Raw genomic sequence first — 115,343 nt, 5'->3', positions numbered from 1 at the left:
CCGTGATGACCCAGTCCGCGTCGCGGATTTTCTCCCGCAGCCCGACATAAGCTTCAAGCACTTCCGCGCCGGGCATAAGCTTCGCCCCGAGCGTTAGGAACGCGAAGCCAAGGCCGCCCGCCGCTCCTGCGCCGGGCTCGTTCCGCATCGGAGCGCGCCCCTCCTCGACCTTGTCCGCGTAAGCCGCCATCGCTTCGTCAAGCCGGCGGCATAATTCCGGCGAAGCCCCTTTCTGCGGGCCATAGACGAACGTAGCCCCGGCTTCGCCGAGCAGCGGATTGCTCACATCGCACGCAACCGTGATGCGTGCGGCGGCGAGCCGCGGGTCAAGTCCGGTGAAATCGACGGACGCAATCTCGGCCAAGTCCGCGCCATAGCCGCGCAGCGGATTGCCCGAGCGATCGAGGAAGATCACGCCAAGCGCCCTAAGCATCCCAATTCCGCCGTCGTTGGTTGAGCTCCCGCCTAATCCGATGATGAACTCCGCGAAATCGGCATCCAGAGCCGCCCGGATCGCATCCCCCAGGCCGGCCGAAGTTGTGCACAGCGGATCGCGATCCGCCTCCGGCACCATCGGCAGGCCAAACAGGTTCGCCGCTTCCAGCACGGCGGCTCTTCCGATCGTTCCGTAGTACGATCGCACGGGCAAGCCGAGCGGCCCCGTCACTTCCACGAACCGCTTCTCCCCGCCACCCGCCGTGACGAGCGCGTCCACCGTACCCTCTCCCCCGTCCGCGAGCGGCAAACCAATCGCTTCCGCGCCTGGTAGTTCGTCTCGCACGGCTTGGACCATCACCTCTGCCACCTGCACGGCGCTGAGGCTTCCTTTATAAGAATCGGGCGCCATCAACCATTTCATATTCGAGAATCCCCCTTTCAACTTTGAACAAAAAAGGCCGCCCGGCCGATTCAGGCCGGGCGGCCTTGCTTCCGTTTACTTCGAGTAACGAACCGAAACTTCGGGCACGCCGAGAATGCCGGAAGGAATCAAACCATACGCTTCGGAATACGACTCCCCTTGCGTTAGAAAATGGAATGGCCTGTATTCAGGAATTCGCGTTGGCACGAGATGCAGCGGACCAAACGTATTCCTCCGCGTCAGCACGACTTCCACGCCAATCGGTTCGCCCTTACGAAGCTCCTCCGTAATATCTGCTTCATACGGCTGCCAAGCGATCATCTTCGTCTCGCCCCCGAATGCGGCACCCACTTTCACGCACGCGGCATCGAACGCCGGCAATGTCAGCGTCGCTCCCTCACCATCTTCCGGCAACGGGCCGAAAGCGGCGGAGGCGATGAGATAGCGAATTTTGCCCCCATAGAACGGGAAGCCTTGTTCGGTCAAATCGCCAAACGAGACGGTTTCGGGCAAGGCGACGAGCGTTCTACGCACGCCGTCCAACCGAACGCCGAAATCACCGAGCAAATAGACGGCCTCCAAGTTGGTTTCGTTCCGGAAATCAGTCCGCAGCTCCAATACGTTCTCACCCGTCCGCAGCAAAGCACGCGGAAGCTTGATCTTCTTGAAGCAAGGATCGACCCACCAACCGTCCATGTCCGAACGATCTAAGGAAATGCCGTTAACGGCGATCTCGAACAAGTCTGGACTCTCGATCGCGATCTGCAAATCACTGTCCGGCAAGACAGCCACCGAAAACGCAAATCGCAAAACAAGCGGCGTTGCCAGGGCATTAAGCTCTTGATGATAGAGCGCCGCATACCAAGGTTGAATCATTCGTCCGCCTCTTAGCGGTAGCTCCAATTCGGTCCGGATGCTACGGTCTGCCTGCAAAATTTCGGCTTGCCTGCTCCATTCCCCATCGCCGATTCGGTAGCTCGCCATATCCAGGACGCAGACATTGCTCTCGCTCAGGCGATAAGGATAAGCTTCGTTCAGACGATTTGACGCTGACGATTCCAAGATCGGAGCCGCCAGCTCTGCCGCAGGCGCCACGCTATCAATAACATACAGATGTTCCTCGGACGGATGGAAACGAACGTTCCAGCTCAACTTTCCGTCGCCCGCTTCGCAAGCAACAGCTTTCTTGTCGCCAGTCTTGCAATCCCACTCTTCAATAGCACCGGTGATGCCAAGTTCAACCCGAATGTCATAAGCGACAGCCGGATTGACGTTGAGCAACGCGAAATAGAAGCGTCCGTTCTCGTCCTCGTTCAGCCTACAGAAAATCTCTTCCGCCGGAAGTCCCGTCGCAGCGTCAATCACCTGCATAGGAACACTCTGTCCGGCGCGGCATGCGTCAACGATACCCGGTCCGTCGAATGGGACGGAAACCGCCTGCTCCGCCAAACGCACGCAGCGGTCAGAAGGCAATGCATCGACGTACTGCGGAACCTCTCCCGCGAAAATGATTTTGCCTCCGGCTGCGGCGAACTTCTCCAGCGCAGCAACCGTGCTTTCGCGAATCGTGATCATTCCAGCGACGAGCACAACGCGGTACGCTGCTTGTCCGACCCAGAAAAGAGGATCTCCCTTAACCGCGTCTTCAATCGCGTGCAACCGCCCGAGCATCTCTTCGTCGGCGTAGTCGAAGTCGATCTGCGCCCCGGAAAGCCAGTGGAATGTATCCCGGTATTGGTCTTCCAGCTTCTGCACGTCCGCAGACTGTGTCTTCATATCGATCGACCAGCCCGGATACACTTGGCACCAGACGCTTTCAACCGGATTCAGCACAAGCACGTCGCATTTGCGTTCGCCCTGGGACAACGCCAAGCCAAACCGGGAGAAATACGTCTCCACGAATTCGTAATCATCCCACCAGGCCGACTGATAGGAGATGCTTGCCGGGTAATCCCGTTTCGATTCTCCCTCCATCGTATACCAGGACAAATGATGATTGCGGACGTTAATGCCAAAGAGTGTCTGCCAATCTCCAACCGCTTTATGGGACTCGAACGTCATTTGCCAGCCCGTGCAGCCGTACAACTCCGAGAGCAGCCACTTCTGTCCGAGCTGTCTAGCTGCCGAAGACAGCTGCTTCACAAGCCAATAGTTGCGGTTTCCCTCTCGCAACACATCAACGCCCGGATCGTCCTGATACTCATAGAATCGCATCGCCGATCCGAGGTAAGCCGTCTGAGCCGTCAGCGTATCTTCGTGCAGCATATGGCCGGTCAGGCGCAGCCCGTTCTCACGGGTCCAGTCCTGCATCGGTTTCAAGTAATTCTGGATGAAGAGACGTTGCGTAAGCTCGACATAATGCCATTTCACTTGGGAGACAAGTCTGCCCTCTGGCTTCAGGAACAATTCCGGCAGCCTGCTGCGCAGGTCGTAGCCGAAAGCCCGTTCGAAATCTTCGAATAGCGTATACGTCCACGGTGCGCTCCACAACCGGCGTTCATTCGTGATGCCGAAGCCGTCCATAAGCGCCCCGCGATGCGGTTCATCTGTAAACACGCCTTTGATCGTGCGCCCGAAATGCTTGCCGACACGCTCTTTGTAACGGTCATGCGTAATTTCGAGGTAACGGTCCGTCGCATCGCGGTTCATCGTATCCACGTACGTATATCCGTTGTAGAAGCTATCCTTGTTCATCTCAACGATAGCGAATACAAGTACCGATGTACCCGCAATCGACAGCTCTCCGCGCATCAACTGAACGGCGTCATAATAAGCAACGCCTTCGAGACGGCACGCGTACACCGCGATATAATCATCCGATTCCGGCCAATCGAACTCGGCCGCGGGCACAACCCGCAGTTCGATGAACTTCAAGCGGAACCGAGGCTCCTCCGTGACCATACCGCCAGCCGTGCCGCTTGGCCAGCGGTCTTCGTCGTAGATCCACACTTCCATGCCAAGCCTCTCGGCCTCTTCCGTGCAAGCTTCTACAAATTCGAACCATTCTTCTCCCAAATACTCGGTTACAAGTCCCGTCCGGGAGTGGATGAAGAAGCCGCCCAATCCCATCTGGTGAAATACGTGAATTTGCCTTAGCAATTCTTCTTTTTCTAACTTGCCATTCCAGCTCCAAAACGGTTTGCCCCGGTATTCGTTGGGAGGCTGCAAGAAAAGCTCATATATACGGTCGGTCAACGTTCCTCTCTCCCATCTCTCTCCCCGGATCAGCCTTTATTGGCGCCGGCGGTAATGCCTTGCACGAAATATTTCTGCATAAACAGGAACACAATGACGAGCGGCAGCATAACCATGCAGATCGCCGCCGACAGCGGTCCCCAATCGGTTGCAAATTCAGATTGGAACACGATGATGCCAAGCGGCAGCGTCTTCAGCTTTGCTGTCGACAGCGCTACGGTTGCCCATAACAGCTCGCCCCACAGCGAGACAAAGTTGAAAATAATGACGGTCGCAATTGCCGGCATCGCCAGCGGCACCATGATTTTCCGGAACGTAAGCCATTCCGAAGCACCGTCGATCCGAGCGGCTTCCAGCAGCGAATTCGGAATCGTCTGGAAATAGTTTTTAAGAATATAGATGGCAATTGGCAATCCCCATCCGGCATAAGGCAGAATGAGTGATATATGATCACCGATGATGCCCATCTTGCTTAACATCAGATAAAGCGGCATGATGAGCGATTCATGCGGAATCATTTTCATCGCTAGGAAGAACATTAAAATCATTTCAGCATACGGAAGATTCAAGCGGCCAAGCGCATATCCCGCCATGACCCCGAATACCGCAATGACAAGCACGGCGCTGACAACGATGATCGCGCTGTTCGTAAAATATTCTCCAATCTGTGCGTCAAACCAAGCCGATGAATAGTTGCTCCAGTGAATCGTGCTCGGAAGCGCCCATACGTTGGCATAGAAATCACTCGTGCTTTTCAACGAGTTAATCGCCACGAACACAATCGGATAGATTGTAATCGCCACGAAAAAGAGTAAAATAATTCGCGTAATCCAGCTTTCGATACGCTCGGAATTTTGGCTAAATTTCATGGTTCTCCCCCTTAAAGAGGCGTTGCAGCAAGAAGATGACCAGAATGCCCGCCACGGAGAACAATAGTCCGATCGTTGCTGAGGAGCCGAAATTGCTGTACGTGAACGCCGTTTTCATCATATAAATCGGTACGGTCTGCGACACCGTTCCCGGTCCGCCCCGCGTCATAATGTAGACCAAATCGTAAGTCGACACGAGCACGATAAACGAGAATACTGTGGATACTTGCAGCGACGGGCGAATGAGCGGCAGCATAATCGAGAAAAACTGACGAGGATAGCCCGCTCCATCCAGCTTGCTGGATTCGAATAATTCCGTCGGAATCGAGATCATCGTGGCGAAGGTAAGCATCATCGTCAGCCCAGCCATTCTCCATGCGCCGATGAGAGAGATAACCCACATCACTGTATCCGGATTGGAGAGCCATGCGCGCTGCAAGTTCTCTAGGCCGATGAGCTCCAGTATTTTATTGATCAAGCCCATCTCCGGGTTCAGCATAAACGTGAACAGCAGCCCGATAATCGCCAGCGGGATCATGACCGGCACGAACAGGACGACCCGATACGCCGAGCCTTCGAACTTGCCGACTTTGAAGACACAGGCCGCGAGAAGGACGCCGAGAGGTACGGCGCCCAACGTGGAGATAATCCCGATAAAGAATGAAGCTTTCATGCTTTTCCAAAAATAATCATCCGCAAAAGCGGCTTTAAAGTTGTCAAACCCGATCCACTTCGCGGCTGCAAAGCCATTCCAATCCTGAAAAGCTATAAGTAGGTTGGACAGAGCCGGCAGCAGCGTCGTCGCGATAATGGCTGCAGCCGCCGGAGTTAATAACAAGATGCCGAATATAAGGTTGCGTCTCGTCGGATGTTGAGCCATTCCGCATTCTCCTTACTTAAAGGCGTTCTGGCGCAGTGTATCCAATTGGCCGAGCACGTCTTTTATTTTTTGTCCCATTAAGAAGTTGGGAACCATTTCGCCTTCATAGTAGCTTTTCATCTTCGCTTCTTTCGTATGGAACTCGAACGGATACAGATCCTCGGTGAACGTCATGATCTGCTGCAGCACTGGGTTCTCAACCTTAATCGTTTGGTTCGCCGGCGGATAGCCATGCGCCAAGTGAATCGATTGAATGTCCGATCCGAGCAGCGTCTTCAGAACTTCGACAGCTGCATCCGGGTTGCTCGCGTTAGCTGGAATGAAATAACCGTTGGCTCCGCCCAGCAAGACCGTCTCAGGACCCATCGCTGGCCACTTCACGACTGTTACGTCGAATTCGGCTTTTTCGGAGATCGACAGCGCCGCTCCGGCTACTTCAGCCAACATGCCAACTTTGCCTTGCAGGAACGCGGCATTGATCTCGTCTCTCGTAATATTCAGGGCGCCTTCACCTGGATACCAGTAGTTCTTTTTATACAAATCTCGGATGTTGTTCAGCGCCGTTTCGTAGTAGCCGCTGTCAGCAGCAACTTTACCGGTAGCTAGTGCTTCGAGTTTGCCGTCGCCGTTCGCGAGACTCATGACGCCTTGACGGATCAACCAGCTTTGACGGTCAGGCTCGGAGCTGACAGCGAATGGCGCCGCATCCGTCTTCGTCTTGATCTGCTCGTTGATATCCATAAATTCTTGCCAAGTCATTTCTTGCTTCGGCTCTACGCCCGCTTGCTTGAAAATTTCGTTGTTTACGATAAGCACTGGGTAAGCGCTTCCAAAGGGCACGTTATAATACTTGCCGTCGATTTTACCAAGGTCTAGCAGTTCCGGCGTGAACGTGTTTTTCCATTCGCCGTTGTTTGCTTCGAGATACGGCGTCAGATCAAGCGCCAGTCCGTCCTTAACGAGGTTGCCCATGTTTTGCGGCCAGTAGAAGTAGATGTCAGCCGGGTTTCCGCCAGCAACGCCAGTCCGAATCGATGCATCGATCGTTCCGGTATCAACCTTCAGCAGCTCGATATCGTATTTCGGCATTTTTTTCTGCAGCTCGGCGCCCATCTCTTCCATCGAAGTGTATGCCATGTTCATGCCGAAAAACTTGATTTTCACCTTTGTATCGTCCTTCCCGGACGATGCCTGGTTCGAGCCTCCGCTTGAAGCTGGTGCTTTGTCTGCTCCTCCGCATGCGCTGACGGTAAGAGATAATGCGGTTAAGAGGGCAAGAGCGAATATATTTTTCTTTTTCATTAATTAGAACCTCCCTGATTAGTTACATCGTTAGTCTTGTCCGGCTCGTCGATATAATCGATTCCCGTCTCCAGCAGTTCGGCCGCTTCCTGACCATTCAGCTTCGAGGTCAGCAGCTTTGCCAGCACGGTCTGCCGGTAAAGCGCGGGCGCGTCCATGTCTCTCTTAGAAAGATGAGCCATGATCGTCGTGAAGTTATCGACAGCCCTGTCATAGTTCATCAAATCCTGAATGACTTCCTGCGGTTCGATATCTTCGAGTATCGGAATCATCCCTGTCGCATCCCCCAGCAGCTGCTGCGCTTCGCTCGAGTTCAAGTATTTCAGGTACTCGACGGCTTGCTCGGGGTACTTGGTGTTCCGGGATATCGAATACGTCGTCCAGTTGTTGTAGCTGGTCGGGGCGATGCGTTTGCCTTCCGAATCCGGTACGTAAAATTTCCCCACGTTTACTCCACTGTTTTCGTACAACAGATTGTTCCAGCTGCCATCCACAATCATCGCGGCGGCGCCATTCGTGAACGAGAGCTGCCATCCGACTCTGTCCTGGGTCACGTAGTCGCGGCCAAAGTAGTTCTTTTCCGCAAAATCACGGAACGCCTGCAGTCCTTGAACGAACTCGGGATCCGTCAAGCGGACGCCGGGTTTATCGTTCATAAGCGCTTCCGATTTCTCGGAGGCGAACAGCGCCATGAAGACGTAGCTAAGCCACGAACGTTCCTTGTACTCCGTGCCGGGCATAGAAATCGGGGTGACGCCTTTGGACACGAGAACGTCGAGCAGCGTGACGAATTCATCCCATGTACGAGGCGGATCAAGATTGAAGCGTTCGAAAATGTCCTCATTGTAATATACAAGTTGAGTATCCATGAAAGCCGGCAACGAGGAGTAAAGCTTGCCTTCGATCGTACCGTACTGAACGGCGCCTTCCGGATATCTCCGCAAGTCGAACCCGTAATCATCAAGGGGCAGCAAGTACCCATTCAAGGCGAGTTCTCTCATCTTGGTTGTCTTGTTCCCTTGCACATAGAAGATGTCGGGCAGCTCATTGGACAGTACGCCAAAATCGAGGCTTTCGGGTGTTTGAACAAATTTGTAGTTAATGCGGATGTTCGGATGAAGTTTCATGAAGTTCTCGTTAATGCGTCTGAACGAAGCTTCCAGCGCAAACTGGTTGCCTAGGTCTCCCCATACTTGCAGCTGGACCTGGCGGCTATCGACTTTCGGCTTTGCCTCCTGCTCTCCGGACCGCAAGGAATCTACCTTCGAGCACCCGGCCGCTAGAACAACGACCAGCAGCAGGAATACCGCAGCATGTAAGCGCTTGTTAAACGAAACGTACATAGACCACCACATTTCTTTTGCTCTCCGATGTCTTTGATTGTAAGTTCGATCCGTGTATTGTTCCATGCACAGTCCCCTCGCTTTGATGCCAGATGTTCCGCTCCTTCACCCAGCCGATTCCCGATCTTCTGATTACGTGCACAAATTTACGATTTATGCTGGCTTTTGAATTCCGAGACCGTTAGTCCCGTGGTTTTCTTGAACACTTTCACAAAATAGTTGGCGTTCACGTAACCAACCAAGGCAGCGATATCCTCAGTCGAACGGTCGCCGTTTTTCAGCAGTTCCTTGGCTGCCGCGATGCGGACGCTCGCGACGTATTCCGAGAACGTCATCCCCGTTTCCTGACTGAACCGCTGGCTGAAATAATTTTCGCTCCAATAGACATGAGCGGCCGCATCTTCCAGGCGGATAGGCTCGGCGTAACGTTCGTTCACGTAAGCCTTGATCTTGATAAGCCACGTTTTGTTCGCTCGCACGGAAACGATCAACGCGTTCGTCCGCTCGAAAACAAGCCGGATCGCCGTGATCCAGTCGGATTTGCGTTGCGGCCGATCGATAAACCGTTCTAGCGGCCAAAGATCTCCGAAATGCTGCTTGATCTTCTCGACATCCAAGGCGTAATGCTCAATCAGGAAGTCAGTCACCTGTGTCGCCAGCATGCCGCCGATTCGGAGCCAATCCTTTGGCTGGATAATCCCCGCTTCCGTAGAAGGTCCATCTAGCCAGGCGACCAACTCATCGAACCTTTCTTGCTGAATGTGTTTTTTCAGCGTTTTATAGATTTCAATCCATTGTTCTTCTGTATATTTGGTCCATTCGGCCCCGCCAGTCTCGAACACAATGGCGTTCTCCCCGTAAAACAAAGAAGCCAGCGCGCTCGTCGCCCCACGGTACATGCCTTCGTAATTTGCGAACAACGACGGCCCGCCGATACCGATCGCAAATTCCGTATTGCACTTTTGCCGCAACGATTCCAACAGGTTCTCGCAGAACGGCGAGACATGCTCCCGCAGCGCTTCCTGCTCCGGCAGCTCTTCCCCGGCGTAAAACAGCGCATGGACGACAGAGCCTCTCGCTCCAAGGTAATCGGTATGCCGATAACGCTCCAGTTCCTCTTGCACGAGGAATGAATACGACAGCGGATGGCTTTCCTCCCGCCAGGATGGACTATTCGGCACAATCATCATCCAGCAGGCATACGGTCCGAGCTCGGCGATCCGCTTCTCTAATTCAGGAAACACTCCCGACGGGACAGGCTCAGAGCTCCGATTTCCTGCCGATTCCGCTCGCGATGCTGCGGCAAGCAGCTCCTCTTTTTCTTTCTTCAACCGCTGGATTTGCTGCCGGGCCTCCTCCTCGCCATTTCCGTTGTTCTCGATTTTCAGCCCGTCGAGCATCTTGATCAATTCCTCAGGCTCCAACCGGTGCTTCTGAATGTAATCTTGCACGCCCAGCTGGATAGCCGTACGCGTATATTCGAAATCGTCGTAACTGCTCAGGATGACGATTGGAACGCGGGGCGACAAGCTCCGCACGTTCTTGATGAACTCCAGACCGTCCATGACCGGCATGCGAATATCGGTCAAGATCGCGTCGGGCATCGAACGCATGCAAGCATCGAGTGCTTCCCGCCCATTATGGTAAGCCCCCGATACGGTATAACCGTATTCCTCCCACGGGATAATCGACTGCAAGCCGACCCGCACCAATGATTCGTCATCTACGATGATGATAGTATTCATCTTCCGATCGCTCCTCGTATTTAAGAGTTACTTCAATCGTCGTCCCTTGGCCAGCTTCACTGTCGATCGACATGCCGTAAGGATAACCGTAATGCGCGACAATGCGTTCATGCACGTTCAAAATGCCAATATGCTTCGTCGTTCCCTGCGGCGCCGAGCCACTCAGCTGCTGCCGGATTTCGGCCAGCTTGTCCGGGGCGATGCCGATGCCATTGTCTTCAACAGTCAGCTTCAGCACGCTTCCGCGAATCGACGCGCGGACCGTTATCTGCCCCATCCGGTCGAGCGGCTCTAAGCCATGAATGAGCGCGTTCTCAACAATGGGCTGGATGATGAACTTCGGCACAGAGGCGTTTAACGTTCGCTCCCCGATATCCGTCGCATACGCGAACTGCCGATACCGGATCTTCTGAATAGAGATGTAATCCTCAAGCTTCTCCGCGTCTTCTCGAAGGTTCACGAACTCGTTGGCGTCTCTGAGCGTATAGTTCAGCAAGCTGGACAAGGATTCCACGAGCGCTTTAATGTTGGATTGCTTCTGCAGGATGGCGAGCCAGCGGATCGAATTGAGCGTGTTATACAGAAAATGCGGAGACAACTGCTTGCGCAGCGCTTCGATCTCCGCGGCCCGCTTCTTCTGCTCTTGGCTGACAGTCTGCTGGATCAGCTGTTCGATCTCGTACATGACGGAGACAAAAATATCGTTCATTTCCCGAATTTCAATTGCTCCCTTGAACTTCACTAGCTTGCGGGGACTGGCGGACTGAACGCCGGACATCATATTACTCATGAGCTTGCGGATCGGATTCACAACGTCGATCGCGAGATAGCGGGTGACGACAAGCCCAAAGACGAATACAACCGAGATGATGAGGATCGTCAGGCGGATCATCCGGTTGATCTGGGCGTACAGGTCGTCCATCTTCAAGGAAGCGGACAGCGCCCAGTCTTCCCGGATGTCGGAATAATCGAGATGAAGGTCCTGATAGTTGCCCGCATCCCCACCCTCGTTGCCGTTGTCGACAAGAATGCGACCTTCCGCCGTCTGTAGCCGAATCAGCGCGTTCTCATCCAACTTCGTCTGGTTAAAAATCGAGCGAATGGCTTCGACGTCAATGACAATCGTCAGAATGCCGACCTCGTTCAACTTGCTGTCCCGCACCCATCGGCCTACCCGAAAGGCTTCGAACTTTTGGAAGCTGTTCGAAAAACTGGCTGGCTCGAACCAGACGGCGCCGCCCCGATTGTTACGGACGGCCTGCTTATATTCTGGGTTGCGTATGCGATACTGGCTCACTTCGTTCTCGTTGTAAAGGTAAATCTCGCTGCCCGTGTCAAGCACCATCGCAACAATGAATTCATTCATGTTGTTGTTGAGCCAGTAATGGTTCATCCAGTTCTTGATCGCCGTCGTCTTGTCGAGCTGCTCGAACGTCGTCACGTCTGTGCGCGACACGAGGTCAAGCAGTTCGCTATCGGTAATCATCTGTTTGCCAAGCTCTTCGATGGAGGACAACCGGTAGTCCATCTGCTCGACCATCAATCCGACCAAATCGGCGGCATAGTCCCGGGAAGCTTCCTTACTCGAAGCGGTATAGCTATGCATCAGCATTAAGGAGCCAAGCAGCGTCGGAATAACGATGAGCGGCATGTACACGAGCACTAGCTTGTGTGGGAGTCGGATACCGTTCCAATATTTTCTAAACCATTTCACGATGAATAACCTCGCCTATGTTGGAATAAACGACTTTTTTCGACATAATCATATTCACTATAGCAAGCAAAACCGAATATAGTCACTTGATTTTGAAAACTTGGTTAGCGCTTACTAGATTACTTGCAAGTAGTCCCTGACCTATATATAGGTCAGGGACTACTTTTTGTATATATGCAAATTTTGTCTTTTTGTCGTACACTTTCGGATAAAAGCCGATTAGCAAAACTAGGAGACCACGCAGCGTGGGATATGACACTTGCTACCGCTTGGACGGCAACGAACGCCTTCGGCCCTTCGCTTGATCCAGAAGCTGCGAAGAACCCTGGCGCGTTAAAAGAGTCCATATCCAGAGCAGTCGCGTTGATGATTCAGGCAGATCGCGCTTAAGACAGAGCAGAAAGCAAAGAAGTACATCGCCACATGAGCGATGTACTCCAAGTCATATACTGTCTGTTGGATCGTCGTCACTTGCTGAATAAAGATCATCGATAAAGACTTCGTTCATTCGCTCTCGGCTACTAACGTTCAAGCGTAAAGCCGTTTAACCGATAGCAGCATCTGTAGCTAACAGCGTCCGCAAGCAGGATGTGCAATCTTCTACCAAAAAAATTAGTCATTACTTGTGATAAGGTTCTCCGTATCACCGTAAAGGCGAAAAATTCAGGGTACCCATGATGATGGATACCCTGATCTTCTCCCACTAATTCGAAATTAGTCCAAAACCTTTACTCAGCCAATCTTGTTTCTATAAGTCCTCAAGCTTTTGCATTAATTCGTAATACGATATTATGGGAAAATCAAGTTTCTTATATCTAGAAGTAAATAGTTTGTTAGTCACCATATAAGGAATAACCACATAGTCCGTAGTTTCTAACTTTAACACAGATGTAACTTTACCCAGATTATTCCTTATATAGTCGATCCTCCTCTGGAATTTCTCATCGTCTCTATGTTGAAAGAAAAAGCTCTTTTGCTGCATTTGGTCCTCGTAGATAGACCCTACTTTTTGAAGAACTTTGCTCTCGATTATCCATATTTCTTTATTAGATTGATTAACAGCAAGAACATCGTAGTCACCTAAGTTATCTGGAAAACCACATTTGGGATATCTTGATGCCAATTCGAACTCTGAAAAAACAAGATGAAAACCCACCTCATTAAATGCACTTGCAATGTCCTGAACCATCTCATCTTCATATCTTTTTTTCCAATTTGTAAGCACTGTTTTCACATTTTCTAAGCCAACTTCATATGGTAGATACCATTCTAGAAAACCACTTCTCCAAGATGTGGATAATTGCCTAATAACAACTGGTGAAAAAATACATTTGCCGTCCTGCAATAATATAGGCTTAACATCAAATCTGTTATCCCGTTTTTCACGCTCCCAAAATGGTAATATATCATGAATTGTACCATTCAAATGTTTTAATTTCTCGCAGTCAATTGTAATAAAACGTAGTGCATTTTCAGCTTTCTCTAGACTATCATCTTGGGGTTCTATTAAAAGTTTAAGGAAATCTGTGATCAATTCATCTGTTTGAACTTCAAATACGTTTGGATAAACTTCTTTAGCAAATGGCTTATCTACAACCTCTAATTGTAGGTATTCCAGTAAGGATATTAATATCCCCAGTTCTATTCCGGTATCGTCAAAAAAAGCACTTGCGGATTGAATAAGAAAATCTTTATCGGTATCATCTTGTTTAATTGTGTAGTGTTCATGCTTATATTTACGTAGAAGCATATCCTCTTGCAGTAGTTCGCTATTCTCAGAAATTATAGTTTCAACCTTATATTCCTGATCAATTTCAATTAATAAATCAGTTTCTGAATAATGAGATATATCAGCGTTATCTTGTAATACAACAAGCCAGTCAGCAAAAGCCAAAAGATTTTCAAATTCATCTATTTTACAATTGGTAGTGGTATCTCTATGTTGAATCCCAAGATTACTTTCTAACAGATACTGAGCCGTTCTTAAATTACGTCTATACTCTTCACGAATGTTTCTAGTTTTCTCCTCGAATTCTTGTTGAACAATAGGATCCAAATCATTGAAGCTTGAGTACCGCTTGAGATTAATTATTATTCCATGCAATTGAGTAGAATAATAGTTCAAAGCCTTTTTGTGTAAATCTTCTTTGCTATACCGTGAAATATGCTCCTCAAAAACTCCTACAATAGCTGTTTGCATTTTTCTAATACCACGAGTTGCTGACTTTCCACGATATTCTCCTGGTTCTACTCCTGCTGAGAAACAAACTTTGGCGATTTCTTTCCTTGCCTTCACAAAATTCAGTGATTCCATTTGGAAATTAGGTGCCCTATCAGAATAATAGTAATCTTGTTTGATAGTAAAGACGCCAACTTCTTTTTTTAGTGAAGAATCCGTATTAACCGCCGATTCCAAATCCGCAAAAGAAGATTGTAAATATTTTTTTAATGGATGTATTAGCTCTAAAAAATAAGTGGATTCTATACTTTTATCAATAGCATTCATCATAGCTGATAGCAGTTCATCTAGATTTGCACTATATCGAATAATTATCGTATCAGTATCGACATAACTATCACTATAAACATATTTCTTGTTACGATCTAAAGTAAACCCAGAAAGGTCAACTTTTTTTGCATAATGCATAGGCATAAACATAACTTGCAGTACTCTTCCTTTTAGAAAAGGTAATACGGCAAGCATTTCCCCGTATCTATTAAACAAGCGTTGATTTAACTCATCAATTGTTCTCAATGCTGTATGATTATTTGGTGTGAAATCTTCACTAATAAAAAACTCTATATTATGTGCTAGAAAAAGGAATGTAGAAGTTCCAATCATCTTTGCCTCACCACCAAAACCTAGACAGCTTTTATGTTCAAACTGTGTATACCCCAACTCCCCCTCTTTAACTTTCCAACTAAAAGGATTAGAAAACATTTTGGATTGTAGATTAAACGGAAAATGAGCCAACTTCTTTGTGTAGTAATCAAATACATAATCATCAGAGCTTCCATATGAAACAGAAATTTGATCATACTCAACAGCACCTGATGCGATATGTTGATGTGCATTTTTCCATGAAAAAAACAAATTACTCTTCCCACCGATGACCATTATTCGTGCTTTTTCTGTTCTGTCATATTCTATAAAGTCCAACAACTCGTTAAAGTCCTCCATAAAACCTAACATATAAATCAAATCAAGAGCAGAACACGAGAACAGATCTCCAACTTCGCCAAAAAATGATCCATGAACAGATATATCTGTGAATGGTTCAATCAGCAAAAAATGTACTGGCATTTCTGCCGAAACATTAATTGCATACCCCCCATTTAGTTCTTCTCTATAATACGTTTCACAGAGTAGCAACTGATTTCTTTCGTGTAACGAATTAAATGTATCGATTTCAGCGTTGATGCTAACATCATTTTCAAAATCACCTTTATTTATCGCAACTAACACTCTATCGTCGCTGATGGTCATAAATGCTAGCTGATTTTTCGTGTAAGGTTTCCCTGTCTCCTTATTAAAAATTCTAGGTGCAATGAGAACTCGTGAACGGTCATTATTTGAAAAATTAAAAGTGGTTTCTATCAACATTCCAAGTGTCAAGTTAATATGGCGATGATATTCTTCCCTTGTTGCCAAAGAGAGGAGCTTTTTATAGAAATCGACCAATATTGATATATTATAAAGTGAATAGTAGTCTTCCTTATAAACGAAGAAATGCCGCATTTCGATTGGACATTTTTGATATCCCATAATTTGAAATACTTGTTTTGACAATTCTATAAATTCTATTGAATTAATAAGGCAATTCACTGCTAGCCAAAACTGCTCTGAAGGCATTTCAAACACGATATCGTCAGAAGAAGAATCATTGCTACCAGCAAGTGTATCTATTATCTTTCGGTTATAAAGCAATATGGTATTAAGGTCTTCATTCATGTCAATAACTTTGGCCAATATAGGAAGATAATTCATCGCAGCATATACTTGTTCGTGACCAGTACCAAGGATTATTGGAAAGCTCTCGCCACCAACATTGATTTTAACTTCGCCAAAGTCATTTAATGTCAAGTCTTCTCTATATGTTATCGGTAAATGAATAGCAATCGAATCAAAAAACGCTTTAAACTCGGAATACTCCTTTATATTTCGACTTCCGAACTCTTTAGTATTACTTAACGATAGATTTAATGTTAATATTTGGGCCAATGCCGAACGATTATTTGCCCACGAGTTAATACAAAAAACAGCTTTTGTAACATCATCTATGGTATAAAGGGATATGATTTTCTCAAGTTCCTTTGATTTAGCTTCAATATATTCAAAATCAGAAACACTATTTTCAATTGGTATTGTATTTATATTTGAGACACTACGTTTGGGTTTATCAATACAGCATGTTTTGTACTTCTTTCCACTTCCACAATTGCAGGGATCATTGCGACCAATTCCCATTTTTATTTCCTCCTAATATTAAATTAAGTTTCATAATCTCCGAAGTTGATTGAACAGCATCAATTTGAAAATACATCTGATTAAAAAAATAGGAGCAACCACGTGGGCTACTCCTACTAGAAATTATTCACTTTCCCCGACCCCGTAGATACATCTGCTGGTTTCTTAAACGTGAGCGTAATGAATGGTGCTGTAATATTAAAACCTTCAAACCATCTTGCTGCTTGTTTTCCCATGCGCCCCCCCCCCCCCCCCTTTACGAACCTTTCCAACTACGGAATCGCTCTGCCCGTTGTTTCGGGGGGCCTGTGAAGTAATGGTCGGGGAAAATGAATAATTCACCTATATTATACCAAATAGTATATTTATGATCAAACTCTGAACTTTTAATTTTAAAAAAAGCTACAATCACTTGACCACTGGGTACACAAGAGCTTGAATTGAATATATAATAATGCATTACAAAAATTTGAAATCAATTTTCGCTCTACTTATGATACGGTTCAGCGTATCATCTATAGGGCGAAATCGAAAGGCACCCGATTGGGTGCCTTCATTTATTGTTCTTTAGTAAACCAAACTTAATAAATCGCCATTCAACCGGTTTATTTAATCTATCTTACTATCTTACTATCTTTTCTGCGATTGAATACTACTTTGTAGATCAAGAACTGCAGAGGATAAATTCTAGGTTACAATTGCATAGTATACTACCTTTTGAATTAGTGGCATAATACCCTTCACCGAGTTTTCATGATCTGGCAACATTCTATTAAACCAATTTTCTGTTTCTCTTCGGTGAGCAACAGCATTTCTAAAAGAATATAATAGTCCACCCAAAACTCGTTTTCCATTTACTTCATTGCTATTCCAAAATTTAAAGTCTGATGTTCCTGCTATGCTAGCGGTATTCTCTATTTTTAATTTAAAACTCGGGTCCACAAAGCTAATAATTTCGTTATACGAACTAGAAGTAATTCTATGAACAAGTATCTCCTTAGCGCAAGATGCTTCGGTTATTGCTTGAGAAACTTTTCTACTAAATTTATCTGCTCTAGGTGTAGTCGTAACAAAATCAGTAATTAAATACTCCACCAAATTATCAAACATATGTTCTACTATATGCCAGTAGCGGAGAATTGCATCAAATGGATCTTCTGCTATGGAAGCAAATCTAAACATCCTTGATCTTTCAATAGAGAAATCTGTAGGAATACTGAGACTTACCAAACCAGGGATAATATCATCTTCTATTTGGGCACAACCATTATTAATCGAATGATTCCATTTTGATCGTGGTTTAAATGCATGGAGACCAATAGCGGACAGCTCCAGTAATACTGCTTCTATTTCTATTTCTGATTGTGTAAATAATCTTACATATCCAGCAAATGAGGAAATGGAGTCGATAAGATTTCCGCTTGAATTAAATCTAACTATCCATTCCGAGGGATTTTTCAAGATAAACTTACAAACTACTTCATCACTACATAATGGGTTTTGGATAACTTCGGCTACTTTACTCGTTCCATTGAAAAATTCCCATTTTCCCGCATCTGTTATTACTAGAGGGTCTGACGACCATAATATTAACACTATATGATTATTATGCTCCACCCCTTCATGACTCCAATAATTTGCTGAAACGATTTGATGGGTGCTAATAAAGATATTAAGCATTTCAAAGGGTATCAGCGTCCGAATTCCAGTTTCGCCGAACTGAAGCGAAACAGGTCCATTTGAACCTGATGCGACTTCATTTTGAAAATCGCTTACTAAATTAGTATAATATTCATCTACTTCACTTATTAAGTTATATGTCGACAATTCAGGAGTTTCAACAAGTCTAGATATCACGTCTTTAAGCATTGGATTTTGATTCCCTTTTGATCGCTTTATTCCAATAAACTTCAAAATCTTCAGCCACAGGGTTGGATAAATCTAGCCCCTCAATGAATTCAAGAAATGCCCTATAGAAAAGTCTTCTTTCGAAATCCCCTACTCGCTTTGATTGTATCTGTTTAGTTTCTGCAAACCAACTTAACCCCAACGGGTCTTCGGTTTCTTCTTGAAATATCGAAAGCAACACTTCTTCAGCTTTTTTCATGTGTTCATGCCCAAATTTCAAATAACCCTCGCCCCATGCAGCAGATATCCCTACAAGAGTTGGTTGTGATCCTAATACTGAATAAGCATTATTATTTTCGAATCCAAATTCCTTTAAATTAGTGTAATTTTCATGAATGCTTTTATCCAACGAACCGATAATAAATGCAAAATGTTTTATCTCTTCATCAGTGTTTTCTAATTTGTCTGAATGACTTGATAAAAAATCTAATTTCTCTAATCGTTGGGCCACTTCGTTGTTCTTATCCACTTCGGGATCTCCACCAATAAATGCTAAAAACGCTTCTATTACATCACTAAATTTATATTGACACATTCCGTTTCTATTTCTTGTTTCCTTTCCCTCTTCAAACAATTCAAGCTCCACTATTAATTCCTTTAGCTTTGTCTTCAGTGGAAAATTCAATATTTCTAATTGATGACGAAGTGACATAGTTGTTTGCCCCGCATTCAAGACAACCATCCTATATAGTAGCGCTAATATTGGGATGTTCACCCACATCTCAATTCGTATCTCTGATTTCAGAAATCGATCTAATTCTTCTCCGTTTAAACTCTCCTTAACTTGAATAAAACAGTTTGTTCTTTGAATTCCATCAAGTATTGAAATATTATTTTCTCCAATACCTTTTATAGCCTGCTCTATTTCAGCGTCTTGGGCTCCTTCATTTATCTCAACCGGATTAATAACAGCAATAGATAACGCTGGAACTGTAGTTCCAACTTTAAGATCCTCTATTAATCTCTTAAAAACTTTATTTCTGGAAGGAGGTAGAACTTTTCTTTGATAATAACTACTTCTCATTTTATTTTGGGTCAAGCCTATGTATTCTTCCATAGAAACTGTTACTAGTACAGAAAGTGCATTTAACTTTTTATCAAATGCTTTATGAATTAATTTCACTGATTCCAAACTAATCACCCTTTCATTAAGACGGTTAAATTTTACATATAGTATAATCGAAATACTAGTTCAGTTCGATAAGAATCAACATTTCACCTTACAATTGTTCTCATATTTAGACGTTCATAAACTATTCAAAATCTTTCATGGTGGACATTCTATAAGTATCCACCTGACGTCATTCATCAAACATATTTCTTCTCATTTCAAGTCACATTCCTTAAAGTGGAATGTTTTAATCAACCAAGCTCGTTTAAATGCTGGTATTTAATTTTAGTATCAAATTACGCCTTATTTATGGTACGGTTCCCCCCGATTAATCTTAAAAGCCCGATAAACCTGCTCCAGCAACAACACCCGCATCAACTGGTGAGGGTAAGTCATGCGGCCGAAGCTGAGCTTCTTGTCGGCGCGCGACAACACCGCCGCCGACAACCCCAGCGAGCCGCCGATGACGAAAGACACAGCCCCTCCGCCGTAGACGGCTTGCTTGTCCAGGTGCGCGGCTAGCTGCTCGCTCGTCCATGTCTCTCCGTCAATGGCGAGGGCAACGACGTGCGCGTCGGGCTTTAACGCCGCGAGGATACGCTCCCCTTCGCGAATGCGTACTTGCTCCTCCTCTGCCGGGCTCATCGAATCCGGCGTCTTCTCGTCCGGCAGCTCCCGGATATCTAGACGCGCGTACGCCCCCAATCGCTTAGCGTATTCCTCTATCGCTCCCGTCCAATATTTCTCCTTTAACTTTCCTACGCACACCACTTGAATCTGCATATCTTCTTCAGCCCCGCTCTCGTCATCTGTACTTTCATCGTATCATAAGCACCCGACTCTCCCAAGCCGGATCGGAAACCATTCCGAACAAAAAAATCCCTATTCTCAATGGAATAAGGATAAAATTCTCTTCTGTTACAATAGGCTTCTTCTTATTGTGCCCTCTACATAGTTCCGTTGGTAATAATATTCTGAACCCGTCCGACTTGGCCATCCTGCAATCGAACCTTGATTCCATGCGGATGCTGAGGCGAGTTCGTCAGCAAATCTTTTACGATTCCGCGAGTCAATTTGCCCGTTCTCTGATCTTGCTTCAATACGATATCGACCTCAAGCCCTGGCTTGACGTCGCTGCGGATCTTACCGTTCCCTGCCATACTCTCGTTCATCTCCTGAGTCTCTGCATCTAGTAAGTCCTATCGTACCATATGCGGCCCCGTAATGAAAAAGCCGGCCCTCTCTCCAAGGAGAGCAGGCCGCCGAGTTATAACCTTCATTTATGCCGTTTGTGCAACCGGATTCGGTTTCGCTTTGGCCTTCTTCACGCTTGAAGCGAGCAGAACGACTAGGAATGCACCGCCGATTAACCATAACACGGTAGCATTGGAGCTCACCGAATCTAAGCCGCCGAAGTACATGACCTCGCGCAATCCCCCGGAGACAAACCGGAGAGGAGTCCACGAATAGATCCAATTCTGCGTCGTCTGCGACAAAAACTCCGGAGCCATGTTCAGGACAGGCATCGAGAAGAACATTAACAGCACCAAGATCGCCATCGCCGGCATCCCGATCCAGTTCAGCAATGTGGACTGAATAAGGAAGAATACCGCGCCTCCCAGCCATAAGAACAGCCAAGTATCGACCGCTTGCGCCAGCTCCATGCCGTACCAAGAGGAAGCCATCCATACGAGGAAACCGGATGCCGCGCCTACGATTGCTAGTCCAGCTGGTGTCTGCGACAAGATTACCGTCCATCTACGCGCACCGCCCGCTAACGTCTTCTGGATCGATAAGAATAAGATCATCGCTGTAACCAAGCTACCCATCCACATAATCTGTGTGAGCAATCCCGGCGCATTACCGCTCGCGTTATTCACGCCGACTGCATGAACGCTTTCTTCCTGCACTACGATAGGCGCAAGCAACGCTTGTGCCGTAGCTACCGGAACTTGCCCGCCGGTCTGCTGTCCGATCTGCCCGAGCAATTGATTCGATAGCTCTAAGCTAACTGCTTTCATCGCCTGCCCTAGAACTTGCTTCACGACCGTCGCGGCTTGCGTATTCATCCCATCGTTCGCGATGATCCTAACGGTAGCCGGCTTAGGGGTCGGGGTCGCAAGCGACAGCAGCCCGCTGCTTAAATCGGCAGGAATCACTAACGCGCCGTAGTATTCATGTTCATCAAGTCCCACCCGTGCTTCTTCTTCCGAACCGACGATTTCCCAGTTCACCGGAAGCTGCGTATTCGCCGTCAGCTTATCCTTAATCATTTCTCCTACCGCAAGAGCGCCGCCAGTCGGAAGATCCGCCGGCTGATCGAGTACAACAAGTGCCACGGGAAGCTCTTTAGGCTTTGTACCCAGCACCGATCCCATCATCGCGGCACCGAACACGATTAATACGACCATGACGATAATAATCCCGATCCACAACAGTTTTTGCTTAAAAATAGCCACTCTCTCTCCACCTTCTCTTTGTCTATTTTAATGAACGTGATGTTGATTAATGATCATTGTGTTCATTATAATAAGAGTACAAGCGACAATTCAATAATCATATTAAGGCTCATTTGTTCATTAACCATCACCCGAACAAGCTTCTGTTTATTATCTACTCCATGGAATCGAAGGAGATGCCCCGATGTCAGATAAAATAGATCGTCGAAAGGTCCGTACGCAGCAGCTGCTACATGGCGCGCTTATTGAACTTCTTCAGGAAAAGGGTGCAGAAGCGGTTACGGTCACCGATATTTCAAACCGGGCCGGCATTAACCGAGGAACTTTCTACCTGCACTACCGGGATGTCGCCGACATGCTTGAGCAATGGAAAGAAGAAACATTCGATCTCATCCGAAGCAGAGTACGCCAATTAGACGTCATGGAATTATCCGAATATGCCCGCAAGGATGAACCCTATCCAAGAATGGTTGAGCTTTTCGAAGAAATCGCCCGTAACGCTCCTTTTTTCAAGCTCATGTTCGGCCCTAAAGGCGATCCTGCATACATGACACAGTATAAGGATTTAATGATTAGCCATATTTTCAGCAAAATGAATTACTATAAGCCCAATGGAGACGGTTTCCTCGTACCGATGGACTATTTAATCTCCTATATCGCTTCCGCTAATCTTGGATTGGTCATGCACTGGATACAGACGGGGATGAATGAAACCCCGCAAGAGTTAAGTCTTATCTTAGTGCGCATTTTCAATCACGGACCTCTCGCGACCGCGGGGTTAAAGCTAGAGCCTTGAAACGAGAAAAAAAACGACTCCCGTTATTAACTAACGGGAGTCGTTTCTATGTCTATCTGTTTATAGGTGCGGAGTCGCGGCTTTTATCGCAGTCAATAATTCCGTGAGGGCATCTATATAATCTTGTTTGGATGCATTCGGGTTATTTAAAACGCTTCGCGCTTCCTGAATTCGCGTAACTAACGACGTCCCAGGAATCGGATTTGCAATTCCTTCGGCATAATTAACCGCATTTAGAAGCGCCACCTCTACCGTCGGTAACCAGATCGATACGACTTTCGTTTGAGGATTGTGCCCCCCAACCGAAACTTCGATCGTTGCTTTATACTCGATAGACGCATCCGAAGTATTAAACGCGGTAAGCTTCATCCAAGATGAATCGCCCGCGATTTGCAAATACGTGGCACCTGTTACGGTTACGGATTCCAAGTTCGTAATACGGAAGTCGGTCATGGAGCCCAATATCCCGTCAACTGTGTTTAAGTAAACAGCATCGTTCACCGAAGTATCGTCCCACACCTCAAAATCAATGAATTTATTGGCTTGGCTAGCCGCGTATGCTGCTTCGGATGCTACAGCAACGGAAAGCTGAGAGCTCAGCGCTTTACCAACACTTTTGACCGCAACCTGAATCGTACTTCCATTGGTCCCGAAATCCTCGTTGGAGATGACGATGCTATCATCGCCGGGTGCAACGGGAACAGAGTTATACGAGGTCTGATCGGCTTTGTAATAATACACGACATCCGTATCGGAAAGATTGTTAACCGTCAGTACATCGTTAGCGCCGTAGTTATTCTCGTAAGTTACTTCGCTAGCCAATGGCTGTCTGCTTATGCCGGAGTCCGTCATCTCCGGAGCGGTAATCGTCATCACGTTCCGTTCCGTGAACGTAATGTTCGCACCGTCGATATTCATTTGGAAAACATCCCAGTATCTTTCGTCCCCATCGCCGGTAGGAATAAGGTAAGTCTTCGTTGGCGTCGTTGCCGCTCCAACATATACTTCTACTTTGGCCCCGGATTTGCGGAGCGTGCTGATACCTGCATAATGATGAACGTAGAACTGATAGTTCCCGTTAACGCGTTGACGGATCGTCGTCGTTTCAGGTCCGTAGCTTTCTACATCGTCGATATCCAAATCCGCAATCTTCACGCCGTCCACGACATGTTCTTTTTGATTATACCACGTGTGGTAAACGCCACCCGCCGGGCTTGGTCCCAACAAATGCGAATCTTCATCCCGCGGATTTTCTCCCCAGCTTAACACGATACGAATTTCTTGCTCTTGAGGAACCGTTACGATCGTGGCATTTTGTCCAGGATTGTAACCGCCTGCGGATAACGAAACTCCTACGACATAAGTTTTCAGATATCCGGCTTTTACGACTTCGCCATAATAAACGCCAGGGCTGACCGTAACCGAATATTTACCGGTCGCGTTCGTTTCCGCTGTAGCAACAACCTCGCCCGTTGCATTTCCAAGTCCTTTGCGGAACTTGATAATTACGCCCGCTACCGGTTGGTGGTTCGCATCGATGATCGTACCCGAGAAACCATATACGGTTGTACTAGGGGTAGACCCGCCGGAAGAGCTAGATCCACCGCCGCCGGACCCGCTGTTTGAGCTAGTGTTAGTTGTCGTCTGGCCGTTAACGGTTGCATGGACTCCGTTGCCGACAATGACGTTATTTGGCCTCTGGGCAATCGTTGAACCTTCAGCATTAATAGTAGCCGTCCCAATCGAGCCTTGGCCGGAAACATTAGTAAGAGCATTAAGGATCAAAGAGACGATATTAGCGCCGGATCCAACGCTCAGGTTCGTATTAGTAGCGGATTGTCCGACTAATAGTTCGGCAATCGAGCCTTCTTCCAGATTGATCTGAAGAGACGTCGCGATAACGTCAACCGTCTCGAATCTACCGGATAGAGTGACTTCCGCGTTAGCCGGAATCGCTTGAGACAACACAAGATCCCCGAAACCGCTGCCGGTCAATTGGGATTCTTCCAACCGCGCTCCGGATTGAAGCGTGATCTGTTCAACTGTCGTCGAACCTTCCGCAACGATGCGGATACTGCCATCTTTCTTATCGACGATTACCGTTAAGAGTACGGAATCCGTAATGTGAATACTGTTCTTGCCGCCGCCGTTAATAATCGTCTTGCCCTTGACGGTCACGTTCTTAAGGAAAACATCGCCTTCGCCGATGCCGGCCGCTAAGACCAGGTTGCCTTCAATCACGATATTGTTCAAGGTTACGCCGGAAACCGTAACGGTTGCCGAGCCTTTGATGGTTTCCGTTGCATCTTTAGAGCCGTATTCTCCCGCTTTGTCATAAATCTTGGCGAAGTTTTGTTTCGGTACGGCGCGGTCGATGACCGCCACGGCTTCCGCTCTCGTTAAACTATCCTGAGGACGGAATTTCCCATTGCTCGCGTTCATGTATCCCGCGTCGATGACGGCGCCGATCGCGGACTTGCTCTGCGCGGACAGACCAGCCGTATCCTTCAATTTATCGGCGCTTTTCGATGAGCCTAGCTTCTGGAGCTTGGCCACGATAATGGCCGTCTCTAGACGCGTAATCGTCTTCTTAGGCTTGAAGGTTTTGTCTGGATAACCGTTTATATAACCCGCCGCTTTCGCTTTTGCCACATCCGCGTAGTACCAATCCTTCGCGGATACGTCCTTAAAGCTAATTGCCGCTTGTTGTGTAAATGAGTTCGCTCTGTTCACGAAGCTCGCGAATTCCGCTCTGGTAATTTGACTGTCCGGTTTAAGAGAACCATCCTTGTAACCGTTAATGTATCCTTTTTCGAGCCATGATTTCATGACCGACTCGGCCCAATGCCCTTTGATGTCGTTGCCTACGGACTTCTCCGACGTTTCAGCAGCGAATGCTGTTCCGAATGAGGACAGCACGATGCACAGGGAAAGAAATACTGCAAAAGCTTTCTGACTGAAGATTTGACTGAACTTCAATGTACGGACCCTCCGATAAAAAAATAGTAACATTGTGCTATATTAGCTCCCTCGTAAAACAGGTCAAAAGAACTACATATAGTCACAAAGTTCGACATTCATAAATATACCATGTAAATTCAGGGGATTGTTGGGAGATCGGTTTTTTTAGATAATCTTTAACTAGTCTTATAGAAACCCATAATAAAGACGGGTACTTGAAGAACGGACACCAGAGACCTTATTGGCTGAATAAACCACAGTTGCTGGTTGCTTACGGACACTACAGACCTTATTTCACACCAATTCATGCGTTTTGGAGCCATTACGAGCAAATAAGGTCATCTGTGTCCGTTTGAAAGCGATTCGACCCTCAAAATTCACAAATAAGGTCATCTGTGTCCGTTTGGGTGAAGCCTAACTAAACACGTTGTCATGTTCTTATTTACAAGAAAAGCTCAAATTTCATAAAAAAACGGCCTCCAGCTTCTATTCCGAAGCCGAGACCGCTATTCCTATTGTCTATCTGCCGCGAGATGATCCGCGACCGCCACGGCCGCCTCCGCCGGAAGGCCCTTTGGCACCTTTAAAGCTACCGCCCTTGCCGCCGCCGAATCCGCCGCCGCCGCTCTTCGGCCCGGACGATCGCCCGCCACCGAAGCTGCTTGCCCCGCGCGATTCGGTCTTGCGACCGCCTTTGGCACCGCCGCCGCTGAATCCGCCTGCGCCAGAACGTCCGCCAGCCCCGCCGCGACCTTCTCCATTGCGGTCGAACCTAGCGTTCTCCGCTGCCCGCTCGGACAATCGCTCGGCGGAATTCCGCCTGCTCGATCCGCCGCCGGAGCCTGGGCGACCCGCCCCGCGTTCATCCGCCGAACGCCCAAAGCCGCCCGTTGAGCGGTCGGAACTCCCCGATCGGCCCGTGCCAGCAGCACGTCCGAAACCGCCACGCTCGCCGGCCGGCTTCCGCCCAGCTCCCGCATTTCCTCTGCCGCCCGAGAACCCGTCGCGTTCTCCGCGCTCGCGGAACGTAAATCCGATCGCCTCATCCGCTGCCGACGATGACGCATCCGTCGTCGTTGACCGGCCGCTGCGCCCAGCCTTCACCGCATCTCTGCTCTGCCCGCGATCTACCCACTCGCCCGTGCTCGAGCGGTTGCCCATGCCCGGCTTCGCAGCTGGAGCACCGCGCCGCTTATCGCCACCGCGTCCGCCGCCAGCTCCGCCACGCGCTTTACTCGCGCTAATGCTCCGGCCTTTCGCCGCGCCCGTGCTGCTCCCGCGTGAACGGCCACCGCCGTCACGGCCAAGCCCGCCGCTGCTTCGCGTGCCTTCCAGTCCGCCTCCGCCAAGAGATGCACCCTCTTCGCTTCTGCGCTCCATCGTCATCTGAATCCCATTCTCGATATCCGCTAGCTCGCGGCGGTCTTTCGGCGCGATCAACGTGATCGCTAAACCTTTCTCGCCCGCGCGCCCTGTCCGGCCGATCCGATGAATATAACTCTCCACATCCAACGGGACATCGTAGTTGAATACATGGGTCACGCCTTCCACGTCCAACCCGCGAGCCGCGACATCCGTTGCGACCAGCAATTGCAGCCTCGCGTCGCGGAACCGTTTCATGACTTGTTCCCGCTTCATTTGGGACAGATCGCCATGCAGCTCATCCGACGAATAACCCATCTCCTGCAAAGCCACGTTCAACGTATTCGCCCGCCGCTTCGTCCGGCAGAAAATAATGCTCAAATAAGGCTGAGTCGCTTCAAGCAAGTTCACCAAAGTGTCCTGCTTGTTCCGGTCGGATGTTTCCACCACCCATTGGCGAATATCCTTCACCGTTACGCGCTCGGTCTTGACCGTAACGTGCTGCGGATTACGAAGAATTCTTCCGGCCATTTCCCGAATCGATGCCGGCATCGTAGCCGAGAACAGCATCGCTTGCTTCTTATATGGAGTCTGCCGAAGAATCTCCTCGACTTCCTTCAAGAATCCCATGTGAAGCATCTGATCCGCTTCGTCCAACACGAGCATTTTCACGCCGTCCAGCTTAATCGTTTCCCGACGCAGATGATCGAGCAGCCTTCCCGGCGTCGCTACGATCATATGCATATCGCCCTTCAGTTTGTGTAGCTGAGCTTCAACGTCCTGTCCTCCGTACACGGCCAGAACCTTGATTCCGTCTTCCCGCGTCAGCAGCTTCTTAATCTCCGCCGTTATCTGTATCGCCAGCTCCCGCGTAGGCGTTACGATCAGCCCCTGCACCTGAGGCACGTCCGTCCTGATCTTATCGAGCATCGGCAGCACGAACGCCAACGTTTTCCCTGTCCCCGTCTGTGCTTGGCTGATGACGTCATGACCAGCCTTCACGATCGGAATCGTTTCCTCCTGCACCGGCGTCGGCGTTACGATCCCCATCTCTTTTAGTATCGCAACACGGCCCTCTGACACGCCTAATCCCGCAAAATCCGTCACTTGATCCACTCCATCCTATATTCCCTGTTTCATTGGCTCACTAAACCCAAACCCAACGCATCCGATCCGATTCTTAGGCCATTACCCTCTATCCTACCACATCCGGGCAAGCGACATGTACTGTTACCCGTATTCCGCATAAGACAAAACCCGCGTAAGCGTTTAATTAATCACGCTACGCGGGTTTTACTCTCCAACTCCTATGATCCAGATCATGCCGGAACGAACAAGACATTCCCGCAAAACTCGCAATCCTTGGACTCGCCCGGAACGACGCGGGAGGCGGAACCGCATCCGGAGCAAGTAATCGGCTGAGTAGCAACCGGGCTTGCCGATCCTCTCGGTCCATTCACGACAATCTCGCTTCTCGTCGCCGTGGCAGGGGTTCCCGATGATGATCCCGTGCGGCCACTGAGCTTAACTACCCTGTTCGCCGGATCTAACGTCGCGCCGAGCAATTTACCGGAAGCGATCATGTAACTGAGATCCTGGGTCACGTTACGCACGTTCTCGCCCGTTAACTCGGAAATTCGATCCAACGAATCGACTCCTTGGGCTGTCGTGATATTATAATATAAATTGTACAAATTGGTCATTTTCTTCTTCCTGCTTGCTCCCAGCACGTAGAAGACAAAAGCCGGAAGCCCGAGAACAATGGCGAAGACGATGAGAACCGCCGTCACATCGGACGAGGTCATCGTAGATGACCCCGCTGACGCAAGAAGGATGATGCCCGCAACCGCCGCGAAGAAGGTTACGAAGGAATGTCCCGTCAACCGATAATCCATCGCTCTCAGGTGATTATATTTGAAATGCACCGCAAACCTAATAATTAACAACACGATCCCCACCGGGAAAAAAATAAACATTGTCGCCAGAATAATAGCGCCATGAATTCTAGGTTGATCTATCGTCAAGATACGTTCCCCCACTTATCCCTTCAATTGAATGAGCCTTTGATTCCTGTTCGTGACCCCATTTGAAATATCGCGAATTTCCCTGCCAAGCCTCTCGGCTTCCCCGTCCATTACCTCTGCCTGCACAAGCTTGCTAACCTTGCCTGCCAATAATTGAATTCCATTCAGGATATCCTCTTCCTCACCGGTAAGAGTCGGATGCGAGGTTGGATCGCTATACCGAATCTTCTCGTCCAATTCCTTGATTCCCTTCGAGAGCCCGCTTCCCGCTTCATCGTCCCAGCCTTCCAGCTCTTGTTTGATGGAAAGAAGCGTATGTCGCGCATCCGGCACCCATTGTATCGAGGAAGAAGAAACTTCATCATCCTGTTGTTCCGCATGCCGCGTATAAAGGGTGACCAAGCTCGCCATGATCGCTGCCAGAGCCAATCCGATGAAATGCAGCAGACCATAAGAGAAGGTCGAGATATCGAGCGCCAGCGAAAATACGATGATGAATACGATTACGGCAATCAGATATAGTCCGGCTATCACGCTGTAAGCCAAATATCCCGGAATTAACGATCTCTTCCCGTTGCTGCTATAGTGCAGCGCTAAACCATATATCGCGGTTTCCGCCAAGATCAGGCCGCCTAATGATATCCAAGTGTGGCTTGTCCGGGAGAAAGGCAAGCCGATCAGGAATATGACCGCTAAAGTAAGGAATATGGCCAGTACGTATATAAGGGTTACAATTCTTGCAAAGTCCCTTTTCTTATCCATGCCAAGCCTCCTAGTCGATCAATTTATTGCCGCACTCCAGGCAGAACTTCTGGCCCGGCTTTACCTCATGCTGGCATTGGCCGCATTTCAAGCTCGTGCTCGTTCCGCAATTCGCGCAGAACTTACCTGCCGGATCAACCTTTTCGCCGCAATTACGGCAAGGGACTCCGCCAATCGTATGATTGCACTTCGAACAGCTTACGGCGTCTTGGGCATTGTCCGTGCCGCATTGTGGACAAGCGTTATAGGGATCTCCGCAATGCAGACAGAACTTGGCGCTTGCGGGAAAAGTCTTGCCGCAAGAATTGCAGGCTACTTCCGCGGATTGTGGGGCAGCTGGAGCCGGAGCCGGAGCGATGTTCATTTGATTGGTCAAGCCCGACATCTGGTTTCCGACCGCTCCTCCTATTCCGAACCCCATCCCTAATCCGATTCCCGCTCCCATGACGTTCGCGCTGCCGCTGCCTTCGTTCCTCGCGGCGCCTTCTAGCGTATCGAAAGTCCGTTCTTGCTGATAGGTGTATCCGAGAATTTCCATTTCGGCCTTCTTGGATAGCGCATCCTTTAACCTCACGGTTGCCGGATCATCATCCGGAATGTTGATGGAGTCGACGAAGAAATTAAGAATTCGAATCCCGAATTCCAGGAAAACAGGTCCGATCCGTTCCTCGATGTGCTTGGAGATTTCCGAAATATAGGCGTTAATCTCCAGAACGCTGATTTTCTTGAACACTAAGTACGACGAGATTAGCTCGTTAATGTTCATCATTAGCAATCCGCGGAAATGTCTCGTCATCGCTTCCTTATCGAATACCGGAATCGTTCCGATCAGCTTCAATAGAAACTTCCGCGAATCCTCGATCTGCAGGCCGAACTGCCCGAAGGAACGAACGGATACGATAATCTGATACTTAGGGTCTTGCAACTGCAGCGGAGACGCCGTTCCCCATTTGACGTCGAGAGAGTTGATCTTGTTGACGTACCAGACCTCGGCCGAGAACGGGGATCTTCCTCCGAAAGGAAGATTTACGATCGTCTGCAGTCCCGGTATATTTTGCGTGCTTAACGTGTGCCTGCCCGCTCCGAACAGATCAAGCGCCTTGCCGCCTTTGAACAGTATCGCTTCCTGAGTCTCGTTCACGATCAATTGCGTCCAGGTTCCCAACTCTTGATTGGGATATCTCCATGCGAACACGTCCGCAGGTCCATCGAATTTGACGACTTCAACGATTGCCATTGCGCGCTTGCCCCCTTCATTAATTAAATCGCCTTTTAACGTACCGCCGAACAATTTCAAGCACGATTCAACAAATTTCGATTCTCTTTTCTATTCTACGTTTAATAAAATTTTCCTTTGAAACATTTGCCACAACATCAAAAAGATTCTGAATAATTCCAAAAAAACGCAAAAAAAGCCCGGAAACCCCTTTTTCAAGAAGGTTGCGGGCTACTGCACGTATAAACGAACTACCTTCGTCCATCCTAGTGAGAGGTAAGAGTCCAGAAGATCAGGGTTTCCCTGCATCCTATGGAATTACCTCTTAAAGGAGGTGAATAAGCCATGGCCAAGGACGTGCTCTGCGAAGTGAATTCCTGTAAGCATTGGGCGCCAGGCAACGCCTGTAACGCTTCCTCTATCTACGTTGTGAACAATCGGAACAAGCAGGCTTCCCATTCGGAAGAAACCGACTGCAAGACGTTCGAATCGAAAATCTAAGATGTGCCCCACACATCCTGCACGGCAAAGGCATCCAACCGGATGCCTTTTGCTTTGTTCCTTAGTATTGTATCCAACATTGAGAACTATTATCACTCATATTCGTTTTACCGAATAATTCATGTATTTATTTTCGATGCATCTTAAACTCCAAGAACAGCTCGTTGTAGTGGGATAGCATCTTTTTGCCGAGGTTCTCGTACACTTCCAGCTTCTTCGTCAACTCGGGATTCGGATAGAAGCGTTCATCCTGCGAAATCTCCTCGGGGAGCAGCTTAAGAGCTTCGGCGTTAGGTGTCGAGTAGCCGACATATTCCGCATTCCGCGCCGCAATCTCGGGATCCAGCATGAAATTGATGAACTTATGGGCCCCTTCGATATTCCGCGCGGTGTTGGGAATGACCATATTATCGAACCACAGGTTGGAGCCTTCCTCCGGAATGACGTAATCCAGCTTCTCGTTCTCCCCCATGATCTCCGACGCATCTCCGGACCAGACGACTCCGACAGCCGCTTCTTCTCCCGCAAGCAGCATCTTGATTTCATCGCCGACGATCGCTTTAATGTTAGGCGTCAACGTTCCCAGCTTCCGCTTCGCTTCCTGCAAATGCTCTTCATTCGTATCGTTAAGCGAATAGTTAAGGCTGTTCAGCCCGAAGCCCATCACTTCGCGGGCTCCGTCTACCAACAGGATACGGTTGCGGAGGTCTTCGCTCCACAAATCGTTCCAGCTCGTGAACGTCCGTCCTCCAAGCAGCTCCGAATTGAAAATGATCCCTACCGTCCCCCAGAAATACGGGATGGAATATTCATTATCCGGGTCGAAGCTCAAATTCATGAACCGGGGATCGATGTTGGCGAGGTTCGGAATTTTCGAGTGGTCGATCGGCAGCAGCAGACCTTCCTCTTTCATCTTGCTGATGGCGTATTCCGATGGGATGCTGATGTCGAACGTCGTTCCGCCTTGCTCGATCTTCGTCATCATCGCTTCATTGGAATCGAAAGTCTGGTAAATGATTTTAAGCCCGGTTTCCTTCTCGAAGTCCGCAATAATGTCGGGGTCGATGTAATCCCCCCAATTGTATATCGTAAGGGTATTCGCACCCGAGTACCCTTGCGACGAGTTCAAATACGAAGTGAAATACATGAGCCCGAGGGCTACGACGAATACGGCCGCGAACAGTCGGACTAGCTGCTTCATGGCTGCGTAACCCCCCATTCCGGCTTGCGGCTACCGCGACGGTTCAAGAAATAGTACCCGACGACAAGAGTGATCGTGAATAAGAAAATCAAAGTCGACAGGGCGTTAATGGACGGTGATATTCCTTGGCGCGCCCGCGAGTAGATTTCGACCGACAAGGTTGAATAGCCGTTCCCCGTGACGAAGAAAGTGACGGCGAAATCATCGAGCGAATACGTCAGCGCCATGAAAAATCCCGTGAAAATACCTGGACGAAGGAACGGCAGCACGACTTTGGTCAGCACTCCCCATCCGCTGGCTCCCAGATCCTTGGCCGCGTCGATTAACGTCGGACTCATCTCCTGCAGCTTCGGTAGCACCATGAGTACGACTATCGGAATGCTGAACGCGATATGCGACAGGAGCACCGAAGTAAATCCGAGCTTAATGCCGATCATCGTAAAAAAGATCAGGAACGACGCTCCGATAATGACATCCGGGCTCACGATGAGCACGTTGTTCATCGCCAGCAGCGAGTTGCGCGGCCTGCTTTTCCGTACCCGTTGGATGGCCAGCGCGCCGGTTACGCCAACAATCGTCGAGATCGCCGAAGATAATAACGCAATGACAACCGTGTTCAATACGATGATTAACAGGCGGGTATCATGGAATACTTCCTCGTACCATTCCAGCGTAAACCCATCGAATCCGTGCATCGTACCCGCGCTATTGAACGAGTAGTACATTAAGTATAGGATCGGGGCGTATAGAACCAAGAACACGACTACGAGATAGAGCTGGGCGAGCTTGCTGTTTTTTTTCATCGGATCGAATTCCTCGCTCCCCGGTTACCCGTCAACATCATGATGACGGCCATTACGATAATTAATAGGACGGCGATCGCGGAGCCCATCCCCCAGTCCTGAGTGACGAGGAAATGCTGCTCGATTGCCGTACCTAACGTGACGACCCGATTGCCGGCAATTAGCCGCGTTATCATAAATAGGGACAACGCCGGGATGAATACCGCCTGGCAGCCCGCCTTCACGCCGCCAAGCGTGAGTGGAAACACGACACGCCGGAAAGTTTTCCAAGGGGAAGCACCTAGATCCCTGGCCGCATAGATCAGCGAAGGATTCAGTTCCTCTAGCGCATTATAGATCGGTAAGATCATAAACGGGATAAAGATATAGACGGATACGAACACGAAGCTGAAGTCGGTAAACAAAATTTGCTGCGTGCCGATGCCAACCCATTCGAATATCGCGTTAACGAACCCGTATGTGCCGAACAAGCCGATAAAAGCATATGTTTTGAGCAGCAGATTAATCCAGCTAGGCACGATGATGAGCAGCAGCCAGAGCTGCTTGTGCTTCGTGCGGGTTAGCCAATACGCCGTCGGATAGGCCACTAGCAACGAGAAAACCGTGATGAGCAGCGCATACCAGAACGAGTTGAACGTCATCCGCAAATAGACGGGCGTCAAAAACTTCTGAAAGTTGTCTAGCGTAAAATTCCCTTCTACGTCGAAGAAGGAGTTGTACACGATCAGTACGATCGGTGTCGCCACGAAGAGCAGCATCCAAGCCGCATAAGGGATCAGATACAGGTTGCGTGTCTTAGTCATCGCGTGCTCCCACCGCCTTGTCCACCGCCGACAGCTTCGTCTTCATGATCGCTGTAGGCTTCCAAACGCCTGTCGAACTCTTCTTCCGTTTCGCCGAAACGCATGACGTGTATCGCTTCGGGGTCAAACCGAAGACCGATGCTCTCTCCGACTACGGCTTTCTTGGTGGAGTGCACTAGCCATTCGTTGCCCGCTTCGTCATATCCGCTGATCTCGTAATGAACGCCGCGGAAGAGCTGACTATCGACCTTGATCAGCAGATTGCCTTGCTCCTGAGTCGTGATTTCCAAGTCCTCCGGACGGATCATGATCTCGACCGGCTCGTTAGGAGAGAAGCCTTGGTCGACGCATTCGAACGATTTGCCCGCGAATTCGGCGAGGAAGTCGCTGATCATCCGCCCTGGAACGATATTAGACTCCCCGATAAAATCGGCCACGAACCGGTTGATCGGCTCATCGTAGATGTCCGTCGGAGTTCCGCTTTGCTGGATTTCTCCTTTGTTCAGGACGAAGATCTCATCCGACATCGCGAGAGCCTCTTCTTGGTCATGCGTAACGAAAATAAACGTAATCCCGAGCCTCCGTTGAAGCTCCCTGAGCTCGTATTGCATCTCGGTACGAAGCTTCAAGTCGAGCGCCGACAACGGTTCGTCGAGCAGCAAAATTTCCGGCTCGTTCACGATCGCCCGGGCTATCGCCACGCGCTGGCGCTGTCCTCCGGACATCTCGGATATTTCCCGATCCTCGTACCCGTTAAGATTGACGAACCGTAGTGCTTCCTTCACCTTCTCGGTAACGACGGCATTCTTCAGTTTCTTAATCCGCAGGCCGAATGCGACGTTCTCGAACACGTTCAGATGCGGGAATAGCGCATAATCCTGAAATACCGTATTCACTTGCCGCTTATCCGCGGGAACGTCGTTGATCACTTTGCCCTTAAAGTAAATATGGCCCTCAGACGGTTCAATGAACCCGGCAATAAGCCGCAAAATGGTCGTCTTGCCGCAACCCGATGGACCAAGTAACGTATAAAATTTCCCGCGCTCGATTTCAAAACTAACGTTGTCCAATACGGTGTCTCGGTCATACCTTTGCGTTACGTTATCGAAGCGAATAATCGTCTTATCAGTCATGTCGGCGTGGCTTCCTTTTCCGCGGGGTCTTTCCCGCCTAGTCTACTGTTGTCTTCATTATACAAAATGTTCAGGTGTCAACCAATGCAGAAAATGGTGCGCCCTTTCCCGCCCTCCTCGCACCTGCAGTCCGGTAATTCCTGACTCCGTGCAAAAGGAGAACCCCGCAGCTCTGTTCGCCGCAAGATTCCCCTTTTCCCCAACTTTTATGCCACGATCTCGGCTGCGCCTTGTTGTAGCTGATACATCGCGTAATACTTTCCGCCCTGCTGCATCAGCTCTTCATGGTTGCCCCGCTCCGTGATCCGTCCCCGATCGAGGACGAGGATCTGGTCGGCCGCCCGGATCGTGGACAGCCTATGGGCGATGACGAACGTCGTCCGCCCGCGCTTCAACACGTCGAGCGCAGCTTGAATAATCGCTTCCGTTTCCGTATCGATGCTAGCCGTCGCTTCGTCCAGGATGAGAATCGCCGGATCGAACGCTAGCGCTCTCGCGAACGAGATGAGCTGCCGCTGTCCCGCGGATAGCGTACTGCCCTTCTCGATGACCGGTTCGTCCAAACCTCCCGGCAGCTGCATGAACATGTCGTACGCTCCGACGTCGCGAAGCGCCTGCTCTATCTTTTCCCGGGAAATAGACGGATCATCCAAACTAACGTTCGAAGCGATCGTTCCCGTGAACAAGAATGGATCCTGCAGCACTATGCCCATATGCTGACGGAGCTGCTGCTTCGTCAGTTCTCTTACGTCGATACCGTCGACCGTAATCGTTCCCCGCTCCACATCGTAGAAACGGAACAGCAAGTTCAGAATCGAGCTTTTGCCCGAGCCCGTATGGCCGACTAGAGCTACGGTTTCCCCCTGCCGCGCGCTGAACGTAATGTCCTTCAGAACATCCTCGCCGGGTTTGTATCCGAACGAGACGTTCTCGAAGTTTACGTTTCCTTGGTACCGCTCCATCCGGCTGTCGGCTACCTCGATTCCCGGTTCGTCCAGGAGCGTGAATACCCGTTCGGCCGATACGCGGGCAACCTCCAGGTTGGATAATTGGTTCACTATGCCCACGATCGGATTCATCATCCGGTTCATGTAATCAATGAAGGCATACAGAACGCCGACCGTTACGGCCGTGCCCAGCCAATCTCCGGCGAACATCCACACAACGGCAATAAATAACACGTTGCGGAATACGTTAACTAAGTTATGAGAGGTGACGGAGTTCAAAGTCAGTAGTTTATTCTGATATTTGTAATACTCGTCGTTCATCTCGTGAAACTCGGCCATCGTTTCCTTTTCTTTACGGAACACTTGAATGATCGGCATTCCTTGAATCGATTCGTTGATCATTCCGTTAATATCGCTAAGGCGCGACCGAATGACGTGATTGTATTTCGCCGCGAACTTGCGGTACACCACGATCCAGACATATAAGATCGGTACGAACGGTAATGCAATAAGCGCTAGATTCGTATCCAGCAGGAACAGCGCGCCTATAATAGCGGCAATATAGATAATCCCCGAGAAAAAGTTCGCCAGAACCGACACGTACAATTCGCGAATCGCTTCCGTATCGTTAGTAACCCGAGCCACGACTTTACCCGCCGGCAAATTATCGAAGTACTGCACCGGTAGGCGCTGAATATGCCGGAACACATCGTTGCGCATCTTGCGAACGATCCGGTTCGCCGACACTTGCAACAACAGCCTCTGCCAGTAGGCAAGTACCGCACCGATCAACAGCAACCCTACATAGCTGATTGCCAGCAAAATAATGCTCCGAAACTCCGGTTTGTAAAATTCATAAGTGTCGCCCGCGGTAAGTTTGAGCGCAGGAAATACCTGCTTCCCTGCCACTTCCGTCTCGATCGTAAGCTGTCCGCCTTCGAACGTCCGCTTGCCGGTCTCAGGAACGCCTGCGGCATCCACGAAATAATAGCTTCGTCCCGATTGCAGGACTCGCACCTCGCGGCCTTTTGCCTCCTCCGCCGAGAAGTGGTCTTCTCTTTTGTACCAGCCTCCGTCGTAGGATACCGCGTACTTCTCTTCTTGCTTCGTTTCATACCACGGCTTCTCGATCCCCATAATATTCGTATCGATCATCCGCTTCGCGAGAAAGGGGCCGATGAGCTCGACGCCTACCGCAAGCAGCAGTAATACCAACGCCAATATAATCGGTTTCTTGTAATTCAAAGCATATTGAAACAATCGTTTGCCGTTATTCCCCATGGTTAATGTCACCTTCATTCTTGTTAGACTTTATGTGCAACTATGCTTCTACTACGGAAGCGAGTTGCTGCCTGTCGTATTGTTCCTTATACCAGCCACCTAATTGAAGAAGCTGCTCATGCGTGCCTTCCTCCGCGATCCGGCCTTCATCCAGCACGAGAATCCAGTCGGCATGTTGTACCGCCGTTAATCTATGAGTCGTAATAATCGTTGTTTTCCCTGCACGCTCGCTGCGGATGCCCTCTAAAATTTCGGTCTCCGTCTTGGCGTCTACCGCGGACAATGCATCGTCGAGCATCAGAATCTCGGGATCGGCGATGACCGCCCTCGCGATGCTGACGCGCTGTTTCTGTCCTCCCGATAAAGCAACGCCCTTCTCTCCGACAAGCGTCTCCAGTCCGTCCGACAAGAACGCAACGTCCTTGCGGAACGAGGCCAACTCTAGCGCACGATTCAACCGTTCCTCATCGCCGGCTTCCTCTTCCGTTCCGAACCAGATGTTCTCGCGGATCGTTCTGCTGAACAGAATCGGTTGCTGCGGCACATAACCGATCCAGCTCCGAAGCCGATTTAATTCAAGCTCGCTCAGGGAAACTCCTCCGACCGTCAGATTACCCTGCCCCATCGGATATTCGCGCAGCAACTGTTTAAGCAGAGTGGTTTTGCCACTGCCCGTTCTTCCGACGATGCCGAGGGTTTGGCCTCTGCGAAGCGAGAACGAGATATCAACAAGGTTGTCTATGGACGATGATGGGTATCGGAACGTTACGCTATCGAACGCTATCGATTCCGGCACTTCCAGCGCTACCGGGGCTTCGGTTTCTTCTACGTCGGCATTAACGCCAAGCGTTTCATTAATCCGATCCAGCGAGGCGTTACCGCGTTGCATGATGTTAATCAATTCGCCGATCGCAAACATCGGCCAGATGAGCATACCGAGGAACATGTTGAACGATACCATTTCCCCAAGTGTGATTTCCCCTTTGAATACGAGCACCGCCCCGTAACATAACCCGATTAAGTAACTTAGGCCAACCAATATTTTGACCGTCGGTTCGAACAACGCATCGATTTTGGCTACCCGGATATTGTTGTGGAATACGTTGTTTGCGGAATCGCTGAACCGTTTCCGGTCTGCTTCCTCCTGTACGAACGCGCGGATAACCCGCACGCCGGATACCGATTCGAGCACCTGATCGTTCAAGTTACCGAAGGCATCCTGCGATTTCATGAACCGGTCATGGATCTTCTTGCCGAAATGCTGCATGAGCAGCGCCATGATCGGCAGAGGGAGCATTGCGGCTAACGTCAGCTTCCAGCTGATCAAGCCAGCCATCACCACGAGAATCGTTAACATGAACAAGGTCGAATCAATAAGCGTCAGAATCCCGAAGCCCGCCGTTACCGACACGGCTCCAAGATCATTCGTTGCGCGAGCCATCAGGTCGCCCGTACGATTACGCTCGTAGAACGTGGGGTTCATTTTCAACAGATGCCTCATAAGGCGTGATCTTAGAAGACGCTCCAGCACGAACGCGCCGCCGAACAACTTATACAACCACACGTAACTGAGCCCGTAACTGGCAGCCGTTAAGGCAATCCAGAACACTAGCAGCTCGGTTAGCTTAACTGGCGATAACGTCTCCTGGCGAATGCCATCGATCGCTACCCCGATGAGCTTGGGAGGAATGACGTCTATAATGCCTACGATGATCAAGAGCACGATAGCGACCGCATACCTCTTCCAGTGCATACGGAAAAACCAGCTTAATTTCTTCAATACGATAAACATATCTATGTGTTCACACCCTTCTAAATGAAGAACAAAAAAGGCATACCGCCGTAAGCGATACGCCCCAGAGAATGGTTCCCCATCCTCTGACGCCTTCGAAGCAGAAACCGGCCACAAGACCGATTTAGCTGCCGAAAGCGATAAAAAAGGCGCACGATTACGTCTCCGTAACCATGCGCCTTACCACGCCATCTTAAGAGAATCCGCCATTCTCCCAGATCGTCAGTGGTTATTCGCTAGAGGGTTACGTCCATTCCGAACTTCTACTCCGCCAAATCGAAGATTAATCGTGTTAAGATCTCCGTTCCTCATCTCGTAACCCTCCCTTCCGTTCATCAAAGTATATTTGTCACTTTACCATCGCCCCCCAAATGCTGTCAACGGGGTTTTAGTAAAAAAAGTTATTCTTTTTTTGAACCCTCTTACGAATTATTCCAATTTAAAGCCGCAAAGACTTCTAAGAATAACAAAAAACCGCAATCCATATGGGAATGCGGCCTTATATCCTACTTTTAATCAAACCACCAATACTTCCGCCTTATTCGCGCACCATTCGCAATGTTCCGGGGCGGTCCAAGCCGAAAACTCCGTCGAACCTAGGCTAACCAGATCGGGAGCATCTTCGTATTCATCTACAAATTTGTCGATCGCGAGCTCGACATGCTCACGGCATACACAGTACATGGTTTAATTCCCTTCTGACCCTGCATGAACGGGTGGCTTAACGCTCATCTGGTTGTTCTGCTTTTTCCTCTAATTTAACGTCAATCGTATTTTTCTTCCCATCGCGGTAATACGTTACTTTCAACGATTCCCCGATTTTTTTGGTGTTATACAAGTATTTGCGTAGATCCATCGTGCTCTCGATGGGCTTGTTGTCCAAAGCCACGATAATGTCGTTGAATTTCAATCCCGCATTGAGCGCGGGTCCAACGGACTCCAGCACGATAACCCCTTCCGTGACGCCATCCGGAACGACGGGAGTCGCCACTTCAAGCTCTTCGCCATCGGGGTCATCCGTAGCTTGCGCACTATCGAGATACAAGTCCAGATCGACCGTATAAACGCCCATGTACGGTCTTACAACCTTGCCTTGGTCCATAAGCGAGTTAATAATCGGCATCGCATTGTCGATCGGAATCGCAAAACCTATGCCTTCGACGCCCGTATCGGCTACTTTCATACTGTTGATGCCGACTAGCTTTCCGTTCAAGTCGACCAGCGCCCCGCCGCTATTCCCTTGATTGATCGCCGCATCCGTCTGAATGACTTCCTGCTCCCAATCGTAATTGCCGTCCTGATTAATCGAAATCGGTATTATTCTTTTCGTTGAAGAAACGATCCCTTGCGTTAACGAATCCCCGAAACCCAGAGGATTACCGATAGCGATGACCATCTCGCCTACGCGCAGCTTGCTTGAATTGCCGATTTCCACGACCGTGTCGATCCCATCGGCATCCACTTGCAATACCGCGAGATCGGTGACGACGTCTTTACCGATAATTTTCGCGATCTTCTTATTTCCGTTAACGAGCACCGCCTGAACTTCTCCGGCATCCTCGATGACATGCGCGTTCGTGATGATGTAAGCTTTACCGTCTTTTTTCTGAAAAATAACGCCCGAACCCATACTTGCATTGTAGGGAAGCTCATTAGCGCCCAATTCAGCGCCTCCCTGCATTTCCAAGGCTTGATTCGTCAAATTAATGATGCTGACAACCGCGGGTCTCACTTTCTCCGAGGCGGATATGATCCGTTCCGACGTTTCCACTAGAGACTGTCCGCCAGCCAGTGCCGGCTTAGCCTCCGATTTCTCATCGCTTCCGCCATTCAAGAGTACGAACAGTAACACAACCAACAGAGAGCTGGCCATTGAAGAAATGAAAGCAACCCGGAACATTGACCCTTGGCGGTATCCTCTAGCCGGTCGGCCATCATAACCCGTTCCGGCATTGCGGTAGCGCCTCTTCACCCGCGTAGAGTAGAAATCATCATCGAACAAGCTCATGGTCATGCACCATCCTTATTATAGGGGAATCTCCGATTCCCCATGCCGCTGCTGGTAGTCCTATTAAGCGGTTGTTTAAACAGTCATCCTGACTTTTTAAACTTCTACTATTAACCATCATATCTATTTATTAATCTTCTATACTAATCGTCCAAAAGAATAGGAATGTTTATAAAGGTTTTGACTAGAATAGTAATAGAATAAGGACGGACAAGCAAGTAAATTCCTCTCATCATTCTCATGTAAAGAAAGGAAGGATTCCCAATGAAAACTTCGGAATATAGCTGGCATTTCCTTGATCTCGCTTCACAGGTGTCCGATATGAAAAACGACCACTACAGGCAGCTCCTTGCTATCAGTACATTAATAGAGCTACTAGTCGAGAAAGGCCTCCTCACTCCGGACGAGATCAGGGATAAAGCGGCTGAGATGGAAGCCGATCTGGATCGTCAGCTTCTGTTATAAATTTCTCATTTGGCTTTAACAATATCCCATGGGGTCGGCCGGTCGTAATACGTATCGCATAGGGCGAATTCGTCCTTCTGGTAGAAGAAACCGTTATCTTCTAATACTGTATTCACGGTGAGTTTGGCTAAATCCATAAGGTTATGTTCCTGGCTCAAATGCGCCAAATAAACTCTTCGCAAGCTGCCCGTCAGCAGCCTGCATAACGCTTCCCCAGCCGCTTCATTGGATAGATGGCCGGTATCTCCCAAGATACGCCGTTTAATATTCCATGGATACCTGCCCATCCTCAGCATGTCTACGTCATGGTTGGATTCCAGTACCATGACGTCGGAATTTTGCAGCTGGCGCATGACCTTATCGCTGACATAGCCAAGATCTGTCGCCAAGCTCAGCTTAGCTCCGTCCGCTTGGAAACAGTAGCCGACCGGCTCAATCGCGTCATGCGATATCGCATACGATTCGATTCTTAGGTCGGCGATTTCCATTACGCTGTCCGTAGGCATGATTTTCCGTTGCTCATCCGGTATTTCTCCGATCGTTCGAAGCATCGCGCCCCAGGTTTTCTCGTTGGCATAGATGGGAAGCTGGTGCTTTCGCGCGAAGGCACCCAACCCCTTAATATGATCGGAATGCTCGTGCGTCACGAAGATCGCATCCAGCTCTTGTCCGGTCATCTCTCTTTCTTTCATCAACTCTTCTATTTTCTTGCCGCTTAAACCGACATCAATAAGCACGCTGGCCGAATCCGTAGACACGACGGTCGCATTACCGGTCGATCCGCTGGACAATACCGTGAATCGAAGTCCCATGATTGCTTCCTATTCCTCTCCCGAGCGAGCCTCCATACCTTTAGGGATATACGAGAGCATCGCCTTTCTCTGTCGTAACCTCTCCGCTGATAGCATTCACGTAATACACTTCTTCTCCATTTTCTAGCAAAATCCTCCATGATGGTGTCGAAACCTGGGCTCCGGCATCGTCGAAAATTTCCCCATGATAACCCAAGCGTATTTCCTTGATTACCGAACCTACCGGCAGGTTTCGTTCAATGACTTTGGCTAACGCTTTAGCGGCGGACAATACCTGCTGATCCTTCACTCCCGTAGAAGGCTTGATCTCGATACGATCCTGCGAATACGCTCTTATTTTCTGTTCGCTGTGAAACAGATTTAGGTGAATATCGAACATGGGCCATCCGCCCTCCATCCGATTAAAGACGAAGAACACTCCCTCGCGGCTGGCCGGTTGATCCAACGTGTAGCTTTTTAACTCCGGAATGACTCCTCCAAGCGCACCGACAAGCTCTTCCTGGGAGAAAACAAATCTTGTTTCCGAAGTTGGAATAATTGCCGTACGGTCCTTAATGTTCTCCCCCGCGCGTTGCTTGAACATATACGTTAATTCCCTCATGGCTGGCGTCTCCGTCGGAATCTTCGCATTGTCATCCACCTGAATGTTCTTCTCTCGCATGATCTGCAACGTTTCGGGAGGGAGGGATGTCCAGTCTACCGCCGTGTTTAGTCGTTCCCGCCATTCCTTCCACAGCTGATACCCTAGCACCACATTCAACATGAGAAAGGAAATAATCAATACGCTCTTGGCTCGTCTCCAGTCCATCCCGCGCCTCCTCCCTAACTTAAGTCTTATCGGTATTATCTAACTCACGATGACCGGACTTGAATCCGATACGATGACAACTTCGCCGCTGAATAACCTTGCCGCCCAAACAGGGCTCAATGTAACCTTGTCGTCCTTCATAACCGGCCGATAGGCCGGGAATAAAGCTTCGATATTCCGCCCGTTCGAATCCATACCGTTAAGGATTACCCGCAACGAATCGCCGCCCGGAAGCTGTCTGTTGCTCTTGTTAGAGACTTCTTTCTCAAGAATCACCATCGACCGGTTATAGGAAGAAACAACCCCTTGCTGCAACGTTAACTGCATGAACCCGAAGTTGGTCGCGTTGCTTGATACAACGGGAATATCTCTGTAATATTGCCTGAAGCGGATGACGGAGCTTCCCGTCTCCGATCTAGCCTCCTTAACGAACTGATGCTTCCCGTTCCAGCCGCCATGTTGATTCACGAAGCTAATGGCGGCCATAACGTTATCGACAAGATCGCTTTCCCCGTCCGTTGGCGCCACAGGATTCGTATAGGAGAGCCATGTTCCGCCCTGCTCTACTTTCAGTCCTATTTTGCCATCGGTATAAAATTGCGGCCCCGTTTTGCTGTCTTGAATCGTTCTCGTGATCGCCGGATCGAAAAATAAATTGTCCACCATCTGTTCCGTAGTGTACCGATCGAACGCGACGTCTAGCTCAAGCAGCCTTGTCACCGGTTTCTCGGGAAGATAGAGATTGCCGTCCACGGTCGTATAAGGATCCCAATATTGCCCGAAACCGACGTAACCCTCGACATCGCCGATCGTCAAATCCGCCCGTTGAGCTTCATACACGTAACGGCCGTCAGAGCTGAAGAAATACGTTCTTACTTCCTCGCGGGCTTTATTCGTATAGATCCAGATTCGATCGATGGAATCCCCGAAGAACAGAAAGTCGCTGTCGATCTTAAATCCTTTCTCCTTCTGCAGCAACTCGAACGGGATCGGGCGCCCGAACCGCAGCTCCACTCCTTGGTACTCTTGCCGAATTTGCTCCCAATCGACGGAATTTACGGGAGCGCGCTGCATCCCCTTGAACTCGCGAATCTTCAATTTCGTCAGAATTAATTCGTAGTAAGGGCGCGTGCTCGGATAGAACACCGTATGCTTGTCGTTCCCGAGATGCAGCACGAGCATCTCCGGGAAGATCATGTTATCTACCGACAATTCCGTGCCGAGCGGCTCCGTCTTCACGTAATCCTGTTCGGTCTTCACTTTGGCTTCCAAGTACGGTTTGCTATAAGCCAGAGAGTAGCTTTGGACAAGGCTGATAACGACAAGAAGAAAGAGAAGAACCGATTTTGCTTTCTCGATCACGCGGGCTCACTTCCTTCCGACAAGATCGGCAGCAGTACCGTTACGACGGTACCCACATTCGATTCCGACTCAAGCATAATCGAACCTCCGTGCGCCCTGACGATTTCCCGGGCAATCGACAATCCGAGTCCCGTGCCCCCCATATTCCGCGAGCGGGCTTTATCCACCCTGTAGAAGCGCTCGAAAATCCGGTTGAGATCCTTCTTCGGAATACCAATTCCGGTATCCTTAATCGTTATCGCCAGCTGTCCTGCTTCGTTGCCCTTCGCAGAGATATCAATAGAACCTCCGTCTAGCGTATATTTAATGGCATTGGAAACGAGATTATCCAGCACTTGGTCAATTCCGTCTCGATCTAGCCATGCTGTCTTCTGCGCGTTATCTACTTTAACGGAAACGGTAATGGCCTTCTGCCGCAACTGGAAAGAAAAGCGGTCCACGACCTCTTCGAGCATCTCCGTTAAATCGGTCTTCTGCCTACGAAGTTGATTGCGCCTGGAATCGAACCGTGACAAATGCAGCAGGTCCGTCACAAGCCTGATCATCCGCTCCGTCTCGCTGCGAATAACGCCAACGAAACGGTCCGCAAGCGGCGGCTCATCGAGAGCTCCGTCATCCAGTGCTTCGGCATAGCTCTTGATGGTCGTCAACGGCGTTCGTAGTTCATGGGATACGTTCGCCACGAACTCCCGCCTGGATTGCTCCAATTTCTCCATCTCCGTAACGTCCTGAAGCACCGCAATCGCACCGGCGACTCCCTTGTCTCTTCTGCGAATCGGAGTAAGCGTAACCCGGAACACCAGATCCTCGTCTTGAACGTCAACCCGATTAAGCAGCAGGGATGATTCGTTCCCATCAAGGGTGTCCGCGATCGGGGCCTTCTCAATGCCTAGCGCTTCGGATAGCGTGATTCCATCCTCCAGCTCCGTGAATCCCAGCATTCCCCGTGCCCTCCGATTCGTAACGATTACCCGTCCCAATTCATCGGTAGCCAAGACGCCATCGCTCATATTGGAGAGAATCGAAGCCAGCTTCTCCTTCTCCTCCTCATTAATCGACAGCGCGTCGCTAAGACGGTCAGTCATATCGTTGAAGGCGACGCTAAGCTGGCCGATCTCATCCTTGCCGAATACGGGAACCCGTTCGTCGAACCGGCCTTCCGCCACCGCGGTAGCCTGACGGGTTAACGCCTTGATCGGGGAAGTGATCGTGCCCGCGAGCAGTACGCCCAGAATGGCAGTGAGCCCTAACGCGATTAACGTCGCCGATACGAATATGCGGTTAATGCCTTCCATCGTCTGGTACAGATCTTTCATCGAAGCGACGATGTAGATCGCCCCAACGATCTTGCCGTTACTGAATACCGACTTGGCAATGATCTTACTCCGAGTATTATCCTCGTCTATAATTTCTTCTTCGTTATCCCGAACCCCTTGAAGGGCTCGGCTGACGAGCAATGACGTATTCTTGCGTCCGATATACGATTGTTGCGTCTGCTTAGAAGTAGCGAGCACTTTACCACCCGCATCGAGAACTTCTATTTGCGCGCCGCTAATCGTATCGAAGTTTCTGACAAGCGCGCTCAACATCGCTTCGGTACTCGCTTGAGCGTTCGCATCCTTACTGTCGAAAGACTCGGATAAGAAAGTCGTCAACAGATTGGCTTGCCTATTTAAATTGTCCGTGAAGGAATTGATCAAGGAATTCTTCATCGTGCTGATGAAGTACACCCCGATCAACTGAACCGCGATCAAGATGAGCAGCAGCACCATCATAATCAGCTTAATCTGAATGCTGCGGAACAAGCGAACGCCTCTCATCCGTAATGACCGCCCGTCATCTTCGGATTGCGCACCAAATAACCAAGGCCGCGTCTGGTCATAATGATCTCCGGACGGCTTGGATCGTCCTCAAGTTTCTCCCGGAGCCGGCGAATCGTTACGTCCACCGTCCTCACGTCTCCGAAATATTCGAATCCCCATACGGCTTGCAGCAAATGCTCGCGAGTCATAACCTTGCCGCTATTCTTCGCCAAATAATGAACGAGCTCGAATTCCCGATGGGTGAGATCGAGCGGTTGATTGTTCTTATAAACAACATACATGTCCGTATCGATAAAAAGATTGAATAATTTCAAGCCTTGCCGCTCGTCTTCCGGCTTCGCTTCCTCGTCCGCGCGGGTAGGCTCTACCTTGCGCTGGCGGCGCAGATGTGCCTTAACCCGGGCTAACAGCTCCCGCGTGCCGAACGGCTTCGTTACGTAATCGTCCGCGCCAAGCTCTAGCCCCAGCACCTTATCGATTTCGTTGTCCTTGGCCGTTAACATAATAATAGGCGTGGACAATCGCGTCCGCACCTCGCGGCATACGTCCATGCCATCTTTGATCGGGAGCATCAGATCGAGCAGGATCAAGTCCGGCTCCTCTTCGAACGCAAGCCGAACAGCCGCCTCGCCATCGAATGCGCACACGACCTCGTAGCCCTCTTTTTCAAGATTGAACTTCAGAATATCCGCAATCGGCCGCTCATCGTCGACGACCAGAATCTTACCCAACATATGCGTCACCGCCTCCCGCTTCTCGGAAGCTAATCTATAGTTTATCTTACCATAACGCGGACAAGACCCCAATGGCGTTTCATGGGATTCCTCATACAAAAAAAGCTTTCCCAAGCCCATTCGGACCCTAGGGAAAGCTTTCTTCATTATAAGTAACTTGTAGGATTCTTTAAATTGCCGTTCAAATACACTTCGAAGTGCAGATGGGTTCCGGTTGAACGCCCCGTGCTGCCCATGATGCCGATGACATCGCCCTTCTCTACGATCTGGCCTTTCTTAACATTAACGCTCTTCATATGGCCGTAAACGGTTTTGAATCCATTATTATGGTTAATAATAATTGCGTTTCCTAATCCGCCTGATTTGTAACCGGCAAACTCGATTACGCCTTCGTCCGCGGCTAGTATGTTTTTCTTCCCGGTGATGTCGATGCCTTTGTGCAACCGTCCCCATCTTGCGCCTTGATAGCTTGAGATGCGAGCGCCTAGCACCGGCCAAGAGAATTTACCTGAGCCTTCGCCGCGAATGACCTTCGTTCCTTTGAGAATAACGGTCGCGACCGGAGCCACTAACACTTTCTTGGCAATTTGCTCTTCTTCGATAAGCGAACCGTTGCGCTTGACCAACTTGTATGTGACTTGTTGCTTGCCTTCCGAACCTTCATGAAGCACCTTCTGCTGCCCCAGCTTCATAGACTCGCTCTTCTGGTATTCGATCGGCGGTTCAATAACTTCGATCTCCGTCACTTGCTCTTCGGAATTCACGTTCAAGATCGGCGGCTCTTCCTCGGACAGATCCAAGACGTCCCCGATATGTATGCTGTCGTTCTTGATCCATTTGTTGTTCTGGTATATAAGCTCCTCGCTAATATCGAGCTTCGAGGCAATGCATCCGATGCAATCGCCCTGCTTCACTGTATACTTCCTAGGAATCGGTTCACCCTCCGTAAGCGTGGCGAACAGTTCCTCCGGGTCCGACAGCTTCACGTCGTCGCTCAGATCGGACGCGACCATCTGGACCTCTTCTACGAAGCTGACCGACGTAATCATTCGCTGCGGTTTATCTTCTTCGGTAGATGCAGCTACCGCCGGAGTTGCCTTCAAGGATAAGGACTGTACTTCGGTCGCGGCATTCTTGGCGATGAGCCTGGCCGGCGCGTACTTATTCTTCACGCGCTGCAACACCTTCTTGGCTGTTAGCTCGTCCCGGACGACACCCACTTCCTCGCCGTCGACAATGAGCTTGACACCGATAGAATGGGTGTGGAGCATGCCTTCGAGACGAGTCAGCGTCGCTTCGTCGTCGGTCTTCTTCATGTAAGCCCTTTCAGACGTGAAGGTGACCTGATTCGCATCCAACACATGGCGTACGGGTGTATCTGCATTCTCGAGCTCTAGAGCTTTAGCGGCAAGTAATTGCTCGACCTTCTCCTCGCTGCTAATCTCTCCTATCGGTTTCCCTTCTAGAAGAACGTTATAATATTCTACGCTATGGGCTTGCACATATTTATGTCCGCCGATACCTACCGCGACCACTGCGGCAACTCCGCATAAGGTTATAACAAGAGGTTGGCGGTAATGTTGAAGTAGATTGCTTAGAATAGAGTGCGTCGGATTATCGGATTGAGTCTTCCCTTTCAATTGCGTGAACCGAACATGCCGGAAGGTTTGCCGCGTAGCGGTAATCATTTTCCGGATTCGATCCATTCCCCTGAAAACGGCCATGATCTTCTCCTTTTCCCTTGCTTTCGATATTCTTTTTCCCGGTTTTGGCAAAGCTTGTACCTCACTTTAGCATAGGTCTGACAAATCTATCAACCTTTTGAGCGGATTAGAATTATGAAAAATGGAAAGAGCCACCGGTTTACTTGCCCGGTGGCTTGTGTTAATGTAAGCGTTTTATTTAGTCTGGAATCACATCTTGCTCCGACTTCTTAGTCCCTTCGAGAACTTCCATCATTTGGGCATACTCCTCGTCGGTTAAGGCGGCTTTAAGCATCCCCTTTACGCTTGCTAGCTCCTCCGAAGTTAATCCTCCCTGCAAGGAATCCGATAGCTGTTTTAGCTGTTCCTGACTGAGCTTCGATACGACCATGGCATACAGCTTCTGTCTTTCCGAGTCGGTCAATTGTCCTATTGCGGCTTCACCGTTGAACACGGGAACGGTGCCATCCTCTTCCAAGTTACCCTCCGGTGCGGGACCTGGACTAGGGCTTGCTTCACCATTCGGTTGTATCTCTTGGCCTTTATTCGTAACCGGATCGGTTACCGGATTTCCGTCGCCCGAAGACTCATCGGATGACGATTCGCCCCCTAGCTCTCCACTCGCTTGCGTATGCCGAGGTTCATCCACGTTATTTCCAGAGGGGCTTTGACTTGCTTCTTCTTGAACTTCTTTCTTCGGTTGCTTATCCGCGCCCCATAATGTCCCCCATACCCCCGATAACGCTATCGGTTGAATTTCTATCGGCAAATCTAGCTGCTTAACTACCGTTTCCATGTAGCTGTTCACGATATAACCCGTCGTCCATATGCACAAGAAGCTGAGCAGCAATGCTGTCGCTCCCATCCGGACCACCCAGCTTACCCACTTAAACATCCCGATACCTCCTGCTATAAGGTTTTCATAGCTTTTAGTATGGGCAAACCTATCTAGAAACATTCATAGGGTTCATCTGCTTCTAAGGGTAGATAGCTTGAATGGGAGATTCTCGTAGATCTCCTGTATGACGAACACCCCCATCACAATCGCTGTTAGCTTCCAAAGGGAAGACTCCTGCGTGCGAGAGGGGTGTTCATTCGTGCTTTCCTGTGCAGGTCAAACCGCTTCCCACAACTTAACGAGACGGTTCTTTCTTAGTTGAGAGTGATCGAGATCTGCTATCGATACCATAAAATACAATTCTAAAAAAATAAACAAATAACATCGCTAACGGGTGTTGCAACAGCATGGCAAGCAACACTGGAATTCCGACGATCGGCGAGAAGTATGCTGCCGCCAACACAACGCCGACCGTGTAATTCCTCACTCCCCCGGCATATGAAATAGCAATTTGAGTACCCCGTTCTGGACTAAACCAAGTACTTAATGCATAACTCGCCATATACCCCAGTACCATTACAAGGAAGATCGCAATCATCAGTTTAACGATATGCTCGCCCAGAACATCCAGTTGCCCGGATATTGCCGCAGCATTCAACAACACAATGGCGAACAGGCAAGCTTTGCTTGAGAGAGCGGATCCAGTCTCAAATCCATTGGAAACCTTATTTCTTCTAAGCCTCTCCCCTACAGCCAAACCAAGCCCGGCTGGTATTAAAACAAGCTTGACTAAGCTCATCATTAAACTCCCGCTGTCCAAACTAATATGTGAGCTTAATACCACCGCGAAAGATGCTGGTACGATGAATGGGCTTAGAAATGTATTCAATGTTACAAAAGCAACGATCGATTCCATATTTCCTTTATTATAAGAAACCCAGAAAATCGAAGTGACACCCATCGGGAGCAGAACACATATCGTTATCCCGATTGCTAAATCCGGTTCGGTTACGAATACAGCTTCGGCTGCCCTCCATACCAACCAAGGAAGGAACAATTGAATAACGACAAGGAAAAGGCAGAACTGAACCGGCTTGCGAAACACGCTCCCAAAAGATCGATAATCCGCCTTTAGAGTTGAAATAAAGGTTAACAACATGAACAGGTAGGGAGTTATATTAGATGATAGAACCGCAAGCCCTTGACCGCTCAATATGCCGATGAAGATCAATGCAGGCATAAGTAGAAAAATCCATTTATCCAGCAAAGAGTTCGTCCTGCGCAGCAATGGCATCAATTACGTCCCCTTAGACCAGATTCATGACGATAAGCCGCTCTTCCGTCATTTCCTCTATTGCATATGAAGGCCCTTCTTTGCCCGTACCGCTGTTCTTAACACCGCCATAAGGCATTTGATCGACGCGATAAGCGGAAGCATCGTTAATTATCAAGCCGCCAACTTCGAGCTCTCTTGCCGCCTTCATGGCAAATCCGAGATCAGAAGTGAATAAACCGGCCTGAAGCCCATAATCGGAATCGTTCACCTTGGCAATGACTTCATTTTCCTCACTGTAAGTGTCTATAGCAACGACTGGTCCAAATACCTCCATGGAGTACACTTTCATCGTCGGCTTCACGTTAGTTAAGATCGTCGGATAATAAACAGAACCTTCCCGCTTCCCACCGATCGCAAGGGATGCTCCTTCGATCACCGCTTCCCGCACCCAGCTTTCGACTCTCTCCGCTTCCCGCAGGCTGATCATAGGACCGATATCGGTTTTCTCCTCTTGCGGATTACCGACGATTAGGCGCCTGGTGCGTTCGATCAGTTTAGAAAGAAATTCTTGCTTGATCTTTTCATGTACGAATACCCTTTGAACGGATATACAAACTTGGCCCGCGTTATTAAACGCTTTTGTTGCGATCATCTCAACCGCTTGGTCCAGATTGCAATCCTTGTGTACGATATTGGCAGAGTTGTTGCCTAGCTCTAATGCCACTTTACGAACTCCTGCATGCTGCCGTAGCCATTCGCCTACCCTTACGCTTCCCGTAAACGAGAACATGCGCACTAACGGGTTAGCGACAAGCCAGGCGCCGATTTCCGGCCCGAATCCGGTAGCTACGTTTAGACGGCCTGATGGCAAGCCCGCTTCTGCGAATAGCTCAGCCAATAGCAACGATACTGTCGGCGTTACCTCCGAAGGCTTCAAGATGACCGCATTTCCCGCCGCTAACGCAGGTCCAACTTTGTGACACACTAGATTCAATGGAACGTTAAATGGCGTAATCGCCGCAATTATGCCGACAGGAACCCGAATGGAGAAGGCCATTCGATTCTCCGATCCGGGAGCCGCCTCAACCGGTACGCCTTCCCCATGAATCCGTTTCGCTTCCTCGGCAGAAATCAATAACGTTTGCGCAGCCCGGTCAACCTCGCCTAGCGAATCTCTAATGGGCTTGCCGACTTCTTTCACAAGCACCCCAGCAAATTGTTCTCTTCGTTGCACAAGTAACTCTGCTGCTTTCGACAAAACTTTATACCGATCATAGCTGCCGAAAGGCTTACGCAACGCATCCTGCGCGCATTCAACCATCCGGGTAATATGTTGCTCTTCCGCAACGGCAATGGTAGTTACTTTCTGTTGCGTATATTTATCCAAGACATCCATCGTCCGAGACGTCTGCTCCCAGCTTCCATTTATCCATATTCCATAGGTTTGATGCATAAAGATCACCTCAAATTCATAGTAACATCACTATCTTTAAGTCTTTAGTTAAGCGAATTCTTTGGATTTCCCCGCGCTGCCAAACAAACGGATTTTCTCCTGCACCTTCAGCTTCATTCTCTCTCTGCCTTTGCCGAGAGAAACCGCTAGGTGATATTCTTCGCGATCGGCGTCGAGAATGTCCTGCATGCCAAGCGTGAAGGTTTGTCTTAGCTCTGTATCCACGTTGATTTTGGCGATGCCCTGTGCAATCGCTTGACGGATTTGCTCATCCGGCACATCCGATCCTCCATGCAGCACAATCGGCCGATTCACGGCTTCGCTAATTTCCTTCAACCGATCCAATGCAAGCTTAGGAGGTTTCTTATACATGCCATGCGCTGTACCTATCGATACCGCTAAGTAGTCCACATCCGTCGCTTCAACAAAGGAGACAGCTTCATGAACAGAGGTGATCATCGCATCTTCCTCCGCTACGGTGATATCATCCTCGGTACCTCCGATTTTGCCGATTTCGCCTTCCGAGCCTATGTTCAGCGCGCGCGCCACCTCGACCACTTTGCGTGTCCACGCCGTATTCTCTTCAAAAGAGAGAGCCGAGCCGTCAAACATGACGGACTGGAATCCTAATTGAATCGCCTGAATCGTCTGAACGTATTGGCGGCTATGATCCAGATGAATGCACACCGGTACGCTAACGTCTTTGGCTAATGTATCGATCATCACCTTCATCGCTTCCAAGCCAATATGATGAATGACCCGCTGACCGATCTGGATCATGACCGGCGACTGTTCTTCCTCGGCAGCCATGAGAATCGCTTGGATCGTCTCTGCATTATGTGCGCTGAAAGCCCCGACTGCATACTTACGCTGCCAAGCTTGCTTTAATAATTCCGTTCCGGATATAAACGGCATATTCTCATCCTCTTCCTATCTAATAAGTTCAATGTCGTAACTATATTGATCGCTTCGATACTTGGTCTTCGTAAACTCAATGGGATGTCCATCCAAGCCGTAGCTTAATCGGGTCATCTCCAGCATTGCTTCGCCTGCACGAATACCTAACTGATCGGCTTCCGGAAGCGTTGCGTTAATCGCCGATATTTTCTCGTTTGCCTGCTTCAGATAGACATAATTGCTTTCAAGAATTTCATAGTATTTAGCCGTATTTAAATCATGCTTCAGAAGAATTCTGCCAATCTCCTCCGGCCAGCAGCTTCTTTCTAAAGCGATCGGCGTATCGTTGGCGAACCGGATTCGCTCTATTAATAAAACGGACTCTTTGTCCCCAAGCTGAAGCATCGACTTCTCGTGGCTTAACGTCGATAATATTTCCGCCCTGATTAACCGGGAATGCGGAACCATCCCCCGCTCCATGACTTCTTCCGCGAATCCTCTCAACCGCCCTAGATTGCTGACCAGCTTCATCGGCAGAACGATCGTGCCCTTTCCTTGGCGCTTTTCCAGCAACCCATCCTGCACCAGCATCGTAATGGCTTGGCGGATGGTCGTTCTGCTAACGTTAAACATATCCATCAGCTCTTGCTCTGTCGGAATAAGAGAATCTGTTCGCCAGGTTTGATTTTGGATGTTTTTCAGAAGCTCCTGCTTGACTTGCAAGTAGAGCGATTCATTTTTCTTGGGATCGACCGAATTCGGGGTAAATAGTTGATTCATTCTTTATTTCCCTCCACTTGGCCGGGTATGGAGCAATAGACTCTCCAAGAATTGGACCCAACCAGTTGTAATATTCAGGCAAATTCGCTAAGTATGAGGCAGGTAAAAGTCTCTCCCCAGAGCGGGCAACTTGCTCGAGAGGCACTTGGCCCACTGTATAATTATAGCATTTTGTGTTTTGCCTTTGAATATTCACCATTAGACCGGATAAATCCTCTTTTATATAGAGAGCTGCCTGCTTGCCTACTTCATAGGCTTCCTGGCGATCCTGAAGAGACACCGCATAAGATGCGCTGCGTTGGTTCATGCCCAGATTCTCAGAACGTACATTAAAGCCGAATTGGTCTCGAATCAGTTGCTCCATTCGACTCGATATACCCCCTAGAATTTGTCTGCCATTCACAACGTTTCTTTCAATTTTATCCTCGCCGGCGAAGGAAAATCCTTCGCTGACGACAATCGTTGCCGTACCGTTTACCTTAACGGTTTCCCCTACGCTCTTCAGAAACTCCTCGCTTGAGACCGCAATCTCCGGGATATAAATATGATGAGGCCCGTCTTGATCGGATGACCGCAAAAATCCGCTGCTAAGCGCTAGCCACCCCGCGTTTCGCCCCATTGTCTCGATGATGCGCACTTGCTCGAAATTTCTCATCGCTTCTAGATCTTTCACGATATTTCTTACCGATAGCATCACATACTTGGCCGCGCTAGCGAATCCGGGAGCATGGTCGGTCTCGCACAAATCATTGTCCACTGTCTTAGGAACGCCTATAGTCTGAAGCTCATAGCCCATCTGCCGGGCCATGTCCCCCATCCGCTGCAACGCGGCCATCGTGCCATTGCCCCCGATAAACGCGAGCGTATGAATATCGTCCAGCTTCAACTGATTGAGCGCACGCTCCATTAAATCAGAAGAGAAATCATATCTGCCGGCTCCTAAACATGCGCCAGGTACAACGGCATGCTGTCTAATCCATTCGTATCCGCTGTGATTTAACTGCCCGTAATTTCGTTCAACCAAGCCTTGGTAACCGTCATGGACAGGATAAATCTCGCTACTCCCATATAATCCTTCTACCAATCCAACTAGACTGGCGTTCAAGACAGCCGTAGGCCCTCCGGCTTGACCAATGGCCACTTTACGCATAGCTAATTCTTCCTTTCAGTCAAACATAGATGACGGTCGGGATATTAAGTTGTCTGCCAAACTCTACTAAAGTATCCGCTACATCGTCATATACAATCGCATAATGAGGCTCGAACCCTTCTATCATCAAACTGTTCAGCGTACTGAGCACTGGCGTGGAAAGCGCGACCTCCACAGAGGTGCCATGGAATGGCTGCGGGACATCGAGTGCCTCTCCCTTCATAATCAGCAACCGGTATCCATCCGGCGTCGATCCGAGCCTGAAGATGGTTACCCCTCCTGGCTTCAAGCCGAAATCCATCGTAAATCCAAGCTTGCGGTTCGGGTGGACGCCTGCCCGCGCTCCGGTATGAGAATGGGCCAATGAGTACGCTCCCGCCCCGCAATGCCAGAACACGACCGAATTACTCTCCTCGTTCACATGGACGAGATCCCCCAAATAAGGTGCGCTTCCCCGGCTCAACTGATGAAGAATGTACATGGAAATCGCGCCATGAATATCCGATTCGCAAGAGGCCATCACGCCAACTTCCGTAAGCTGTGAAAGGGTAGAACAAGCGGCCGCTCCAAGCTCAGTGAAGAAATCCGGCCAGCAACGTACCGCAACCGCTCCAATGCGATTGGCTTGTATATAATCTTGAACATACGTATAAAATTGAGCGAATCTGACAACCGTTTGCTCTGAACGGTTCAATCCGACTACCTGCTCCTCGGCGCGTGTGATCGCCGCCTGCCAGCGATCTTCCTCCACCTGAAGCGATTCCTTGAAGGCTTGGTGCAAATCCAGCTTGTGAAGGCGAACGCCTAATTGGTCCCGTAGCATAGATTCATTCGCATCCGAGAAGAAAAAGCCCGGCGGATGATCCCCAATGACACCAATGGACAGCTGTCCCAAATCCCCAATCAGCCGTTGAACCTGCACTTGTCGAAGCAACTGCTCCTGAAGAGCCGTCTCGTCAGGATTACCGAATACGAATGCGAAAGGACGGCGATGATTTTGCAATACATTGCAGGTGCTGTTACCCCCGGTTAAGGAATTAAGACGAAGCCGACCGCCTACGCTTGGCTCTCTTACGGACCAGACGATAAAAGGCGCTTCCGTAAAGGCTAATACTTGACTAGCAAATTCACCATCCGCGAACGTTACGCTTTGGTAGAGTACCGAATCAAACCTCTGACCCCGCACCGAATCCAGAAAAGCTTGCAGCTCCTCGATCGAAGTCACGATCGCTTCAGGTTGATAGACCGTGTCGCATTGCTGGATCAACCATTCCGACGATGATTTCCATACCGCTTTCGCCGCTTCCATATCGAATGTGCGGCGTCCGATTGGCAAATAAAGAACAGATGACGTTATCATTAAACTTCCCACCTCTGGAATCTCTTGATGTTACCTTGCAGCAATTTGTTCAAATAATTGGGTATTTGGCGAGCCCTTCCGATAAAAGACCGGGGGATAACCCAATGGTGCATCCACAGTAACCGTGTTCCTGCCCGCAAAGACCGTTCCGCTCCATAGATGTACCCATTCTCCGGACGGTAAGTAAGCTTCTTTAGAGGTTTGCTCGGCTTCGTACACCGGCGCTACGAGTAGATCCGGACCGTACAAATATTCATATTGCACGTCGTACCCCTTCTCCTCATCCTCATCGTGCATAAACAAAGGTCTTTGGAGCGGAATGCCCTGCTGCGCATTTTGGCGTACCAATTCCTTCGTATAAGGAGCAAGCATGACATAAACATCTGTCATTCGGACAAGGTGCTCCAACGTTTCTTCATCGCTGTCGAACTGCCAGCAATCATAAGGACGATTGCCTTCGTGCGTTCTCATTACGGGGGTGAATGCGGCCATCTCAGCCCAACGCATAAACAATTCCTTCGAACGCTTGGTGCCGTGAAGGCTTGTATAACCGCCAATATCGCTATGATGCAAGCCATTACCGACTATCCCAGACGACAGTGCTGCCGGAATGACTGAAGCCAGCCCATCATCCAGAGTCCAGTCCACGCTTTGATCCCCAGCCCAGAGCAAGGTGCAGTACTTCTGAATGCCTGTATACCCAGCACGCATGAAGTAGACGATTTCTCCTAATTTACCCGCTTCTTGTACCGCTTCATAGTTCGCTTTAGCCCACAAAACCGGCCATGCATTATGCATAATCGTAGCTTTGATTCCATTATGCAACACAACATCCGTAGGCAAATACTCCCCGAAGTCCGCCATCCATCCGTCCAGACCGAAGTCAATCAGATTTTCCTTAATGACCTTCTTGTACCATTCGAAAGCGTTCGGATTGGTAAAGTCAACCACGCCGCAATAGAACTCGCCGAAATCGACTAAATAGGTATCCCCCGACTCATTCAATGCTAAATATCCTGAAGCCTTGGCCGTCTGAAACAGATCTCCTTCAATCGCGACATAGGGGTTGATATATCCCAAGAACCTTATCCCTTGCTGCTTCCACTCGCTGATTTTACTATCAAGAGCAGGATATTCCTGGGGATTCCATCGCCAGTTCCACATCAGACGTTTGCCGAACGAAGTGATCCGCTTGCCCTGCCAGTCCTGACACCATACGCCGCCGACACGCAATCCTTTTTCCAGCACTTTCGCCAGCTTCTGCTCTACGACTTCCGTACCGCCCTGAATGCCCAGCCATATTCCGTTATACGTCCAGTCCGGAAGCTCCGGCTGCCGCCCGAATAAGCCCGTAATTTTCTCGACTAGCTCCAAATAAGAAGTGGCTGTCTCAAACAGAATGTATTTAGGAATCTCCCAAGTTTGAAGCTCATGATATTGCTCGTGTCTGAAATCGAAATCCGCGTAAGCCGTCGTCTCAACATGACAATAGTATTTGTGGCTAGAAACAAACGTAGGTTGCGGATAATTCGTAGTATAGTAATCTCCGCCGGCTTGATCCAGCACGTCTGCTTGCCAGGTCACATACGTTTTTTTATTTCGCCCCACTCCCGGCTCGGAAGTCCAGAGAGGAAAATTTTTGCCTCTTAGGTTAAAGTGCGACAGCTGCTCGCCGCAACCGAACACCTTCTCGGAACGGTCAGCCACCACTCGAATCCATAATCGGTTCAACGAAGCCGCCGCGTTGTCAAATTCGAGTTTTAATCGGCTATCTACGATTCCGATATTCATTCGAAGGATCGGATCAAGTCCAGCGGCAATCGAAAAAATAGCGGAATAGCCCTTCTCGTGTTCGGTAATCTCGCAATGCCGAAGAGGCATTCTTTCAATAACATAATCCTTAATGTCGAAGTTGCCGCGATACATCGATATCTTTTCTTCTCCCGTACCCACATACAGCATCGGAGATGCGGAATCATGCCGCAGGAGCTTCAATCCGTTATATGCAAGCTCGAATCCATCTGGCGACCGATGGAGAATTAGGCCTTTCGTTGACAGCTCTTCTGTTCTCAATTAAGTTCACTCTCCAATCGATTGAACAAAGATATTTGCTCCTACTATGCCCGGGAGCGCCCCTCTTTCGATCAATACTTGTCGTTCTGGATGTGCAAGCAACCACTTATTCCTCATAAATAACCGTTCGTCTTCTTCCGTCACGCGGTTAACCTCACCCGCCAGGGGATCATTCGTGCCTTTCAGCAGAATGACCACGCATTTGAATCCTTCTTCGGTCACTTTGCATGGCGCGAAGTGAAGCGTCGTCTGGTACATCTCAATCGCTGTCCCTCGGGGAACGAAGAATGCCTGAACCTCATCCGAATAATAACGATTATCTCTAATTCCCCTTGTATCCCCAAGAAGCAAGATCAGGTCTGTGGCCGCGACATTAATCTCGCTGCATTTATGGTACTCCAACCCATTCAAAGTAGAATTTCTACCATTGCAATATCCGATTTGAATGTCCATTTCTCCGTAGAAATTGGATTGCAGAACCGACATTATCGGCGATTGCTCGATAGGCTCCGATGAAGCAACATATAGGTTGCCTTCTTCAGGTATCGTCGTATGTTCCATCCTTTGAAGCAAATCGGTAAAATCGTATCCGTGGATCACTTTGCCGAAGGGCTTAAAACTGTCGTCCGAAACTACATGTATTGTGAGGTGAGAGTTTAACTGTTGTATGCGTTCGTAGTTGCTCAATCCTTTACCCTCCCTATTTATAGAAAGCGGTTTGCTTAATGGTCGCTGATGGAATTATCCTTTAATGGATCCCGCCGTAACGCCTTCTACAAAATAACGTTGAAGAAAAATATAAGCGATCACGATCGGTGCAGAGGCGATAATCACTCCTGCGAAGATAACTGGGAAGTTCGTCATAAACTCTCCCTGAAATTGCAGTAACGCCAACGGCAATGTTTTCTTGCTTTCGGAATTGATGAGGAGCAAAGGGAACAATAGATCGTTCCATACCATTACGCTCAGAAATATGGCCGATGCCGAAATCGAAGACATAGATAAAGGCAATACGATCCGGAAGTAAGACTGCCACTCGCCGCATCCGTCGATTGCAGCCGCCTCGATCATCTCCTTAGGCATCGACTTCATGAAGCCAGATAGAATGAACACAGCGACGGGCATGAAGATCGCGATGGATACGGCTATCAGGCCACCCAGTGAGTTAGTTAACTTCAAATCTGCTACAAGCTTATAGATCGGAATCATGTTCACTTGTGGCGGTACCATCATTCCTGCCGCGAACAGTCCGTAGATTACAAGGGATCTCCACCCGCTAAATCGATAGATCGCGTATGCAAGCATGCTGGCAAACAACAAGATACAAAATATCGTCGATAACGTGACGATTAGACTGTTCCCGAAATAACGGCCGATAGATTGCTCCTTAAACATGACAACATAATTATCTAATGAGAAAGTTTTCGGCCAACCAAGCGGATTGACGAACAATTCGGTCATCTGCTTAAAAGAAGCCAGCACAACAATTAATACAGGCAACAGGATGAGAAGACTGAACATCAAGAGCACGATTGTCTTCATGGTCTTTCCTGTCACGGTGTCTTTATTCCGATGATTCATGGAGTTCCTTCCTTTCCTGCCCGCGTATCAATAGGCACGATTTCCCCTCAACAACTTGAATTGGCCGATCGTAACGATCGCAATAATGACCATGAAACCCATCGATTGCGCAGCGGCATAACCAAACTCCGAACTCTGGAACGCCGTATGATAAATGTAGGTCGATAAGATTTCCGTTGAATAAGCGGGACCACCGCCCGTAAGCGCGAAAATCAAATCAAAGGCTTTGAAGGATTGAATCGTCGTGTACGCCACGACAATCGTCGCGGCGGGAGCGACAAGCGGCCACGTCACATTACGAAAAGCTTGCCAGCGATTCGCGCCATCCAAATACACCGCTTCATAGAGCTCTTCGGGGATCGATTGCAATCCGGCTACGAACAGAACGATCATCTGGCCGGTATGCGCCCATACTTGAACGAAAGCAATCGAATAGATCGCCATGGCGGGATTTCCTAGCCAATTGTTCGAAAGAGCATCCAAACCAATGTTTCCTAGAAAGCTATTAATGACTCCCACGTTCGGGTTGTACATAAATCCCCAGATGAAGGCTACCGCGATCGAAGAAATAATCGTCGGGAAGAAAAACAATACCCGGTAAATTACGTTTTTCTTCGTATTCTTGGTCAACAAGATCGCGAAGAAGAGTGATAGAATCGTTTGAAATACGACAACGCTGATCATAAATTTCATATTATTCTGAAATGCCCTGACAAAAATACTATCGCCAGTCAACATTCTTGTATAATTGTCGAGGCCAATCCACTTTCTCTCCGAAAAGCCGTCCCAACTGGAGAAGGATAAGATCAATCCATTGATTGTCGGGTATACAAAGAAGAGCAAATAGATCGCCAGCCCCGGCAATATGAACAGGTAAAGTGATTTACTGTGTTTCATATCCATCCTCCGTCAACTAGAGGGGGATGGATCAATATGCTCGCTGGCACATGGAACATCCCCCAATCTGGATTACTTCTTCAAGTTTTGGTCAATAATTTTTTGTGCATTTTCAGCTGCTTTAACCGGATCTACTCCACCAATGACTTCCTGAATAGAAGAGGTTACAGCCTTCTCAATGGCGGCGACAGAAATCAAATATCTAGGATGAAACCGCGTCTTCTTAGAGGTCCAGCTCACTGTTTCTTGAAGCTCTGAAGTCGAATAATTGACCCCGTTCACCGTCACGAGCTGTCCTGTTTCGTTTGCGTACTTCTCTGCGTTCTCAGCTTGGCTCAAAAATTCGACGAACTTCTTGGCCGCATCTTTTTTGCTCGATCTCGCAGAGACGCCAAGCAAGAATGTGGTCGTATGAATACCTTCGTATACCGCTTGATCAGCAGCCACCGTAATTGGAGCAAGAAGTCCTTGCTTCAGTTCAGGGTTGAGCGCAAGGTTAGAAGCCAGCATGTATGATCCCGTTGCCAACATCGCTGCTTTCTCTTGTGCGAACAACGAACCGGCAATATCCTTGCTAGTACCTAGCGAATCCTTCTGGAAATAGCCTTTATCGTTCAATTCCTTAAATTGAGACAGCGTTTTCACAAACCATTCATCTGTAACTTTCGCTTGGCCAGTCTCGACTTTAGCCCAAATTTCTTCGTCCGTGTTGTTGTTCATCATCATCGAGTTCATGAATTGACCCGGACCAATATCCGCACCTGGGAAAGCAATCGGGACGTATCCGTTCGACTTAAGTGTTTCGCAGAGAGCAAGGAACCCTTCCCAATCTTTTGGCGGAGTCAAGTTTAATTTCTCGAATATCGCTTTATTGTAAATCGGCTGATTGTATACTAGCTGGTAAGGGAAAGCATATTGCTTGCCGTCCTTTTGTCCTGCTTTGATCAAGTTCTCTGTATACTTGGATTTAAAGCCCACATCCGACAAATCCGCATAGAGACCCGCTTTAAACATAGTCTCGAATTGTGCGCCTGGATAAGATGCGAAGACATCTCCCGCTGTCCCGTCAATTAACTTTGCTTGCGCATTGGCTAAATATTGTTCAGAAGGGAATATGCTCATTTCCACTTTGATTTTTGGATTTTCGCCTTCGAACTTCGCGATCAATTCATTGAAAACTTTGGTGTCTTCCCCGCGCCAATGAATAAAGCTGATTTGAACTTCTTTTTCGTTATCCACAGACTTAGGAGATTCACTTGCAGACTTGGATGGGGCAGAACTGTTTTCATTTGGCTTGCTTGAGTTTCCGTTATTCCCACATCCTGTTACAAACATGGCCAAAGCAATCATAAATACCGTAGCACTAAACCATTTTTTCATTCTTGCACCCCTTAATGATTATTTGTTATAAAGCTATCAAGTGATGTTTGATAATACATCACTATCTTTAGACCTATTGTAGTGATGATTGAATGCGTTTGCAAGAGTTTTTTTTCGCTATGTAACAATAAAAAAATGGGGTTTAATGCTGCAAACTGAAACAAGCCGACTCCTATTGAATACAGGAATCAGCTTGTTTCCTAAGTCTCCCGAGAAGGAAGCTTCCAAGTTCGCGATAAACAGCATCCGCTAATAACTAACTTTGATTTTTTAGGACCTCACATACTCGTCACGCCGCCACTCCCGCCCTTGCTTGCGAATTGATCGCGCGCTGCTTACGGGAACGCTTATAGTACAGCAATTCATACATGACCGGAACAACGACTAACGTTAACAAAGTTGAGCTTGCGAGTCCACCGATGACGACGACCGCCAGCCCGCTCGAGATGATGCTTCCTCCGCCTAAGCCGATAGCCAGTGGAATGAGGGCGCAGATCGTGGCGATCGCGGTCATCAGAATCGGTCGCAGCCTTGTTCCTCCCGCTTCGATCAGCGCATCCCGGATGGTCATCCCGTGCTCGATCTGCTGTTGCACGCGCTCGATCAGTACGATCGCGTTCGTAACGACGATACCGATCAGCATTAGGAATCCGATCATGCTGGACATAGACACCGGTTCGCCTGCGACCATCGTTCCGACTAAGCCGCCGATTAACGCGAACGGCAAGGAGAACAGAACGGCGAGAGGTGCTCTGCCTTCGCGGAACGCGACAACCATTACGATATACACCATTCCAACGGCAACCAACATCGCCATCAGCATGTCGCTCATCATTTGGTTAATATCCTCATTGCTTCCGCCTAGCGAGTATTCAACTCCGGCTGGCAATGTCAGTCCTTTCAACGCCTTTTCCATTTCATTATTCACTTTGCTTACGTTCTTATCGGTAATCGTAGCTGTTACAGTGGCGAATTCGGACCCGTTCTTGTATTGCAAAGTGCTAGGCAACTGCTTCATCTTCACGTCGGCGATATCCTTCACCTGAATATCGGTACCGAGCGGAGTATGCAGCTTCAGTTGGCTTATATCCTCTACGGACGCAACAGAAGCCCCGTTCAATGACAGATATAGATCGCTCGCTTTGGAGCCGTCTCCGATACGGCCTGCGTTAGCTTCCGTCAGGAACGGCCGCAACATCATTGCAGCTTGAGCTGCCGATAGCCCGTATTGGGATGCATCCTTCTGGCGGACCTCGATCGCAACGCCCTTCGTTCCATCCTGAAGGTTGTTGCTTACGCTATCCATTCCTTCAAGGCCGCTAACCGTCGAGGTTATTTGCTCCGTTGCCGCACGAATATCATCGGTCGATGATCCCGTAACCGAAATGGCTACGCTTCCCCCGCCGCCCATATCGTCTTTAATCACTTTGAATTCCGCGCCATCGGGAACTTTCACCTGCGCGCTGATTTCATCCGCGAATTGATCCAAGTCGGCATCCGAACGCAATCCGATAAACCAGTCCGCCCCGTTGGGTAAACCACTAACCATGCCGCCCCCAATGGCAACGTTGGAATTCTCAACGTCTTGATGCCCGCGGATGATGACATCCACGCGTTCGGTTTCCTTCTTCAACGTATCCAGTGCAGTTCCTTTAGGCATCGTCATACTAGCAAACATATATTTATAATCCGTCTGCGGAAGCAGAACAACCCCCACTTTACCCGCGAAGATCGGAACCAGGCTGCCCACGAACAACAATAGGGAAACGACAATCACGATCGTTTTATGTCCGAGCGACCAAGACAGAACACGTTTGTACCCGCGGCTCATCGCGGACTCCTTGGCTTCTTTCAACTTGACGTTCTTCATCAATGCCCAAGCCATCAGAGGAACTACGGTTAAAGCAACCAAGAGCGAAGATATCAGAGCGAAGCCGACCGTCAGGGCGAATGGGCGGAAAAACCCGCCGATCATTCCTTGAAGCAAACCCAATGGGGCAAATACCGCAACCGTAGTTAGCGTTGAAGACGTAATCGCGCGGCCAACCTCCATCGTTCCGGACAAGATCAAATCCTTATTGATTTTCTCTCCTCTCATCCGCCTAACGATATTCTCGATAACGACGATACTGTCGTCGACTACGCGCCCTGTGGCAACCGCTAAGCCCCCGAGGGTCATAATATTCAATGTCACGTCCGTAAAAGTCTTCAAGCAGATCATCGCGATCAACATCGACAACGGAATGGACACGATCGCGATTAACGTCGCCCGGAAATTCCTCAGGAAGAACAAAATCAGAATCGAGGCGAACAATGCGCCGAGCGCGCCCTCGCGAGCAAGCGTATTTACCGAACTTTTAACGTCCGTGGCCCGGTTGTACATGATGAAGGTTTGAATCTTGCCGGTCTTTTCCGCCTCTTCATAAGCTTTAAGAACTTTATCCGATACTTCCACCGTATTCGCGGTTCCGGACTTTACAATGTTCAAGGTAACGCTCGGAGTTCCATTCGTCATGCTAATGACGCTTAGGTCTTTGCCTTGTTGGATTTGCGCAATATCGGTTAGCTTTACGTCTCCTGCCGGCGTTAAGCTCCAATCCTTCAATTGCTCGATCGATCGTAGATCGCCTTCCACGAATACGGGTAGCGTACTTTCGCCCAATGTCGCTTCTCCAAGAGGAACGCTCAAATTGTTAGCCTGCAGGGCGCCCATCACTTGATCGTAGGAAATCCCTTTCTCGGCCATCATCGGCGCGTCGAGCCTTATGTATACGCCGTCGTCTTTCAGACCGAGATCCTCTACGTCGCTAACCCCTTCGATCGCTTGCAGTTCGGGAATGAGCTGCGATTTAACTATCGTATTGAACTCCTCTTGCGATACCCCTTCGCTAGCGGCCACCGTCGTATACATGATCGGCTGATTAGTCGTTGAGAAGTAGATCACTTCCGGTTTCTGCACGGCATCCGGGAGCTTCACGTCTCCGATGGCTTGCTTCACCGTCTCTTGTTTCTTCTTCATATCGTCGCTATAACTAAATTCCAGTTGCAACATGGAGACGTTATTTGCGGACTGGGAAGTCACGTTCTTCACGCCCTCCACGTTCCTAAGCACTTTCTCTAGCGGCAACGTTACATCGTTCATGACTTCGTTCGGGGCCGCTCCCGGATATACCGCCGATACCATAATGCCCGGGAACACAACCTCCGGCTGCTGCTCCTGCTTGAATTGAGTCGCCGAATAAATACCGCCAACCGCGATCAGAATGACCAGCAGTACAATCGCCACCGGATTCCTCAACGAAAAATTCGTAAAAAACTTCATCTACAATCTCTCCACTTCTCTATTTTATTCGATTGATCATCACCATCTCGATCGGGAAGCCTACGGATTTGATTGTAATTTGTTTCCACAAGGGAAAGAATGGTCTTGAGAATGTTTTTGAACCTAGACCTGCGACGGAGAAAGATCAAGCCTTTCGACGTGTTGTTACTTACTGTCACCAAACAAAAAATCGCCCTTCAGCTAATGGGCGCGATCTCCGCCCCTTTAGCTGAAGGGCAATTACATTTGCCTTATCCGGCGATCCAGTTGTTTACTTTATCTTCGTTAGCAGCCACCCATTTCTTAGCCGCATCTTCTTCGCTCATTCCCCCGAAAATATCGACCATCACGGATTCCATATCCGCCGGAGTCCATTCAAACTGATCAAGAAACTGGTAAGCGATCGGTTGATCTTCCTTTAATCCCAAGCGTACCAGCGTATGAATCTGTTCATCTCCGCCGTATACGTTCTTAGGATCTTCGAGATACTTCAAGTCCATTTCGGCGAACATCCAATGCGGCGTCCAGCCCGTAACGATTACCGGCTCCTGTTTGGCATATGCATCCTGCAGCACCTTGGCCATCGCCGCGGAAGAGCTCTCCAGCAGCTTCCAGCCTTTCAGATCGTACTCCTCGATAGCTTTGCTCGTTGCCGTCATGATCCCGGCTCCGGGCTCGATGCCCGTGATCGTGTAGTTGACGGACTTGCCAACCTCCCCTTTCAGATCGTCGATCGAGGAAATATCCATATACGCCGGTGCGGCTAGCCCAACCTTCGTCCCGTCCAGATTCGCTCCGAGATCCTCGAACTTATCTTTATTCGGCTCGTAATAATTTTCACCGTGAGTACTAGGCAACCAAGCCGCAACCATCGCATCGGCGCTGCCGTCCGAAATGCCCACGTACATTGGGCCCGCATCTACTTGCAGCATCTTGACCTTGTAGCCGAGCTTGCTTTCCAGCACTTCCTTCACCACGTTCGTACTGGCGATTTCCGAATCCCAAGCCACGTAAGCAAGCGTAATTTCTTTTTTATTGGACGTAGAGTTGCTTCCGCCTTCGTTATCCTTCTTCGAGCATCCTGCCAACACAAGCGTGACGATCATAACCGCCGCTAACATCAAGTTTAAATTTTTCTTCACTAAGCCACTCATCCTTCTCTTTTTTTATTTACAAGATTCTGCGTGATACGATCCAGAATAATCGCAAGCACGACGACGGCTAATCCGGCTTCGAAGCCGACTCCCGTCTTGGCTTGGGTAACCGCCCTGTACACGTCCGCCCCAACCCCCTGAGCTCCGATCATCGATGCGATGACGACCATGGAGAGCGAAAGCATGATCGTCTGGTTGATACCCGCCATGATCGTCGGCGCCGCAATCGGAAGCTGAAGCTTATAGAGCTTCTGCATGGGTGTAGAGCCGAAAGCGTCCGCGGCCTCTACCAGATCGGCAGGAACTTGGCGAATGCCTAAGTTCGTTAACCGAATAGTAGGCGGGATACCGAAAATAACAGATGCGATCACGCCGGGAACGACACCAAGGGAGAAGAAGGCAACCGCCGGCAGCAAATACACGAAAGCCGGCATCGTCTGCATGAAATCAAGCACGGGCGTGACCGTTTTCTGTACCTTGTCGTTCCTTGAGCACCATATCCCTAGAGGCACGCCGAACAAGATGGAAATCAACGAAGCCGTCAACACAAGCGCCAGCGTCTCCATCGTGTGCTCCCAGTATCCCAGGTTGTATACGAGAAACAATCCAATCAGAGAAAATAGGGCGAGTCTCGTTCTTCCGATCCAGAAAGCGATCACCGTTATCAAAGCGATCATCAGCAACGGGGGCAAGAAGTTGAATGCATCGGCCAATCCGTTGACCGTGGAACCGATAACCAGCTTAATGCCTTCGAAGAGCGGTCCCGCGTTTGTTTCCAACCAAGCTTCCAGCGACTCTATCCATTTACCGATAGGAATTTTAGGCACGTTCATCGGGACTCACCCGCTTCCGAACCGGAATTTCCGCTAAGTGCGGAAAGTACGGCTCCGCGAATAATAATTCCAAGCAAACGCTGCCTGTCATCGACGACGGCGACCGGAATTTTCGCGCTGCTCACGACATCGAACAATTCTCCGAGAAGCACGTCAGGCGATACGATCGGCGTATCCCGAATAAGAATCTCATCCAACGCCTTGCCTGATTTAATAGCCGCTGCCGAATCTTCGGCCGTAACGACTCCGATAAGTTGCCGGGATTTATCGACGACATAGAGATTGGAAATCCCGCGATCCCGCATCAACTGCAACGCTACCCTAGGCCCGCGATCCATCGTGATCGTTTCGGCGCGAATCATTACGTGAGAGGCCGTCAGCACCTTGGACAAATCGACATCTTCGACGAACCGTTCCACGTACGCGTTCGCCGGATGGGTCAGAATTTCCTCGGGCGTACCGATCTGAACGACTGCTCCATCTTTCATCAAAGCGATCCGATCTCCGATTCTTAGCGCTTCGTCAAGATCGTGCGTGATGAATATAATCGTTTTCCTCATCGTGTTCTGGAGCTCCAACAATTCATCCTGCATATCTTTGCGGATAAGGGGATCCAACGCGCTGAAGGCTTCGTCCATCAACAGGATGTCCGGATCATTGACCAATCCGCGAGCCAGCCCGACCCGCTGCTGCATTCCCCCGCTCAGCTGATCAGGAAGCTTATCCTCCAAGCCTGCCAGTCCGACGAGTTCCAACGTCTCCTTGGCTTTCTTCCGCCGCTCCTCTTTCGCTACGCCTTGAATCTCAAGGCCGTACTCCACGTTCTCCAGTACGGTACGATGGGGAAATAGGGCAAACTTCTGGAAGACCATGCTGATCGTCTTACGTCTGACTTGGCGCAGCTCTTCCGCATTTAACCTCACAATGTCTTTCCCCTGAATTAGAACTTGTCCTGAAGTGGGCTCGATCAGGCGGTTCAACAATCTGACCAGCGTTGATTTACCGCTCCCGGACAAACCCATGATGACGAAAATCTCGCCGGGCTCGATAGCGAAGCTGACCCGATTCACCCCTACCGTTTGCTTGGTTTCCTTGGCAATGCGCTCCTTAGACCATCCTTGGTCCAACAGGCTATAAACGCGCTTCGGATCATTGCCGAATACTTTGGTTAACGATCGGACTTCTATGATCGCCATAGCAATCCCCCTTTCGATAGTTCTCATCTTTCTCATATAGCCGCTTAATCAAGTGTAGCCCTCGTTCGCAAAAGGGGTCAAAATGGATATACGACCGTATAGAGTATACAGTTTTAACTTTACGTACAATATTAAGTGTATACTCTGATTTCCTTACACTTCCTCCCGGACCATGATCTTTACTTAAGCGAGACTCTTTTCTACAATAAGAACTAGGGTTTATCGTTTCGCTAACCGAAGCGTTTCTAGATAGGGAGTGTACGGCATGACGCCATTCGACGGATTAAATGAACAACATATCAAGGTGATCGAAAAATCGCGCAGACGCGTCGTCGATTCTATCGGTAACAACATGGATCTATACGGTGTCACTACGTCTATTGGCCATTTGTACGGCATGATGTATTTCCATGACGCTCCCGTTACGCTGGATGATATGGGCGAGGAAATGGGAATGAGCAAGACAAGCATGAGTACCGGGATGCGCACGCTCGTCGATCTGAAAATGATCAGTAAAATTTGGGGAAAAGGCTCAAGGAAAGACCTCTACGAGGTGGAGGAAGATTGGCATCAAGCATTCGTAGATTACTTCTCCATCAAATGGCGCAAATCCATGGAGATGAATATAAACGCATTAAATAAATCTCTGGCGGAAATGCGCAAGCTCCGCGAAGAGAACTCAGATAACGAGAAGCTCGTCTCCCAAGCCGATTTCGATATTCTCAAGATGACGCAAGCCCTCAATTACTACAAATGGCTGGATCGTTTTATCGATGCGTTGGAATCCGGGGAAATTTTCGATTGGATTCCCAAAGAGGGGGAATAGCCATTGGGCGCAAGAAACAACAAAAGCCGTTAGTGGGATTTCCACTAACGGCTTTCTATATTGTATTCCTTATTCTCCGTAGATCTTAGCCACTTGGTTCGTTTGCTCGCGGTTACGTCCAACCGAGAAAATCGCGATTGGAATTCCGGTAAGCTCCGTAATCCGAGTAACGAAGTTACGAGTGGTTTCCGGCAAGTCGCTAAGCTTCTTAGCGCCGGAAATATCCTCGCTCCAGCCCGGAAGCTCCTCGTATACCGCTTCGCATTCCTCAAGCAGCTTGAGGTTAGCTGGATAGTGCTCCATTAACTCGCCACGGAATTTGTACGCCGTACAAATCTTAACCGTCTCAAGCCCTGTCAGTACATCCAGAGAGTTGAGCGACAAGCCCGTAATGCCGCTCACGCGACGGGCATGACGCACGACAACCGTATCGAACCAGCCTACGCGGCGCGGACGGCCGGTAACCGTACCGTATTCATGTCCTTTGTCGCGAATCCATTGGCCGAGATCGTTGTTAAGCTCGGTCGGGAATGGGCCGTCCCCTACGCGGGTTGTATATGCTTTGGCAACGCCGATGACTTCTCTGATCTTCGACGGGCCAACGCCGGATCCGATACATACGCCGCCAGCGGATGGGTTAGAGCTTGTTACGTATGGATACGTACCTTGGTCGATATCAAGCATAACGCCTTGCGCGCCCTCGAACAGAACTTTCTTGCCCGCATCGATCGCATCGTTCAGAATAACCGACGTGTCCGTTACGAATGGGCGAAGCAGTTCCGCGAGTGCTAAGTAGTCCTTAATGATGCTATCGGCATCCAACGGCTCCCCGTTGTACATTTGCGTAATGACTTGGTTCTTGTCCGCGATGATGCTGCGAGCTTTCTCTACGAAAGCATCCGCAACCATTAAGTCCGCGATACGAATCCCGTTGCGAGCGGCTTTGTCCATGTAGCATGGGCCGATCCCTTTGCGGGTAGTGCCGATTTTGTTGTCCGCTTTGCGATCTTCTTCCAAAGCGTCAAGCACAAGATGGTAAGGCATAATGACATGAGCGCGATCGCTGATCTTCAAATTATCCGTTGAAAATCCGTTGTCGCGAATATATTGAATTTCTTCCACCAATGCACCGGGATTGATGACCATTCCGTTGCCGATGACGCACAATTTGTTTTGATTAAAAATTCCGGAAGGAACCATCGTCAGTTTGTACTTTTTGTTCTCTATAAGGATAGTATGTCCGGCGTTATTTCCACCTTGATAACGTGCGACGACATCGGCTTTCTCTGCTAGAAAATCGGTGATTTTCCCTTTGCCTTCGTCTCCCCATTGCGTACCTACAACAACGACTGTTGACAATGCAATCCCTCCACCCGGAGTGTTCCTCACGCCGGCATGATAATGCCACCCGAAATCGCATATCTCGCGATCAGGCAGCATGATTAGTTTAGCAACTGTGACTAGGGAAGTCAACGGAAAAACGAACAATCCCGCAACCACCTATATAATTGTTCGGAATTCGGTCATGCTTTATCGGTTTAAGCACTGCCAGCATAGGCTTCTCCGTGCGATCGGTCAAGACTGACGAATTTATTGAAATTTTTCAGGAACACGAGCTCGACCGTACCGACGGGACCGTTCCGTTGCTTGGCGATAATGATCTCGATAATGTTTTTCTTCTCCGATTCCTTATCGTAGTAATCGTCTCGGTATAAGAACGCTACGATATCGGCATCTTGCTCGATGGAACCGGACTCCCTAAGGTCGGACATCATCGGACGTTTGTCTTGGCGTTGCTCAACGCCCCGGGAGAGCTGAGACAACGCGATGACCGGAACTTCCAGCTCACGCGCGATCTGCTTCAAGGTACGGGAAATTTCCGATACTTCCTGTTGACGATTTTCCCCGGCTTTGCCCCGGCCTTGAATAAGTTGAAGGTAGTCGATGAGAATCATCCCTAGCCCTTTCTCTTTCTTCAACCGTCGGCATTTCGCCCGAATATCGGACACGGTAATTCCCGGCGTATCGTCAATATAGATCTGTGCCTCAGAGAGCGCTCCGATCGCCATCGATAGCTTCTCCCAATCGTCCCCTTCGAGATGCCCCGTCCGCATCCGCGTAGCGTCCACGTTGGACTCCGCGCACACAATACGTTGAACAAGTTGGGGAGCCGACATCTCCAGACTGAAGATAGCCACCGTCTCCGAAGCGCGCACAGCCACGTTCTGGGCTACGTTAAGGGCGAAAGCCGTCTTCCCTACGGAAGGACGTGCAGCGACGATAATCAGATCGCTGCGTTGAAATCCGTTCGTCATCTTGTCCAGATCGACAAAGCCGGAGGGGATACCCGACACCCCGCCCTTATGGTTATAGAGAAATTCGACCTTCTCGAATACTTCCATAAGCACATCGCGAATGCTGATGAATCCCGTAGCCGAACGTCGGCTGGAAATTTCCATAATCCGCGCTTCGGCATCGTTAAGCAGAACGCCTACATCGTCTTCCGTCGCATATCCGTTAGAGACGATTTGCGTCGCCGTACGGATCAATCTCCTGAGGATCGACTTCTCTTCCACGATCTGAGCATAGTATTCCACGTTCGCGGCCGTTGGAACCGCGTTCGCGAGCTTGGTCAGATACATGATCCCTCCGACCTCTTCCATCTGCCCGAGATCTTGCAGGCGGGCGGTTAAGGTCACGAGATCGATAGGTTGATTGTCGTCGTTAAGGGCAACCATCGCGTCGAAAATGCGCTGATGGGAGACGCTGTAGAAATCCTCCGCCTTCAATCGCTCCATGGAAGCAATCAGCGCCTCTGCTTCCAGCAGAATAGCGCCTAGAACAGCTTGCTCCGCCTCGAGGTTCTGAGGGGGTACGCGATCGTATAATATCTGCTGATCCCCGCTTCCGTTCATCGGATCATTCCTCCACGACCTGTACGTTTAGCGTGCCCTTTACATCCGGATACAATTTCACTGTCACTTTCGTAACGCCTAGCACGCGAATCGGATCTTCCAGCTCGATTTTCCGTTTGTCGATCGAGATCTTCTGCAATTCCAACGCTTCCGCGATTTGTTTGCTCGTAATTGCTCCGAACAGGCGACCGCCTTCTCCCGCTTTCGCTTTAATGACAACCGTCATCTCGGACAGACGCTCAGCCAATGCCTTGAACTCGTTCTTCTCGTTTTCCTTCTTCTTCTGCTCGGAGGCTACCTGTTGCGTTAACGTCTTCTTCGCGCCTTCCGTAGCGATCTGAACTACGCCTTTAGGTAATAGGAAGTTACGCGCATAACCTTCGGATACCTCTTTAATTTCGCCCTTTTTCCCCTGGCCCTTCACATCTTGCAAGAAAATTACTTTCATTCGAATAACCCTTCTTCCTTATCGATTTCTTCTAGTACTTGCTTTAATTTCGCGGCAACTTCCGTTACCGGCCCTTGAAGCTGCGCGGCTGCATTCGTGAAATGTCCGCCGCCCCCGAGTCGCTCCATGACGATCTGGACATTAATCTGTCCCAGCGATCTGGCGCTGACTCCGACAAGACCGTCCTGCCTCAATCCGACTACGAACGAAGCTTTAATTCCCGTCATATTAAGAAGCGTATCCGCCGCTTGCGCAATAAGCAATTGCGGCAGTTGCTTGCTTGAATCCGCCACGGCGATCGCAATGCAGTGATGATAGGTTTCCGCGTTTCGTATGATCTCCGCTTTGCGGATGTATTCTTCCAGATCTTCTTTCAGCATCCTTTGGATAAGCACCGAATCGGCGCCGTTACGGCGCAGGAACGATGCCGCCTCGAAGGTTCGGGATCCCGTGCGGAAAGCAAAGCTTTTGGTATCGACCGTAATGCCCGCGAGCAAAGCAGTCGCTTCCCTCACATCGAGCACCACGCGTTCGTGGATGTACTGAAGCAGCTCCGTTACGAGCTCGCAGGTAGAAGACGCGTACGGCTCCATATAGACGAGCACAGCCTCGTCGATGAACTCCTCGCTTCTGCGATGGTGATCGACGATAACGATCCGATCCGTCCCCTGCAATAGCTTAGGTTCCGCAACCATCGTTGCGCGATGCGTATCCACGACAACCGCGAGCGACCTCTTGCCGATCAAACCAAACGCTTGCTCTGGCGAGACGAACCGCTTCGCTAGCTTCTCATCCTCTTTCAGCATTTCCATCATCCGCTGAATCGCAGGATTAATGCCTTCAAGCACAATATAGGCTTCTTTGCCGTATAGCTGTGCTGCCTTCATGACCCCGATGGCCGCTCCGATGGCATCCATGTCCGGCATCTTGTGCCCCATGATAATGATATTGTCGCTTTCCTTCATCAGATCGCGCAAAGCATGGGAGATGACCCGCGCCCTGACCCGCGTCCTCTTCTCGACCGCATTGCTCTTGCCGCCATAGAAGCTCTGGCGTTGGCCGAATTTTACGACCGCCTGATCCCCTCCGCGTCCAAGCGCAATGTCTAAGCTGCCTTGTACTAAATGTCCTAATTCAATGACGTTGTCCGCTCCGGAAGCGAAGCCGATGCTTAATGTCATCGGCAGCTTCTGCTCGATCGTAATCTCTCGCACATCATCTAACAGCTCGAACCGCGATTGCTCCAAGCTCTTGAGCGTAATCTGGTTCGTGATGATCATATAGCGGTCGGAGGATAACCGACGTAGGAAAAGTCCGTACTTCTGCGCCCACTCGTTGATCTCGCCGGTTACCTTGGATAACATCAGCGCCCGCTGTTGTTCATCCATCCCCTGGGCAACCTCTTCCAGATTGTCCATGGTCACGATACCGAGCGCCAGCTTCTCCTCGTCATACCGTTTCTTCAGCATCCAACGATCCGTAATGTCTAGGACGTAGATCATTCGTTCGTTCACGCGAGTCAATAGCTCGAATACGCGTCCGCCAATCGTAATCTCGATCGTCGTATCCTTGTCCTTATCCTTAGCGGATTGCTGCTGCAGAGCGGGAAAATGCGTGGCGAGAGATTCCCCGACTATCGAGGCTCGACCCACAACCGTCCCGATGAACGCGTTGTGCCACTGGATTTCCTTGTCCTCATTGTAGATAAGAATACCGAACGGCAGCTGTCCGATGACGTCATTGCCAACGCTCTTGATCCGATGGGATAACGTGAGAACGTAGTCGTTCAGATCGTTGCGGAACGCCTTCTCCGCGAAGATGCCATATACGGCTACGACTCCTCCCAACGCCAAACCTAACAAACCGAGCATCCATTGGTACCATGCTAATGCAACTGTTAAGATGAAAATGAGCACTAACGCCCAGACGATATGCATGCCGTGCCAACGCTGCACGAGAAACTTGGGCATATCCGCTTTCGCTCCCGTCTAATGGTGGAATCGTACGTTGCGCAATTCGCGCGGCGTCCAACTTCTCACCTTATTTCACGAAGTATTTGCGCAGCGGAAAGGCTGCGTCGATTAAACCAATGATGTGAAGCGGGGGAAACAGCAGAAGCGGTATGCACAATAACATTGGAACCACTTTCGGCCATTTCTTGGCATCTGCCAGAAAGAAGAAAAATCCCAGCGCTTGTACCACGAAGGCAAGCTGAAGAATCGGAAACAAATTCGAGATCACGACCGGCCAATACCCGCTCGACTCTTCCGACATGAAGAGCAGGGCGATAAACGCGATCAAGTAATAGAACACTAAGCTTCTCGGTACTCTCCAAGTTTTGGCTTTAGGTAAAGCCGGTGCTTGCGAGCCAACCGTTCGTAACGCCAACCGGGAAAGTCCGTGGGTCACAAACGTGATGAAGAGCGCAGAAATCAAGAGCAACATCGGCATGAGCCTAATGACGGCATCCGCATACTCTTTCGCCGTCGCGGCAGCCCAGCCTTGACTGACGATTTGAGCCGTTTCGAATTGTCTGAAGTTTTCCAACAGCATAGCGGTAAGCTCCGCTTTCAGATCGATATCGAACATCGCGGAGAATAGAGCCAATTCAAGCAATAGCTGTGCCAGAACGATTACGAATCCTACCGTGACCGCCAGTCTGGCCGGTTTCTCCCTTCGATAGAGATGCCCCATCGCTAGCGACGGAACAAGGAAGAAAAAAGCGAGCGTGAGCACGAGCGGTCCATTTCCGCCGGATAGCAGGAACGCAATAATCCCTATGGGGATGAGGTGCATAATGAATACTTTGGGCTTTAGATAAGTGTACAGTACAACGAACGGTGTCATTACTAAAAATAGCGTGATGAAATTCAAAGGTGTCGCAAGCGTAAGCAGCAACAGTACAGCCGCTGCACTCCAGACCAGCGACTTCCAGCTCATGTTCAACCCATTCACCTCTTGCGGATATGTTCGGACAGTTCGAATAAATCTGGCTAGCTTGTCCGCAATTTTCTCTGCAGAACCCCGGAAAGCTGCAAACTTCATTATATCATAAAACCCTAATCACTCGGCAAGCATGCGAAAACCCGGAAGCGATGCGACGCGACCGGGTTTTGCGTATATTTCTGAGTCCTATTATGCTGCTGCCAGCTTGTAGTTCTTGTCTTCCTTCGTGAGCTGCCAGCCCTGGGCCTTAAGCGCCGAGACGGGCACATAATTGCGGTTGCCTACGGACAACAACTCCGTGGTGCTTCCGTTGTCCCATACCAGTTGGTAACCCCGCTCCAGCATGAGTTCCCCGACCTGCGGCTGCGGAACGTCGACTTTACTTGCATTCGCTCCGCTGGCCACCGTCGCCTGATGCTTAATTTTATCCCATTTCACCGTATATCCGTGCGCTTTCAGCGCCTCAAGATCTACATAATTGGCGTTGCGGTATTCTAATAATGACACTTCGCTATCATCCCAAGCCAAGGTCGAGCTGCCAGCCTTCACCCGGAGAAATTCGCTCTTAATCGGCTTACCTACGCGAATGTCCTTGTGAATGCCTTTCTCGTCCAGCGCGACTTGTCCGTCTACAAGTACGTACTCGATTCCCTCGGATACGATCTCCGGCTTATCGACCGTTGACTTGTCCGAAATCTTGTTATAGTCGAACACGACGATATCCGCGTCCATTCCTTTGGCTATGCGCCCCTTCTTCTGCAAGGCGGGAGCTTGTTTCTCAAGCCTCTGTGCAGGCATAAGCGACATCTTGGCAATCGCGTCGGATAGCGATATGACTCCCTGCTCGCGAACGTAAAGTCCGATCGTTCTGGCGAACGTGCCGGATGCCCTTGGATGGTTATTGAAGCCCGGCTCCAGAATCGCGTCGCTTCCGATCATGACATAAGGAGCCTTAAGCGAATCGATTACATCTTGTTTCGGAATCGCGTAAGCGACCGCCAGCTTGCCTTGCTGCTGATATTTTCTGAACGTTTCCGCCGTGAGCCGTTCCTTCGTTCCCGCGATCTGCAAGTCCTTGTATGTAATGCGGAACCGTTCTTGCCAACCTTCGTCGAACCGTGCCGAGTTCAAATAAGTGCCCCAATAATCGTACGGATAGATGCAGGAAGTAATGTCGAGCCCTTCCGCAATTGCGTCCGACACCATCTTGAGCGATTGCGTCATGGAGAATGTCCCGCCGGTGCTGTTAATATGGTCAATATGCACTGCCGCGCCCGATGCGCGGGCATATCCGATCAGCTCGTTCATCGCATCGATGTTCGTGCCCGGCTCTTCCATATCCGAGTATCTAGCGTGAAAATATACCGGTACGTTATATTCGTGAGCTAAATTCATGAGGGGCAATATTTCTTTGTCGTTGACGCCTGGAACGTATTCCAAGCTGAACGAAATCCCCAGCACTCCATTATTCAGCGCCTTCTCCGCTTGATCGACCAGCGTCTGCGTCTGCTCGGGCTTGGCCGTATCGTAACGGCTCAGCTTAAATTGATTGCGAGCTTGAGTATAGAAGAACGATGCCCCGAAGTGTACCGGCGGTTTGTTGCGTTCATAGTAAGGATACCACTTCTCGGGGCTTGCCGTTCCGCCGTGCATGGCAATGTTCGACGTCACTCCGTCGGCGATCTTGTTCCAGACGCCGACCGGGTTCGGATCATAGGACAGATTATCGATGAAGCCTGGCGCCACGACCAATCCCGTTGCGTCTATTACGCGTTTGCCCTTCAGCTTCTGATCGGTAACCAGAACGATTTGGCCGTCTTGGATCGCTACGTTAAGCCCTTCTTGATCGAGTTTCGTCTCCGGATTAATGACCCGTCCGTTCGAGATCACCACGTCATACGTCTTACCGAGCTCGGATGACGTTGGCTGATCGATCGTACTCTCTTCCACCACCGCAGCCGGATTGGAGGCTGAAGCTGACGGCTCATTGCCCGTGGACTGTGTTTCCCCTCCAACTGCCGCACCGTTGGCACTTGGGCCGGAGGAGGATACCCGGTCAGGGTTCGCGTTTCCGAGCAAACTTTTGGCTGCCCAAATCCCCCCAGCTATTATCACTACTGCAATAACGATCATGAATGGGAAAAACTTGCGATTGCGTAATTTTTGCCGGCTGTAGGTCATCGTTCCTCCATAGTTGTCCAATATTTTCCTACGCTTCCCTCTTAACCCCTTTTTCATTCGAAGAGTATGGAAGAAGCAATTTCTCACAATAATCGATAATATCGCTCCGTCGCACGATACCGATAAAACGATTCATGTCATCTACGACCGGCACGAAGTTCTGCGTCTTGGCTAACGAGATTAGATCTTCCATGTTGGCGTCGATCCGGACAGCCAGAATATTCATTTTTAACGGAACGTCGCACAAGGCTACCCGATGCAGCTGATCGAAGCTAAGATCGGGGTTGGCTTTCAAATACCACAGGAGATCGCCTTCCGTAACCGTCGATTTGTACTCTCCTGTTGTGCTAATAATTGGTACAGCCGTATAACGATGACGTTCCATTCGCTCCAGCGTTTGGCGCAAAGTGGCGTCCTCGTTCACGCATACTACCTCTTGCTTAGGCAAGAGAAAAAAAGCAATGTTCATTCCTGAGTTCCTCCTCCGTCGAAGTAAAACGGCAGTGAACCTATTATATCATGCGAAGCTAACGATTCACCATTGTTGATGGCACATCTTGTCAATTTATGCGGCATCGTTGCCGGATTGCGTCGTGGACTCGGGTTTATTAGGCGTCGTTAACTCCGATACTGAGGTTTCCGGGTTCAGCCATGACGCAATCGTTGCCCGAACTTGGTTCAGGTCGTCCTCGTCCGATACGTAGTACCACAAATTTTGCGAACCCATCCGCTTGCCGGTTCCTTTCAGCGTATAGCTCTGGATTTCATGGCCGGTTTGCAGGAATTGCTTGGCCAGCGCGTTCATAGATTCCGGCGGCAAATCCGTCGCGAAGTTATCGCCCACGATGTCCAGCACCTCTGGGATCTTGTTCCACTGCTGCAAAGAAGAAGCGCTGTGAATTAACTCCTCGAGAAATACGCGATTCCGTTCCGTACGGGACGTATCGCCGCCGGCATCTTCGCGATAGCGAACATAGTTCAACGCCTCAACGCCCGTATAACTATCTTTATTCGCTTTTACGGTAAATTTCTCATGGTCGGCGCCTTTGTTCACGATATCTTTGCCGATCGGCAGATGAATGCCTCCCAGCGTATCGACGACTTTAATGAATCCTTGGAAGTTAATCGTCGCGTAGTGGTCGATCGGCGCATCGAGCAGCTTCTCCACGCTGTTAACGGCCATCTCCGCCCCGCCGAACGCAAACGCATGCGTAATTTTATCCATCTTTCCTTTACCCACGATGTCGGTATACGTATCACGCGGGATAGACACCATCAGCACGTTGCCGTCTTGCGGACGCACTACGGTATAGATCATCGTATCCGAACGGCCACGCTCCTTACCCCTCGCATCAACTCCCAAGAGCAGCATGCTGAACGGTTTATCTATCTGAGGCAGCGCTTCGGATACCGGTCGGTCCGTAAGCGGTTGATAAGAGTTTTGGAAGCTTGCTTCTACTTTGTCCGATAGGAAGATATCATAGCCCCACGCGGATAACGCTCCCCGGTTGGCATATCCAACCCCCGCCAGTATAAGCACAGCGGCAACGGTTGATACGATAATAATTTTAAGACGACGATAATTGCGCATGAATCCTCTCTCCTTCTTCTATTCCTTCTATTTATCTCTCTGTTTGTTTTTTCGACACGACGCTAAATATACGATTCACAATATATGATTGTTACATATTAACCTTAAACTTTCATTAAACTAATTAAATAGATTCCTAACCAGCCAACATCAACCAGGCAAAACTCGACTAAAGTATAGGTTCTAAACACTCCTCAAGACTATGATGGAATAGACCTCTTATCCCGTATACTTCATTCATGAACATACTCTAGGAGGTTGAAACATCATGCAGGAAGCCGTCTTGCAGCTTCGGAACGTAACGAAGACGATCGGCAGACGTACCATAGTAGACAATTTGTCTTTTGAAGTGCCCGCGGGGGAAGTATTCGGTTTTTTAGGACCGAACGGTGCCGGCAAAACAACTACGATCCGTATGATCGTCGGATTAATCTCAATGACTAAAGGCGAGGTCCTTATTAAGGGCGTTTCTGTTCGCAAGCATTTCGAACAAGCGATGACCCATATTGGAGCTATTGTTGAAAATCCCGAGATGTATAAGTTTCTAAGCGGGTATCAGAATCTCGTTCATTACGCGCGGCGTCATACCGGCGTTACGAAAGAACGGATCGCGGAAGTGGTCCAGCTCGTGGGCCTACAGAATCGGATTCATGAGAAGGTTAAACGATACTCTCTGGGGATGAGGCAACGCCTTGGAGTCGCGCAAGCGCTCTTGCATCGGCCTTCCGTTCTAATTCTAGACGAGCCAACCAATGGACTAGACCCCGCGGGAATTCGAGAATTACGCGATTATTTGAGAAAACTGACGCAGGAAGAAGGAATATCCGTTATCGTCTCTTCCCACTTGTTGTCGGAGATGGAATTGATGTGCGATCGCGTGGCGATTATTCAAGGCGGCAAATTAATCGATGTCCGCTCCATGCAGGAGACACGGGAGGACTCTTCTCAATTAAAGCTTCTTATAGATGTGAATAATCCTCAGCTCGCTTATCGCGTGCTGACCGAATCTTTCACGGATATGAGAATCTCGATGAACGGCAGCCAGCTCGAAACCATGACGGAAAAGGCTCGCATACCGGAAATCACGAGAAGGCTCGTCCAAGCGGATCTAGATGTGTATGGGATCTCCGCTTCCCAGAAATCATTGGAAGACCGCTTCTTGGAAATGACCGGAGGTGAGATGGTTGTCTAGTATGAGAAATCTGATTCGCAACGAAAATATGAAAATTTACCGTCGTCCGCGGACTTGGGTCATGATCTGCTTCCTCTTGCTGGCGATAGGCTTGATGAGCGGTTTGATGAAATGGGACGAAAGCCGCAACAATCACTCGAATTGGCAGCAAAACTTAACGGAGCAGAATCAGCAATGGCAGAAGCAGTTGCAAGATGATAAAAAGATGGATTCCGATGATAAGGAGTTTATTTCCGAGAAGATCAAGACTAACGAGTACTATCTAGCCAAAAATATTAACCCTAACGAGCTATCGCTATGGGATTACGTCAACGGCTCGGCAAGCCTCATCATGTTGGTTACGATTTTGACGGTCATCGTCGCGGCGGATATGATAGCGGCAGAGTTCTCATGGGGAACGATTAAACTGTTGCTGGTCGGGCCGGCTTCGCGCACCAAGATCATGCTTAGCAAGTACATCTCAACGATGGGTTTCGCTCTGCTGTTGCTGTTGATTTCCTTCGCGGCCGCATTCGCAGCCGGAGCCGTGCTGCAAGGCTTTGACGGGCTGACGCAACCTTATTTATCCGTCGGGCCGGACGGTATCGTGCACGAAAGCTCCATGATCGTGAACTCTATCCAGAAATACGGCTATGCTGTCGTCTCACTGTTGATGTACGTGACGCTGGCCTTCATGATCTCGGCCGCTTTCCGCAGTTCCACGATGGCGATCGCTTTCTCGCTCTTGTTTATGCTGGTAGGCAATACGATTACGATGATTCTGAGCGGGTACAGTTGGGTCAAATACTTGCTCTTCGCCAACATCGACTTAACGCAATATATAGAAGGATCAAGTCCTATCCGTCCGGAGATGACGCTCGCTTTCTCGATCTCGATGCTCGTTGCTTATTATGTCGTATTCCAGCTTATTTCTTGGCTGCTGTTTACTCGCCGCGACGTTGCGGCTTAATTTGAAAAAAGAAGACCGTCAGGCACCCTGACGGTCTTCGTTCAGAAAATTGAGTATGGTGTCCGATAGCCGTTCCGGGTATTGCTCCATGATGACGTGGCCTGCATCTTCGTAGACCTCAACCTTCATTTTCGGCAGGGCAGTCTTGTAGGCTTCGAATACGCGCTGTGGAAGCATACGGTCCTTCTTCCCGTATATAAGGAGTGCTGGAAGCTTGATAGTGGGAACCCCGTAGGATATGGCGCCTGTATCGTCTTCCGCTAGTGTCTTCGTAATGATCTTAGCCAAGTTAGGATGACTATATGGTTTCGTCCAAGCCTCCAAGAACCCTGGCGTTATATGTTCTACGGGTAGACCAAGCGTCCTCGCCATCATCGCCGGCTTCATAGGTCTCTTAAGCAGGAAACGAAACATCGGTGTCATTATCCCGATTTTGGCTAGCAAGCGAACCGCCTTGGAGATACCGGCACGAAATCCGTCAGGAGCAATAAAGGAAACGCTTGCCAATAGCTCAGGCGCCTTCACCGCAACATGCGCAGCAATCTCGCCTCCGAGCGAATGACCGATAAGATGAGCCGGACCGACCTTCAGTTGTTGTAGCATTTCGATTAAGCGATCTGCATGCGCTGCTTTGCTATATACGGCTTCTAGTGACTTATCGCTGAATCCCATACCCATAAGATCGGGGATAATCACGTGATAATGTTCTTTCAATAAACTAGCCACGTTCCTCCAGCAATAATGGTAAGCGGCGGTTCCATGTAATAAAATAACCGGAGGTAGGGCGTTATTCCCTTCCGAACGAACATATACCTTTCCTTCCTTTAACTGAATCCAAGCTTCCACTCTACTATTCCTCCTCGTCACTATCATTCGCGGCTACCGCTATGATTGTTTGTTTAATGGCTTCCAACGCCTTAAAATGCAGCTCCCACTTCGGACTTAGCTTTCGAATCAAGCTCCAATACCGCTGCACTTGCGGAGGATTCATCATCTCCGAACGCTGCAGAAATTGCGTTGCGGTTTCCGACGTCAACCGGAGTTTCAGTCCCGATAATAATGAAACGTACTCGGCCGCAATTGCCCGCATTTCCTCCGCGTATCGGGAGAGTCCGGCATGCATCGCCGCTTCGGCACGGGCTGCCAAACCCAGATAACTCGACTGCCAATCGGACGGTGTAACCTGTTCGCTTTCTGTTTTCGTATAAAACATCGACATCGCTCTTTCAACGTGAACGCGGAACCCCTGATCCTCTAGCATCGCGAGCAGTTCCATCCATGCCGCATATTGATCTTTTGTTAACCGAACAGGGTCTGGGAGATAACCAAGCAGTGCAGTTAACATTTGCTCTTTCCATGTCTCGGGGGTGTGGCTTCCGACAATTCCTTGGTCGATTCTCTCGCGAATGAACTCTTTTTTCTGACCGATTCCCTTGTTCATAAACCGAGTAATCTCTCGAATATAGTCCAGCATATTATCGGCGGATGCGGATTGCCTTGTTGCTTCAAGAACAGCCTTCAGCTCTTGAAGATGATCGATTTGCCGATCCAGAGCATCGATCTGCCAATCCAAATACACAGAAACCGGCTTATCGTTATGAAGGATGGAGCGTATATCTTTAATACTGTATCCTATGTGACGGAGCCCCAAAATCAGCTCCAATTCCCATATTTCCAATTCCGTATAGTAGCGAAATCCGGATTCCGTCACTTTTGCCGGTCTCAATAAGCCAATCTCATCATAATATCGAATCGTCTTAACCGTGGCGCCCGTCATGGTAGACACTTCACCGATGGAATAGTTTTGTTCACTCATCTTGTTCCCCCTCTCAGAATAGTATAAATTCTCCAGTAACGGGAGAGTCAAGAAAAAATTGTCAGAACGACAATAATTTATCCTACAGGGAAATTGAAGTTTGTAATGCCGATCATAAGCACCAAGAAGACCGTCAGGGTTGCCTGACGGTCTTCTTGGTGCTTACGGCTTTTCTATAGTGCCCACATATACAAAGGTACGGCGTAGAGAGAAGTTAATATTCCCGCCGCGCCCATGGAGAAGCCGCTAATGCCGCCGGCCAATTCCGATTCGCGGAGCAACCGGGCGGTACCGATACCGTGCGAGGACGTTCCGATCGCCGCGCCAAGAGAAAATGGATCACCGAATCCGGCCATTCGCAGCAGCTTCGGTCCGATCATGCTGCCAAGCAAGCCAGTCAGCACTGTCAACACCGCTCCAAGCTCCGGTTGTCCGCCAAGTTGGCGGACGACCTCGATCGAGATCGGAGCAGTCGCGGACTTCGGCATCATCGTGAGCATAAGCTCCTTCGTCCCTCCGAGCAGCCAGACGAGCGCACCGGCGCTAGCCATTGCGCTCATCGTACCGACCGCGATCCCGCCTAAAATTGCGGGAAGCTGCCGTCGAATGTACGCCGCGTGCTTGTATAGGGGTACTCCTATCGCGACCGTAGCCGGTCCGAGCCAGAACTCGATCCAGCGTCCGCCGACCGCATAGGCTTCATAGGGAACGTCCAGCGCTGCAAGCAATAGCATCACGCCGACGCTCGCCGCCAACAGCGGATGCAGCCATCGCCATCTGGCATGAAGCGCTTGGGCCCCCAAGTAGATTAATACCGTTACTGCGATAGCGAATAGCGGTTCGCCGAACAAAGACTGTTTCCAATCACTCATCGGTTTCCTTCTTTCCTTCCGTCCACGACTTTGTCGCCCAGCCGGTCACGAATAACGCGATTAACGTGCTTCCGAGCCAGCTTACCCCGATCGTCAGCCATTGTTCCTTCATTAAAGGAAAGAACAATTGGCTCGCCACGATGATCGGAATGAAGAACAGCATCATATGCCGTAACAGGAAGTTCGCCGACACTTCTACCCATTCCAGCCGAATCCAACCGGCGAACAGGGAGATGACAAACAGCAAAAGTCCCAACACGTTGGCGGGTAACGGAAGGGACAAAGCGTGCTGAAGTACCATGCCGAGAAGGTGGAAGCCGAGCAAGATGCCGATTCCGAGCATGTAATCCCCTTCTCTAACTTCCGTTTATCTTATTGGGTCCATGTCGATTGTATAGGAGTACATATTCTCGTGCAAGTCCGGCTACTTATAGAAAAAAAAGGCACCCCGAAGGGTGCCTCTTGTTTCATTACTACTCAGTCGTGTAAGGAAGCAAAGCCATTTGACGTGCGCGTTTGATCGCTACAGTCAACATACGTTGGTACTTCGCTTTTGTTCCTGTAACGCGACGTGGCAAGATTTTGCCGCGCTCGCTGATGAACTTACGAAGCAAGTCCAACTCTTTGTAATCCACGTGAGTGATTTTATTTACAGTGAAGTAACAAACTTTCTTACGTTTGTTACGGCCGCCACGGCGGAATTTACGAGGCTCACGTTCGCCACGGTCTCCACCGCGATCTCCGCCACCGCCGCCTGTACGGCTGTGTGCAGGGCGCTCTTCACGTGCTGGTGCTGCTGTTTGTTGTTCGCTCATTTGTTATCCGTCCTTTCCAGTTAAAATGGCAAATCATCGTCCGATATGTCTATCGGTCGCCCGTCATCGGCGAAGGGATCACTATTGTTACCGCTGTTGCGTGAGCCAGAGCTGCGGTTGCCGCCTCCGTACCCGCCTGCGCCAGAGTTCGGGTTGCCACCTGCTCCTTCGTCTCTTCCTTGTCCTCCGCCGCCCTCGCGGTTGGCTGATTCCAGGAATCGAACGTTATCGGCAATGACTTCCGTTACATATACGCGTCGGCCTTCGTTGTTCTCGTAGTTCCGCACTTGAATGCGGCCTTCCACGGCGGCCAAACGGCCTTTACGAAGATAATTGGCACACGTCTCGGCTAACTGTCTCCAAGTTACGATCGGGATAAAATCCGCTTCGCGCTCTTCTTTACTACCAGAGAACTGACGGTCTACCGCCAAAGTAAATTGGGTAACAGCAACGCCCGCAGGCGTGTAACGCAATTCGGGATCCTTGGTCAGGCGCCCTATGAGAATAACTCGATTCAACATCGCGGCTTCCCTCCACTAGACATGACATTAGGCTTGCGGCGGTTATCCGCCTGGTACTGTGCGGTTACTTACGCGATTTGTTCTCTGACAACGATATGACGGATAACTTCATCCGTAATCTTCAGAACGCGTTCCAACTCAGTCACAACTGCTGACGTCGCCGAGAAATGAACCAACACATACGTCCCATCGCGGTGTTTGTTGATCTCGTAAGCTAAACGACGTTTACCCATAATGTCGTGTTTTACGATCTCTCCGCCGTTCCCGATGATGCCCTGGAATTTTTCCACGACAGCTTGAACGGTTTCTTGTTCCACGTCCGGACGGATGATGTACATCAACTCGTAGTTGCGCATCTTCCGTTCACCTCCTTAAGGTCTTTGGCCCCCCACTTTGTATACCGATGAGCTTGTCAACCGGCTGGGAAGCAAGGAGCATGCTTCTAATTGCATGCCTGAATACTTTATCACAATGGCTCGAATATCGCAAGGAATTTCGCGCTACACTATCGACTAAGGCAGGGGGTGATGGCAATGGGTGAACAAACGCAGTTCGAGCCGGGTCAACGGGCTCCGAACGATGGAGAGTACATGGAGGTCGGAGAGGACTCTTTTCACATGGGAATTAACAACCCGCAGCACGTCGTATTGCGCAAAGGCGAGAAGTTCCCTGAAACCTCGAACCACAATCGCAAGTGGAAGAAAATGAAACAGTTTCGATAATTGTTGATCGCTACGTATATTGTGAGATCATTCGGGCCATTCTATATTTCGGCGACGGAAAACGAGAGGTGTGGTTCCCTTGAACGACTTGGGCGCAACAACGCAAGAGGAAACGTTCCAATCGGAGTAGGCTACGGAAGCGAGGCGTTGTGCTAAAGACTATTCGTCTGCAACACACTGAGTTTAGATTCCGGACAACCGAAGCGCTGAGTTAAATCAGCAACGTCAATGGTTACGAATTTCGAATGCAACTCATTAAACGTCGCCCGAAGAACCCTGCGAAGGGTTCTTCGTTAGTTTTAAATTCGGTGACTCTTGTTCGCGTCCGTAGCTTCCTATAATTCCGTTTTGGGGGATTTTGTTCATCGCTTTCTATCGCACCCATTCCGTTGAATCTCATAATCTTTTTTCATAATTGGGGTTTCATGGCATTAATCCCTGTTATACAATAACAATAGTAATTATTGTAGAATTTTGTATTTTTAAGTCTTTATATCGGGAGTGGTGTAGCGAGTGAAGCGTTTATTGTCATTATTTATGGTTTTCAGTATCGTTTTGACGGGTTGCTTTGGGGGCAATTCCGACTCCGCGCAGGAGAAGAAAGACATCGTTGTCACGGAGCTCACTCCGAAATTAATTGAAACATCCGTGAACACGGTCTATGACCTTAAGAAGAAATACGGCTCGGATGCAGACAAGTCTCTTATGCCTATGTATAACGTAGCTAGAGATGAAGTATTTACCTTTAAGTTTAATAGTCACTTCGACATTCAACCTACTGAAGTCATTACTGTACATACGGACATTAAAGCATTACCGGAAAGCAAAATCCTGACATTAACCAACTGCGAAGATTTAATAGAATGCAATACGATTACCATTAAACCGTTGAGTAGCGTTTTAGTTTCTAGCGACACTAAAGGTGGAATTGGAAATTCAGGATGGGGTAATGCTCCTGTATATTACATACGCATTAACTATGATCTAGAAGCCACCACGCCAACAAAGTTAAATAAACCAATGATTGTACCTTTTACTATCAAATCCGATCTCTCCTCTCCGACTCTGAAATACGAGATCGACGAGAAGGGTAATTTCAAGTTGGTATGGAACGAAGTTGCGGGTGCTACATCCTATAAGGTATACAACCGAGCTACGCATGCTTTATTGGATACGGTCAATCTTCCGGTAAGCGGACCTGAGGAAGGGTATGTAGGCAGTTATCCCCGATTAGAATCCGAGACCAAAGACACCGAGCTTTCTAATTTCCTTTCCAATACTAAACCTAACTCTCCATCGGATTTGGTCAGTTATCAGAATCTTGGCATCAACGGAGAGTATTATGTAACAGCTGTACAAGGGGACAAAGAATCTAACTTTAGCAATGTAGTCAGCACGATTAAATTGTCCTCTCTGATTCCTGTAAGCTTAGAAACGAACATAAGTTTCAAAGAATACGATAATCTAAACTCATTCCCCAAGATCGCTGATGTGAAATTGGTTGATGGCTTCATCGTACAACGCGATTTTGTTTATGATTTCGCCAATGCAGAACTATCGGATACCGGCAGAGCAAACGTTACTTATTCCGTTAAAGGCACCGATTTTAGAGGGTACGTTACGATTACAAACACGACAAAGTCAGCTCTGCTGGATGCTTCCGGTAACCACGGCCAAGATCAAACATCCGGTTACGTAGCTCCTCAGAATACAACGGATTATGTGCCTTCTCCGGATGTTCCTAGTATCATTGATGCCGTAGAGAAACCATCCAATGAGGAATCCGCAAGCAGTCTCACGGATAGTCAAATCACGAATACTAAGCAAAAAGTAGATGAAGGAGACAAGGAATCTGTACCTGCTCCCGCATTAATCAAGGATACTAAGATCAATGTGAATTCTGCCGTTGAGGAGCTTCTCGCCCTAAGCTTAATTGAAGCGAAAGAGACCATTTCTCTCAAGGCATTTCCCGAAGTACAGAATTATGAAACCCTGGAGGACATCTTGTTTGAAGTCATCTATCAGAACCCTCTGATCCTAGGAGTTAAAAGTTGGAGATATGATTACGGCACGTTATCTTTACAGATTAAGTTTGAGGACTCCGCAGAGTCTATTAAGAAGAAACAACAAGAGATCATTTCCGAAGCGAATAAAATTATTGAGGGTACGATTAAGACGAATATGTCCATCGAAGAGAAATACAAAGCCATCTATGATTATCTTAATGATAATACGAAATACGACATGGCAGCCTTAGATAGCGCTAAAGAGAACAACTTCCAGGTGATCGATTCGAAATTCAACGACTCGTTCACGACATACGGAATCATGGTCAAGAAGGTCGGTGTATGCGCTTCTTACGCTTCTGTTTATAAGATGCTGAGCGACTTGGCAGGCTTGGAAAGCATCGTGGTAACAGGCGATATGGGTGGCGTTCCACATGCATGGAATAAGGTCAAACTCAATAATAGCTGGTTTCATGTAGATTCAACTAACAACGATACCAATAGCGGTATACCTTATCTACTGTTCAACTCGAGTGATAAGACAGCCGAATCTCTCCACTTTACCCTATCTCAAGAGTATTGGTTGGATTCCGAGATTGACCAGTTCAATTCAAGCGACGGCTCCAAAGATTACTATGTGGTCAATGGTTTAGAGGTCTCTACAGCTAATGATTACGGAACCAAACTCGAGCAAAAAATAAAGGAAGGCAGCACACACATCGTTATTCGCTTAGCTGGAAAAATCGATGAAGATGATTTATTCAAACAGACAATGAAAGCTTTAAGTTCTCTCACGGAGGACAAGTTAGAAAACGCGCAGATGGGTTCATTGAGTCCATACATTGTCGTCAAGTATTGAGATAGGCTTTAATAATGAGAAAGGGCTTCGAAATGCGAAGCTCTTTTTTTTCTTGTATTCCATCGGTATTCGTACTTATAACTGTCGGTTTGACCAAAAAAAAACCTCCTACGCCATATTTCACGTAGAAGGTTCGGTAATCCGCTGAGCACTAACGAATCAGTTAGCGTTCTAACCTATGTATTTCGGTCATGCAACGCGCATCTTTCGTTCCAAGAACGTATTGCTGACGTTGATATGCCGGGTTATTTGGAGTAATGGCGGAGAGAGTGGGATTCGAACCCACGCACGCCTCGCGACGCCTAGTTGATTTCGAGTCAACCCCCTTGGGCCTCTTGGGTACCTCTCCGCAGCAAGAAAAATAATAACACATTTACACTGGACTTGCAACTGGATCGCGTCTCCAGTTTTCCATAAGTTTCTTAGCCTTCCCCATCACCCGGTTGACTACCGCCAACCGATCTCAATACTTTCTTCAAGCTCTTCTCGAACTTAGCTCGAGGCAACAGAATGCTGTGCTTGCATTGTACGCATTTGATCCGAATATCCATCCCCATGCGGATAATCTCCATCTCGTTAGCTCCGCATGGATGCTGTTTCTTCATTAGCACAATGTCTCCAAGCTCGAACTGTTTACGCTCCAATACGATCCCCTCCCCCGCTACCATTCGCTTATGAACCGCCTGTTCTCTTCATGAGGTTGCTTCGGCTCGGCTTGCTTCGAATGCTTTTTTCAACTCCGTATTGATCAAACGCGTCACTTCGCCCGTCGTATTCGGTTTGCAGCGGGCGGTTATTCTAAGAGTCATTTGATTTAAGGCAAGCGTCTGAATGCCGAGAACTTCGGGTGTGGCCGTAATGTTGGGGCTATGGATTTGCGTTAGCACGTTGCGAATCGTAGTCATCATCTCTTCGATCGTATTCTCATAGGCGATCGTAATATCGATTACCGCTAACAAAGGGTTAACGGAGAAATTCGTCACTTCGTTAATCAGACCATTCGGAATGATATGGACCTCGCCCGTCCAGTTTCTAATTCTCGTCGCGCGTAGTCCGATCATCTCGACCGTTCCCTTGAAGTCCTTAGTCTGAATGACATCGCCTACCGCAAATTGATCCTCCAAGATAATGAAGAATCCGGTTATAACGTCCTTAACCAAGCTCTGAGCACCGAAACCGATGGCTAGCCCAATAACACCGGCCCCTGCAAGCAAGGGCGCTAGCTGGATGTGGAACTCCCCAAGGATCAATAAAATCGCTATGAAGTTAAAAATATAGGAAGAGGCGTTTTTCAATAACCTTCCCATCGTCTGAACACGTCTCGTCCGGAGCTTCAATCTCTTCGATTTTTTCATGTTCGTCACATGATCGATGAATCGGTTCACGAGCATGAGCACAATTCGGCTTATGACGATAATCAGAATGATCCGCAGAAGTACCATAGCCGCCGCGGTCCACATATCCGTATCCTCGATCATATTCATAATCTTCTCGAGGAAATTACTCCACAAGTTTCCTTTGACTGCCGCTTGTTCTTCCATAAATAATACACGCATAAGGATTTAATCTCCTTTTCAAAGCCGTTCAAGACATAACTCAATGAATCTCGTCGTAGCCTTCTATTGTCTTCTCGAACAGACCCCGGATTTCTACGTTCTCCGAGACGATAATTTGTTTGACTTGAACCAACTCATCGCTTGGAAATGCAATCGACAATGCACATCCGGCCGTAATTTCCTTAGGTGTTGGACATATATCAATCTCGATATCCGCATACTCCAATAGCATCTCCGCCCGAAGTGCTTGTTGAGTTGAATCGAAGGCGATCAGAAGCGTGTCCATTCCGCATACCTCCCGTACACAATTGACGACTAAAATGGTTTCCCTATAAATCTAACCTACAAATCTTTGCCTTTCCAATCGTCCAAGTATAAATATGATCTTTCGTCCATATACTAGTAACATACTAGGGTAGGAGGCGAATCGGACGAATGAACGGCGCTTGGGAGAAACGTCCGGGCTCCGCACCGGAATCAGCGGCGCTCTCTTTAAAGATTCCTTTTAACGAACCAACCGTCTTGCAAAGATTATCTCAGAAGCTGGAGCACTATCTGGAAGTTTTACCGCAAGAGCGTCGGATCGTCATCGTCTGCGTTGGCACGGATCGCTCTACGGGCGATTCTCTGGGTCCTTTAGTCGGAACGGCATTAGCCCGGGAATACAGTCCCTTATTCGACCTGTATGGCACGCTAGAAGAGCCGGTACACGCCATGAACTTAGGGGATACCTTGCTTAAGATCATGCGAAGCTCTCGTCAACCCTTCGTCATTGCCATCGACGCGTGTCTTGGACAAGTATCCAGTGTTGGTTGCATTCAACTCGGTTCGGGACCCGTTCGTCCTGGAGCCGGTGTCAACAAGGAGTTACCCCCTGTCGGTGATATCCATATGACAGGCATCGTTAACGTCGGCGGATTTATGGAATATTTCGTCCTTCAGAACACTAGGTTAAACCTCGTCGTTAAGATGTCGGAAATTATAGCTCAAAGTCTCCTAAACGCAGTACATAAGACGCGTAATAACTCGGTTATCCCTTTTGCATTGCCTGACTGATTGCAATCTTTTCTTCCGGAGTCAGCATGTATGCAGATTGGCCTTTGTCGATTGGCTTAGCGTACAAGAACGTTTGTTCTCTCCCGTGTATTCCCGTAATTACTACTCCGTCCTGTTCCTCATTCACGAATGCGACAGAGAAGCTAAGATCGCTGCCCGAATCCGAAAATGCATTAAACCGATGAACGCTGATTCTTCCTTTCAGGGTGGATAAGCGTTTTTCTTGTTGTTCAAGTTTCTCGTTTTGGTTCGTTTGTTTATGGTCTACGGAAGCGATTCTTTCATGCAGTGCTTGCATGACGTCTTCCATATTATGAACTCCCGTTTCCCCGACCATCTTGCGCTGATTTTCTCTAACTTTTCGAAGCTTGCTTGTCACGACTATGAGCCATACTAACAATATTAAGAGAATTAACCCTTCGCCTGCTGCAACTGCCATTGCAATTTGATCATTCCAACCATCCATGATTTCTGTCTCCCCCAGTGTCTCACTCGCTGTTATTACTTATTATTTTTTAGTGTATCGCTAATTTCCTTAACCGCTGCGATCATAGATACGATTTCCGATTTTTCCGTAAAATATCCCGGACTCGCCCTAACCGCTCCCGTCTCGAAGGAGCCTGCGGTTTCATGCCCTAAGGGTGTACAATGAAATCCGGCCCTCACTGCGATACCAAACTGCTGATCCAACAAGAAAGCCATTTCGGATGGATCTACTCCTTCTAATAGAAAGGAGACGATAGCCGTTCTTTCCACGCCGACCTCTGGACCTAGCAGCGTAACACCCGGTATTCTTTGAAGCCCCTCCATTAACTCATAGGTTAGTTGTTGCTCCTTAGCATGAATGACTTCTGGGGTCTCTTTTAGAATATAGCTGATCCCCTCTGATAACCCTGCCATTCCTACCGTATTCTGCGTTCCGGCTTCATATCGATCCGGACGTACTAGCGGTTGTTCAGGAGCTTCCGACTTACTCCCCGTCCCCCCGTGCATTAACGGCTCCAGCTCTAACTCGGGATGTATGTATAAGCCGCCCGTACCTTGCGGACCTAACAATCCTTTGTGGCCTGGAAAAGCTAACAGATCGATTCCCATTGCTTCTACGTCGATCGGCAGGACTCCAGCACTCTGCGCTGCATCTACCAACAATTTAACCTTCCGCCTACGTGCAATTTCCCCAATGTCCGACACAGGGGTTATCGTCCCAAGTAAATTCGAACTATGGGATACGGCGATTAGTTTCGTATTCGACTTTATCGAGGCTTCCACATCTTTTACGTTCAAGAGTCCTTTTGCATCTGTCTGGACATAGGTGACCTCGATCCCTAGCTTCCTCTTCAAGGCCTCTAACGGCCTTCTCACCGAGTTATGCTCAAGGCTTGTCGTGATGACATGGTCCCCCGGTTTCAACAGCCCTTGAATCGCAAGGTTTAGCGCATGGGTCGTATTCAACGCGAATGCTATATCATTCGGGTTATTCACTCGAAATAACCTAGCTAGCTTCTTGCGCGCCTCGAACAGCACCCGACTTGCTTTCACAGCCATCGCATGACTTCCACGGCCTGGATTAGCTGCGCTTTCTCTCATGCTTCGTTCCATCGCCTCAATTACCGATGGCGGTTTTGGCCAACTTGTCGCGGCATTGTCCAAGTAAATAATGGGTTTATTCTGCACTTCTTTTCACCGTCCTAATACAACAATAGCATACCTTAGTTTAATGCTTCCTTAGGAAGATTACAACTTAGGTATGCTATCAAATATCCTGTTACGCCATTGCTTTTAGTAGCTCTAACAACCGCTCCAAATCGCTTTTTCCGAAGTACGACAATTCAATTCTACCCTTATCTTTATTAGGCTTAATTCGCACCGTCGTTTGAAACTTCTCGCGTAACGTCTCTTCTATTTCTTCAAGGAACGGGTCGCGTTTTTTAGCTTTCGTTTTCGCCTTAACGTTGACCTTCGTTTCGGTGTTTTGCACCGCTTCCTCTAACTCGCGTACGCTCCATTCACCCGCAACCGTTTGCTTCGCTAATTGGCGTTTCAACGATTCATCTTTAATTCCAGCCAATGCCCGAGCATGTCCCATAGATAATGTTCCACGTGAAACATAATCTTTGATCTCATCTGGCAGCGATAGCAACCGGAGGAAGTTCGCGATGTGAGAACGCGACTTCCCAACCTTCAAGCTTAGTTCCTCTTGCGTAAGCTTGAACTGATTCATAATCGCTTGATAAGCAACCGCAACCTCTAGCGAATTCAAATCTTCCCTTTGTACGTTCTCGATGAGGGCGATTTCCATCACTTGCTGATCATTATACGCTCTCACTACCGCCGGGATTGTAGCATTCCCGAGCAATTGCGATGCTCTGAAGCGTCTTTCCCCTGCGATAATTTCAAAACCCTTTAGAGCTTGGCGAACGACGATCGGCTGGATGACCCCATGCTCGCGAATGGATTCCGCCAACTCTTTGATCGCTTCTTCTTCAAAGGTTTTACGAGGCTGATACGGATTCGGCCGAAGCTGCGGCAACGGAATCTCAACGACCTTATCATCCTCTTTAATCGATAGAGAGGTAATTAAAGCATCTAATCCTTTACCTAGCCGCTTGCTCATACGAGATCACTTCCTTCGCCAACTCTAGATACACTTCTGCACCTTTGGACTTCGGATCATAAGTAATAATCGACTGCCCATGAGAAGGGGCTTCGCTTAACCGCACATTACGCGGAATAACGGTCTGGTACACCTTTTGCTGAAAATACTTCTTAACCTCTTCGATAACCTGAATCCCCAAGTTCGTCCGCGCATCAAACATCGTCAACAGCACACCCTCAATCTGCAAGGACGTATTCAGATGTTTCTGTACGAGACGAATAGAGTTCAGCAATTGACTCAAACCCTCCAACGCATAATACTCGCATTGAATTGGGATAAGTACGGAATCAGCGGCCGTTAAGGAGTTTATCGTCAGGATTCCAAGGGAAGGCGGACAATCGATCAATACATAATCATAGTCATTCTTCACAAGAGCCAACGCTTTCTTAAGCCGTATTTCGCGCGACATTGTCGGAACCAATTCGATCTCCGCGCCAGCCAACTGAATTGTCGCCGGAATGATTTTAAGATTAGGGACTTCCGTATCTGCTACAGCTTGTTTAGGATGCACCTCATTAATAAGCACATCATATATGCAATAATTGACGTCTGCCTTATTGATTCCGATTCCGCTTGTCGTATTGCCTTGGGGGTCGATATCGACGATGAGCACTTTCTTGCCTAACGAGGCAAGACATGCACCTAGATTAACCGAAGTCGTCGTTTTACCTACTCCGCCTTTTTGGTTGGCAATCGCAATAATTTTAGACAACCTAATTCACCTCAGTATGAATTACACATGTAAAACGGCATACCATCCTATGAATACGTATAGTCGTTTACTTAGCTGATTGGACTTGCTTGCATTAAAGAAACAAAAAGCGGCCCCATGTCCATCACTAACCGTACAACCGCTTTTGGGCAGCGCCTCTCGATCGATCATGGGGATCCGCAATATACTAACGCTTAGGAATTCGAATGATGATTTCATAATGATCATCGCAATCTTTTTCACTTGCCTTGATAGGTATACCCGAGCCATTCACCATGTCGACGGATTGGCGGATCGTATTCAGCGCCAAACGTACATCTTTAGTGAAAGAGATACGCTTCCTCTTAGGCTTCGCAACCTCGAGATAAAAGGCGATGCGAATTTCAGTCTGTTTAACGTTAAGGTCTTTTTCGATAATTTCGTTGAGAACCTTATTTTGCATCTCTTCATCCGGTAAGGACAATAGTGCCCTACCATGGCGCTCAGTAATTTTTCTTTCCAACAACGCCATTTTAACGGTCTCACCCAATTGCAAAAGGCGGATTTTGTTAGCAATCGTGGATTGGCTTTTACCCAACCGCTGAGCCAAACTCTCTTGAGTCAATTGATGCAAATCAATTAGCTTCTGGTAGGCCATCGCTTCTTCAAGAGACGTCAGACCTTCGCGCTGCAAGTTTTCAATTAAAGCAACTGAAGCTGCCTGTGAATCGTTAATCTCTCTAACAATCGCAGGAATATACTCCATGCCGAGCTTCGTAACTGCGCGCCAGCGGCGCTCGCCCGCAATAATTTCGTACTTGCCATCACGAATTCTAACAACGATAGGTTGAATAATACCGTGAGTCTTAATAGTTTGACACAGTTCATCGATTCGATCATCATCAAAGATCGATCTGGGCTGATAAGGGCTCGGAACGATCTCGTTGACTGCTATTTGTTTGACTTCTTCTTGATTGCTACGGTCTGATAAACCGAGCAGTCTTGAGAATTGCTCTTTCATTTCTCTCGGATCACCACATTAAGTAAGATAGGGCGGAAATTTGCGTCCATAGTGACGAAAAAGCGCCGCTATAATGTGCCGTGAGGCGCATAAGCGACACGCTAATCTGTTATCTATCTTATTCGCTATCCCAACCCGTTTCTCCTGCTTGTGAAAAAACTTTCACAACGAGAAACCCTTTATTCTATCTGTCTTAATGGATCTACCGATCTCGCAATTACTCTATCTAAGAATATCATGTTTATTAATGTGGCGTAAACGTAAAAATGTTCCACGTGAAACAATTATCACCCATGGGAGGGAGATGTTTCACGTGGAACATTCATGTCTTTGTAGCTTGTTTATTTGGCGCTAAATAACGAAGGTTTGACTAGCGGCGTTTTAAGTGGAATGCCCGCTTTACGAGGATAGGCGGCTGGCGTCGGCTCTTTCTTCGCACAAATCACCAAATGTCTGTCCGCTCCTTCTGTCGGCAACGTCAAACGCTTAACATCTTGAATTTTGCCATTTAGCTTGGCTAGGCTATATCGCCCCTCATCCAACTCGGCGGAAATATCAGTGCCCTTCATCGCGATGAACAATCCGGCGGGGCGAACGAACGGTAAACAAAATTCGTTAAGTACCGCTAGTCGGGCGACCGCTCTGGCCGTTACAACATCGTAATGATCTCTATGTTCCCGCTTTCTGGCGGCATCCTCAGCACGACTGTGCAAACATAACACTTTCGTTAAACCAAGCTGGGATGTAACTTCCTCCAGAAATTTAATTCGCTTAGCCAATGCATCGATAATCGTAACTTGTAAATGAGGGTAAACAATCGCTAACGGAATGGAAGGAAATCCGGCACCCGATCCAATATCCGCTAAGGAGGACGCTTTGTCAAACTGCGTCACTCCTGCAATCGTTAAGGAATCATAGAAATGCTTCTCGTATACTGCATCTCTCTCCGTTATCCCCGTCAGGTTCATTTTTTCATTCCACTCGACTAACAGAGAATAATACGTTTCAAATTGGGATAGCTGTTTGTCTGTTAACTGTATCCCTAAGCTCTCGACGGCATGCTTAAATTGCTGTTGAATGGTATCGATCATGATCCGTGAGCCGCCGCAGTTACTCGATTATAATGTTCCAAGTGCACTAGTAATATCGATAGATCCGCTGGCGTCACGCCTGCTATTCTTGACGCTTGACCGATTGATAAAGGTCGGATTTTGCCGAGTTTTTGTTTTGCTTCCATCGCTAGTCCGTGAATAATGTCGTAGTCGATGTTGTCGGGTATACGTTTTTTCTCCATTTTCTCCATACGATCGACCTGCAACTGCTGTTTTTCGATATATCCCGTATACTTCACTTGAATTTCAACTTGTTCCTTCACGTCTTCGGATAATTCGATCGGGGAAGGCTGCAAGCTCTCGAGATGGCCATAATTAATCTCCGGCCGGCGAAGTAACGTTAAACCGTCAACCGTGTTGTTAATCGGAGTGGAACCAGCTTTCGCCAGCATCGCTTGAACGGCTTCATCGGGACGGAACCTAGCTTCTTTAAGTCGAATGATCTCCTCTTCCACCCGGTTCTTCTTCTCAGTGAATTTCACATATCGAGCCTCGGTAATCAAGCCGATCTCATAGCCGGTAGGCGTTAACCTTAGATCAGCATTGTCGTGGCGCAATAATAAACGGTATTCTGCACGAGAAGTAAGCAAACGATAAGGCTCGTTCGTCCCTTTAGTGACGAGATCATCGATCATAACGCCAATGTAACCTTTGGAACGATCGATAATAACCGGCTCAGCCCCTTGCACCTTGCGCGCAGCGTTAATTCCCGCCATAACACCTTGTCCCGCTGCTTCCTCATAACCGGATGTGCCATTAATTTGGCCCGCGGTAAATAAGTTCTGAACCAGCTTCGTTTCCAACGACGGCCATAACTGAGTTGGAACGACCGCATCATATTCAATGGCATAACCGGGACGCATCATCTCCACTTTCTCCAAACCCGGAATCGATCTCAGAATTTCGACCTGAACTTCTTCCGGCATGCTCGTGGAAAGACCCTGCACGTAATACTCTTTCGTATGTCTGCCTTCCGGCTCTAAGAAAATTTGATGCTTCGGTTTATCGGCAAACCGGACAATCTTATCTTCGATCGATGGACAGTACCGCGGACCTGTTCCTTCTATTAATCCTGAGAACATTGGAGCGCGATACAAGTTATCGTTAATAATCTGATGCGTTTCTTCGGAAGTATAAGTTAACCAGCAAGGAATCTGATCATCGGAATGCGCCATATATTCCGTTTCATAAGAGAAGTACTTAGGTTTGTTGTCTCCTGGTTGAATTTCCGTCTTGCTGAAATCGATCGAATCCTCATGCACCCGAGGCGGTGTCCCCGTCTTAAAGCGCGCCAATTGAAATCCGCAACGCTTCAATGATTCGGATAGCTTAACCGCCGGCTGTTGATTATTTGGTCCGCTCTCGTACATCAACTCGCCAAGGATAACTTTACCTCTCAAGTAAGTGCCCGTTGTTAATACAACCGATTTAGCGCCGTATACCGCCCCAGTTTTCGTTACGACTCCGACGCATGCACCATCTTCGATAATTAAGTCCTCAGCTAAACCTTGACGTAACGTCAACCTTTCTTGCAATTCGATCGTCTGCTTCATCGTATGCTGGTAAAGGAATTTATCCGCTTGCGCTCTAAGAGCATGTACGGCCGGCCCTTTACCCGTGTTAAGCATACGCATTTGAATGAAGGTCTTATCGATATTACGACCCATTTCCCCGCCAAGAGCATCTATTTCTCGAACGACATGGCCTTTGGCCGGTCCGCCTACCGATGGATTACAAGGCATGAATGCAACCATATCCAAGTTGATGGTCAACAATAGCGTTTCGCACCCCATCCGAGCCGCAGCTAATGCTGCTTCGCAGCCGGCATGCCCAGCGCCAATGACAATGACATCATAATCCCCTGCACGATATGTCATTACGGTTCCCTCCTTATTTCTTAGTATATTTATTTCCCTAAACAAAATTGGGAGAAAATTTGATCAAGCAATGAGTCCCCCGCAGCATCTCCAAGAATTTGTCCTAATGACTCCCAGGCAGCGGCTAGATCGATCTGGGTCAGATCAATCGGCACACCGTCGTAAGTCGCTTGAATAGCATCTTCTAAAGATTGTTTCGTCTGATGAAGCAATGCTATATGCCTAGCGTTACTCACATAAGTAATATCCCCTGATTCAACAGCTCCGCTGAAGAACAAACCGGATACCGCCTTCTCCAGACTCTCTATTCCATTGCCTTCTTTAGCGGATAAATATACGATGCGATCCTTAGCATAATCGCGTTCTACCTCTGCAATATCCAATTGGCCAGGCAAATCAATTTTATTCACCACGACAATCGTCGAACGATCCTTCAATTGATCAAGCAGCTTTCTTTCATCCTCATGTAGCTCTTCGTGATGATTCAATACGAGCAGAGTGAGATCCGCATCGTCCAACGCGTCGCGCGAACGCTCTACCCCGATCTGTTCCACCTTGTCGCTCGTCTCGCGAATACCCGCCGTATCTAGAAGCCTTAACGGAATTCCGGATAAAGATACCGATTCCTCTACAATATCACGAGTCGTACCGGGAATGTCAGTCACGATCGCTTTATTGTCGCGAGCCAACGCATTTAATAAGGAAGATTTCCCTGCATTCGGTCGGCCAACGATAACCGTCACGATACCTTCTCTTAGTATTTTGCCTTCGTTCGACTGAATTAACAACTCTTTAACTTGTTTAAGCACCGAGCTGCAATTGTCGCGAATAAAATCGGACGTTACGCTTTCCACGTCATGTTCCGGATAATCTATATTGACTTCCACGTGCGCCAATAATTCGATTAATTGCTGGCGCATCGGGATGATTTTTTTAGACAATGCTCCGTCTGCTTGTTTCCTAGCAACCTGGAAAGCCCTGTCGGACTTCGAACGGATCAAATCAATGACAGCCTCTGCTTGCGACAAATCGATTCTTCCATTAAGAAAAGCACGCTTCGTGAATTCTCCCGGTTCCGCTAATCTGGCGCCATGACGCAATACCAATTCCAGAACCGACTTTACCGCGACAATTCCCCCGTGCGTACTAATCTCGACGACGTCCTCAGCCGTGAAAGAACGCGGCCCTTTCATGACCGTTACTAATACTTCATCTAATACTAAATTCTGTTGCGGATCCACGATCCATCCATACTGCACCGTATGGGTTGGAACTTCCCTTAGATCAAGCTTGGATTTGAATACTTTAGCTACCGTATCTACCGCATTCTGACCGCTTACCCGGACAACAGCAATGCTGCCTTCCCCTAAAGCGGTAGCAATCGCGGCAATTGTATCTTCGTTCATCTATTCACCTCTAACGGACGTTATACAAAAACGCAATGACCCCCCAACGTTGCGGAAGCCATTGCGCGGTCACCCTATGTTTACTTCAGAGCAATTACGATTCTACGATTCGGTTCGTCCCCTTGGCTGAAAGTTCTCACGTTCGGATTGGTCTGCAATCTGGCGTGAATGATCTTCCTTTCCGAGGAGGTCATCGGTTCAAGCATTATTTCTTTATGAGTGCGAATGACCCTCATGGCCATTCGTTCCGATAACGCTTCTAAAGTCTGGCGACGGCGTTCACGAAATTGCTCAGCATCGAGAACGATACGAAGATGATGGTCAGAGTGGCGATTTGCCACAATGTTCACCAAGTATTGTAGAGAATCCAAAGTCTGTCCTCGTCGACCGATTAGAATGCCCAAGTCGGAACCCGTAATGTTAATCCGCACTGCATCATTCTCATCCAACCGCTCAACAGAAACGGTAAGTTCCATTGCTCCCGATACTTCGCGAAGAAACTTCATCGCTTCTTCGACGCCATCAGGCAACAATTCCAACTCCACTTTTGCTTCTCTGGCTCCAATAAGCCCGAACAAGCCTTTGTTGGCTTGCTCCAATACTGTAATGTTCACCCGGTCTTCTTCAACGCCCAATTGGGCAAGACCTTTGCGAACCGCATCTTCTATCGTTTTCCCCGATGCTAGGAGCTTTTTCATTTTGACCGTGCCTCCTTACCTTTTACCCTTTTTTGGTTTTGGTTTAGAAGCTTCTTCAACTACTGGTTTTGGAGAGTTCCGGTACATAAAGTAATTCTGAACGATCGTGTAGATATTACTGTAAATCCAGTAAAGAGGCAGAGCAATAGGGAAGTTCATCGCCATTACGAAAATCATGACCGGGAAAATGTACATAAGACCTTTCATCGGTCCGACCATCGTTTGTTGCTTAGACATCATCATGGATTGAATCAACGTCGTACAAGCCGCAACGACAGGAACGACGTAATAGTACCAATGTCCCGAACCACTTGGCGATGTTCCAAGTTGGAGTCCCAGGAACGTATGATCCCTAATCTCGATGTTCTTGTAGATCGAGTTATACAACGCGATGAAGATAGGCATCTGAACGATAAGCGGTAAACATCCCGCCAATGGATTAACTTGGTGGGTCTGATACAGTTTCATCATTTCTTCTTGTTGTTTCTTCGGATCGTCCTTGTACTTCTCGCGAAGCTTCTTCATTTCCGGTTGAAGGGCTTGCATGGCTTTCGTGTTCTTGTATTGTTTAATCATTAGAGGAAGGATTATCGTCCTTACAATAATGGTAAGCAATAATATCGACAAACCATAAGAACCGCCAAACCAATCCGCGAAAGTATCCAGCATGGTCGAGAACCAATAAACGACGTTTCTGGTCCACCATGAGCCGCTATCGGCCATTTGTGCCGTAGATATTGCCTGAGTTGCCGGCGTACAGCCCGATAACAATGTCATCAGTGACAAAGCACCGATAACGATTAACCATTTGCGATTTCGCAACAAAACTAAAAACTCCCCTCTTGAACGCCCGACATGCCGTAATGTGAAATTCATTTCCAAACTGAGTGTAATCAGTCCACAACAATAACTATTCATGTCCACTATACCATAAGAAAGAAGGCAAAGAAAAGCTAAGGCTTACCCACCTGCCTAAAGCTTATTTGCCTTGTTTTCCGTTCTGGTTATTCGGACGATTACCTCGCGGTAACGTTGTTATTTTACCTTTGGCACCCTGATTGGAACCTTTCAATAAACCCGCTTTCCGCAGGACATGCAGAATGCTTCCCTCCATCTCTTTATATGGAAGAGATAGCGCGGGCTTGCGGACGATCAAGATTAAATCCATGTCCTCCAATAGCTTGGACGCGTTTAATCTGACAATTTCCTTCACCATTCTTCTTAATCGATTCCTTACGACAGCACCGCCTAATTTACTGCTCGCGGATACTCCCATTCGGAAGGTACCCCGTTGCGACCGTTTGCGCCAATAAACCACAAACTGCGAGTTCGCGAACGAACGGCCGTAACGGTAGACCACATTGAAGTCTTCTCTTTTCCGAAGGCGCAGCTTCCTATGCATCTCACACCGCTCCATCCGAACCGGAAATAGCCAGCATTCTGGGAACCTGACTTTGAACGATTAATCTAAAGAAAAAAAGACCACGTCGAGTGGTCTTTCATTAACTAGGCTGTCAATACTTTACGACCTTTATGACGACGAGCAGCAAGAACTTTACGACCGTTCTTCGAGCTCATACGGCTACGGAAACCGTGAACCTTCTTACGCTTGCTCACATTCGGCTTAAATGTAGGACCCATGATTCCAACCCCCTTACTTAAAAACTCACGTCCATTTATTAAACCATGAACGGGCCCAAAAGTCAATGAAAAGCCATTTCTCTTCTATAGAACTTATTAACATGTGCATAAGCTTTAACCTTGTTAACGATTGAAGTTGAACATTGTCGAACTCCCGCACATCTTATCAACAATATCTTGTGCTGTGCACAGTTTTCATCCACAAGTTCTTGAAATTGTGGATAACAGGGTGAATTTCGTTGAATTTATAGGGTTTGTCTGCTATGATTAGTCAAGACTTTCCCGGTGGATACCCACTATTTTCCCTCGTTTTATTAACACCCTGTGCATAACTTTGTGAACAAACCCCCATATTCGTGGATATCCCTATAAATAATTCAGGGAACATTGTGGATAACTGGTCGTAACACAAATTCGGCCTTACGTTCTCCGCTTATTTTTTGTCCTTATGATGGGTTAAAGGAGAGAAATTGTCGTGGACAACCGCAACAATGAGGTCTGGCAACAAGTGTTGTCGGTCATCCAAACGAAACTCAGCAAGCCCAGCTTCGATACCTGGTTCAAAGCAACGAAGGCTTCCTTCTTAAGCGATAACGTTGTCGTTGTTACCGCGCCGACAACTTTTGCCGTCGAATGGCTCGAAACGCGGTACACCAAGTTAGTATCATCCACGCTTTCCGACTATATTGGTAGAACCGTCGAAGTTAAATTTTCAATAGAAGAAGTACGTCCGCCCGAAGCCACGGAACCGGCGCCTCAATTGGAAATTACTCGCCAGCCTGCAAATGAAGAACCTATGATGCATATGTTGAACCCGAAATATACGTTCGACACGTTCGTCATCGGATCGGCCAACCGTTTTGCGCACGCAGCGTCCCTCGCCGTAGCGGAATTGCCAGCCAAATCTTATAACCCGTTTTTCATGTATGGAGGAGTAGGATTAGGCAAAACGCATCTCATGCACGCCATCGGACATTATATTCTCGAACATAATCCTCATATGAAGGTTCTGTACCTTTCTTCCGAGAAATTTACCAACGAATTCATTAACGCGATCCGCGATAACAGGGGCGAAAGCTTCCGTAACAAATATCGCAACATCGACGTTCTGCTCATTGACGATATTCAGTTTCTGGCCGGCAAAGAGGGAACGCAAGAGGAATTTTTCCATACTTTTAACGCGTTGCATGAAGAGCACAAGCAAATCGTTATCTCCAGTGACCGACCGCCTAAAGAGATTCCGACGCTCGAAGAGCGGCTTCGTTCCCGTTTCGAATGGGGATTGATTACCGACATCCAACCGCCGGATCTCGAAACGAGGATCGCTATTCTTCGCAAGAAAGCGAAAGCGGAAAATCTCGATATCCCCAACGAAGCGATGATGTATATCGCCAACATGATCGATTCCAACATTCGGGAGCTGGAAGGGGCTTTGATACGTATCGTGGCCTATTCCTCGTTGACGAATCAGGATATTTCCGCTCATTTGGCGGCTGAGGCGTTGAAGGATATTCTGCCGACAGGACGAACTAGACTCGTTACGATGCAAGATATTCAGCAGCGAGTCGGCGACTACTACGGTTTGAAGCTGGAAGATTTCAAGGCGCGCAAACGGACGAAAGCCGTCGCATTCCCTCGGCAGATCGCCATGTATTTATCCCGCGAGCTAACCGATTACTCACTTCCTAAGATCGGGGACGCTTTCGGAGGCCGTGATCATACTACCGTTATACATGCTCACGAGAAAATATCGCAGCTGCTCAAAGTCGATCAAGATTTGTACAAAATTATCAACAGCTTGACCGAGAAAATCAAAAATTTAACGTAATCCGACACCAAACGCCTATGCACAAAGAGTCCACATGTGGATAGGCGTTATTTTCGAGCTTTTTCGCTGTTATCCACATATTCACCGCACCTACTACGACTTAAAGATTTAAACATGCTACAATACATGCAATAACGGCTATCGCCGACTTGTTACAAACTTAACGAGGTGAACCCATGAAGTTGACGATTTTACGGGGCGAATTAAACGACGCCATTCAACATGTATCCAAAGCCGTTGCGTCAAGAACGACCATTCCAATTCTGAGCGGCATTAAATTAGATGCCAGCTTAACCGGAATTACCCTTACAGCGAGCGATACCGACATTTCTATACAAAGCTTCATTCCGCTTGAAACGCCCAACAAAACGATTGCAACGGTAACCCGTTCCGGCAGCGTTGTATTAACAGCGAAGTTTTTCGTTGAAATTATTAAGAAGCTCCCGCACGAAGAAGTTCATATCGAGGTAGGCGAACGATTCCAAACGTTAATTACGTCCGGAGCGACGGAAATCCAGTTAGTAGGATTAGACCCTGAAGAATTTCCAGTTCTGCCGACTGTACAAGAGGATCAAGTGGTTTCCATTCCCGGCGACTTGCTAAGAGACATGATCCGTCAAACCGTATTTGCCGTAACCACCAACGAATCGACGCCTATTTTGACTGGGGTATTATGGAACTTGAATGACGGGGTATACAAATTTGTTGCTACCGACAGACACCGTCTAGCTAGCCGTTCAGCGCCGGTAGAATTATATGACGTTCGATTTTCCAATATTGTCATTTCAGGTAAAACATTGAACGAATTGGCGAAAATCGTCCCCGATCAGAATGTGATGGTGGATATTGTCGTAGCGGAGAATCAAGTGTTGTTTAAGCTCGGCAACGTGCTCTTCTATTCGAGAATGTTGGACGGGACTTACCCGGATACTTCCAAGATTATTCCGCAAAGCTTCAAAACAGAACTCGTCCTGAACACAAAATCGCTCAGCGATTCCATCGATCGCGCTTACTTGCTCTCGAGGGAAGAAAAAACGAACATCGTACGGCTGGTAACAACGGACAATGGAGGAATCGAAATTTCCTCTAGTTCATCCGAGCTGGGTAAAGTAACGGAGCAATTAAACGTTATCCAAATGCGCGGCGAACCGCTCAAAATCGCATTTAACTCCAAATATATGCTCGACGTTCTTAAAGTCATTGATAGCGAAGAGCTATTTATCGGATTTAACGGGGCAATGAGCCCGATCATCATTAAGCCGAACGACCACGAGAACAGCTTGCATCTGATCCTGCCGTATAGAACGACGAATTGAGGCGCTTAAGATGAAAAATATCGGAATCTCGACGGATTACATCACGTTAGGTCAATTTCTTAAGCTTGCAGAATGTATAGGGACGGGCGGAGAAGTTAAACACTTCCTGCAGGAAAACGGCGTTAATATTAACGGTGAGCCTGACAATCGTAGAGGACGTAAGCTTAGAGTCGGAGATCTCGTTGAAGTGGAAGGTTGCGGATCTTTCACGGTAACGACCCGATAATCCTAATCTGACGGTTACAAAGTCAGGTGGAGAGGGAATAATCCATGCAGTTAAATACGTTGGAGCTTCACGGGTATCGCAATTATGAGTCGTTAAAGCTTTCGACAGAGGGCGGGGTCAATATTTTCATAGGGCCTAACGCTCAAGGCAAAACCAATCTGATCGAAGCGATTCATGTGCTGAGCTTAACGAAGTCCCATCGAACTTCGAAGGATAAAGAATTGATTGGTTGGGGCCAGTCCTCGGCGATCATTAAAGCCCAGATGAGCCGTAAATTGGGCGATGTCAGCCTTGAGTTGCAGTTGTCTGCTCAAGGCAAGAAAGCCAAAGTTAATGGACTAGAGCAGCGCAAGCTTAGCGGTTTCGTGGGAACGCTAAACGTGGTCTTGTTCGCACCGGAAGATTTGGATATCGTCAAGGGAGCACCGGGCGTGCGCCGCCGATTCATGGACATGGAAATCGGCCAGGTGCATCCCGGTTATTTGTATGATCTCCAGCAGTATCAGAAAATTTTGCAGCAGCGGAACAATTACCTGAAGTCGACCGACATTCATCGCGCCTCTCCGGAAATGTTAGACGTGTGGAATGAACAACTCGCGACGACAGGTGTTAAAATGATGCAAAAAAGGAAAAACTTTATCGTACAGTTACAAAAGTGGGCGGAGAAGATACATGCCGGCATAACCGGCGGTACCGAACATTTTACGGTGGAGTATAAACCCTCGTTCGGATCTTCGATTGGTATGGATAACCAAGATCAAACTTCATTATTCGGACAATTTATGTTAAAGTTAACACAGAACAAGGAACAGGAATTCAGACGGGGCATGACGCTGACCGGACCGCATAGGGACGATCTGAGCTTCGCCATTAACGGGAAGGATGTTCAATCGTTCGGATCCCAAGGCCAGCAACGCACGACGGCTCTGTCATTGAAATTGGCGGAATTAGAATTAATGCATGAAGAGATAGGGGAATACCCGTTGCTACTGTTGGACGATGTACTCTCGGAGTTGGATCAAACCCGTCAAACTCAACTTATCGAGACATTTCAGAGCCGAGTACAGACTTTCATAACGACAACAGGTTTGGAAAGCGTCAACATGAGTCGGTTGAAGGAAGCTTCTATTTTTCACGTAAGAGACGGCAAATTGCTGCGCTAATGTAGGGAGGAACTCCGTGTATATCCATCTAGGCGGGGAAAAAATAATTCGAACTTCGCAGCTCGTAGCCATCTTTGATATTTCCATCGAGCAATCTTCTAAGCTGTCGCGGCAATTCGTCGTTCATGCGCAGAAGAACAAGGAAGTGGAAATGATCGGAGAAGAAGATCCTAAATCGATAGTCGTAACTGAGCACAAAGTTTATTATTCCCCAATATCGACGTCCACGCTTAAGAAGAGGGCGCATTATTTGGAGGGATAAGTATAGACGATAATCGCCTTCCCCAGGAAGGCTATACGTTTATATAAGGACTTATAGGTGAGAAACATTTATCTATATTTTCTGAAACGATAACTAGCAACGGCTACGTAAAGAAGGCGGTGGAAGGTTTGTCCGTTAATTCACAGCAAAACACTTACGACGAGAGTCAGATTCAAGTACTGGAAGGTTTGGAGGCGGTCCGCAAACGTCCTGGTATGTACATCGGTTCTACCAGCGGTAAAGGATTGCACCATCTTGTCTGGGAAGTCGTCGATAATAGCATTGACGAAGCGTTGGCCGGCTTTTGCAACCGGATCGATATCATTATTCATGAAGACAACAGTATTACTGTTATCGATAATGGCCGGGGAATTCCAGTCGGACTAAATACGAAGCTGCAGAAATCGACGCTGGAAGTTGTTATGACCGTGCTTCATGCAGGCGGTAAATTCGGCGGCGAAGGATATAAAGTATCTGGTGGATTGCACGGGGTTGGAGTATCCGTAGTTAACGCGTTGTCCGAGCAAGTGATCGTAACCATTAAACGCGACGGTCATATCCATCAGCAAGAGTATCGCCGCGGCGCGCCGCAGTACGATATTAAGATCATCGGCGATACTGAAGAGACGGGAACGCAAACTAGATTTAAGCCGGATCCGGAGATTTTCACCGAGACGACGGTGTACGAGTACGACGTGTTGGTCGGTCGGATTCGCGAGCTCGCTTTCCTGAATAAAGGAATTCAGATTAATCTCAAGGATGAGCGTACGGGCATGAGCGATTCGTTCCACTATGACGGAGGAATCGTGGAGTTCGTCAAGTATTTGAATCGCACGCGCGAGACGATGCATGAGCATCCGATCTACGTGGAAGGATCCAGAGATCATATTCAATGCGAGATCGCGATGCAGTATAACGACGGTTATTCCGAGAATTTGTACTCCTTCGCGAACAATATCAATACCCATGAAGGCGGAACGCACGAATCGGGATTCAAGAGTGCGCTTACCCGGATTATTAACGATTACGCCCGTAAGATGGGCTTCGTTAAGGAAAGCGAATCGAATTTGTCCGGCGATGACGTAAGGGAAGGATTAACGGCGATTATTTCCGTGAAAATCCCCGAGCCTCAGTTCGAAGGCCAGACGAAGACGAAACTCGGAAACAGCGAAGTGCGCGGAATCGTGGAATCGTTGTTCAGCGAGAAGCTTCTGCAATTCCTGGACGAGAATCCGGCAGTTGCCCGGAAGGTTATGGAAAAAGGACTTCAAGCAGCTAGAGCTAGGGAAGCCGCGCGTAAGGCTCGCGAACTTACCCGTCGGAAGAGCGCGCTAGAAGTTAGCTCGCTTCCGGGTAAATTAGCAGATTGTTCGTCTAAGGACGCTTCGATCTCCGAGATCTATATCGTGGAAGGGGACTCCGCGGGCGGTTCGGCTAAGCTAGGTCGCGATCGTCATTTCCAAGCGATCTTGCCGCTTCGGGGTAAAATCTTGAACGTCGAGAAAGCTCGTCTGGACAAGATTCTCTCCAACCTTGAGATTCGCGCCATGATTACGGCTCTTGGAACCGGGATCAGCGATGAATTCGATATTACGAAAGCCAGATACCACAAAATCATTATTATGACCGATGCCGACGTCGACGGTGCCCATATTCGGACCTTGATCCTAACGTTCTTCTACCGCTACATGCGTAAGCTGATCGAAGAAGGATACGTTTATATCGCTCAGCCTCCGCTCTTCAAGATCGAACGTAACAAGACGGTGCGTTATGCGATGAGCGAGAAGGAACGCGATGTCATTATCGCCGAGTTCGGGGAAGGCGCTAAGCTGAACATTCAACGTTACAAAGGTTTGGGAGAGATGAATGGAACCCAGCTTTGGGAAACGACGATGGATCCAGACAGCCGTACGATGCTGCAGGTTAGAATCGAAGACGCGATGAAGGCGGATCTTATGTTCGATACCCTAATGGGCGACAACGTTGAGCCTCGTCGGGAATTCATTCAACAATATGCGAAGTTCGTTAAGAACCTTGACGTATAAGGTCAACGAATGAAGAAGCAGGGGGTATCTCTAGGTGAGATACCCCCTGCGAACTACACTTTGCGTTTGCGGACTCTGAATCGGCCATAAGCGACCGCATAGGAATAGATGGTTCGGAAGACGGTTCGGCTAGGCAACTTCTTGAATAGGAACGGATCCGGCAACGTATTGACCTCGAGAATCCAAGGTTTCAGGTTTTGGTCGACGGCGATATCGATTCCGATTTCTTTAAGGCCTGGGAATCGTTTCTCCAATGCGTTAGCGATATCAATTCCCCGCTTGCGCAGACGAGCTTCATAGTGTTTCCATTGTTCCTCGGACAGGAAATTGTTCATCAACTTTTTTACCGGCATGGGCGTACCTCCGGCATGATAGTTGGTTACGATCTTGCGAGGATGGGCGACGCGTCCGATCATTCCGGTAGTTTCCCATTGAGATTGAAGGTTTTTCTGGACCATCACCCTCAGGTCGAATCTCCTCCCGGAGTGCGTAAGCAGATGAATCCCTTGCTGTGCTAAATAGGGTTTGTTTTTCTTCACAAGGATGAGCTTGTTGAACATTTCGTCGAAGGAAACGAAGGAGTATTTGGTTTCTTCGGATTGGAACCGATAAGGAAGAGGGGAGCCGGCCTTTATCTCTACGCGAATGACTCCATTGCCGAAAGTGCCGTTAACCGGTTTTACATAAATCATCCCATGTTGTTCAAGCATCTGAGAGACGGTCGACCGCCCGAAATCATTCGTGGATGGGACATCGTTTCTAAGATCGGGATCGGCTAGAAGAGCGTCGGTCTTAGCTCTCTTGCTACGGACGCGTCGAATGGACATACGGGTATCATCCAACCTTTCCCTTCGTCAATATGGTATAATGGAATTATTGTATATTTTCTAATCTATGACGGAAATGGCCTTGCGGTGTTATGGTGCAAGAGCAAATTATCCGCTTGTATATTGGTTAAGGAGGATCTTCATGTCGGAAGAACAACGCTCCCAAGTCCGAGACCGCGATATTGGGGTCGAGATGCGGGAATCGTTCATGGATTACGCAATGAGCATTATCGTTAGCCGGGCTTTGCCGGATGTTCGCGATGGCTTGAAGCCGGTTCATAGACGTATTCTGTATGCGATGTCGGAACTCGGAATGTCTCCGGACAAGCCTTACAAGAAGTCGGCGAGAATCGTCGGCGAGGTTATCGGTAAGTATCACCCGCATGGTGACTCCCCTATTTACGAGGCCATGGTACGGATGGCGCAAGACTTCTCGCTTCGTTACATGCTCGTCGACGGACATGGGAACTTCGGTTCCGTAGACGGCGACTTTGCGGCGGCTATGCGTTACACGGAAGCGCGTCTATCCAAGATCGCCATGGAGATGCTCCGTGACATCAACAAGGAAACTATCGATTACAGACCGAACTACGATGGCGAAGAAATTGAGCCCGTCGTATTGCCGGCAAGATATCCAAACTTACTCGTTAACGGGAATACCGGTATCGCAGTAGGGATGGCAACGAATATTCCTCCTCACAACTTGCGGGAGGTCATCGAAGGAACGCAAGCTTTGCTTCGCGATCCGGAGCTGACACCTTATGATCTGATGGAGTACATTAAGGGGCCAGACTTCCCGACGGCGGGTCTAATTCTTGGTAAGGTCGGCATTCGACAAGCCTATGCAACGGGCCGTGGATCGGTAACGATGCGTGCGCGGGCTTCGATCGAGGAGAATAACGGCAAAGCACGTATTCTCGTTCACGAAATTCCATACCAGGTCAATAAAGCGAGACTCGTCGAGAAAATCGCGGAACTCGTGCGCGAGAAGAAGATTGACGGAATTACCGATCTTCGCGACGAATCTGACCGTAACGGAATGCGTATCGTCATCGAACTTAGAAGAGACGTAACGCCGACGGTTGTGCTTAATAACCTGTACAAGCAAACCCAAATGCAGACAAGCTTCGGGGTTAACATGCTTGCGCTTGTGAATAACGAGCCTAAGGTTCTTAACCTAAGAGATGTACTTTATCACTACATCAAGCATCAGGTTGAGGTCATTAGACGGCGTACGGAATACGATCTGAAGAAGGCGGAAGCGCGGGCGCACATCTTGGAAGGCTTGCGCATCGCGTTGGATCATCTGGACGAAGTCATCGCGCTCATACGCGCATCGCGGACTGCGGAAGAGGCTCGCGAAGGCTTAATTACAAGATTCGGACTCTCGGCCGACCAGGCTCAGGCGATTCTGGACATGCGTCTGCAACGCCTCACCGGACTGGAACGCGAGAAGATCGAACAGGAATATAACGAACTGCAAGTGAAGATTGCCGAATATAAAGCCATCTTGGCCGACGAGCAACTCGTAAATGCAATTATTCACGATGAGCTCGAAGAAATTAAACTGAAATTCGGTGATGAGCGTCGTACGGAAATCACGATCAGCGACGATGAGATTCTGGACGAGGATCTTATTCCGCGCGATGACGTTGTCGTAACGATGACTCATACAGGATACATTAAGCGGCTTCCTGTTTCGACTTACCGCAGCCAGAAGCGGGGGGGAAGAGGCATAATGGGGATGGGAACCAAAGATGATGATTTCATTGAAAATCTATTCATCTCCAATACCCATCACTATCTCTTGTTCTTCACGAACAAAGGCCGCGTATTCCGGATGAAAGCCTATGAGATTCCGGATTTAAGCCGAACGGCTCGGGGTACGCCGATCATCAATTTGATCCAGATTGAGCAAGGCGAGACGATTAATGCCGTCATCCCTGTTGAATCTTTCGAACCTAACCAGTTCCTCTTCTTCGCAACCCGCAACGGTATCGTGAAGAAGACGCCTCTCGATGATTACGCGAACATTCGTAAAGTCGGTTTGATCGCCATTTCCTTGCGCGATGACGATGACTTGATCGGCGTTAAGCTGACGGACGGAGAACGCGAGATCGTTATGGGAACTAGCCAAGGAATGTCCATTCGCTTCTCGGAGCAAGATGTTAGGGCTATGGGGCGCTCCGCAACGGGAGTTAAAGGGATCCAATTGGATGAGGACGACAAGGTCATCGATATGGATATCGTAGCTCCGGAGCAAGAAGTGTTGATCGTTACGGCGAAAGGCTATGGTAAACGTACGCCTATGACCGAATACCGGATTCAGACTCGTGGCGGTAAAGGGATTAAAACCTTGAACGTAACGGAGAAGAACGGAGTGATCGTCGGGTTGAAGGTTGTTCATGACGACGAAGACTTGATGATCATGACCTCTTCCGGAACGTTAATTCGTATGAGTATGTCTGGCATTAATACGATGGGCCGGATTACGCAGGGCGTTAAGCTGATTAATATTCGCGATGATGATTCCGTAGCTACGGTTGCGAGAGCTCCGCGAAGCGATGATTCGGATTCAGAAGAGTCGGAAGGCGAAACGGAAGCGGAATCAGAAGACAACAACTAGTTGTCTTCCTGGATTGCCTAGGGAGGAAGCAGCATGCCGATTATTCCAATTACACAAGTGCAGATTGGCGATCGATTGGGCAGTGATGTTCAAACCGCTCTCGGAAGCGTGCTGCTGCAACAAGGCCGAACGCTTTCGGTGAGGGATACGGAAATTTTACAAGCTTTTCTGATCCAGAGCGTAGATGTGGTACGCCACGGTTTAGAAGAGCAGAAGCAAGACACGGCTGCAGATGAAATGGCTGCGTCTGTCGAGGTTGTTAAACTGACCTCCTTGCAACTTGAGTTTCTTAATATGGAGAAACTGTTTAAGCGGATTATGTCCATGTTGAGTTCGGGGCAGAAGCTTCCGGTGCTTGATTTGCGTAATGGTCTCAATGCGCTCATTGAACATATGGACGATTACAACGTATTGACGTTCCATGCGCCGCAACCGGCGGGCCCGGTAGACGTTATGGTCCGGAATAGCGTGCTCTCCGCGATGACCTCTTATCAATTGGCTAAGTGGAACAAATTCCCCGAGAAGGATTGGCTTCCGATAGCCATGGCGGGATTGTTGCATGATATAGGCAATGTAAAGGTCGATCAAGCGATATTTAACAAGCCTACCCGACTGACTTCTGAAGAAATTCAAGAGATGAGGCAGCATACGATGTACGGCTTCCGTTTACTAGAAGGAAGCACATCGATGAATCAAGGCGTATGGCTGACGGCGTTACAACATCATGAACGAATTGACGGCAGCGGGTACCCGATGAAGGTTAAAGGGGAGAAAATACATCCGTATGCCAGAATTGTCGCGATAGCCGACATGTATCATGCGATGACTTCCAATCGGAATTATCGCAAGGCGGAATCTCCTTATCTCGTACTAGAAGAGTTGCACTCGGGTTCGTTCGGTAAGTTAGACCCTTTATACGTGCAAACCTTTATAGAGAGAACGACGCAATTTCATAACGGCGTATTCGTGAAATTGAACAACGGGAGTATCGGCGAAATCGTGTTTACGGATCGCAATCATCCAACCCGGCCGATGGTATCGGTCAATGGACAGATCGTGAATCTGGGGCAAAACCGTCAGTTGTTCATTTGCGAAGTATTCTCTAATTAGCTGAGTTAATAATCGGAACGTTGGCCTTGCGCCGACGTTCCGATTTTTTTGTTGTTATCTAGTAATTTATACGCGCAATAGTTAACGTATAAAGAAATGAAAAAGATTCAAAAAAACAGTTGCATCTATCTTCTGGACGTGATATATTATTTGAGTCGCTGTTAACGCAGTGCTCAACGAAAAACGAAACAAATTGTTCTTTGAAAACTGAACATCGAGCGTAAGAA

At 48.7% G+C, this 115,343-nt stretch carries 98 protein-coding genes and 1 tRNA gene (1 of these 99 running past the window's edge); 18 read left to right on the top strand and 81 right to left on the bottom strand.

Features of this window, described 5'->3' with window-relative positions; genetic code table 11:
• From L3D05_RS07900 to L3D05_RS26700, 8 genes are all read right to left on the bottom strand, one after another.
• Positions 1-859, bottom strand: the 5' portion of a protein-coding gene (locus L3D05_RS07900; RefSeq protein ID WP_239615480.1) for a glycerate kinase family protein. 263 nt of this gene lie to the left of the window's left edge; the window shows 859 of its 1,122 coding nt (coding positions 1-859); its start codon is at positions 857-859; its stop codon lies beyond the left edge, outside the window.
• A gap of 75 nt (positions 860-934) precedes the next feature.
• Entirely contained in the window at positions 935-4,054 is a 3,120-nt protein-coding gene (locus L3D05_RS07895; protein WP_239615479.1) for a glycosyl hydrolase, read from the bottom strand.
• A 29-nt stretch (positions 4,055-4,083) separates the two neighbouring features.
• A complete protein-coding gene (locus L3D05_RS07890; protein ID WP_239615478.1) occupies positions 4,084-4,923 on the bottom strand; it encodes a carbohydrate ABC transporter permease in 840 nt (279 codons plus the stop codon).
• The gene (locus tag L3D05_RS07885; RefSeq protein ID WP_239615477.1) at positions 4,913-5,803 is read right to left on the bottom strand and encodes a carbohydrate ABC transporter permease; all 891 of its coding nucleotides are present in this window, start codon (positions 5,801-5,803) and stop codon (positions 4,913-4,915) included. The genes L3D05_RS07890 and L3D05_RS07885 overlap by 11 nt, the downstream gene beginning before the upstream one ends.
• A gap of 12 nt (positions 5,804-5,815) precedes the next feature.
• A complete protein-coding gene (locus L3D05_RS07880) occupies positions 5,816-7,105 on the bottom strand; it encodes an ABC transporter substrate-binding protein (protein WP_239615476.1) in 1,290 nt (429 codons plus the stop codon).
• Positions 7,105-8,514, bottom strand: coding sequence for an ABC transporter substrate-binding protein (locus tag L3D05_RS07875; protein ID WP_239615475.1), 1,410 nt, complete (start codon positions 8,512-8,514; stop codon positions 7,105-7,107). The genes L3D05_RS07880 and L3D05_RS07875 overlap by 1 nt, the downstream gene beginning before the upstream one ends.
• A gap of 80 nt (positions 8,515-8,594) precedes the next feature.
• A complete protein-coding gene (locus L3D05_RS07870; protein WP_239615473.1) occupies positions 8,595-10,193 on the bottom strand; it encodes a response regulator transcription factor in 1,599 nt (532 codons plus the stop codon).
• A complete protein-coding gene (locus tag L3D05_RS26700; protein WP_239615472.1) occupies positions 10,168-11,907 on the bottom strand; it encodes a cache domain-containing sensor histidine kinase in 1,740 nt (579 codons plus the stop codon). The genes L3D05_RS07870 and L3D05_RS26700 overlap by 26 nt, the downstream gene beginning before the upstream one ends.
• Before the next feature lie 252 nt (positions 11,908-12,159).
• Here L3D05_RS26700 and L3D05_RS07860 point away from each other — a divergent pair, with 252 nt between their 5' ends.
• Entirely contained in the window at positions 12,160-12,297 is a 138-nt protein-coding gene (locus L3D05_RS07860) for a hypothetical protein (RefSeq protein ID WP_239615471.1), read from the top strand.
• A 358-nt stretch (positions 12,298-12,655) separates the two neighbouring features.
• On the opposite strand, the gene L3D05_RS07855 is transcribed toward L3D05_RS07860, so the two are convergent.
• From L3D05_RS07855 to L3D05_RS07830, 6 genes are all read right to left on the bottom strand, one after another.
• A complete protein-coding gene (locus tag L3D05_RS07855; RefSeq protein WP_239615470.1) occupies positions 12,656-16,375 on the bottom strand; it encodes a YecA family protein in 3,720 nt (1,239 codons plus the stop codon).
• Between the two features lie 687 nt (positions 16,376-17,062).
• Complete coding sequence (locus L3D05_RS07850) at positions 17,063-18,244, bottom strand: hypothetical protein (RefSeq protein ID WP_239615469.1); 1,182 nt, start codon at positions 18,242-18,244, stop codon at positions 17,063-17,065.
• The gene (locus tag L3D05_RS07845) at positions 18,237-19,415 is read right to left on the bottom strand and encodes a hypothetical protein (RefSeq protein ID WP_239615468.1); all 1,179 of its coding nucleotides are present in this window, start codon (positions 19,413-19,415) and stop codon (positions 18,237-18,239) included. The genes L3D05_RS07850 and L3D05_RS07845 overlap by 8 nt, the downstream gene beginning before the upstream one ends.
• A gap of 282 nt (positions 19,416-19,697) precedes the next feature.
• Positions 19,698-20,177, bottom strand: coding sequence for a 23S rRNA (pseudouridine(1915)-N(3))-methyltransferase RlmH (rlmH, locus tag L3D05_RS07840; protein ID WP_239615467.1), 480 nt, complete (start codon positions 20,175-20,177; stop codon positions 19,698-19,700).
• 164 nt (positions 20,178-20,341) lie between these two features.
• A complete protein-coding gene (locus L3D05_RS07835) occupies positions 20,342-20,554 on the bottom strand; it encodes a YwbE family protein (RefSeq protein WP_239615466.1) in 213 nt (70 codons plus the stop codon).
• 120 nt (positions 20,555-20,674) lie between these two features.
• Positions 20,675-21,853 (bottom strand): YhgE/Pip domain-containing protein, encoded by a 1,179-nt coding sequence (locus L3D05_RS07830; protein WP_239615465.1) that lies wholly within the window; start codon positions 21,851-21,853, stop codon positions 20,675-20,677.
• A 184-nt stretch (positions 21,854-22,037) separates the two neighbouring features.
• Here L3D05_RS07830 and L3D05_RS07825 point away from each other — a divergent pair, with 184 nt between their 5' ends.
• The gene (locus L3D05_RS07825) at positions 22,038-22,649 is read left to right on the top strand and encodes a TetR/AcrR family transcriptional regulator (protein WP_239615464.1); all 612 of its coding nucleotides are present in this window, start codon (positions 22,038-22,040) and stop codon (positions 22,647-22,649) included.
• Positions 22,650-22,709: 60 nt separating this feature from the next.
• Here the strand turns inward: L3D05_RS07825 and L3D05_RS07820 are convergent, their stop codons facing one another.
• From L3D05_RS07820 to L3D05_RS07800, 5 genes are all read right to left on the bottom strand, one after another.
• On the bottom strand, positions 22,710-25,628 hold the full coding sequence (locus L3D05_RS07820; RefSeq protein WP_239615463.1) for an S-layer homology domain-containing protein: 2,919 nt from the start codon (positions 25,626-25,628) through the stop codon (positions 22,710-22,712).
• Positions 25,629-26,129: 501 nt separating this feature from the next.
• A complete protein-coding gene (locus L3D05_RS07815; protein WP_239615462.1) occupies positions 26,130-28,079 on the bottom strand; it encodes a DEAD/DEAH box helicase in 1,950 nt (649 codons plus the stop codon).
• A 212-nt stretch (positions 28,080-28,291) separates the two neighbouring features.
• Positions 28,292-28,996 (bottom strand): hypothetical protein, encoded by a 705-nt coding sequence (locus tag L3D05_RS07810; protein ID WP_239615461.1) that lies wholly within the window; start codon positions 28,994-28,996, stop codon positions 28,292-28,294.
• 15 nt (positions 28,997-29,011) lie between these two features.
• On the bottom strand, positions 29,012-29,758 hold the full coding sequence (locus L3D05_RS07805; RefSeq protein ID WP_239615460.1) for a hypothetical protein: 747 nt from the start codon (positions 29,756-29,758) through the stop codon (positions 29,012-29,014).
• Positions 29,759-29,768: 10 nt separating this feature from the next.
• Entirely contained in the window at positions 29,769-30,995 is a 1,227-nt protein-coding gene (locus L3D05_RS07800; RefSeq protein WP_239615459.1) for an SPFH domain-containing protein, read from the bottom strand.
• Between the two features lie 324 nt (positions 30,996-31,319).
• Between L3D05_RS07800 and L3D05_RS07795 the strand changes: the two genes are divergently transcribed.
• Complete coding sequence (locus L3D05_RS07795) at positions 31,320-31,475, top strand: DUF1540 domain-containing protein (RefSeq protein ID WP_169281968.1); 156 nt, start codon at positions 31,320-31,322, stop codon at positions 31,473-31,475.
• Between the two features lie 127 nt (positions 31,476-31,602).
• Here L3D05_RS07795 and L3D05_RS07790 read toward each other — a convergent pair whose 3' ends face one another.
• The 8 genes from L3D05_RS07790 to L3D05_RS07755 form a co-directional block, all read right to left on the bottom strand.
• Complete coding sequence (locus L3D05_RS07790) at positions 31,603-32,676, bottom strand: ABC transporter substrate-binding protein (protein ID WP_239615458.1); 1,074 nt, start codon at positions 32,674-32,676, stop codon at positions 31,603-31,605.
• Positions 32,673-33,479 carry an ABC transporter permease gene (locus L3D05_RS07785; RefSeq protein WP_239615457.1) on the bottom strand — a complete coding sequence of 269 codons (807 nt, stop codon included), beginning with the start codon at positions 33,477-33,479 and terminating at the stop codon, positions 32,673-32,675. Before L3D05_RS07785 ends, L3D05_RS07790 begins: the two co-directional genes overlap by 4 nt.
• A complete protein-coding gene (locus L3D05_RS07780) occupies positions 33,476-34,282 on the bottom strand; it encodes an ABC transporter permease (RefSeq protein WP_239615456.1) in 807 nt (268 codons plus the stop codon). The genes L3D05_RS07785 and L3D05_RS07780 overlap by 4 nt, the downstream gene beginning before the upstream one ends.
• The gene (locus L3D05_RS07775; protein WP_239615455.1) at positions 34,279-35,415 is read right to left on the bottom strand and encodes an ABC transporter ATP-binding protein; all 1,137 of its coding nucleotides are present in this window, start codon (positions 35,413-35,415) and stop codon (positions 34,279-34,281) included. Before L3D05_RS07775 ends, L3D05_RS07780 begins: the two co-directional genes overlap by 4 nt.
• A gap of 206 nt (positions 35,416-35,621) precedes the next feature.
• A complete protein-coding gene (locus tag L3D05_RS07770) occupies positions 35,622-37,643 on the bottom strand; it encodes an ABC transporter ATP-binding protein (RefSeq protein WP_239615454.1) in 2,022 nt (673 codons plus the stop codon).
• A gap of 40 nt (positions 37,644-37,683) precedes the next feature.
• Entirely contained in the window at positions 37,684-39,435 is a 1,752-nt protein-coding gene (locus tag L3D05_RS07765; protein WP_239615453.1) for an ABC transporter ATP-binding protein, read from the bottom strand.
• A gap of 516 nt (positions 39,436-39,951) precedes the next feature.
• Positions 39,952-40,119: a CxxH/CxxC protein gene (locus L3D05_RS07760; RefSeq protein ID WP_239615452.1), complete on the bottom strand. Its 168-nt coding sequence runs from the start codon at positions 40,117-40,119 to the stop codon at positions 39,952-39,954.
• A gap of 37 nt (positions 40,120-40,156) precedes the next feature.
• Positions 40,157-41,443 (bottom strand): S1C family serine protease, encoded by a 1,287-nt coding sequence (locus tag L3D05_RS07755; RefSeq protein WP_239615451.1) that lies wholly within the window; start codon positions 41,441-41,443, stop codon positions 40,157-40,159.
• 264 nt (positions 41,444-41,707) lie between these two features.
• Here L3D05_RS07755 and L3D05_RS07750 point away from each other — a divergent pair, with 264 nt between their 5' ends.
• A complete protein-coding gene (locus tag L3D05_RS07750; RefSeq protein ID WP_239615450.1) occupies positions 41,708-41,908 on the top strand; it encodes a nitrile hydratase subunit beta in 201 nt (66 codons plus the stop codon).
• A gap of 5 nt (positions 41,909-41,913) precedes the next feature.
• Here L3D05_RS07750 and L3D05_RS07745 read toward each other — a convergent pair whose 3' ends face one another.
• The 22 genes from L3D05_RS07745 to L3D05_RS07635 form a co-directional block, all read right to left on the bottom strand.
• Positions 41,914-42,720, bottom strand: a complete 807-nt coding sequence (locus L3D05_RS07745; protein WP_239615449.1) for an MBL fold metallo-hydrolase — start codon at positions 42,718-42,720, stop codon at positions 41,914-41,916.
• Positions 42,721-42,760: 40 nt separating this feature from the next.
• On the bottom strand, positions 42,761-43,528 hold the full coding sequence (gene yycI, locus L3D05_RS07740) for a two-component system regulatory protein YycI (protein WP_239615448.1): 768 nt from the start codon (positions 43,526-43,528) through the stop codon (positions 42,761-42,763).
• A gap of 39 nt (positions 43,529-43,567) precedes the next feature.
• Complete coding sequence (locus L3D05_RS07735; protein WP_239615447.1) at positions 43,568-44,890, bottom strand: YycH family regulatory protein; 1,323 nt, start codon at positions 44,888-44,890, stop codon at positions 43,568-43,570.
• Positions 44,887-46,710, bottom strand: a complete 1,824-nt coding sequence (gene walK, locus L3D05_RS07730) for a cell wall metabolism sensor histidine kinase WalK (RefSeq protein ID WP_239615446.1) — start codon at positions 46,708-46,710, stop codon at positions 44,887-44,889. Before walK ends, L3D05_RS07735 begins: the two co-directional genes overlap by 4 nt.
• On the bottom strand, positions 46,707-47,447 hold the full coding sequence (yycF, locus tag L3D05_RS07725; RefSeq protein WP_239615445.1) for a response regulator YycF: 741 nt from the start codon (positions 47,445-47,447) through the stop codon (positions 46,707-46,709). The genes walK and yycF overlap by 4 nt, the downstream gene beginning before the upstream one ends.
• A gap of 146 nt (positions 47,448-47,593) precedes the next feature.
• Entirely contained in the window at positions 47,594-49,171 is a 1,578-nt protein-coding gene (locus L3D05_RS07720; protein WP_239615444.1) for a peptidoglycan DD-metalloendopeptidase family protein, read from the bottom strand.
• A 178-nt stretch (positions 49,172-49,349) separates the two neighbouring features.
• Entirely contained in the window at positions 49,350-50,045 is a 696-nt protein-coding gene (locus L3D05_RS07715) for a hypothetical protein (RefSeq protein ID WP_239615443.1), read from the bottom strand.
• 238 nt (positions 50,046-50,283) lie between these two features.
• Positions 50,284-51,282, bottom strand: a complete 999-nt coding sequence (locus L3D05_RS07710) for a bile acid:sodium symporter family protein (protein WP_239615442.1) — start codon at positions 51,280-51,282, stop codon at positions 50,284-50,286.
• A 13-nt stretch (positions 51,283-51,295) separates the two neighbouring features.
• A complete protein-coding gene (locus tag L3D05_RS07705; protein WP_239615441.1) occupies positions 51,296-52,717 on the bottom strand; it encodes an aldehyde dehydrogenase family protein in 1,422 nt (473 codons plus the stop codon).
• 48 nt (positions 52,718-52,765) lie between these two features.
• On the bottom strand, positions 52,766-53,632 hold the full coding sequence (locus L3D05_RS07700; protein WP_239615440.1) for a class II fructose-bisphosphate aldolase: 867 nt from the start codon (positions 53,630-53,632) through the stop codon (positions 52,766-52,768).
• 15 nt (positions 53,633-53,647) lie between these two features.
• The gene (locus L3D05_RS26600; protein WP_305037422.1) at positions 53,648-54,394 is read right to left on the bottom strand and encodes a GntR family transcriptional regulator; all 747 of its coding nucleotides are present in this window, start codon (positions 54,392-54,394) and stop codon (positions 53,648-53,650) included.
• A complete protein-coding gene (locus L3D05_RS07685) occupies positions 54,348-55,544 on the bottom strand; it encodes a diphosphate--fructose-6-phosphate 1-phosphotransferase (protein WP_239615439.1) in 1,197 nt (398 codons plus the stop codon). The genes L3D05_RS26600 and L3D05_RS07685 overlap by 47 nt, the downstream gene beginning before the upstream one ends.
• Positions 55,545-55,563: 19 nt before the next feature.
• Positions 55,564-56,904 carry a sulfoquinovose isomerase gene (gene sftI, locus L3D05_RS07680; protein WP_239615438.1) on the bottom strand — a complete coding sequence of 447 codons (1,341 nt, stop codon included), beginning with the start codon at positions 56,902-56,904 and terminating at the stop codon, positions 55,564-55,566.
• A gap of 30 nt (positions 56,905-56,934) precedes the next feature.
• Positions 56,935-58,977, bottom strand: a complete 2,043-nt coding sequence (locus L3D05_RS07675; protein ID WP_239615437.1) for an alpha-glucosidase — start codon at positions 58,975-58,977, stop codon at positions 56,935-56,937.
• Positions 58,978-58,983: 6 nt separating this feature from the next.
• Positions 58,984-59,664 (bottom strand): DUF4867 family protein, encoded by a 681-nt coding sequence (locus L3D05_RS07670; protein ID WP_239615436.1) that lies wholly within the window; start codon positions 59,662-59,664, stop codon positions 58,984-58,986.
• A 54-nt stretch (positions 59,665-59,718) separates the two neighbouring features.
• Positions 59,719-60,558 (bottom strand): carbohydrate ABC transporter permease, encoded by an 840-nt coding sequence (locus L3D05_RS07665; protein WP_239615435.1) that lies wholly within the window; start codon positions 60,556-60,558, stop codon positions 59,719-59,721.
• Between the two features lie 27 nt (positions 60,559-60,585).
• Entirely contained in the window at positions 60,586-61,455 is an 870-nt protein-coding gene (locus L3D05_RS07660; RefSeq protein WP_239615434.1) for a carbohydrate ABC transporter permease, read from the bottom strand.
• Between the two features lie 72 nt (positions 61,456-61,527).
• Positions 61,528-62,835: an ABC transporter substrate-binding protein gene (locus L3D05_RS07655; protein WP_239615433.1), complete on the bottom strand. Its 1,308-nt coding sequence runs from the start codon at positions 62,833-62,835 to the stop codon at positions 61,528-61,530.
• A gap of 289 nt (positions 62,836-63,124) precedes the next feature.
• Positions 63,125-66,157, bottom strand: a complete 3,033-nt coding sequence (locus L3D05_RS07650; RefSeq protein ID WP_239615432.1) for an efflux RND transporter permease subunit — start codon at positions 66,155-66,157, stop codon at positions 63,125-63,127.
• Between the two features lie 251 nt (positions 66,158-66,408).
• Entirely contained in the window at positions 66,409-67,299 is an 891-nt protein-coding gene (locus L3D05_RS07645; protein WP_239615431.1) for a glycine betaine ABC transporter substrate-binding protein, read from the bottom strand.
• An 8-nt stretch (positions 67,300-67,307) separates the two neighbouring features.
• Positions 67,308-68,144, bottom strand: coding sequence for an ABC transporter permease (locus tag L3D05_RS07640; protein ID WP_239615430.1), 837 nt, complete (start codon positions 68,142-68,144; stop codon positions 67,308-67,310).
• A complete protein-coding gene (locus L3D05_RS07635; RefSeq protein WP_239615429.1) occupies positions 68,141-69,340 on the bottom strand; it encodes a quaternary amine ABC transporter ATP-binding protein in 1,200 nt (399 codons plus the stop codon). Before L3D05_RS07635 ends, L3D05_RS07640 begins: the two co-directional genes overlap by 4 nt.
• Before the next feature lie 265 nt (positions 69,341-69,605).
• On the opposite strand from L3D05_RS07635, the gene L3D05_RS07630 reads away from it, so the two are divergent.
• Positions 69,606-70,166 carry a GbsR/MarR family transcriptional regulator gene (locus tag L3D05_RS07630; protein ID WP_239615428.1) on the top strand — a complete coding sequence of 187 codons (561 nt, stop codon included), beginning with the start codon at positions 69,606-69,608 and terminating at the stop codon, positions 70,164-70,166.
• 69 nt (positions 70,167-70,235) lie between these two features.
• Here L3D05_RS07630 and L3D05_RS07625 read toward each other — a convergent pair whose 3' ends face one another.
• From L3D05_RS07625 to L3D05_RS07590, 8 genes are all read right to left on the bottom strand, one after another.
• Positions 70,236-71,525 (bottom strand): adenylosuccinate synthase, encoded by a 1,290-nt coding sequence (locus L3D05_RS07625; protein ID WP_239615427.1) that lies wholly within the window; start codon positions 71,523-71,525, stop codon positions 70,236-70,238.
• Between the two features lie 179 nt (positions 71,526-71,704).
• The gene (dnaB, locus tag L3D05_RS07620; protein WP_239615426.1) at positions 71,705-73,081 is read right to left on the bottom strand and encodes a replicative DNA helicase; all 1,377 of its coding nucleotides are present in this window, start codon (positions 73,079-73,081) and stop codon (positions 71,705-71,707) included.
• 4 nt (positions 73,082-73,085) lie between these two features.
• Entirely contained in the window at positions 73,086-73,529 is a 444-nt protein-coding gene (rplI, locus tag L3D05_RS07615; RefSeq protein ID WP_239615425.1) for a 50S ribosomal protein L9, read from the bottom strand.
• Positions 73,526-75,499 carry a DHH family phosphoesterase gene (locus L3D05_RS07610; protein WP_239615424.1) on the bottom strand — a complete coding sequence of 658 codons (1,974 nt, stop codon included), beginning with the start codon at positions 75,497-75,499 and terminating at the stop codon, positions 73,526-73,528. Before L3D05_RS07610 ends, rplI begins: the two co-directional genes overlap by 4 nt.
• 70 nt (positions 75,500-75,569) lie before the next feature.
• A complete protein-coding gene (locus tag L3D05_RS07605) occupies positions 75,570-76,574 on the bottom strand; it encodes a DUF2232 domain-containing protein (protein ID WP_239615423.1) in 1,005 nt (334 codons plus the stop codon).
• Positions 76,575-76,664: 90 nt separating this feature from the next.
• The gene (locus L3D05_RS07600; RefSeq protein WP_239615422.1) at positions 76,665-78,677 is read right to left on the bottom strand and encodes an amidohydrolase family protein; all 2,013 of its coding nucleotides are present in this window, start codon (positions 78,675-78,677) and stop codon (positions 76,665-76,667) included.
• Between the two features lie 7 nt (positions 78,678-78,684).
• On the bottom strand, positions 78,685-79,125 hold the full coding sequence (locus L3D05_RS07595) for a CBS domain-containing protein (RefSeq protein WP_239615421.1): 441 nt from the start codon (positions 79,123-79,125) through the stop codon (positions 78,685-78,687).
• A gap of 96 nt (positions 79,126-79,221) precedes the next feature.
• Positions 79,222-80,247 (bottom strand): LCP family protein, encoded by a 1,026-nt coding sequence (locus L3D05_RS07590; protein ID WP_239615420.1) that lies wholly within the window; start codon positions 80,245-80,247, stop codon positions 79,222-79,224.
• A gap of 268 nt (positions 80,248-80,515) precedes the next feature.
• On the opposite strand from L3D05_RS07590, the gene L3D05_RS07585 reads away from it, so the two are divergent.
• Positions 80,516-81,439 (top strand): ABC transporter ATP-binding protein, encoded by a 924-nt coding sequence (locus L3D05_RS07585; RefSeq protein ID WP_239615419.1) that lies wholly within the window; start codon positions 80,516-80,518, stop codon positions 81,437-81,439.
• Position 81,440: 1 nt separating this feature from the next.
• Positions 81,441-82,388 carry an ABC transporter permease gene (locus tag L3D05_RS07580; protein ID WP_239615935.1) on the top strand — a complete coding sequence of 316 codons (948 nt, stop codon included), beginning with the start codon at positions 81,441-81,443 and terminating at the stop codon, positions 82,386-82,388.
• An 18-nt stretch (positions 82,389-82,406) separates the two neighbouring features.
• On the opposite strand, the gene L3D05_RS07575 is transcribed toward L3D05_RS07580, so the two are convergent.
• From L3D05_RS07575 to rpsF, 7 genes are all read right to left on the bottom strand, one after another.
• A complete protein-coding gene (locus L3D05_RS07575) occupies positions 82,407-83,234 on the bottom strand; it encodes an alpha/beta fold hydrolase (protein ID WP_239615418.1) in 828 nt (275 codons plus the stop codon).
• Positions 83,235-83,238: 4 nt separating this feature from the next.
• Positions 83,239-84,204, bottom strand: a complete 966-nt coding sequence (locus tag L3D05_RS07570; RefSeq protein WP_239615417.1) for a MerR family transcriptional regulator — start codon at positions 84,202-84,204, stop codon at positions 83,239-83,241.
• Positions 84,205-84,377: 173 nt separating this feature from the next.
• Entirely contained in the window at positions 84,378-85,076 is a 699-nt protein-coding gene (locus L3D05_RS07565) for an LrgB family protein (RefSeq protein WP_239615416.1), read from the bottom strand.
• Positions 85,069-85,419: a CidA/LrgA family protein gene (locus L3D05_RS07560; protein ID WP_239615415.1), complete on the bottom strand. Its 351-nt coding sequence runs from the start codon at positions 85,417-85,419 to the stop codon at positions 85,069-85,071. The genes L3D05_RS07565 and L3D05_RS07560 overlap by 8 nt, the downstream gene beginning before the upstream one ends.
• Positions 85,420-85,549: 130 nt before the next feature.
• Positions 85,550-85,891, bottom strand: a complete 342-nt coding sequence (gene rpsR, locus L3D05_RS07555; protein WP_169282023.1) for a 30S ribosomal protein S18 — start codon at positions 85,889-85,891, stop codon at positions 85,550-85,552.
• 20 nt (positions 85,892-85,911) lie between these two features.
• Positions 85,912-86,412: a single-stranded DNA-binding protein gene (ssb, locus tag L3D05_RS07550; protein ID WP_239615414.1), complete on the bottom strand. Its 501-nt coding sequence runs from the start codon at positions 86,410-86,412 to the stop codon at positions 85,912-85,914.
• 68 nt (positions 86,413-86,480) lie between these two features.
• Positions 86,481-86,768 (bottom strand): 30S ribosomal protein S6, encoded by a 288-nt coding sequence (gene rpsF, locus L3D05_RS07545; RefSeq protein ID WP_239615413.1) that lies wholly within the window; start codon positions 86,766-86,768, stop codon positions 86,481-86,483.
• Between the two features lie 177 nt (positions 86,769-86,945).
• Here rpsF and L3D05_RS07540 point away from each other — a divergent pair, with 177 nt between their 5' ends.
• Together L3D05_RS07540 and L3D05_RS26695 are read left to right on the top strand one after the other, a co-directional pair.
• Positions 86,946-87,134, top strand: coding sequence for a YjzC family protein (locus tag L3D05_RS07540; RefSeq protein WP_239615412.1), 189 nt, complete (start codon positions 86,946-86,948; stop codon positions 87,132-87,134).
• Between the two features lie 513 nt (positions 87,135-87,647).
• Positions 87,648-89,999 carry a transglutaminase domain-containing protein gene (locus L3D05_RS26695; RefSeq protein WP_239615411.1) on the top strand — a complete coding sequence of 784 codons (2,352 nt, stop codon included), beginning with the start codon at positions 87,648-87,650 and terminating at the stop codon, positions 89,997-89,999.
• Between the two features lie 258 nt (positions 90,000-90,257).
• Here L3D05_RS26695 and L3D05_RS07530 read toward each other — a convergent pair.
• The 4 genes from L3D05_RS07530 to L3D05_RS07515 all read right to left on the bottom strand — a co-directional run bounded on the left by L3D05_RS07530 (position 90,258) and on the right by L3D05_RS07515 (position 91,841).
• Positions 90,258-90,348, bottom strand: a tRNA-Ser gene (locus tag L3D05_RS07530).
• A gap of 73 nt (positions 90,349-90,421) precedes the next feature.
• Positions 90,422-90,643 carry a DUF951 domain-containing protein gene (locus L3D05_RS07525; RefSeq protein WP_239615934.1) on the bottom strand — a complete coding sequence of 74 codons (222 nt, stop codon included), beginning with the start codon at positions 90,641-90,643 and terminating at the stop codon, positions 90,422-90,424.
• A gap of 48 nt (positions 90,644-90,691) precedes the next feature.
• Entirely contained in the window at positions 90,692-91,555 is an 864-nt protein-coding gene (locus tag L3D05_RS07520; protein ID WP_239615410.1) for a mechanosensitive ion channel family protein, read from the bottom strand.
• A 40-nt stretch (positions 91,556-91,595) separates the two neighbouring features.
• On the bottom strand, positions 91,596-91,841 hold the full coding sequence (locus tag L3D05_RS07515) for a putative Se/S carrier protein (RefSeq protein ID WP_239615409.1): 246 nt from the start codon (positions 91,839-91,841) through the stop codon (positions 91,596-91,598).
• Between the two features lie 149 nt (positions 91,842-91,990).
• On the opposite strand from L3D05_RS07515, the gene yyaC reads away from it, so the two are divergent.
• Positions 91,991-92,611: a spore protease YyaC gene (yyaC, locus tag L3D05_RS07510; RefSeq protein ID WP_239615408.1), complete on the top strand. Its 621-nt coding sequence runs from the start codon at positions 91,991-91,993 to the stop codon at positions 92,609-92,611.
• Here the strand turns inward: yyaC and L3D05_RS07505 are convergent.
• The 12 genes from L3D05_RS07505 to rpmH form a co-directional block, all read right to left on the bottom strand.
• Positions 92,586-93,077, bottom strand: a complete 492-nt coding sequence (locus L3D05_RS07505; protein ID WP_239615407.1) for a DUF4446 family protein — start codon at positions 93,075-93,077, stop codon at positions 92,586-92,588. The two genes, yyaC and L3D05_RS07505, sit on opposite strands and share 26 nt — an antisense overlap.
• A 35-nt stretch (positions 93,078-93,112) precedes the next feature.
• On the bottom strand, positions 93,113-94,285 hold the full coding sequence (locus L3D05_RS07500; protein ID WP_239615406.1) for an aminotransferase class V-fold PLP-dependent enzyme: 1,173 nt from the start codon (positions 94,283-94,285) through the stop codon (positions 93,113-93,115).
• Positions 94,286-94,376: 91 nt separating this feature from the next.
• Positions 94,377-95,225 carry a ParB/RepB/Spo0J family partition protein gene (locus L3D05_RS07495; RefSeq protein WP_239615405.1) on the bottom strand — a complete coding sequence of 283 codons (849 nt, stop codon included), beginning with the start codon at positions 95,223-95,225 and terminating at the stop codon, positions 94,377-94,379.
• Entirely contained in the window at positions 95,206-95,979 is a 774-nt protein-coding gene (locus tag L3D05_RS07490; protein ID WP_239615404.1) for a ParA family protein, read from the bottom strand. Before L3D05_RS07490 ends, L3D05_RS07495 begins: the two co-directional genes overlap by 20 nt.
• 187 nt (positions 95,980-96,166) lie before the next feature.
• Complete coding sequence (gene noc, locus L3D05_RS07485; RefSeq protein WP_239615403.1) at positions 96,167-96,979, bottom strand: nucleoid occlusion protein; 813 nt, start codon at positions 96,977-96,979, stop codon at positions 96,167-96,169.
• Between the two features lie 341 nt (positions 96,980-97,320).
• Positions 97,321-98,067, bottom strand: a complete 747-nt coding sequence (gene rsmG / locus L3D05_RS07480) for a 16S rRNA (guanine(527)-N(7))-methyltransferase RsmG (RefSeq protein WP_239615933.1) — start codon at positions 98,065-98,067, stop codon at positions 97,321-97,323.
• Positions 98,067-99,968, bottom strand: coding sequence for a tRNA uridine-5-carboxymethylaminomethyl(34) synthesis enzyme MnmG (gene mnmG / locus L3D05_RS07475; protein WP_239615402.1), 1,902 nt, complete (start codon positions 99,966-99,968; stop codon positions 98,067-98,069). Before mnmG ends, rsmG begins: the two co-directional genes overlap by 1 nt.
• A 29-nt stretch (positions 99,969-99,997) precedes the next feature.
• Positions 99,998-101,374 (bottom strand): tRNA uridine-5-carboxymethylaminomethyl(34) synthesis GTPase MnmE, encoded by a 1,377-nt coding sequence (gene mnmE, locus L3D05_RS07470; protein WP_239615401.1) that lies wholly within the window; start codon positions 101,372-101,374, stop codon positions 99,998-100,000.
• 80 nt (positions 101,375-101,454) lie between these two features.
• Positions 101,455-102,072 (bottom strand): RNA-binding cell elongation regulator Jag/EloR, encoded by a 618-nt coding sequence (gene jag, locus L3D05_RS07465; RefSeq protein WP_239615400.1) that lies wholly within the window; start codon positions 102,070-102,072, stop codon positions 101,455-101,457.
• 15 nt (positions 102,073-102,087) lie between these two features.
• The gene (locus L3D05_RS07460) at positions 102,088-102,897 is read right to left on the bottom strand and encodes a YidC/Oxa1 family membrane protein insertase (protein WP_439647934.1); all 810 of its coding nucleotides are present in this window, start codon (positions 102,895-102,897) and stop codon (positions 102,088-102,090) included.
• A 154-nt stretch (positions 102,898-103,051) separates the two neighbouring features.
• Positions 103,052-103,474 carry a ribonuclease P protein component gene (gene rnpA / locus L3D05_RS07455; RefSeq protein WP_239615399.1) on the bottom strand — a complete coding sequence of 141 codons (423 nt, stop codon included), beginning with the start codon at positions 103,472-103,474 and terminating at the stop codon, positions 103,052-103,054.
• Between the two features lie 104 nt (positions 103,475-103,578).
• The gene (gene rpmH / locus L3D05_RS07450; protein ID WP_135152737.1) at positions 103,579-103,713 is read right to left on the bottom strand and encodes a 50S ribosomal protein L34; all 135 of its coding nucleotides are present in this window, start codon (positions 103,711-103,713) and stop codon (positions 103,579-103,581) included.
• Positions 103,714-104,188: 475 nt separating this feature from the next.
• Between rpmH and dnaA the strand changes: the two genes are divergently transcribed.
• The 6 genes from dnaA (at position 104,189) to gyrB (ending at position 110,553) form a co-directional block, all read left to right on the top strand.
• Positions 104,189-105,541 carry a chromosomal replication initiator protein DnaA gene (dnaA, locus tag L3D05_RS07445; RefSeq protein ID WP_239615398.1) on the top strand — a complete coding sequence of 451 codons (1,353 nt, stop codon included), beginning with the start codon at positions 104,189-104,191 and terminating at the stop codon, positions 105,539-105,541.
• A 176-nt stretch (positions 105,542-105,717) separates the two neighbouring features.
• A complete protein-coding gene (gene dnaN / locus L3D05_RS07440) occupies positions 105,718-106,857 on the top strand; it encodes a DNA polymerase III subunit beta (protein WP_239615397.1) in 1,140 nt (379 codons plus the stop codon).
• 10 nt (positions 106,858-106,867) lie between these two features.
• Entirely contained in the window at positions 106,868-107,083 is a 216-nt protein-coding gene (gene yaaA, locus L3D05_RS07435) for a S4 domain-containing protein YaaA (RefSeq protein WP_239615396.1), read from the top strand.
• Between the two features lie 44 nt (positions 107,084-107,127).
• Positions 107,128-108,246, top strand: a complete 1,119-nt coding sequence (gene recF, locus L3D05_RS07430) for a DNA replication/repair protein RecF (protein ID WP_239615395.1) — start codon at positions 107,128-107,130, stop codon at positions 108,244-108,246.
• Between the two features lie 16 nt (positions 108,247-108,262).
• The gene (remB, locus tag L3D05_RS07425; protein ID WP_182303596.1) at positions 108,263-108,508 is read left to right on the top strand and encodes an extracellular matrix regulator RemB; all 246 of its coding nucleotides are present in this window, start codon (positions 108,263-108,265) and stop codon (positions 108,506-108,508) included.
• Positions 108,509-108,636: 128 nt separating this feature from the next.
• Positions 108,637-110,553, top strand: a complete 1,917-nt coding sequence (gene gyrB, locus L3D05_RS07420; RefSeq protein ID WP_239615394.1) for a DNA topoisomerase (ATP-hydrolyzing) subunit B — start codon at positions 108,637-108,639, stop codon at positions 110,551-110,553.
• A gap of 53 nt (positions 110,554-110,606) precedes the next feature.
• On the opposite strand, the gene L3D05_RS07415 is transcribed toward gyrB, so the two are convergent.
• Positions 110,607-111,380, bottom strand: a complete 774-nt coding sequence (locus L3D05_RS07415) for a YheC/YheD family protein (protein ID WP_239615393.1) — start codon at positions 111,378-111,380, stop codon at positions 110,607-110,609.
• Between the two features lie 142 nt (positions 111,381-111,522).
• Here L3D05_RS07415 and gyrA point away from each other — a divergent pair, with 142 nt between their 5' ends.
• Positions 111,523-114,006 carry a DNA gyrase subunit A gene (gene gyrA / locus L3D05_RS07410; RefSeq protein WP_239615392.1) on the top strand — a complete coding sequence of 828 codons (2,484 nt, stop codon included), beginning with the start codon at positions 111,523-111,525 and terminating at the stop codon, positions 114,004-114,006.
• A 33-nt stretch (positions 114,007-114,039) separates the two neighbouring features.
• Complete coding sequence (locus tag L3D05_RS07405) at positions 114,040-115,116, top strand: HD-GYP domain-containing protein (RefSeq protein ID WP_239615391.1); 1,077 nt, start codon at positions 114,040-114,042, stop codon at positions 115,114-115,116.
• Positions 115,117-115,343: the final 227 nt, after the last annotated feature.

This window comes from Cohnella mopanensis, from assembly GCF_022352055.1.
Lineage (GTDB): Bacteria > Bacillota > Bacilli > Paenibacillales > Paenibacillaceae > Cohnella > Cohnella mopanensis.
Note: the sequence above shows the minus strand (reverse complement) of the source record. Positions and strands in the feature narration are given on the sequence as shown.

Bases quoted from the DNA above. Each gene is read 5' to 3' on its own strand.
- L3D05_RS07890 (WP_239615478.1), bottom strand. From the start codon at position 4,923: ATGAAATTTAGCCAAAATTCCGAGCGTATCGAAAGCTGGATTACGCGA.
- L3D05_RS07885 (WP_239615477.1), bottom strand. From the start codon at position 5,803: ATGGCTCAACATCCGACGAGACGCAACCTTATATTCGGCATCTTGTTA.
- L3D05_RS07880 (WP_239615476.1), bottom strand. From the start codon at position 7,105: ATGAAAAAGAAAAATATATTCGCTCTTGCCCTCTTAACCGCATTATCT.
- L3D05_RS07875 (WP_239615475.1), bottom strand. From the start codon at position 8,514: ATGGAACAATACACGGATCGAACTTACAATCAAAGACATCGGAGAGCA.
- L3D05_RS07870 (WP_239615473.1), bottom strand. From the start codon at position 10,193: ATGAATACTATCATCATCGTAGATGACGAATCATTGGTGCGGGTCGGC.
- L3D05_RS07860 (WP_239615471.1), top strand. From the start codon at position 12,160: ATGACACTTGCTACCGCTTGGACGGCAACGAACGCCTTCGGCCCTTCG.
- L3D05_RS07855 (WP_239615470.1), bottom strand. From the start codon at position 16,375: ATGGGAATTGGTCGCAATGATCCCTGCAATTGTGGAAGTGGAAAGAAG.
- L3D05_RS07850 (WP_239615469.1), bottom strand. From the start codon at position 18,244: ATGCTTAAAGACGTGATATCTAGACTTGTTGAAACTCCTGAATTGTCG.
- rlmH (WP_239615467.1), bottom strand. From the start codon at position 20,177: ATGCAGATTCAAGTGGTGTGCGTAGGAAAGTTAAAGGAGAAATATTGG.
- L3D05_RS07835 (WP_239615466.1), bottom strand. From the start codon at position 20,554: ATGGCAGGGAACGGTAAGATCCGCAGCGACGTCAAGCCAGGGCTTGAG.
- L3D05_RS07825 (WP_239615464.1), top strand. From the start codon at position 22,038: ATGTCAGATAAAATAGATCGTCGAAAGGTCCGTACGCAGCAGCTGCTA.
- L3D05_RS07805 (WP_239615460.1), bottom strand. From the start codon at position 29,758: ATGGATAAGAAAAGGGACTTTGCAAGAATTGTAACCCTTATATACGTA.
- L3D05_RS07800 (WP_239615459.1), bottom strand. From the start codon at position 30,995: ATGGCAATCGTTGAAGTCGTCAAATTCGATGGACCTGCGGACGTGTTC.
- L3D05_RS07795 (WP_169281968.1), top strand. From the start codon at position 31,320: ATGGCCAAGGACGTGCTCTGCGAAGTGAATTCCTGTAAGCATTGGGCG.
- L3D05_RS07790 (WP_239615458.1), bottom strand. From the start codon at position 32,676: ATGAAGCAGCTAGTCCGACTGTTCGCGGCCGTATTCGTCGTAGCCCTC.
- L3D05_RS07785 (WP_239615457.1), bottom strand. From the start codon at position 33,479: ATGAAAAAAAACAGCAAGCTCGCCCAGCTCTATCTCGTAGTCGTGTTC.
- L3D05_RS07780 (WP_239615456.1), bottom strand. From the start codon at position 34,282: ATGACTAAGACACGCAACCTGTATCTGATCCCTTATGCGGCTTGGATG.
- L3D05_RS07775 (WP_239615455.1), bottom strand. From the start codon at position 35,415: ATGACTGATAAGACGATTATTCGCTTCGATAACGTAACGCAAAGGTAT.
- L3D05_RS07770 (WP_239615454.1), bottom strand. From the start codon at position 37,643: ATGGGGAATAACGGCAAACGATTGTTTCAATATGCTTTGAATTACAAG.
- L3D05_RS07765 (WP_239615453.1), bottom strand. From the start codon at position 39,435: ATGTTTATCGTATTGAAGAAATTAAGCTGGTTTTTCCGTATGCACTGG.
- L3D05_RS07760 (WP_239615452.1), bottom strand. From the start codon at position 40,119: ATGTACTGTGTATGCCGTGAGCATGTCGAGCTCGCGATCGACAAATTT.
- L3D05_RS07755 (WP_239615451.1), bottom strand. From the start codon at position 41,443: ATGAGCTTGTTCGATGATGATTTCTACTCTACGCGGGTGAAGAGGCGC.
- L3D05_RS07750 (WP_239615450.1), top strand. From the start codon at position 41,708: ATGAAAACTTCGGAATATAGCTGGCATTTCCTTGATCTCGCTTCACAG.
- L3D05_RS07745 (WP_239615449.1), bottom strand. From the start codon at position 42,720: ATGGGACTTCGATTCACGGTATTGTCCAGCGGATCGACCGGTAATGCG.
- yycI (WP_239615448.1), bottom strand. From the start codon at position 43,528: ATGGACTGGAGACGAGCCAAGAGCGTATTGATTATTTCCTTTCTCATG.
- walK (WP_239615446.1), bottom strand. From the start codon at position 46,710: ATGAGAGGCGTTCGCTTGTTCCGCAGCATTCAGATTAAGCTGATTATG.
- yycF (WP_239615445.1), bottom strand. From the start codon at position 47,447: ATGTTGGGTAAGATTCTGGTCGTCGACGATGAGCGGCCGATTGCGGAT.
- L3D05_RS07720 (WP_239615444.1), bottom strand. From the start codon at position 49,171: ATGGCCGTTTTCAGGGGAATGGATCGAATCCGGAAAATGATTACCGCT.
- L3D05_RS07715 (WP_239615443.1), bottom strand. From the start codon at position 50,045: ATGTTTAAGTGGGTAAGCTGGGTGGTCCGGATGGGAGCGACAGCATTG.
- L3D05_RS07710 (WP_239615442.1), bottom strand. From the start codon at position 51,282: ATGCCATTGCTGCGCAGGACGAACTCTTTGCTGGATAAATGGATTTTT.
- L3D05_RS07705 (WP_239615441.1), bottom strand. From the start codon at position 52,717: ATGCATCAAACCTATGGAATATGGATAAATGGAAGCTGGGAGCAGACG.
- L3D05_RS07700 (WP_239615440.1), bottom strand. From the start codon at position 53,632: ATGCCGTTTATATCCGGAACGGAATTATTAAAGCAAGCTTGGCAGCGT.
- L3D05_RS26600 (WP_305037422.1), bottom strand. From the start codon at position 54,394: ATGAATCAACTATTTACCCCGAATTCGGTCGATCCCAAGAAAAATGAA.
- L3D05_RS07685 (WP_239615439.1), bottom strand. From the start codon at position 55,544: ATGCGTAAAGTGGCCATTGGTCAAGCCGGAGGGCCTACGGCTGTCTTG.
- sftI (WP_239615438.1), bottom strand. From the start codon at position 56,904: ATGATAACGTCATCTGTTCTTTATTTGCCAATCGGACGCCGCACATTC.
- L3D05_RS07665 (WP_239615435.1), bottom strand. From the start codon at position 60,558: ATGAATCATCGGAATAAAGACACCGTGACAGGAAAGACCATGAAGACA.
- L3D05_RS07660 (WP_239615434.1), bottom strand. From the start codon at position 61,455: ATGAAACACAGTAAATCACTTTACCTGTTCATATTGCCGGGGCTGGCG.
- L3D05_RS07655 (WP_239615433.1), bottom strand. From the start codon at position 62,835: ATGAAAAAATGGTTTAGTGCTACGGTATTTATGATTGCTTTGGCCATG.
- L3D05_RS07650 (WP_239615432.1), bottom strand. From the start codon at position 66,157: ATGAAGTTTTTTACGAATTTTTCGTTGAGGAATCCGGTGGCGATTGTA.
- L3D05_RS07640 (WP_239615430.1), bottom strand. From the start codon at position 68,144: ATGAACGTGCCTAAAATTCCTATCGGTAAATGGATAGAGTCGCTGGAA.
- L3D05_RS07635 (WP_239615429.1), bottom strand. From the start codon at position 69,340: ATGGCGATCATAGAAGTCCGATCGTTAACCAAAGTATTCGGCAATGAT.
- L3D05_RS07630 (WP_239615428.1), top strand. From the start codon at position 69,606: ATGACGCCATTCGACGGATTAAATGAACAACATATCAAGGTGATCGAA.
- dnaB (WP_239615426.1), bottom strand. From the start codon at position 73,081: ATGAACGGAAGCGGGGATCAGCAGATATTATACGATCGCGTACCCCCT.
- rplI (WP_239615425.1), bottom strand. From the start codon at position 73,529: ATGAAAGTAATTTTCTTGCAAGATGTGAAGGGCCAGGGGAAAAAGGGC.
- L3D05_RS07610 (WP_239615424.1), bottom strand. From the start codon at position 75,499: ATGCCCAAGTTTCTCGTGCAGCGTTGGCACGGCATGCATATCGTCTGG.
- L3D05_RS07605 (WP_239615423.1), bottom strand. From the start codon at position 76,574: ATGAAGTTTGCAGCTTTCCGGGGTTCTGCAGAGAAAATTGCGGACAAG.
- L3D05_RS07595 (WP_239615421.1), bottom strand. From the start codon at position 79,125: ATGAACATTGCTTTTTTTCTCTTGCCTAAGCAAGAGGTAGTATGCGTG.
- L3D05_RS07590 (WP_239615420.1), bottom strand. From the start codon at position 80,247: ATGCGCAATTATCGTCGTCTTAAAATTATTATCGTATCAACCGTTGCC.
- L3D05_RS07585 (WP_239615419.1), top strand. From the start codon at position 80,516: ATGCAGGAAGCCGTCTTGCAGCTTCGGAACGTAACGAAGACGATCGGC.
- L3D05_RS07580 (WP_239615935.1), top strand. From the start codon at position 81,441: ATGAGAAATCTGATTCGCAACGAAAATATGAAAATTTACCGTCGTCCG.
- L3D05_RS07570 (WP_239615417.1), bottom strand. From the start codon at position 84,204: ATGAGTGAACAAAACTATTCCATCGGTGAAGTGTCTACCATGACGGGC.
- L3D05_RS07565 (WP_239615416.1), bottom strand. From the start codon at position 85,076: ATGAGTGATTGGAAACAGTCTTTGTTCGGCGAACCGCTATTCGCTATC.
- L3D05_RS07560 (WP_239615415.1), bottom strand. From the start codon at position 85,419: ATGCTCGGAATCGGCATCTTGCTCGGCTTCCACCTTCTCGGCATGGTA.
- rpsR (WP_169282023.1), bottom strand. From the start codon at position 85,891: ATGAGCGAACAACAAACAGCAGCACCAGCACGTGAAGAGCGCCCTGCA.
- ssb (WP_239615414.1), bottom strand. From the start codon at position 86,412: ATGTTGAATCGAGTTATTCTCATAGGGCGCCTGACCAAGGATCCCGAA.
- rpsF (WP_239615413.1), bottom strand. From the start codon at position 86,768: ATGCGCAACTACGAGTTGATGTACATCATCCGTCCGGACGTGGAACAA.
- L3D05_RS07540 (WP_239615412.1), top strand. From the start codon at position 86,946: ATGGGTGAACAAACGCAGTTCGAGCCGGGTCAACGGGCTCCGAACGAT.
- L3D05_RS07520 (WP_239615410.1), bottom strand. From the start codon at position 91,555: ATGCGTGTATTATTTATGGAAGAACAAGCGGCAGTCAAAGGAAACTTG.
- L3D05_RS07515 (WP_239615409.1), bottom strand. From the start codon at position 91,841: ATGGACACGCTTCTGATCGCCTTCGATTCAACTCAACAAGCACTTCGG.
- yyaC (WP_239615408.1), top strand. From the start codon at position 91,991: ATGAACGGCGCTTGGGAGAAACGTCCGGGCTCCGCACCGGAATCAGCG.
- L3D05_RS07505 (WP_239615407.1), bottom strand. From the start codon at position 93,077: ATGGATGGTTGGAATGATCAAATTGCAATGGCAGTTGCAGCAGGCGAA.
- L3D05_RS07495 (WP_239615405.1), bottom strand. From the start codon at position 95,225: ATGAGCAAGCGGCTAGGTAAAGGATTAGATGCTTTAATTACCTCTCTA.
- noc (WP_239615403.1), bottom strand. From the start codon at position 96,979: ATGAAAGAGCAATTCTCAAGACTGCTCGGTTTATCAGACCGTAGCAAT.
- mnmG (WP_239615402.1), bottom strand. From the start codon at position 99,968: ATGACATATCGTGCAGGGGATTATGATGTCATTGTCATTGGCGCTGGG.
- mnmE (WP_239615401.1), bottom strand. From the start codon at position 101,374: ATGAACGAAGATACAATTGCCGCGATTGCTACCGCTTTAGGGGAAGGC.
- jag (WP_239615400.1), bottom strand. From the start codon at position 102,072: ATGAAAAAGCTCCTAGCATCGGGGAAAACGATAGAAGATGCGGTTCGC.
- rnpA (WP_239615399.1), bottom strand. From the start codon at position 103,474: ATGCATAGGAAGCTGCGCCTTCGGAAAAGAGAAGACTTCAATGTGGTC.
- rpmH (WP_135152737.1), bottom strand. From the start codon at position 103,713: ATGGGTCCTACATTTAAGCCGAATGTGAGCAAGCGTAAGAAGGTTCAC.
- dnaN (WP_239615397.1), top strand. From the start codon at position 105,718: ATGAAGTTGACGATTTTACGGGGCGAATTAAACGACGCCATTCAACAT.
- yaaA (WP_239615396.1), top strand. From the start codon at position 106,868: ATGAAAAATATCGGAATCTCGACGGATTACATCACGTTAGGTCAATTT.
- recF (WP_239615395.1), top strand. From the start codon at position 107,128: ATGCAGTTAAATACGTTGGAGCTTCACGGGTATCGCAATTATGAGTCG.
- L3D05_RS07415 (WP_239615393.1), bottom strand. From the start codon at position 111,380: ATGTCCATTCGACGCGTCCGTAGCAAGAGAGCTAAGACCGACGCTCTT.
- gyrA (WP_239615392.1), top strand. From the start codon at position 111,523: ATGTCGGAAGAACAACGCTCCCAAGTCCGAGACCGCGATATTGGGGTC.
- L3D05_RS07405 (WP_239615391.1), top strand. From the start codon at position 114,040: ATGCCGATTATTCCAATTACACAAGTGCAGATTGGCGATCGATTGGGC.